This is a genomic window from Paenibacillus sp. ACRSA (assembly GCF_022346845.1).
Classification (GTDB): Bacteria; Bacillota; Bacilli; order Paenibacillales; family Paenibacillaceae; genus Paenibacillus.
Genome location: NZ_JAKRNP010000005.1, coordinates 346,030 through 461,372, shown reverse-complemented (window position 1 = coordinate 461,372; position 115,343 = coordinate 346,030). Strand labels below are relative to the sequence as shown.

96 protein-coding genes (1 of these 96 running past the window's edge) are annotated in these 115,343 nt (G+C 42.1%); 30 read left to right on the top strand and 66 right to left on the bottom strand.

Going from position 1 to position 115,343, the window contains the following annotated elements; genetic code table 11:
- The 5 genes from MH215_RS17720 to MH215_RS17700 form a co-directional block, all read right to left on the bottom strand.
- A protein-coding gene (locus tag MH215_RS17720) for an ABC transporter substrate-binding protein (RefSeq protein WP_239291988.1) crosses the window boundary here: on the bottom strand, positions 1–980 show its 5' portion. 367 nt of this gene lie to the left of the window's left edge; 980 of the gene's 1,347 nt are visible here — the first part of the coding sequence; its start codon is at positions 978–980; the stop codon falls past the left edge of the window.
- 35 nt (positions 981–1,015) lie between these two features.
- Positions 1,016–1,891: a carbohydrate ABC transporter permease gene (locus MH215_RS17715; protein ID WP_239291985.1), complete on the bottom strand. Its 876-nt coding sequence runs from the start codon at positions 1,889–1,891 to the stop codon at positions 1,016–1,018.
- Positions 1,891–2,787, bottom strand: coding sequence for a carbohydrate ABC transporter permease (locus MH215_RS17710; RefSeq protein ID WP_239291977.1), 897 nt, complete (start codon positions 2,785–2,787; stop codon positions 1,891–1,893). Before MH215_RS17710 ends, MH215_RS17715 begins: the two co-directional genes overlap by 1 nt.
- A gap of 221 nt (positions 2,788–3,008) precedes the next feature.
- A complete protein-coding gene (locus MH215_RS17705) occupies positions 3,009–3,191 on the bottom strand; it encodes a hypothetical protein (protein ID WP_239291967.1) in 183 nt (60 codons plus the stop codon).
- Positions 3,192–3,447: 256 nt separating this feature from the next.
- Positions 3,448–5,502 carry a methyl-accepting chemotaxis protein gene (locus MH215_RS17700; RefSeq protein ID WP_481857452.1) on the bottom strand — a complete coding sequence of 685 codons (2,055 nt, stop codon included), beginning with the start codon at positions 5,500–5,502 and terminating at the stop codon, positions 3,448–3,450.
- Positions 5,503–6,388: 886 nt separating this feature from the next.
- Between MH215_RS17700 and MH215_RS17695 the strand changes: the two genes are divergently transcribed.
- Positions 6,389–7,276 carry an SDR family oxidoreductase gene (locus MH215_RS17695; RefSeq protein WP_239291963.1) on the top strand — a complete coding sequence of 296 codons (888 nt, stop codon included), beginning with the start codon at positions 6,389–6,391 and terminating at the stop codon, positions 7,274–7,276.
- 208 nt (positions 7,277–7,484) lie between these two features.
- Here MH215_RS17695 and MH215_RS17690 read toward each other — a convergent pair whose 3' ends face one another.
- Positions 7,485–7,973 (bottom strand): NUDIX hydrolase, encoded by a 489-nt coding sequence (locus MH215_RS17690; protein WP_239291954.1) that lies wholly within the window; start codon positions 7,971–7,973, stop codon positions 7,485–7,487.
- Positions 7,974–8,350: 377 nt separating this feature from the next.
- Here MH215_RS17690 and MH215_RS17685 point away from each other — a divergent pair, with 377 nt between their 5' ends.
- Positions 8,351–8,989 carry a copper amine oxidase N-terminal domain-containing protein gene (locus MH215_RS17685; protein WP_239291950.1) on the top strand — a complete coding sequence of 213 codons (639 nt, stop codon included), beginning with the start codon at positions 8,351–8,353 and terminating at the stop codon, positions 8,987–8,989.
- Positions 8,990–9,057: 68 nt separating this feature from the next.
- On the opposite strand, the gene MH215_RS17680 is transcribed toward MH215_RS17685, so the two are convergent.
- From MH215_RS17680 to MH215_RS17640, 9 genes are all read right to left on the bottom strand, one after another.
- On the bottom strand, positions 9,058–9,792 hold the full coding sequence (locus MH215_RS17680; RefSeq protein ID WP_239291945.1) for a hypothetical protein: 735 nt from the start codon (positions 9,790–9,792) through the stop codon (positions 9,058–9,060).
- Positions 9,793–9,848: 56 nt separating this feature from the next.
- On the bottom strand, positions 9,849–10,196 hold the full coding sequence (locus MH215_RS17675; protein WP_239291942.1) for a DUF3221 domain-containing protein: 348 nt from the start codon (positions 10,194–10,196) through the stop codon (positions 9,849–9,851).
- A 104-nt stretch (positions 10,197–10,300) separates the two neighbouring features.
- Complete coding sequence (locus MH215_RS17670; RefSeq protein ID WP_239291940.1) at positions 10,301–10,552, bottom strand: hypothetical protein; 252 nt, start codon at positions 10,550–10,552, stop codon at positions 10,301–10,303.
- 188 nt (positions 10,553–10,740) lie between these two features.
- Entirely contained in the window at positions 10,741–12,300 is a 1,560-nt protein-coding gene (locus tag MH215_RS17665) for a class I adenylate-forming enzyme family protein (protein ID WP_239291937.1), read from the bottom strand.
- A 184-nt stretch (positions 12,301–12,484) separates the two neighbouring features.
- A complete protein-coding gene (locus tag MH215_RS17660; RefSeq protein ID WP_239291933.1) occupies positions 12,485–13,102 on the bottom strand; it encodes a copper amine oxidase N-terminal domain-containing protein in 618 nt (205 codons plus the stop codon).
- A gap of 291 nt (positions 13,103–13,393) precedes the next feature.
- Positions 13,394–13,549, bottom strand: a complete 156-nt coding sequence (locus MH215_RS17655; protein WP_239291931.1) for a hypothetical protein — start codon at positions 13,547–13,549, stop codon at positions 13,394–13,396.
- A 112-nt stretch (positions 13,550–13,661) separates the two neighbouring features.
- Complete coding sequence (locus MH215_RS17650; RefSeq protein ID WP_239291929.1) at positions 13,662–14,699, bottom strand: NAD(P)/FAD-dependent oxidoreductase; 1,038 nt, start codon at positions 14,697–14,699, stop codon at positions 13,662–13,664.
- A 171-nt stretch (positions 14,700–14,870) separates the two neighbouring features.
- On the bottom strand, positions 14,871–16,460 hold the full coding sequence (locus MH215_RS17645) for a helix-turn-helix domain-containing protein (protein ID WP_239291927.1): 1,590 nt from the start codon (positions 16,458–16,460) through the stop codon (positions 14,871–14,873).
- Positions 16,461–16,603: 143 nt separating this feature from the next.
- Positions 16,604–17,614 carry an ABC transporter substrate-binding protein gene (locus MH215_RS17640; protein ID WP_239291920.1) on the bottom strand — a complete coding sequence of 337 codons (1,011 nt, stop codon included), beginning with the start codon at positions 17,612–17,614 and terminating at the stop codon, positions 16,604–16,606.
- 411 nt (positions 17,615–18,025) lie between these two features.
- On the opposite strand from MH215_RS17640, the gene MH215_RS17635 reads away from it, so the two are divergent.
- From MH215_RS17635 to MH215_RS17625, 3 genes are read left to right on the top strand one after another with little or no spacing between them, the layout of a single operon-like run.
- A complete protein-coding gene (locus MH215_RS17635) occupies positions 18,026–19,621 on the top strand; it encodes a spore germination protein (protein ID WP_239291914.1) in 1,596 nt (531 codons plus the stop codon).
- Complete coding sequence (locus MH215_RS17630) at positions 19,618–20,832, top strand: Ger(x)C family spore germination protein (protein WP_239291912.1); 1,215 nt, start codon at positions 19,618–19,620, stop codon at positions 20,830–20,832. Before MH215_RS17635 ends, MH215_RS17630 begins: the two co-directional genes overlap by 4 nt.
- Positions 20,833–20,863: 31 nt before the next feature.
- Positions 20,864–21,994: a GerAB/ArcD/ProY family transporter gene (locus MH215_RS17625; RefSeq protein ID WP_239291910.1), complete on the top strand. Its 1,131-nt coding sequence runs from the start codon at positions 20,864–20,866 to the stop codon at positions 21,992–21,994.
- Positions 21,995–22,087: 93 nt separating this feature from the next.
- Here the strand turns inward: MH215_RS17625 and MH215_RS29260 are convergent, their stop codons facing one another.
- A complete protein-coding gene (locus tag MH215_RS29260; RefSeq protein ID WP_239291908.1) occupies positions 22,088–23,392 on the bottom strand; it encodes a helix-turn-helix transcriptional regulator in 1,305 nt (434 codons plus the stop codon).
- 163 nt (positions 23,393–23,555) lie between these two features.
- On the opposite strand from MH215_RS29260, the gene MH215_RS17615 reads away from it, so the two are divergent.
- Positions 23,556–24,173 (top strand): GNAT family N-acetyltransferase, encoded by a 618-nt coding sequence (locus MH215_RS17615; protein ID WP_239291906.1) that lies wholly within the window; start codon positions 23,556–23,558, stop codon positions 24,171–24,173.
- A 30-nt stretch (positions 24,174–24,203) separates the two neighbouring features.
- Here the strand turns inward: MH215_RS17615 and MH215_RS17610 are convergent, their stop codons facing one another.
- The 3 genes from MH215_RS17610 to MH215_RS17600 form a co-directional block, all read right to left on the bottom strand.
- Entirely contained in the window at positions 24,204–24,548 is a 345-nt protein-coding gene (locus MH215_RS17610; protein WP_239291904.1) for a winged helix-turn-helix transcriptional regulator, read from the bottom strand.
- A 490-nt stretch (positions 24,549–25,038) separates the two neighbouring features.
- Complete coding sequence (locus MH215_RS17605) at positions 25,039–25,668, bottom strand: sugar O-acetyltransferase (RefSeq protein WP_239291902.1); 630 nt, start codon at positions 25,666–25,668, stop codon at positions 25,039–25,041.
- A 70-nt stretch (positions 25,669–25,738) separates the two neighbouring features.
- The gene (locus MH215_RS17600) at positions 25,739–27,103 is read right to left on the bottom strand and encodes an MATE family efflux transporter (RefSeq protein ID WP_239291901.1); all 1,365 of its coding nucleotides are present in this window, start codon (positions 27,101–27,103) and stop codon (positions 25,739–25,741) included.
- 135 nt (positions 27,104–27,238) lie between these two features.
- On the opposite strand from MH215_RS17600, the gene MH215_RS17595 reads away from it, so the two are divergent.
- On the top strand, positions 27,239–28,135 hold the full coding sequence (locus tag MH215_RS17595; RefSeq protein ID WP_239291900.1) for an AraC family transcriptional regulator: 897 nt from the start codon (positions 27,239–27,241) through the stop codon (positions 28,133–28,135).
- 81 nt (positions 28,136–28,216) lie between these two features.
- Here the strand turns inward: MH215_RS17595 and MH215_RS17590 are convergent, their stop codons facing one another.
- Complete coding sequence (locus MH215_RS17590; protein ID WP_239291899.1) at positions 28,217–29,017, bottom strand: HAD family hydrolase; 801 nt, start codon at positions 29,015–29,017, stop codon at positions 28,217–28,219.
- 342 nt (positions 29,018–29,359) lie between these two features.
- Positions 29,360–30,520, bottom strand: a complete 1,161-nt coding sequence (locus MH215_RS17585) for an MFS transporter (RefSeq protein ID WP_239291894.1) — start codon at positions 30,518–30,520, stop codon at positions 29,360–29,362.
- A gap of 125 nt (positions 30,521–30,645) precedes the next feature.
- On the opposite strand from MH215_RS17585, the gene MH215_RS17580 reads away from it, so the two are divergent.
- Positions 30,646–31,560, top strand: a complete 915-nt coding sequence (locus tag MH215_RS17580) for a LysR family transcriptional regulator (protein WP_239291888.1) — start codon at positions 30,646–30,648, stop codon at positions 31,558–31,560.
- 167 nt (positions 31,561–31,727) lie between these two features.
- Here the strand turns inward: MH215_RS17580 and MH215_RS17575 are convergent, their stop codons facing one another.
- From MH215_RS17575 to MH215_RS17555, 5 genes are all read right to left on the bottom strand, one after another.
- On the bottom strand, positions 31,728–32,225 hold the full coding sequence (locus MH215_RS17575; RefSeq protein ID WP_239291886.1) for an SMI1/KNR4 family protein: 498 nt from the start codon (positions 32,223–32,225) through the stop codon (positions 31,728–31,730).
- An 82-nt stretch (positions 32,226–32,307) separates the two neighbouring features.
- Positions 32,308–32,898, bottom strand: coding sequence for an SMI1/KNR4 family protein (locus MH215_RS17570; protein WP_239291884.1), 591 nt, complete (start codon positions 32,896–32,898; stop codon positions 32,308–32,310).
- A gap of 315 nt (positions 32,899–33,213) precedes the next feature.
- Complete coding sequence (locus MH215_RS17565; RefSeq protein ID WP_239291882.1) at positions 33,214–34,005, bottom strand: SDR family NAD(P)-dependent oxidoreductase; 792 nt, start codon at positions 34,003–34,005, stop codon at positions 33,214–33,216.
- A gap of 52 nt (positions 34,006–34,057) precedes the next feature.
- Complete coding sequence (locus MH215_RS17560) at positions 34,058–35,113, bottom strand: AraC family transcriptional regulator (protein WP_239291875.1); 1,056 nt, start codon at positions 35,111–35,113, stop codon at positions 34,058–34,060.
- A gap of 308 nt (positions 35,114–35,421) precedes the next feature.
- Positions 35,422–36,810 (bottom strand): beta-lactamase family protein, encoded by a 1,389-nt coding sequence (locus tag MH215_RS17555; protein WP_239291872.1) that lies wholly within the window; start codon positions 36,808–36,810, stop codon positions 35,422–35,424.
- A 159-nt stretch (positions 36,811–36,969) separates the two neighbouring features.
- Between MH215_RS17555 and MH215_RS17550 the strand changes: the two genes are divergently transcribed.
- On the top strand, positions 36,970–37,500 hold the full coding sequence (locus MH215_RS17550; protein ID WP_239291871.1) for a hypothetical protein: 531 nt from the start codon (positions 36,970–36,972) through the stop codon (positions 37,498–37,500).
- Between the two features lie 124 nt (positions 37,501–37,624).
- Here the strand turns inward: MH215_RS17550 and MH215_RS17545 are convergent, their stop codons facing one another.
- The 6 genes from MH215_RS17545 to MH215_RS17520 form a co-directional block, all read right to left on the bottom strand.
- Complete coding sequence (locus MH215_RS17545) at positions 37,625–37,879, bottom strand: hypothetical protein (protein ID WP_239291870.1); 255 nt, start codon at positions 37,877–37,879, stop codon at positions 37,625–37,627.
- 288 nt (positions 37,880–38,167) lie between these two features.
- Entirely contained in the window at positions 38,168–39,769 is a 1,602-nt protein-coding gene (locus MH215_RS17540) for a glycoside hydrolase family 43 protein (protein WP_239291869.1), read from the bottom strand.
- Between the two features lie 34 nt (positions 39,770–39,803).
- A complete protein-coding gene (locus MH215_RS17535) occupies positions 39,804–44,888 on the bottom strand; it encodes a pectinesterase family protein (RefSeq protein ID WP_239292061.1) in 5,085 nt (1,694 codons plus the stop codon).
- Between the two features lie 233 nt (positions 44,889–45,121).
- Positions 45,122–46,264: a glycoside hydrolase family 88/105 protein gene (locus MH215_RS17530; RefSeq protein WP_239291867.1), complete on the bottom strand. Its 1,143-nt coding sequence runs from the start codon at positions 46,262–46,264 to the stop codon at positions 45,122–45,124.
- Positions 46,265–46,297: 33 nt separating this feature from the next.
- The gene (locus tag MH215_RS17525) at positions 46,298–47,803 is read right to left on the bottom strand and encodes an extracellular solute-binding protein (protein WP_239291865.1); all 1,506 of its coding nucleotides are present in this window, start codon (positions 47,801–47,803) and stop codon (positions 46,298–46,300) included.
- A 45-nt stretch (positions 47,804–47,848) separates the two neighbouring features.
- The gene (locus MH215_RS17520) at positions 47,849–48,706 is read right to left on the bottom strand and encodes an ABC transporter permease (RefSeq protein ID WP_239292051.1); all 858 of its coding nucleotides are present in this window, start codon (positions 48,704–48,706) and stop codon (positions 47,849–47,851) included.
- Positions 48,707–49,127: 421 nt separating this feature from the next.
- Here MH215_RS17520 and MH215_RS17515 point away from each other — a divergent pair, with 421 nt between their 5' ends.
- Positions 49,128–50,012, top strand: coding sequence for a carbohydrate ABC transporter permease (locus tag MH215_RS17515; protein WP_275446193.1), 885 nt, complete (start codon positions 49,128–49,130; stop codon positions 50,010–50,012).
- A gap of 141 nt (positions 50,013–50,153) precedes the next feature.
- On the opposite strand, the gene MH215_RS17510 is transcribed toward MH215_RS17515, so the two are convergent.
- Entirely contained in the window at positions 50,154–52,394 is a 2,241-nt protein-coding gene (locus MH215_RS17510; protein ID WP_239291863.1) for an AraC family transcriptional regulator, read from the bottom strand.
- A 219-nt stretch (positions 52,395–52,613) separates the two neighbouring features.
- On the opposite strand from MH215_RS17510, the gene MH215_RS17505 reads away from it, so the two are divergent.
- Positions 52,614–53,408: a helix-turn-helix transcriptional regulator gene (locus tag MH215_RS17505; RefSeq protein ID WP_239291859.1), complete on the top strand. Its 795-nt coding sequence runs from the start codon at positions 52,614–52,616 to the stop codon at positions 53,406–53,408.
- 80 nt (positions 53,409–53,488) lie between these two features.
- On the opposite strand, the gene MH215_RS17500 is transcribed toward MH215_RS17505, so the two are convergent.
- Positions 53,489–54,448 (bottom strand): NAD(P)H-dependent flavin oxidoreductase, encoded by a 960-nt coding sequence (locus MH215_RS17500; protein ID WP_239291857.1) that lies wholly within the window; start codon positions 54,446–54,448, stop codon positions 53,489–53,491.
- 165 nt (positions 54,449–54,613) lie between these two features.
- On the opposite strand from MH215_RS17500, the gene MH215_RS17495 reads away from it, so the two are divergent.
- From MH215_RS17495 to MH215_RS17485, 3 genes are all read left to right on the top strand, one after another.
- Positions 54,614–55,003, top strand: coding sequence for a winged helix-turn-helix transcriptional regulator (locus MH215_RS17495; protein ID WP_239291855.1), 390 nt, complete (start codon positions 54,614–54,616; stop codon positions 55,001–55,003).
- Positions 55,004–55,098: 95 nt separating this feature from the next.
- Complete coding sequence (locus tag MH215_RS17490; RefSeq protein ID WP_239291853.1) at positions 55,099–55,467, top strand: MerR family transcriptional regulator; 369 nt, start codon at positions 55,099–55,101, stop codon at positions 55,465–55,467.
- Positions 55,468–55,557: 90 nt separating this feature from the next.
- Complete coding sequence (locus MH215_RS17485) at positions 55,558–56,400, top strand: oxidoreductase (RefSeq protein ID WP_239291852.1); 843 nt, start codon at positions 55,558–55,560, stop codon at positions 56,398–56,400.
- Between the two features lie 82 nt (positions 56,401–56,482).
- Here MH215_RS17485 and MH215_RS17480 read toward each other — a convergent pair whose 3' ends face one another.
- From MH215_RS17480 to MH215_RS17460, 5 genes are all read right to left on the bottom strand, one after another.
- A complete protein-coding gene (locus MH215_RS17480) occupies positions 56,483–57,991 on the bottom strand; it encodes an alpha/beta hydrolase family protein (protein ID WP_239291846.1) in 1,509 nt (502 codons plus the stop codon).
- A 120-nt stretch (positions 57,992–58,111) separates the two neighbouring features.
- Positions 58,112–60,439 carry an ABC transporter ATP-binding protein/permease gene (locus MH215_RS17475; protein ID WP_239291842.1) on the bottom strand — a complete coding sequence of 776 codons (2,328 nt, stop codon included), beginning with the start codon at positions 60,437–60,439 and terminating at the stop codon, positions 58,112–58,114.
- Between the two features lie 200 nt (positions 60,440–60,639).
- Entirely contained in the window at positions 60,640–60,786 is a 147-nt protein-coding gene (locus MH215_RS17470; RefSeq protein WP_239291840.1) for a hypothetical protein, read from the bottom strand.
- Positions 60,787–61,172: 386 nt separating this feature from the next.
- A complete protein-coding gene (locus MH215_RS17465; protein WP_239291839.1) occupies positions 61,173–62,129 on the bottom strand; it encodes a poly(ethylene terephthalate) hydrolase family protein in 957 nt (318 codons plus the stop codon).
- Positions 62,130–62,164: 35 nt separating this feature from the next.
- Positions 62,165–63,130 (bottom strand): alpha/beta hydrolase, encoded by a 966-nt coding sequence (locus MH215_RS17460; RefSeq protein WP_239291838.1) that lies wholly within the window; start codon positions 63,128–63,130, stop codon positions 62,165–62,167.
- A gap of 292 nt (positions 63,131–63,422) precedes the next feature.
- On the opposite strand from MH215_RS17460, the gene MH215_RS17455 reads away from it, so the two are divergent.
- Positions 63,423–64,100, top strand: coding sequence for a response regulator transcription factor (locus tag MH215_RS17455; protein ID WP_239291837.1), 678 nt, complete (start codon positions 63,423–63,425; stop codon positions 64,098–64,100).
- Positions 64,093–65,163, top strand: coding sequence for a HAMP domain-containing sensor histidine kinase (locus MH215_RS17450; protein WP_239291830.1), 1,071 nt, complete (start codon positions 64,093–64,095; stop codon positions 65,161–65,163). The genes MH215_RS17455 and MH215_RS17450 overlap by 8 nt, the downstream gene beginning before the upstream one ends.
- Positions 65,164–65,247: 84 nt before the next feature.
- On the opposite strand, the gene MH215_RS17445 is transcribed toward MH215_RS17450, so the two are convergent.
- The gene (locus MH215_RS17445; protein WP_239291829.1) at positions 65,248–66,987 is read right to left on the bottom strand and encodes an ABC-F family ATP-binding cassette domain-containing protein; all 1,740 of its coding nucleotides are present in this window, start codon (positions 66,985–66,987) and stop codon (positions 65,248–65,250) included.
- A gap of 281 nt (positions 66,988–67,268) precedes the next feature.
- Between MH215_RS17445 and MH215_RS17440 the strand changes: the two genes are divergently transcribed.
- Positions 67,269–67,520 carry a (4Fe-4S)-binding protein gene (locus tag MH215_RS17440; RefSeq protein ID WP_239291827.1) on the top strand — a complete coding sequence of 84 codons (252 nt, stop codon included), beginning with the start codon at positions 67,269–67,271 and terminating at the stop codon, positions 67,518–67,520.
- Positions 67,513–67,794 (top strand): GNAT family N-acetyltransferase, encoded by a 282-nt coding sequence (locus MH215_RS17435; RefSeq protein ID WP_239291826.1) that lies wholly within the window; start codon positions 67,513–67,515, stop codon positions 67,792–67,794. Before MH215_RS17440 ends, MH215_RS17435 begins: the two co-directional genes overlap by 8 nt.
- A 221-nt stretch (positions 67,795–68,015) precedes the next feature.
- Here MH215_RS17435 and MH215_RS17430 read toward each other — a convergent pair whose 3' ends face one another.
- On the bottom strand, positions 68,016–74,399 hold the full coding sequence (locus tag MH215_RS17430; RefSeq protein ID WP_239291825.1) for a rhamnogalacturonan lyase family protein: 6,384 nt from the start codon (positions 74,397–74,399) through the stop codon (positions 68,016–68,018).
- A 198-nt stretch (positions 74,400–74,597) separates the two neighbouring features.
- Between MH215_RS17430 and MH215_RS17425 the strand changes: the two genes are divergently transcribed.
- Positions 74,598–75,470, top strand: coding sequence for an AraC family transcriptional regulator (locus MH215_RS17425; RefSeq protein ID WP_239291818.1), 873 nt, complete (start codon positions 74,598–74,600; stop codon positions 75,468–75,470).
- A gap of 56 nt (positions 75,471–75,526) precedes the next feature.
- Here MH215_RS17425 and MH215_RS17420 read toward each other — a convergent pair whose 3' ends face one another.
- On the bottom strand, positions 75,527–75,817 hold the full coding sequence (locus MH215_RS17420) for a thioredoxin family protein (RefSeq protein WP_343224591.1): 291 nt from the start codon (positions 75,815–75,817) through the stop codon (positions 75,527–75,529).
- A 62-nt stretch (positions 75,818–75,879) separates the two neighbouring features.
- Positions 75,880–76,773: a LysR family transcriptional regulator gene (locus MH215_RS17415; RefSeq protein ID WP_239291812.1), complete on the bottom strand. Its 894-nt coding sequence runs from the start codon at positions 76,771–76,773 to the stop codon at positions 75,880–75,882.
- Between the two features lie 147 nt (positions 76,774–76,920).
- Here MH215_RS17415 and MH215_RS17410 point away from each other — a divergent pair, with 147 nt between their 5' ends.
- A complete protein-coding gene (locus MH215_RS17410) occupies positions 76,921–77,703 on the top strand; it encodes an SDR family NAD(P)-dependent oxidoreductase (protein ID WP_239291807.1) in 783 nt (260 codons plus the stop codon).
- A gap of 134 nt (positions 77,704–77,837) precedes the next feature.
- Here the strand turns inward: MH215_RS17410 and MH215_RS17405 are convergent, their stop codons facing one another.
- Together MH215_RS17405 and MH215_RS17400 are read right to left on the bottom strand one after the other, a co-directional pair.
- Positions 77,838–77,966 carry a DUF6254 family protein gene (locus MH215_RS17405; protein WP_222124443.1) on the bottom strand — a complete coding sequence of 43 codons (129 nt, stop codon included), beginning with the start codon at positions 77,964–77,966 and terminating at the stop codon, positions 77,838–77,840.
- An 84-nt stretch (positions 77,967–78,050) separates the two neighbouring features.
- Positions 78,051–78,788, bottom strand: a complete 738-nt coding sequence (locus MH215_RS17400; protein WP_239291802.1) for an SDR family NAD(P)-dependent oxidoreductase — start codon at positions 78,786–78,788, stop codon at positions 78,051–78,053.
- A gap of 182 nt (positions 78,789–78,970) precedes the next feature.
- Between MH215_RS17400 and MH215_RS17395 the strand changes: the two genes are divergently transcribed.
- A complete protein-coding gene (locus MH215_RS17395; RefSeq protein WP_239291801.1) occupies positions 78,971–79,582 on the top strand; it encodes a TetR/AcrR family transcriptional regulator in 612 nt (203 codons plus the stop codon).
- 236 nt (positions 79,583–79,818) lie between these two features.
- Here MH215_RS17395 and MH215_RS17390 read toward each other — a convergent pair whose 3' ends face one another.
- A complete protein-coding gene (locus tag MH215_RS17390) occupies positions 79,819–80,964 on the bottom strand; it encodes a DUF2264 domain-containing protein (protein ID WP_239291796.1) in 1,146 nt (381 codons plus the stop codon).
- 116 nt (positions 80,965–81,080) lie between these two features.
- Between MH215_RS17390 and MH215_RS17385 the strand changes: the two genes are divergently transcribed.
- Complete coding sequence (locus MH215_RS17385; protein ID WP_239291791.1) at positions 81,081–81,869, top strand: helix-turn-helix transcriptional regulator; 789 nt, start codon at positions 81,081–81,083, stop codon at positions 81,867–81,869.
- A 132-nt stretch (positions 81,870–82,001) separates the two neighbouring features.
- Here MH215_RS17385 and MH215_RS17380 read toward each other — a convergent pair whose 3' ends face one another.
- Positions 82,002–82,973: an aldo/keto reductase family protein gene (locus MH215_RS17380; protein WP_239291790.1), complete on the bottom strand. Its 972-nt coding sequence runs from the start codon at positions 82,971–82,973 to the stop codon at positions 82,002–82,004.
- A 133-nt stretch (positions 82,974–83,106) separates the two neighbouring features.
- On the opposite strand from MH215_RS17380, the gene MH215_RS17375 reads away from it, so the two are divergent.
- The gene (locus MH215_RS17375) at positions 83,107–83,484 is read left to right on the top strand and encodes a MerR family transcriptional regulator (RefSeq protein ID WP_239291787.1); all 378 of its coding nucleotides are present in this window, start codon (positions 83,107–83,109) and stop codon (positions 83,482–83,484) included.
- A 106-nt stretch (positions 83,485–83,590) separates the two neighbouring features.
- The gene (locus tag MH215_RS17370; protein ID WP_239291786.1) at positions 83,591–84,217 is read left to right on the top strand and encodes a dimethylsulfonioproprionate lyase family protein; all 627 of its coding nucleotides are present in this window, start codon (positions 83,591–83,593) and stop codon (positions 84,215–84,217) included.
- A gap of 79 nt (positions 84,218–84,296) precedes the next feature.
- Here the strand turns inward: MH215_RS17370 and MH215_RS17365 are convergent, their stop codons facing one another.
- Both MH215_RS17365 and MH215_RS17360 read right to left on the bottom strand, forming a co-directional pair.
- Positions 84,297–85,292 (bottom strand): ROK family protein, encoded by a 996-nt coding sequence (locus MH215_RS17365; protein WP_239291783.1) that lies wholly within the window; start codon positions 85,290–85,292, stop codon positions 84,297–84,299.
- 120 nt (positions 85,293–85,412) lie between these two features.
- Entirely contained in the window at positions 85,413–86,564 is a 1,152-nt protein-coding gene (locus MH215_RS17360) for a Gfo/Idh/MocA family protein (protein ID WP_239292041.1), read from the bottom strand.
- A 167-nt stretch (positions 86,565–86,731) separates the two neighbouring features.
- On the opposite strand from MH215_RS17360, the gene MH215_RS17355 reads away from it, so the two are divergent.
- The gene (locus tag MH215_RS17355; RefSeq protein WP_239291781.1) at positions 86,732–87,622 is read left to right on the top strand and encodes an AraC family transcriptional regulator; all 891 of its coding nucleotides are present in this window, start codon (positions 86,732–86,734) and stop codon (positions 87,620–87,622) included.
- 40 nt (positions 87,623–87,662) lie between these two features.
- Here MH215_RS17355 and nfsA read toward each other — a convergent pair whose 3' ends face one another.
- The 12 genes from nfsA to MH215_RS17295 all read right to left on the bottom strand — a co-directional run bounded on the left by nfsA (position 87,663) and on the right by MH215_RS17295 (position 99,505).
- Positions 87,663–88,403, bottom strand: a complete 741-nt coding sequence (gene nfsA / locus MH215_RS17350) for an oxygen-insensitive NADPH nitroreductase (RefSeq protein WP_239291776.1) — start codon at positions 88,401–88,403, stop codon at positions 87,663–87,665.
- 110 nt (positions 88,404–88,513) lie between these two features.
- Positions 88,514–89,101 carry a TetR/AcrR family transcriptional regulator gene (locus tag MH215_RS17345; protein WP_239291774.1) on the bottom strand — a complete coding sequence of 196 codons (588 nt, stop codon included), beginning with the start codon at positions 89,099–89,101 and terminating at the stop codon, positions 88,514–88,516.
- 136 nt (positions 89,102–89,237) lie between these two features.
- The gene (locus MH215_RS17340; protein WP_239291771.1) at positions 89,238–90,002 is read right to left on the bottom strand and encodes an ABC transporter permease; all 765 of its coding nucleotides are present in this window, start codon (positions 90,000–90,002) and stop codon (positions 89,238–89,240) included.
- Positions 89,999–90,748, bottom strand: a complete 750-nt coding sequence (locus tag MH215_RS17335; RefSeq protein WP_239291770.1) for an ABC transporter permease — start codon at positions 90,746–90,748, stop codon at positions 89,999–90,001. The genes MH215_RS17340 and MH215_RS17335 overlap by 4 nt, the downstream gene beginning before the upstream one ends.
- Positions 90,745–91,458, bottom strand: a complete 714-nt coding sequence (locus MH215_RS17330) for an ABC transporter ATP-binding protein (protein ID WP_239291769.1) — start codon at positions 91,456–91,458, stop codon at positions 90,745–90,747. The genes MH215_RS17335 and MH215_RS17330 overlap by 4 nt, the downstream gene beginning before the upstream one ends.
- 205 nt (positions 91,459–91,663) lie before the next feature.
- The gene (locus MH215_RS17325) at positions 91,664–92,107 is read right to left on the bottom strand and encodes an Hsp20/alpha crystallin family protein (protein ID WP_239291766.1); all 444 of its coding nucleotides are present in this window, start codon (positions 92,105–92,107) and stop codon (positions 91,664–91,666) included.
- A 246-nt stretch (positions 92,108–92,353) separates the two neighbouring features.
- The gene (locus MH215_RS17320; protein ID WP_239291761.1) at positions 92,354–93,583 is read right to left on the bottom strand and encodes a cytochrome P450; all 1,230 of its coding nucleotides are present in this window, start codon (positions 93,581–93,583) and stop codon (positions 92,354–92,356) included.
- A 207-nt stretch (positions 93,584–93,790) separates the two neighbouring features.
- The gene (locus tag MH215_RS17315; protein WP_239291760.1) at positions 93,791–94,678 is read right to left on the bottom strand and encodes a TetR/AcrR family transcriptional regulator; all 888 of its coding nucleotides are present in this window, start codon (positions 94,676–94,678) and stop codon (positions 93,791–93,793) included.
- A 240-nt stretch (positions 94,679–94,918) separates the two neighbouring features.
- The gene (locus MH215_RS17310; protein WP_239291752.1) at positions 94,919–95,554 is read right to left on the bottom strand and encodes a metallophosphoesterase; all 636 of its coding nucleotides are present in this window, start codon (positions 95,552–95,554) and stop codon (positions 94,919–94,921) included.
- Positions 95,541–96,626 carry an ABC transporter ATP-binding protein gene (locus MH215_RS17305; protein WP_239291745.1) on the bottom strand — a complete coding sequence of 362 codons (1,086 nt, stop codon included), beginning with the start codon at positions 96,624–96,626 and terminating at the stop codon, positions 95,541–95,543. Before MH215_RS17305 ends, MH215_RS17310 begins: the two co-directional genes overlap by 14 nt.
- Positions 96,610–98,391, bottom strand: a complete 1,782-nt coding sequence (locus MH215_RS17300; protein ID WP_239291744.1) for an ABC transporter permease — start codon at positions 98,389–98,391, stop codon at positions 96,610–96,612. Before MH215_RS17300 ends, MH215_RS17305 begins: the two co-directional genes overlap by 17 nt.
- 10 nt (positions 98,392–98,401) lie before the next feature.
- The gene (locus MH215_RS17295; protein ID WP_239291743.1) at positions 98,402–99,505 is read right to left on the bottom strand and encodes an ABC transporter substrate-binding protein; all 1,104 of its coding nucleotides are present in this window, start codon (positions 99,503–99,505) and stop codon (positions 98,402–98,404) included.
- A gap of 157 nt (positions 99,506–99,662) precedes the next feature.
- Between MH215_RS17295 and MH215_RS17290 the strand changes: the two genes are divergently transcribed.
- The 4 genes from MH215_RS17290 to MH215_RS17275 all read left to right on the top strand — a co-directional run bounded on the left by MH215_RS17290 (position 99,663) and on the right by MH215_RS17275 (position 104,536).
- Entirely contained in the window at positions 99,663–100,565 is a 903-nt protein-coding gene (locus tag MH215_RS17290) for a LysR family transcriptional regulator (RefSeq protein WP_239291742.1), read from the top strand.
- Between the two features lie 477 nt (positions 100,566–101,042).
- A complete protein-coding gene (locus MH215_RS17285) occupies positions 101,043–102,647 on the top strand; it encodes an extracellular solute-binding protein (RefSeq protein WP_239291741.1) in 1,605 nt (534 codons plus the stop codon).
- A 92-nt stretch (positions 102,648–102,739) separates the two neighbouring features.
- On the top strand, positions 102,740–103,630 hold the full coding sequence (locus tag MH215_RS17280) for an ABC transporter permease (RefSeq protein ID WP_239291740.1): 891 nt from the start codon (positions 102,740–102,742) through the stop codon (positions 103,628–103,630).
- A gap of 15 nt (positions 103,631–103,645) precedes the next feature.
- Positions 103,646–104,536, top strand: a complete 891-nt coding sequence (locus MH215_RS17275) for a carbohydrate ABC transporter permease (RefSeq protein ID WP_239291739.1) — start codon at positions 103,646–103,648, stop codon at positions 104,534–104,536.
- A gap of 203 nt (positions 104,537–104,739) precedes the next feature.
- On the opposite strand, the gene MH215_RS17270 is transcribed toward MH215_RS17275, so the two are convergent.
- From MH215_RS17270 to MH215_RS17250, 5 genes are all read right to left on the bottom strand, one after another.
- On the bottom strand, positions 104,740–106,485 hold the full coding sequence (locus tag MH215_RS17270) for a cache domain-containing sensor histidine kinase (protein WP_239291738.1): 1,746 nt from the start codon (positions 106,483–106,485) through the stop codon (positions 104,740–104,742).
- A gap of 22 nt (positions 106,486–106,507) precedes the next feature.
- Positions 106,508–108,130, bottom strand: coding sequence for a response regulator transcription factor (locus MH215_RS17265; RefSeq protein ID WP_239291736.1), 1,623 nt, complete (start codon positions 108,128–108,130; stop codon positions 106,508–106,510).
- Positions 108,131–108,364: 234 nt separating this feature from the next.
- On the bottom strand, positions 108,365–109,951 hold the full coding sequence (locus tag MH215_RS17260; RefSeq protein ID WP_239291734.1) for an alpha-L-rhamnosidase-related protein: 1,587 nt from the start codon (positions 109,949–109,951) through the stop codon (positions 108,365–108,367).
- A gap of 38 nt (positions 109,952–109,989) precedes the next feature.
- A complete protein-coding gene (locus tag MH215_RS17255; protein WP_239291732.1) occupies positions 109,990–112,503 on the bottom strand; it encodes a beta-glucosidase in 2,514 nt (837 codons plus the stop codon).
- Between the two features lie 50 nt (positions 112,504–112,553).
- Positions 112,554–113,948, bottom strand: coding sequence for an MFS transporter (locus MH215_RS17250; protein WP_239291731.1), 1,395 nt, complete (start codon positions 113,946–113,948; stop codon positions 112,554–112,556).
- Positions 113,949–114,174: 226 nt separating this feature from the next.
- Between MH215_RS17250 and MH215_RS17245 the strand changes: the two genes are divergently transcribed.
- Positions 114,175–115,206 (top strand): AraC family transcriptional regulator, encoded by a 1,032-nt coding sequence (locus MH215_RS17245; protein ID WP_239291730.1) that lies wholly within the window; start codon positions 114,175–114,177, stop codon positions 115,204–115,206.
- Positions 115,207–115,343 lie beyond the last annotated feature (137 nt).

Here is a 115,343-nt window from a genome sequence, read left to right as displayed (position 1 = left end):
TCTGAAGATTTCGAAGCTGCACTAATAGCATATAGATCATGTCCCATGCCAAAATAACTTCCGCTACCTCCATCCAAGGTTGGATAACCAATCATTGTCGCAGGCTGCTCGCCATAAAGTGCAAAATAACCTAAATATTCATTGAAATCACCAAAGGTTCCTCTTACCAGCAGACGCTGACCAGTCTGAAACTTCTTGGCATCTTCGTCTGCAGACCCGGATCCATGCGAATGACTGTGGTCATGTCCATGATCATGGTCGTGTTCATTCAATTTCGCAGAAAAATCCAATAGTTGTGCATACACCGGGTAATCGTAATGAACGGTTTCTTGAACTTGATTCAAAAACTGATTTCCAGCACCGACAAATGTCATAAACTCCGTCGGACTTTGATGTCCCATAATTTCGATATGATCTTCGTGCACAGTTTGGATGACTTTCAAAAACTCTTCCATGCTCCACTTGGTCATACCATTGGTTAATTTGGTATTGGCAAATAAAGTATCAACAAAAAATGTTGGAGAAAGCCAATAGAGTCCACCATCCACTTCATTGGCTTGCAAGTAATTAGCTAGAAAGGCCTGCTCATTATATTTTTCATCTGATTTTATAAAATTGTATAAGTTGATAAATGCACCATTTTTCGCATAAGCGGTTCGGTCTATGCCATGGAGATTAATAATATCTGGAATATTTCCTGATGCGATATCTATATTCAACATCGTTTGACCTTTAACATAATCCGCTTGATCATCACTATCATAATTATCATATTCTCCATAATCTTTAACTTCGATCTGGTAATTATTCTGAGATGCATTGAACCCTTCTACTGCTTTGGACAAGCCATCACTTGCGTGCCAAGTCGCCAGAGTAAGCGTTTGTGTACCTGATTCTTCTGCAGTTTTTTGAGAAGAACATGCCACAGTGGTTCCAATCATGATGATCATAACTAATAGTAGTAAAGCTATTTTTTTCATTCTTTTTACCTTCTTTCAATTTGAGTAGTGTTTTTTTATTCTTTGTTCCCTGCATATGAAATGCCCCTGGATAAATCTTTCCTACCATATAGAAACAACAACAAAGGCGGAATCATATACAAGACAGCTGCTGCAAATGTCTGACCCAGATGCTCGTTACCCGTTCTGGAAAGATACAAAGAAAGCGGCTGTTGCTCAGGGTTCAGGAATAGAAGTGGTTGCTCTACCATATTCCAATAATCAATAAATACGAGTAACAGGACAGATACAATCATACTTTTGCACATGGGGAGCACAACATATCGGAAGATTTGAACTTCTCCTGCGCCGTCCAGTTTGGCTGCTTCAAAATAAGATTTGGGAATTCGTCTCATCGTTCTCGTCAGTAGATAGATGGGGAAAACCGAGAAAACGCCGGGCAAGATCACCATCCAACGACTACCCTCTATACCAATGGACTGACCCACCAGATAATTGGGTACTAACATCACTTGATTGGGCATTAACATCAAAGTAATGAAGATGAAGAATACAATACGTTTGATCTTATCGTCATAACGTGCGAACCCATAAGCTGCAAACAACGAAATGATGATCTGTAAAACCGTAATGGGTACAACTAAAATGACAGAATTCCAAAAGCGTTTTAAAAAAGTGGAATCGGAGATCGTTGCTGCATACTGATCGGTCGTCATACTTTCAGGCACCAGTGACAGAGAGATGGTATCTGACACATGTTCCTTATCACTGCCCGGGTTCAACATAGCTTGATAGTGATATGTAATTTCCTGCTCTGTCATGAGGGAACTGCTAACCGTCAAGATCATCGGCATTAAGAATAAGATCGCCATGAAGCCTAAGCCCAGAAACAGGATAATCCTTTTGATATGCTGCACGTTTTTTCGTTTCATCAGTCTTCAACCTCCTTCCCGAACTTTCTTTCCAGTCCGAACAGTATGCCAATGATCACGACCATGACCAAGGCTTGCCAAACGGCTGCAGACGAAAGTTTCTGATATGCCGCACTTTGGAACGTGTTGTTAATAAAGTTTTGTAGCATATACAGACCATCTGCAGGGTAATTCCCCACGAGCATGTACACTTCCCTGAATATTTTGAATGAGCAGATCATAGCGTATAACAAAACGAAGAACAGCACTGGCGATAAGTACCGAAGTTTAATACGTAGGAAAATATATCGTTCAGACGCACCATCCAAACGTGCTGCCTCAACGAGATTTTCCGGAACGCTAGAGAGGCCAGCTGTGAACAAAATCATGTTATATCCCATCGTTTTCCATATAAAAATGAATACAATGACAACCATGCCGTAACCCGAATGAAGCCAATGCACGATCTGTCCTCCACCAAGTGAGAATATGGAGTTGATATAACCACGATCATGGAATAAAGCTTGCCAGATTAAGACAACCGAAGCGGTGGGAACCATCATCGGTGTGAAGAAGAATGTGCGAATCCAACTCTTTCCTGGAATAGACCACTCTAAAATTGCCGCGAATAACAGCGCAATTACGATTGAAGCCGGAACAGCGGTGAACGTAAAAATCAGAGTATTTTTAACAGCTAACCTGAAGGCATCGTTATGAAGTACTTGCACATAGTTCTGCAAGCCAACAAACTCTTTGGTGAAAATATTGCGGATACTGCTGTAATAAAAGACCAGTCCAAACGGGATAATTGAAAATATCAGTACTCCGATCAAGCTTGGAGTTATCCAATACCAGCCCTTCCATTTATGTATCCATTCATATTTAGCATTGTTTCTAATTGTGTTACTGTGCTTCATTACCATCCCTCCTGAATACGTACCAACAACCAATAATCGTAATAATTACTATTAAAACAAGTGTATATTTTATCGTAATAATTACGATCTGTAAACAATCACTTTCGATTGTCTATTAATAAGATCTTCCCTCAACGAATTTAGACCGACATTTGGCGATTAGAACTTGAACTTAATTTGATTCCTAAAATAAAAAAAGGCCGCTATTAATAGCGACAGGCTTAACGATGATAAAAATTCATAAAAGCAGATTGGAGACCTTTGGAAGTCACACTATGTTCTCGATTTTTATGAGTGATCAGGTCTTGATTCACTGAATCCTGAAACCATTCGTGATTTTCAATACCTGCACGGTGCCGATGCCAATCTTGTTTCACCAGACGGATATTCACTGGATATTGCATACATGTCACGTCCAGACTCAGAGGAGATCCAGCTGGAGCTGCAATTTTTGACTAATGTAAAAAAGAAATAGTCATCCCACTGACTTGATGAAGCATCTAACGTGTTCCTAAGTTTAAAATAATAAAGCAGCCGTTTCGTATAGAACTGCACTCCCCTCCTACATACGTAGATTGGTGGAGTGCAGTTCAACGACGGCTGCTTATTCAACTACAGTTAGGTTAGCGATTTAGATTTAGAAATTAAATGCAATTGATCCTACACTGTAAAACGTTGAACCAACTTTTGCATATCTTCGGCCATTTTGGCGAGTTTTAATGAGGATGAAGAGATCTCTTCCATCGCCGCCATTTGCTCTTGAGCTGCTGCAGATGTAGTCTGCGCACCACTAGCCGATACTTTAGATATGTTAGCCATCTCGGCCACTGTAGCAGAAACTTGTTCTGTGCTTGCCGATAACTGCTCTGATACAGCGGATATATCCTGAATTTGACCGACAATGTGGGAAGTAAACTGTTCAATATTCGATATGGTAATCGAAGCTTCTTGGCTTACGCGCATGCCTTCACCCACTTGATCACGAACCTTTTTGTTCATTAACGAAGTGGATCTATCGATTAGATCAAACATTTTGCCAATTGTTTCCCCAATTTCGTCTGCACTTTGTTTGGATTGCAGTGAAAGTTGGCGAACTTCACCTGCAACGACAGCAAATCCTTTACCGTGCTCTCCTGCTCTCGCTGCTTCAATCGATGCATTTAGAGACAGCAGATTCGTTTGCCGAGAAATATCAGCGATGGCTTCATTCATTCTATTCGCTTCAGTTGAGAGCATAGACAGCTCGTTAATCAATGCTGACGTTTCTGTGACAGCTCCAAGAATCTGTTCCATCTGTTCTCGAACACTGGTTATGGTTGTACCACCAAGCACGACAGCTCGCTCTGTCTCCTCTGCTGAATAGACAATCGCGCCTGCAGACTCAGCAATTGTGCTAATGCCTCGAGCCATTTCTTCAACTGCATTTGCGGCTTGTTCAGCATTTTCTGCTCCGATTACAGCCGTTTCCGCCGTTTGTTGTACTGTCTCAGTAACATGTTGAACAGATAATGTGGTTTGTTCTGTGCTCTCCTGTATCATTTGCGAAGAATTGTTCAGCATAGATGATGTCTGATTAAGTTCACTGACAACCGATTGTAGTGTAGTGGTCATCTGGTCAAAGTCATCTGCCAAAAGCCCGAATTCGTCCTTGTTTGTGAGTCCCACTCGCTCAGACAGATTTCCTTCTCTGACATTGCGGGTAGCTGTGCGAAGCTTTTGCATTGGCACCATAAAGGATCTTAGAATAACAAATATAATCAATCCTGCTATAAGAACGGAAATACTAATAACAATATAACTTGTAACCATAATTGGTTTTGCTGCTGCTATAAAATCTTCATGCCCCATTAAAGCAATGACATTCCAACCTGTTAAAGCATTGACGCCAGTATATACTTCCAAGTCATACGCAAGGTCAGTCCTCACAAAGTGGGAAAATGCCATGGGTTCATCAGCGCTTAAAGAGGAATTGGGCTGGAGAGGAATTCCACCAACAAGTTCTCCGCCAAGCTCGCCGCCTCCACCTTGCGTGATCGCACCTGCCCAAGCTGCGATCGTTCGATTGGAGTCCACGACAACCACGCTTCCGTTTCCGCCAACATTTACGATGGATAACTCTTTTGCGAGAACATCCAAGTCGAGTCTAATATTGGCTACACCTTCTCCTTCTCCAAGAGATCTAGATATGTCCACAACAATTTTACCGGATAGTTCATCTTTCATGATATTAGAAAAATAAAATTTTCCATCATTACTTTTTCCATTGTTGTACCACTCGTTCTGACGCGGATCATAGTTTGAATCGGATATTTCTGGGGCAGCTATATATTCCCCCTGTTCGTTTCCAATTGTTATAGAAATAATATCAGGATATGTAGAGGTTAATCGATCCAACTCGGTATGAAATATGTCTGCGCTCTCTGTTAACGAGCCGGGTTCAATCATTGTATCTATAAAATGTAATAGTTCTGCTTTTGCACCTACGATGTTGTCGATGTTCTGCCCTGTCATAGTTAGAATGGTGTTTATCGGCTCTGTCATTTTTTGCTGGACTTGATCTTTAGCACTTTGATATGAATAATATCCAATCAGTGCGGTTGGAATAATGAGAACACTAAGAAATGCTACAATCAGTTTAGTACTCATTTTGTTGAAAATGGTAAGTCCTTTCTTGTTAGATAACAATCTTTTACTTTTTCCCTTCAAGTGTATCATCCTCTTTCTCTTTCTATTATGCTTGATACAACAACCCCAGGCTGTCATTGTACCGAATCCTAGTTCCTATGGAATGATCCGATTGTGTGACACAACTTGCTTTGCATTCAAGTCAATAAACGCAAAAAAACCCATATACACACACACTCAAAGAAACTTTGAGCATGTATATACATAGGTTTTGCCTGAGAATTCAGTAACAAGCCTTATTTGAACTGTATTATATCATAAATATGACGTAATTGGGCTTTTATTCTGTGACTATCGCTCTAGCCGATCGGGTCAATGCCCCTGAGATCATCACACCAATCAATACCGCAATCATGGCATTCAGCAATCCGAAATGTTCTCCCAAAAAACCTAAAGCAGGCTTTCTTACCAATGATGCGATGTAACCGGAAGTAGCTACTGCACTACTCTTGCTGCTGCCCCCTGTGGGTCATCACCGGCTGCGGACAAACCAACGGGGAAACCTAAGGAAACACCCAGCCTTTATAGAAAGACTCCAGCAGCTGCAAGTAGGTAATGTTGACCCCATATCACAAGAACCAAGCCGCAGATCGCCGCGTTTTCCATAACGAACCCTTCACCTTACTTCTGTGGCATTCCATAATTGTAAACACATTCATTCTTTACGTTGATATAAGCCCCTGAGCCCACGTTCCCTCTCGTCAATTCTTGATTTTTTTCTAATTTATCGAAATATACTTCCCCGTTATCTTAACGCTTTCGCCATTCCGTATTTCATCATAATTATCACTTCTTGGTTACTATATAACCAAAAAGTACGTACTATTTTTAAAGTAAACGATGGTACATAATGAGCCTAGTGATCATGAACAAAAGCAAATCCGTTTCTCAATAAACACTCAAAGGGGTTATTACAATGGGGAAAATTCTTATTACTGGAGCAACAGGTAATCTCGGTAGCAGAACACTAGAGCTTCTTCTTACAAAAGTTCCATCCGATCAGGTCGCCATATTGGTACGTAATCCCGAGTCCGAACAAATCAAAAGGTATGTTAAAGAAGGTATAGAAGCTCATCAGGGTGATTATTTGGATTATAACTCCCTTCTGCAAGCGTTTAATGATGTTGAAAAAGTGATGCTTATTTCCGCGCAAGCATTTACCGACCGCAATACGCAACATTTTAATGTCATCGCAGCTGCCAAACAGGCTGGTGTTAAACAAGTGATCTTCACGTCGATCATACGAAAAGAAAATTCAAATCTTATCATTCCTGAAGTCACTTTGTCAGATATATTTGCAGAACAAGCGCTTAAAGCATCCGGATTATCCTATACAATTCTACGGAATCCACCGTATCTTGAAGTCATGCATTCGTATTATGGAGATCCACTTAAAGTCGGCGTAAGATTACCAGAGGGTTTGGGTAAAGTAGCCGCTGCATCTCTGGATGATTTGGCTGCAGCCAACGTAGCTGTTCTCATACAGGACGGACATGATAATAAGTCTTATACGCTAAGTGGCAGCGAAGGAAGCACATTTGCAGACATTGCTGAAGCACTCTCTGAAATTCATGGGGTACACATCCCTTATGAAGCAATTAGCGAAACAGAATATACAGACACGATGGTAGCGGATGGACTCCCTATTCCTATGACCGATTTCTTATTAGGTTGGGTGCGAGCAATCAACACTGGGGAATTCTCGGAGACATCTGGGGATCTTGAGCGTCTAATTGGCCGAAAACCAATGACATATATAGATTTCTTGAAAAACAAATTTCCGTTTTCTAAAGTTGAAAATTGAAAGCTAGCATGTTTCCCAACATACGCCACCCAATGAGCTGCTGAAGTATTGGCCAGTCGAGAATGACTATATTCTCACTGGCTCTTTTTATGTAGTAGAGAGTATATGCCGTTAATTCAGCATAAATAGCAGATCATCCTCATCGGCTGTTACTCTCGTTGTTATCCAATTACAGTTCACGTTAGTACAATATGCGATCCTCATATAGTTAAACATTCCTTTGAAGCTTCACATTAAATTCTGTCACTGACGAAGTTACATACTCCATATAACTCACAGATCCGTTAAAGTTTAGATAAGCTTCATAACGCATACGGATTCCAGGTAAAGTAATCAAGTCCAGCACATTTTCCTTTGGAACCCATCTACATTCGCTCGTTTCTTCAGACGTAGTTAACGCTCCACCTGTAGCCTTACAGACGAAATCAAACATAACCTTCGTAGGAACATCAGTCACACCGTCATACCACTTATGAATTGCTGTATTCGACACAACACTAATTAAATGACTGACCCTGGCTTCAATTCCACTTTCCTCTTTGATTTCACGAATGACTCCATCAATCAGATTTTCTCCAACTTCAGTTATACCCCCAGGATACACCCAACCATCGTCGTGGGCTTTTACTAAAAGAATATTTCCATCTCCATCTTCTACAATTCCACCTGCTGATACGATATGTGTCGGGAAAGCCATTGTACAACCTCCAATTAAGATGAATTTGTATAATTATTCCACGCAGTTCCCGTACTTTCCTTTTTGGATGGATAAAAGATCATTAAACTAACTAAATATATCTGCAATGAAGAAAATCACTTTGTATTTTCCTTGACCTAAAGCTCAGTGAGCAGATGACCAGCGTGAAGTTTAGCGAATAAATTAGCGGACCACCTTTTGTAGCAGGATGTAATTGCAAGTATGGGAAGTTAAACACTGATTACCTTTTTGCTTAAGAAATCTTCAATAGTTGATTAAAATATAAAGCGACTCCTATTTTCTAGGGGTCGTTTTTTTCAAACTTTTTGAACACTCACAGCGTTTAGATTATATCTTTCTATGGAGGCGAAGATGATATGAAACGTATGGTTAAGGTAGGTCTCACAGGAGTATTGCTCACTTCTGTGTTCAGCGCAGGTGCCTATGCAGCATCTTTAATTCCTAAGATCTTTATTCATGGGAACCAGATTAATAGCAGCAGTACAGCGCCGAAACTCATAGATGGATCAGTCTATGTTCCACTTCGCACTATTTCGGAGGGACTTGGAGTAGATATTCAATGGGATAATATAAACAAAACAGTATATGTGAATTCAGATCCACAATTTAAAGCGGAAACTGGCAGCGTCACCTATGTAAATCAACGTAATTTAGCTTTTCAATGGATCATGGCATATGATGATCGGCTGAAAAACGATGTGATTGCTTTAACTGCGCCTGGATTCAAAACAAATCTCTATAATGAGAGCATTCCTTCAGGAACTTATAATATGGCAAGCATTGTTGAGATGCATCCTGTAGATCGTAATGATACTAGTATCACCGTCCGTATTGTACAACGAGTCACTGCAGAAGATAATTACAATGTTAAAACGGAAAAATGGAAATTTACCTTTGAGGGGACGGATAAAATTAAATCAGTTATGGTTGTACCTAAATCAACACAATATTTTGATCGGTATACGTTGTTCCCTGGAACGAGTTTTGGGGAATAATCAAGAAACCCTATACTCCTAGGCTTTCACGATTACGAGATAGAGATTTCCGTGCATCCCTGGAAGTTTCACTGCTTTATGGCTACTACAAATTTTTCATTTCCTTTTTTATTAAACAAAGCCACTTCATAATCGGATTCCCATGTAAGTTCACCTAAATGTCTAGCATAGGCAAATTCATCTGGCTGATCTGATATCGCCTTCTCTAAAAGCACTTGCGTACCATCTCGATGTGAAATAGATATGTATATATCCATCGTCTTCACATTATGATGGCATATCACTTTAGCATCGTACTTCTTATTTGGGCTTTTTATGGCTTTTTTCCAAGTCCATTCGTTTAAGTAACCTAGCTCTTCAATTTTTAGAGCTGTCTCCTTAAATGGTTCAAATCGCCAATTATGACGTACAGCAACTTTTTCGATTCCGCTCATTAGCAGTTGAAGCGTAGTCTTTTTCTTCTCTAACTCACTTTTTGCATTAAATTCACTCAAATTAAATTGAGTTGGCACTGACCATACACCTGAATCGTTGACAATTCTTTTGTCCGAAGTGTCTTCTACACATTCTATAAGGACTTTCCAACAATCGTTCGTTTGGTATCTCCCGAATAAACGTTCATACATCGCTGTGATACAACGCGTTTCTAAGCTAAATGAACGTCTTTTCCATTTCCAATTCAATTCATAATCTAGTTTCGTTGCTTCGTTGTAATCACACTTTTGTGTTCTCATTACAGATTCAATAATTTCATCATTAATAGTATATGGTAAGTCTAGGTCAAATTCCTTTAAAATTCTCATTGTAACTGCACCTCAGCATTTGAATTACATGATTATAGCTCTATCCACCTTCCATATTAATCAATCTTAACTTTATCAGCTAGAGCTTGTGGGGGTGATGACTGGGCTATTAGATTTTTAATCCATACTTCAACTTTTTTATTTTGAAATGACTTCTCAAACTTAGTCTTAGCTACGCCAGCGACAACTATTTCACTATCCTGATCTTGACTAACCCAAATTAGGTTTGTTGCAGAGTCCTCTGCGTTATTTTGTTCGATTACTATTTGATGGTTTTGCTCTCTGACTTCTATAATTGTACCAATGATGTCAGCATCAGATTGAGTTTGTTCGTTTTGAGAACTACAGCCGACTGTTAGTATTAGTACCATAACGAATGTAAGTCCACTTACTAATTTAGCCATATTCTTCACCCTCCTCTTCCAATATTAAGTCCAGCATTACAGTGCGGATTTCTTAACTCTTCATAGTACCATTCAACAATTTTGTTGTTAGCACGGGAATTACTCTAAACTTTATTACTTTCATTAGTCTTTTTGTTTTGTCGGTACCGAATAATGGCAAATGGTAAATTAATTGATCCAGCAATAATAGGAGCCACAATAGATATCCATTGAGGTATGGTAGGATAAATAGGCTTTCCATCTCCAACAGGTCCTACCTTGGGTTGACTGCTGTCCCACAAACCATATAAGAGACCAATAGGAGGCAGTAATATGCAAAATACACTCGCAACGATATGTACGACATACTTGTTCATTCCTAATCCTCCAATCAATGTATTCATAACTGACCCTATTGATCATTATACTATATCCAAAAGTTGGAAGTAACACATATTTGCCGATTACATCAAAAAGCACATTTTTGATCAACTGAAAAAAGTCGCTATGATAGCGACTTCAACAAGATCATTTTTTTACTTTAAGAGCCTTTAGAAACTTAAGATCATAAGGATGACAGATCCTTGCGCAACCTCTTTTTGTCTATTTTATCCACGGCCGTTCTGGGCAAAGTGTCCACAAAAAATAGTTGAGTCGGCCATTTGTGCCGAGCAAGGTGTGGCTCACAGAACATTTGCAACGTTGTCAGATCTAAAGTTCCGCCGTCCCGCAACACTATGAAAGCGACGAGTTCCTCCTCTTCGTTTGAAGGTGAATGTCCAATTACGGCTACTTCGTTTACCGCCTCATGGGTCACGATAACATGCTCCACTTCGGCACAGAACACATTGGAACCGCCCACAATAACCATATCTTTTAAGCGATCTAATACATAAAGGAAACCTTCGACATCCAAGCAACCGACATCACCGGTTCGGATCCAACCATCCTGCATGGTCGTGGCAGAGACCTCCAATTGGCGCCAATATCCGAGCATGGTCTGCGCACCTCGTACAACGATTTCACCGACCTCTCCCGTGTTAGTTTCATTTCCATCTGTATTTAATATCCGAACTTCGAAAGCCTGCTCACCCTGGGCAGCAAGATCGGCGGGACGACCTACGGATCGAAGGCGAAGAGGATTGTCCATATGGTGAGCTGGAAAGATTCGACTTATGGACATTCCGCATTCTGCTTGTGAGTAGTTGTTAACAATTACAGCTTCAGGGAATTGCAGCACGACATTCTGGAGTGTTTCGGGGGAAATAATTGACCCTCCACAACCAATAAGTGTCAGACTCTTCAAGTTTCTATTTGTGACGGATGCCTCACGTGTAAGGTCACGAAGCAGTTGACCTACTGTGCTGAGCTGTGTAATCTGATCACGTTCAATGGCTCTAATAATACGGTGTATATCCGCCGGATACTCGTCTAAAAATACAAGACAGCCACCGGCAGCCATAGTCGCCCATAATTGAAACTGACCAACTAGATGGGAAAGATTGAGCACTAATACACGACGCCTGTGATCATGACCAAAGCCTGCAGAAGGCGTAAGTTGATTCCAAGCAGCCATGCCTCGATGCGAATGCATTACCCCTTTTGGTCGACCAGTTGTTCCGCCCGTATAAATCAGGACCGCCGTATCATCTACACTTTGATTGAAATGACCCTTCGGAGGGGAAATCTGTTCCTGCTGTATAAGAGCGGGGAGCGAATTAACATTTGATCCTTCTTCGTCTGTCGTGAACAGTTTTGGATAATAACCAAGAAGCTTTACTGCAGCGAGAGTTGTCTCAGCATGACGGTTGTCATGAATAACCATCTGTGGTTCTGCATCTTGAAATATGGCAGCGAGTTCAGGCACCGTTAACAAAGGCGAAGGCACAAGTGGTATAGCACCGATCCTTACTGCTGCATATAATGCAACGACGAGTTGGGGATCTGGATCACCTAAAAGTGCAAACCGATCGCCCGCTCGGAGACCTTCAACATAGAGGGCATGACTCATTCTATTAACTAGACTGTAGAGCTCCCCATAACTCATCTTTTGTCCGTGTCGCATTAATGCTGGTTCCTCAGGGTACAGACTTGCAGCAATTGGCAAGCGTTCAGATAGAAGCAAGTAATCGCCTCCAACATTTTAATTTCCATTATATCCGTTAAGAAAACTATGGAATAAGAAGATAGTAGCATGTATCTGGAATAAAAGGTAATCATCATACCCTATTAAACTCATAAATTCTCCTGATAAGAAACGTTTTATAATTGAATAATACAAAAAGGAGAGCCTCAGCCCTCCTCTTCATTTATATCTCAATATTTAATGTGTTTTTGCTAGCATTTAATTGCAGAGTGGCGCCTAATCCTTTAATCGATTGTACTGGAATATACGTAACCCCGTTAATCACTTTTGGAGCTGTGCTTAATGTAGAAGCCTTTCCGTTATAAAATACGGTTTTACTCCCCATTGTCAGAGTTACCTTAAATTTATCTTTAGTTAGACCTATCGTTGCACTGTCCTGATCGTATGTAAATGTTGCATCTAATGCATCGGCAATGTCTCGTAAAGGAAGCAAGTTACTCCCTTGATATTGGACAGTCTTATTAGTAAAATCTACTTTTTTGTCATTCACATATACTTTTAGAGAAGATTCAGTATATTGTGGTTTAGTTTCTTTGGGTTTTGCTGGGGTTGTTTTTTTGGAAGATGATGAAGACGAACTACCTGATGACTTACTACTTGAAGATGAGCTACCACCATTATGATAATGATACTCTCCGTACTCTAATCCCCATTTGGCACAATTTGTCCAACACGTATGACCGCCATTAGAATCTGTTCTCCCCGGATGAGCAAACACACTTGTTGCACTGGATAGAAGAAACAGAGATAACACGGAAGTTACAAGTACCTTTTTGTTCATATCTAGCACTCCCTTACTGGTTCTATTTTCCTATGTATCATAACATACAATATAGGTACCTACTAGATTTTAATCAACAATGGATAAATGCTCTCTTCCTTAATGTTGAACTCAGAATTGTAGTGATTAATTAAAGGAAGCCGATAACTAGATTAGCGACTTTCAATGTACTTATATTCTTGTTCCTCATTACAATTTAAAAATACCTGTTTTAATCTTGATTCCCATACGTGTCATTCACTACAGTGTTACCGAAGCTGGTCAAGCTTCCATTAGGACCAGTGGCCATATCTAGATACTGTAGCCCTGAGCCGTTACCGTACCAGGATCAAGACAGCCTACCCCTTTTTCCTGAATATATTTCATAATCGCATATTCATCAACGTCTCCATTAATGTGGTATCCACCGAACTCACAGCCTTTATCGGCGTTACTATCAAATTTCAAAGGAACTCCCCTATATTTCGTTATATAAATCTAAAAAAGCGCCAAATGGCGCTCAGATTGGATCAAGAATTATTCAATTGAAAATCTCTTCGCACAACTTCGCCCTAAACCTCTATTCGACAGATACGCCAAGCGCCTTGTTCTTTTCTTTAAACCTCTCGTTATGAGACGATACATAGGCCATTCTCGGCGCCTCGGGATCCAAATACAGCTTGGCGCTGTTAAGCGCTAAAGCCGCATCCGTGAACGCTCCAGCAATCAGGTTGAGCTTACTTTCGTAATTGGCGAAATCCCCAGCTCCGAAGATGCCCGGTAAGTTCGTCTCCAGTTTTGGACTGACATATATGTTCCAGTCGTCCATATCCAGCCCCCAATCCTTGATACCTGTAAAATCGGATTTCAGACCGTGGTTGACAATAACCTCGTCTATTTCCAGCTCGCGTGATTCCCCTGATTCGATATGTGCAATCGTCACTCGTTCAATTGTATTCCCATTACCGCTGTATAATTGCGTGACTTCATATGGCGTTAACACCTCGGCAGAAGACTCCTTCATTCGACCGATGTTTTTCTCATGTCCACCGAAACGATCGCGCCGATGTACAACTGTAACCTGAGCAGCGATAGGAACTAGCTCGTTCGCCCAATCGACAGCCGAATTTCCCCCGCCTGAAATAAGCACTCGTTTTCCTCTAAAAGGCTCCAGCTCCTGCACCGTATAGTGCAGATTGGATACCTCATAGCGCTCTGCTCCTTCCAGCTCTAGCTTCGCCATTCGCAAAATGCCGCGGCCAATTGCCAAAATGACCGTGCGTGTCCAGTGCCTTTCTCCCGTTGCCGCCTCCAGAATGTACGTTGAATCCGCTTGTTTCTCCAAGCCGATAATGTGCTGACCAAATACAATGGTTGGGTCGAACGTTCTCGCCTGTTCAGACAATTGTGCTATTAACGTCTCACATAGGATCGGTGTAACCCCTCCAACATCCCATATCATTTTCTCGGGATATATCAGCATCCGTCCACCCAGATCGTCTTTGGCTTCGATTAACTTCGTCTTTAAATCGCGCATTCCACTATAAAAAGCAGTATACATTCCTGCAGGACCACCGCCAATAATTGTCACATCGTATAATTCAAGCTGATCTGTCAATTCATATCCTCCTCTAGCCGGCTCATCTACACCCAAGCTACTGATAATCATTATCAACTTCATTGTAGCTTCGGCAACGACTCAATAACAATGGACAGAATCGACAGTTGCTTTGTACAAAATGGAGAATGCAAACTTTAAGAAACAGCCACAACTATATACCAAACTATATCAAGCTAACGATCGTAGGATATCATCAATTTTTTTACTGTTCGAAATAATTCCGTTATTCATCCAGGTTAGAAAGTCGACTTCGTAAACACGGTTATGCCGCACAGCTGGTAGATCAAGCCACTCTGGCCGTTGCAGAAGTTCCCTCTCCTTACCTTCTGCCTGGCTGTGCCACTTATCAAATGTTATAAACAGATGATCCGCATTTAGCTTATGTAAGTCATCTACGGAGAGATTGAACATACCTGGTCTATTTGCCTTAGAAAATATACCTACTGCCGCATGGGAATGTAAACCAACATCACCATAAAGGACAGTTGAAACAAAGCCTTGACCCTCATCAGTATATTGAATGATGTGATCTGCGGAAATACGCAGAAAGGCAACCGTTTCACCTTTCATCATCTGACTCAGTGTATGACTCGCGCTTCTTGCTTTGAAATCATACTTGGCGATCGCATCATCGGCTAACTCCGTCCGACCAAAATAATCGGCAACGGTTCGTAGGAGTGTACGCCAGTTATTGGTCTGGTCACGTAGAATACACGTGTTGGATATGCGTCGACACTGTGAATATTGTTGTTGCTCATAACGATCCATAAGTAATATTAGATCCGGTTTATAACTGGAAATTGTGTCAAAGTTACCGCCATTCTCGTCAAACGTTGGAATATGATTTAAACCTAGATAGTCTTGTTTGCCCCACTTTGCATGACTATACTGGGCGATCGGCTGCATATCCAGAGCAACGATAAAATCCTCCAAATACGGTGCGACTACTCTAAGCTGTCCCTTCCGGCTACGGCGATATTGTCCTGGCGACATACCTACCGTCTGCTTGAAACGACGATTGAAATAATATTCATTGTTAAATCCAGCATTCAGCGCAATATCGAGCAGCTTATCATCCGCACTTATGAGCCACTTCTTGGCTTGATTAATACGTACTTCATTCAAGTACTGGAGAGGTACTTGACCCGTAGCCTCTTTGAACAATCGGGTATATTTCCAGCGATCAATACCTGCGAGGGATGCAAGCTCCTCTACAGTTAGAAGCTCGCGGTAGTACTGATGAATATGCTGTATGCTAAGCTCCACGCCTTGCTGATCCACATCCGTTCCCTTATCTTCGGACGTAGGTGCATTCTGCCGGAATAAGAAGAGCAGTAGCTCTTGAAATCTCACAAACCGTTGGAATAATTCAAGTTCATCACTCGCCCCGCGAAGACTATATAATTCATCAAGCAGCTCGATCATCTTCGCAAAAGGTGAGCAGACAAGCTCATCCTTATCCGGTATCAAGCTCGAAGCTGTCATACAATCGCCTGTTGTAAAGCACACTCGGTAATGACTGCAGCTCATAAGTTCTTGATCAAAAGAGAGTAGACTCCCAGGACTCCTTAAATAGCATTTTCCCTGTCCCGTTCCGCTCATAATAAAAATCAGTTCATAGCATTCTTGATTATTTCGTTCACTGTCGTGCAATTCATTCACTTCCGCTTGCTCACCAGCAACGATGAAGTGAATCGATTGCAGCACATATTGGACTCGAGGAGCCATCCCGGCTTGTTTGCGCTGTTCAATATCCATCGTTCTATTAACCGCCTTTTAATTGATATTCATTCTCAATAAATATAGTGTAAAATAAAATGAGCCGCCTATCAACCTTCGTTGACAAGCGGCTCTTTCCTCATGATGGCGATGAGTCCGCCAATGAACTTGATCAGTCTTATTTACTGCTCAGAAGTCAGTAAGCGAAGTAAGTCATCCATTTTTAATCCATTAGCTGTAATAGCTCCGGTCTGCCAATGCGATCTCTCTAATGGATATACATGTCCATTCCTAAATGCAGGGACATTCTTCCATAATGGATCTGTTTTCATTTCCTCAAGCGCTTTGGCATTGCTCTCTTCATCCCATGTTCCGTTGGACGGAAGAATAATAATGTGGTCTGCGTCAAGCTCTGGAACGACCTCCTTCGACAAGACGATATTCCCCTCCGTCATCGCTTCAGCTAACCCGGGCGCCTTCAGCCCTAGATCCTCATACAAGAGTTGTCCAACAAACGTGTTATGAATACCGAAAATATTAATCGATTTGTCTACCACGTTCATCCGTAAAACAACCAGCTTTTCATCGCCGATCGCTGCGTTCAGCTTCGCCTTCACATCGACAATACGTGCATCGTAATCGGCAAGAACTTGCTCCGCCTTGTCACTTAGACCAAGCAATTCCGCGATTAAGGTCAATGTTTTCCGTGAATCTGGAAGTATGTCGTCCGGTATGCGGAACGTCGGCGCAACCTTGGAATAGAGTTCGTATTGTGCTGCATCAACCTCTCCAGCGGCGATGATTATGTCAGGCTCAGATACAAGCAAAGCTTCGATGTTGCCGGTCACGTCGAACAACGGTACGTCTAGCTTCAAATAATCCTGCTTGCCCCACATTGGGTTGTAATATTGAACTATAGGCGTTACCCCAAGTGCAACCAAGTAATCTTCACGATAGAGAGCTGAGATTCGCTTCGGATGGGTCGGAATCTCTACTTCCCCGAATCCGTCGTTTACAACGCGCGTTTCCGCCAGGGACGTTGCTTCATTTGATGCTGCAGTTGTCTGTGCCTGCTGATCGGTTGTCACTGGAGCCACTGCTTGCTCGCCTGCCTGGCCACAACCCGTCACCGTAATCATTACTGCCGTTATAAGCGACACCCATCCTGCTTTCATCAATCTCCATTTACCCATGATCTATCCACTCCTAGATGTTTTATGTTTAGTAGCAAAACAATTCACTTATGTATAATGATAATCATTATCATTTTGCCTGAATAGATTTTACTCCATATTAGAGGCCATGCTCAATATACATTCTCTACGATTGGCTTTATACAAACTCGTCACTAGATTACTTACGAAGATACAATTAATACATTAATGATCCTGATTTATGTTAGACCATTTATTGGGCAATGTTAGCATTCTGCTGCAATGGTTGGATAGCTGTTTGATGCCAGTTGAGCATTCTATCCATCATTATTAAGGTAGCAAACAAGATACGTAAATTGATCTATTCATATTTAAGAACTTTTCAGAGCATGATAGATGAATGGAAATAACTTAATAACAAATATCAAAAAAATGTAAAGTGGGTTTTTTATGAGCTTCTTTCAAAGATTAAAGAACTTTAAATCCTCTAATGGAAACCGGAAATACTTGTTAGACCATTCCAGTAAAGAATGTCCCGAAGATCATCTAGATGTTCCGGAATTGAACACTTTGGATTGGATACAACAAAAGTTAGGCGATAGCCCTGATGTAATGATCCGTTCCCTTACCGGTTTTAAAGAACAGACTAATATTGATGTGACCATCATTTACATAGATGGACTTATAGATCAACAGTTACTGACTACGATGCTAGATGTTTTAGCGAATAGCCCCATTAACTCAGAAGATGATCCGATAGCATGGATTAAAAACCACCTACCGATCGGAAGTTTAAAGTCCGTTGATAAAAATCAACTTTTGGTATCTGTACTTGAAGGTCAGGCAATCATCCTAGTCGGTGAAGGAGACACCGTATTTACCGTTTCCATTGGAGGTGGGGCTCGAAGATCTGTTGAGGAACCTACATCCCAAACTGTTCTACGCGGACCAAAAGAAGGATTTATTGAAGACATTTCCACAAACATGGCTCTATTACGCAGAATTTTACGTACACCCGATTTGCGCTTTGATCCTCTAACGATCGGTGAATATACAAAAACTAAGGTATCTGTAGCATTTATTCGAGGAATTGCTGAACCAGAAATTATTCTTGAAGTAAAAAAAAGACTTCTGTCCATTGAGACCGATAGCATTCTTGAAAGCGGGTATATTGAAGAATTTATACAAGACGGGGTGTATACGCCGTTCCCAACACTTATGAACACTGAGCGTCCAGATGCAGTTGCTGGCGGATTATTAGAAGGATTAGTTGCGATAATCGTTGATGGGACTCCCTTTGTTCTACTAGCCCCTGTAACTTTTTTTCGGTTCTTTATCTCCAGTGAGGACTATTACCAAAGGTATGATATCGCCTCATTTTTACGGATAATTCGCTTCTCCTCTTTCTTAGTTGCTCTGCTGTTACCCTCCATTTTCATTGCAGTTACTACGTTTCAGCAGGAGATGCTGCCAACAACGTTATTAATAAGTCTAGCTGCCCAGAGGGAGAATACACCTCTTCCTGCACTCATTGAAGCATTTTTAATGGAATTGACATTCGAAGTGATTCGAGAAGCTGGGGTACGTATGCCACGTGCCATCGGTCCAGCAATTTCAATTGTTGGAGCTCTAGTACTAGGACAGGCAGCTGTCCAGGCAGGACTTGTATCTGCAGCAATGGTCATTGTCGTTTCCTTTACAGCTATATCAAACTTCGTGATGCCAGCCATCAACATGGCCGCTGCGGTACGTCTATTGAGATTTACCTTAATGTTACTGGCAGGATCTCTTGGACTATTTGGAATTTTAGCTGGGCTGGTTCCCATCTTAGTTCACTTGGTTTCCCTACAAACATTCGGGGTTCCCTATCTTCTTCCAGCAGCGCCGTTCAAACTTCAAAATATGAAGGATCTTGCACTACGCTTCCCTTGGTGGAGCATGCGAACAAGACCTGCCTTCATTAGTAATAGGAATCCTGTAAGACAAGGATCTAATCAAAAACCAAGTCCTCAATTAACACGTGATGAAGGGAATGAAGAACAATGATAATCAAGAAGATATACCTATTGGGTTGTATTTCATTGCTCCTCTCAGGATGTTGGAATCGAACTGAACTCAATGAAATAGGTATTACTTCTGCAACGGGGTTTGATCGTACAGAAAATGATTGGGTGGCTACATATCAAGTCATTGTACCGTCTTCAATCACTTCCAACACAGGTGGTGGATCCGGGTCTTCTCAGCCTGCAGTAAATGTATTCTCTTCGGTTGGAAAAACCATATCTGAAGCAGCCAATTTAACCAATTTAGAAAATCCCCGGAGACTTTATTTTGCACATAACAACGTTGTTATTATTGGAAAAGGTGCTATAGATCAGGGAATCAATCAACTAATCGATATCTATTTACGTACTTCAGAGTTACGCGAAACCGTCTGGTTACTTGTATCGGATCAAAATGCTGATACTATTCTTCGTAAACTGATTCCTCCTGAGAAAATACCTGGTGAGAGTATAGATCAAATTCTTCGTAAAGAAGCAGATACTTCATCTATATTCCCACCTGTTACGATATTCGACTATGCCAGTAAAATGAAGTCGGATGCCAAGGCCATAGGTATCCCGATTATAATGGTCTCTGGAAAAGGAAACACGGAGCAAAAAAAGATGTTGGATACCATGGATACGTATAAAGAGGTTTCTCAAGCTAACAAATTACGACTCACGGAACTCGCCATTGTTCACAATGGGCGTTTGGTCGGACATATGAATCAACATGAGAGTCGTGGCCTTAGCTGGATTACCAATAAAGTAAAAGGAACTGTCATTTCTATATCTACATCAGAACAAAAACGAAAAGAACCCGTTGCTCTTACCATCTTGAACTCTAAAACCAAGCAACGTTTAGTTAAAAGCGGTGACCACTATGTGATGAACATTCATGTCAAAGCTAAAGCCAATATCAGTGAATCGGAGTCCAAACTCAACTTATCAAAAGATACCATGGTCAAACAACTTGAAGATCAAGCTGGGAAGGACATTATGGAAGAGATAATGGCAAGTTGGAAAATTATGCAACACCTTGGAACAGATTTAGGGGGATATGCAGATACAGTTCATCGTAAATACCCGAAACAATGGCAGGAGATTAAAGATGATTGGAATCATGAATTTAAAAAAATGGAACTTAATATTCACGTTAAAGTGATCATCAAGCGCCCCGGCATGCTGCAAAATTCGTTTAGCAATTTAGACTAAACGAAACGATCATATAGTGAGGAGATCCGTCTTGAGCAAATTAACCCCGAAATTATCTGATCTGGTTGTCACTTTCTGCGTGTTTGAAGTAGGGAGCACCACGTTATTTCTATTGGGAGGAACCGCTAAACAGGATGCATGGATAGCTATGCTCATCGCGGCAACTGTAGGTTTTTTCCTTTTCTTGATGTATCTTTGGATACATCAATTGGATAAGGGCAAAGACTTATACGAGCTCCTACAATATTATATCGGTAAAATACCTGGCAACGTACTAGGATTCTTTTTTGCTATCTATTTTATGTACGAAACTTCCCGCAATTTACGCGACATGGGAGAAGTGACGGTTCTCACTTTATTAAATAGAACGCCTATCGCCTTTATCATGCTTGTGGCCATCTTAGTCGTTGGAAACACGGTAAGATATGGTCCTGAAGTACTTATGAGAACCTGTACCATCCTTTTTCCCATTTTTGTTGTCAGTTACACGGTGTTGATCGTGTTAATCACCGCAGCGGGTCTATTACACGTTGAAAATATGCAACCCATTCTCGAAAAAGGCCTACCACCTGTATGGAGCGCATCCTTCCCGGAGATTGTGTCCTTTCCCTTTGGACAGTCTGTCTTGTTCTTAGTATTTTTTAAACTCACCGAACATGATTCCAAGTTTAATAAAGCTCTTTTGAGTGCATATGGTGTAGTCTCCATAATATTAACCATAATAAATCAAATCAATATCATTGTTCTTGGACCATCCATAGCTACCAATGCTTCAACCCCCTTACTTGAAACCATTCAGCTCATTCAATTTGCTGGAGTTCTAGAGAGGATGGATGCCCTTTTTGCACTAGTCCTTTTTTTAGGTTTAGGTATCAAGATGGCTGCGTTTTTTATTGGTGCTGTAACAGGTTTAAGCCGGATTACAAACATAAAATACAAATTATTAATCATACCTACAGGCATAACGATTTACTTGCTATCCTTTCTGTCACCCAGGTACACGGAGTATATATGGCTGGGGCTTAACGTTTCAGTTAAGTGGGTTTCCCCTTTCTTTCAAATCCTTATTCCACTTCTACTACTGGCGTTTATGCTACTACAAAAAAAGAAAAGGTTAAGAGCATCCCAAAATACAGGAGAGAACCGCCAAAACCGTATTTGATACTTTACTGCCTAACGTTCAAAATCTCAGAGCCAACATGAACCCTACACACCGAGTTTGATTTAGCCATTTTTCTGCGTTCTTTGGTTGGCGTTATCGAATTTCAATCCTCCATCCTTTTAAATGTTCTGCTCCATAGATAAGGGCGTAATTTTCAATCAATCGTTGTATTGCTGCTATCTGTTCTGACATAAGTTTGCTATCTGCTGCCACAATAAATGCAGGATGAATATCATTATCGCTAAACTGGTTCATAAACCACGTTAGTGATTGTACATCCTTGTTAAAGGTGAAATCAAAAGGTTCTTCGAATCCAAAAACTTGATACGAACTTATATCATGAACCTGAAGAATCCGATTAAAATTGTTATCTGACTTGCTTATGATTAAGTCAGCAATTTCAATCATATATACAGAAGTTGATCTCGGATCGTAATACCCAAATAGATCAAGATTAATCCATTTATTTGGTACATTGCTTACAGTTTCGTGACTATGAAATAACCCATCATGTCTTGGAAGAACGAATGCAGGATCAATGATTTCTCTGCAGTGCTCCATCATCTCTTGCTTTTTTTTATTTACATGGCGAAATTCTTTGGGTCCCTCTGGGAAAATCTTATTAAACTTTTGATAAAAATATCTTGGAGAAGAAAAGCCACTCTCGATTGAGATATCAACGAGACTTAAATTTGTCGTTAATAATCGTTTTATCGCGTGCTCGATGCGTAAGTAATGGAGTAAATTTTGCAATGTATCTCCGATTAACAACTTAAATTGTGACGATAAATAATCTAAATTCAAATACTCATCTGTCATCTCAGCAATTTCATTCAGAGAAGCTTTGTTGGTGTAACCGTGGTTATTAAATAAATAATCATAGATCTTCCATATTCGTTGTAACTTGATTGGGTTGCCTTCGAATATTCTTTTGACATCTAAATTCCCAATAAGCAGATCCAACAATGGTTCGATTATATGCAATGAATTTAAAAAACGTAGCTCACTTTGGTTGTTTACCACTGGGGTTATTAGCGTGCAGATCGCTTCCGTTATTTCTTTGACTCGCTCTGAGCCTAGGTATGTTCCAGGGCCAAATTCGTGTGCAAACCAGACTTTGGACAAATCTGAACAGTGATCCTTAGCAAATTCAGCATCAATATTGATAAGTAACACCAAATTATCTTCATGGATATGTGACAAACGATGAACTTGATTGATATTGAAGATTTCTAGTCCACCAACACTCAATATTCTATTCTCGTCTGCGATGGCAACTTGAATGCTCCCTTCCAATACAATGACTACCTCAATGGAATTACTCCAACGAAACGGTTCATCTTTGATTCTTAAGAATTCCACTTTTAAGGGAGGACTTTGGTTCTGATTACTGCTCACCTTAATTTCCTCCTTTCAACTTAACGATGATAATTAAATCACAGATATTATCTAAGAAATGCACCTTAACCTCTAAGAAATGTGAATTGTTCTCTCAGCTTCATTTTAGGAAAATGAACTATAGAACATCAATGAAATTTAAAATGAAAGTTGGGTGATTACCGTGGAACAAATTGAAATCACATTGAAGCTGAATCCACAGCAACAAGCACAAGTGGCTAATTTATTTTACGAAGCTTTTCCATTGAAAGTAAAATACCTTTGGTTTTTTACCAAAACGAGAGAACAAGCCGTTGAGCTATTAGCTCAATCTATTCAATTTGAACAAGGCATCTATGCAATCCGAAATGAAGAAGTCATTGGCTTTCTCGGTTACAATCTAGGCAAAAAAGCCTTTGCACCTGCGAAATATAAGGCATTTCAGAAGGTTTATCCGCCTTTTGCAGCGATGTGGCGATATTTCTTTTATACCTTGTATTTAAGGTTCCATATGTACAACGAGGATATATTACAGATTGATCCTATTGCAGTATCTGAAAAAGCGCGTGGAACTGGAATAGGTAAACTGTTATTAAATGAGGTAGAGCAGCTCGCAAAAACGATGCAAATTACTAAAATAAATCTTGAAGTTGTTGATACAAATCCGTCAGCACAGAAATTATATGAGCGTTTCGGTTATAAGATCAAAAAAGAACTTACATCTGGCTCATTTACTGTAAAAGCTGGCTTCAAAAAAGTAATATTTATGCAAAAATGTGTAGAAATCAACAGTCACACCTAATCTCCCGACACCTCGGATTTTAACTACTGGTTATGGATACAAAATCTCAATTTCACCTGGAGCATAGGATTGCTCTGCGTATTGCCCGCCCCATCCACATAGCAATTTCAAAATGGGTTCAAGGGATTGACCCAGCTCTGTTGTTGAATATTCAACTTTTGGCGGTACTTGATTGTACATTTTCCGATGAATTAATCCGTCTGCTTCTAGCTCTCGAAGAGTTTGAATCAGCATCTTCTGTGAAATGTTGTTCATGAGCCGCTTAAGCTCTCCCGTCCGTTTAGGTCCTTTTATTAAATAATATAGAACAAGTCCTTTCCACTTTCCTCCGATAACCTCTAATGTCACTTCCAGTTCACAGTAATACGTTTTCATATCATACACCCTCTCTCCAATCTATTATGAATTAAAAGTTACTAGAAGAACAGTACCTACTTTTTAGTGATATAGTCACCAAATGGTGATAATTGTGTCATTACAACTTATTTGTTACGCCGAGGCGTTCATTCAATGGCATCAAGAATAGTTGCATACAGTTGCGGTAGCATATCATGTCTCATGTCTACGGGCACCTAACCACAAGCAAAACAAAAGCAACCGACTCATTGGGTCGGTTGCTTTCTTCATTTTTCTAAAAACGATAGTCTCCTAATATTCTGAATTACATCCTGTCATTATGCTGATCATTATGATAGGCATTTTCATTATAATAATGTTCAAACTTTTTTTTCATTTTATTAGCGATCAAGTGGGTTCGGCGGGTATGGACAAGGGCTCTAATGACAAAAAACAGAGCTATCAATACGACAATAGAATAAATAATATACATAGACAAACTCCTCTCTAGAAGGTAGATGTCCTTCTTTTACCATTCAACCTGATCAAAACGCATGTCTTTATAGTAGAACTCTCGATCCTGTTCGTTAATCTCACGAAGAACTCTGCACGGATTGCCCACAGCGATTACGTGTGCAGGGACATCCTTCGTTACGACGCTACCCGCACCAATGACACTTCCCCCGCCAATCGTGACTCCTGGTAGAATAATCGCTCCGCTTCCAATCCACGCTCCATCTTCAATAACGACGGGTAGTGCAAACATCCCGCCTTCTTTGCGCTTCTCAGGGTGTACCGGATGACTCGTTACAGCAATCGTTACATTTGGGCCAAACATGACATCATTCCCAATGGTTACTTTATAGTCATCCACCACGGTTAGATTGAAATTGATATATACATTGTTGCCAACGGTGGTATTTGATCCGTATGACATGCGGAGCGGAGGTTCCATCCATACATTCTCGCCCATGCTACCAAAAAGCTGTTTCATTAGCGTTTTTCGCATTTCAACATCATCTGGATGCAAATTATTAATTTCATAGCACAGTGCCTTGCCACGCTGACGTGTTTTGGCTAAATCCGCAGCCTCTTTCGGATAATTCGCATCGTGATCTGTAAATAGTTGTTTGCTTGCCATACGTTCCTGAATATTCATACCATCTTCTCCTTTTTGAAAAGCTAATATTTATAAGAGTAAATTACATAATCCTTTGTGATAATCAGGTTTATGTAAAGTTTCTAGTCAAGTTGTTCAGCCACTTAAATTGACGATAACGAGTGAAAGCAATAGGTAATTTAATTAATTCATCTAAGCTGATGACGATATATAAGAAAATGGGAGACACGTGCCAAACAAAAGCACACAGATAACTAAGGGGTAGGATAATAAGCCACATCACAACTGTGTCGCACCATAATCCAAACTTCGAATCTCCACCAGCCGGGAATATACCCGCTATGGTTGTGGAGTTAAACGATTTTGCAATGCAGTAATACGCACTAATGTATAACATCCCATCCAAATAACCTTGAGCAGCAGGGTTTAAATTAACGATGGAGTAGACCATAGGTTTAATGAGCAAAATTGTGCAACCGGCTATGATTCCAAAAATTAATGCGTAATAACACATGTTGTTACCCGCATACCTCGCTTTATCCATTTCACCCTGCCCCAGATACTTTCCAACCAACACAGACCCGCCGGTAGCTATACCTCCACAGAGAACAACAGCCAAGTTTTTAACTACAGATGCGATGGAGTTCGCTGCTACCATATCGGAGTTCACATGACCTATAATGGCAGCCGTAGCGGTAAGTGCTCCTCCCCATACGATATAATTCCCCTGTACTGGCAGCGTATATTTCAAAAAATCCTTTAATAGATTACGCTGAATACGGTCACGTACCGGTAAACGAAAGCGAATAGATCCTTTTGTTATGGAATGAATCACACAACATGCTAGTTCAATCATACGTGCCAATACCGTGGCAAGAGCTACTGCCGCAATCGCAAGTTCCGGATGGGATGGGAATAATACAAAAATGCAAATGGCATTAAATATAATGTTTAAGACCAAACATAAAGAACTAATCCACGCAGTGAGTTTTGCATTTTCCATACTTCGAATCACACTGAGATACATCTGCGATAATCCCATCACAAGGTAAGAAAAGGAATTAAACTGTAAAAACTTTGACCCATATTGAATCAGTTCAGAATCATTGGTGAATAAGTGCATCAGTGCGTCGGGAATCAACAAAGAAGACAAGAAAAACAGAATCGATATCCCTAAGGAGAACACGCAGGCAATACTAAGAATGCGCTGTATGGTGGGTGTATCCTTCTTCCCCCAATACTGAGCCGTGAGGATACTCGCCCCCGCTGACAATCCCATGTAAAACAATGTTAATGTAAACGTGATTTGTCCTGCGAGTGATACGGCTGCCATTGCAGATTGACTTATCATACCCAACATAATGACATCAACAGATATCACCGTTGCTGATATTAGGTTTTGTAGTGCAATGGGGATCACAAGCGATATTAACTCTCGATTAAAGTCTCGTTTGCCGAAACCTTGAAGTTGCATGCGTTTTCTCACCTATATCGATCCTCTCTGTTGTTTTGCATAATATAAGAATAGGATACAATGATTGTTGTTTCCATCAATATTGGCTATACTTTTATCAATATCGTACACATTTGTGTGAAGAAGGGATTCTCAATGACAGACTTAGACTTAGAGGTGTTCTCTGATTTATCAAAACGGTTGGATTATAATCTTCCTGAGTTACCGCTTTATGTCCGCAAGGGAAGCCTTCATCAATTTAATAATCATGCAGCAGTTGCACATTGGCACGTGGATCTGGAGTTTATATATGTATTAAAAGGAACGATGGATTTCTCTGTGAATGGAAGTATCACTCGATTGCATCAAGGGGATGGACTTTTTGTGAATAGCCAACGCTTGCACTATGGTTACGCCATTGCGGATCATGACGATTGTTCGTTCCTCGTGGTCGTTATTCATCCCTCTATCCTTGGTGAGAAAGCTTCATATATCCAAACGTACTGGGAGGAGAAGTTCAGTTCCAAGATGGCTGATTTTGTTGTGCTCACGAATCAGGAGGACTGGCAACAAGATGTATTACTGTCCATTCAGGAACTCTATCGGGAAATGCACACGGAGCAACGACACCCCAATCCACTTCGTTTGGTAGCCCAAGCGTTATCGTTGTGTGCTACAATTGGCGATCAGTTAAAGCCCGTTTCCGGTCAACCTGGCGTACTAACGCATGTTCAGGAAATGACTCATTTCATTCACCAGAACTATGATCAGAAGATAACGCTTGAAGAGATCGCATCCGCTGGAGCTGTTTGCAGAAGCCGTTGTTGCCAGTTGTTTAACAAATATGTGGGTCAATCGCCGAGCAACTATGTCACCCAATATCGAGTTCAGAAAAGCTGCGAAATGTTAAAAGAAACACGGAGATCCATAAGTGAAATTGCACTTGCTTGTGGTTTTCAAAGCTCTAGTTATTTCTCATCCATTTTCCGTAAACAGATGGGCGTAGTTCCACAGCATTATCGCAAACAAGTGACGATCAACGACTCCAAGTAACATTTCTTATCCAATAAAAATAGGGCAATCATAAGATTGCCCTGACATTTTGAACATGCAATACCTGTGGGTAGACCAGTCTTATTGCAAATCCAGTATTTTTTGAACCGTTAGAAGAACGCCATTCTCTTCATTGGATTTCGTAATAAAGCTCGCTGCTTTTTTTGTATTATCACAAGCATTACTTACTGCAAAACTATATTTGGCGATGGCCATAAGTTCCACATCATTCTCACCGTCACCAAATGACATCGTTTCGTCGTACGTGACACCCAACATTTCTTGCAGTTTCTTAACGGTCTCTCCTTTGTGGGTGTGCAATGCCGTAATATCCAGCCATTTAGACTCCGAGTCAACAATGTAAATTTGTCCACTCAACGTATCCTCCACATGCGCTCTTAATGCTGTACTGCGACCTTCTGTATCAAAGACCGTAATTTTGATAAAACGACTCTCAATTGTTTCAAAGGAATCTGTTTTAATTACACGCTCATAGGAGCCTTTAACCACTTTGTACATATCTTCTGAAATGGAAGAATGAACGTAAGCAGCATCGCTTGCACATACGATAAGAGTCATCGTTTTGTCGAAGTCCTGAATTCGATTAATCGCCTTCAACGCAAGATCCTTGTCCATGCTGAACTCTTTAATAACTTCACCATCTTTTTTAATTCGAGCAGCGCTGTCACCCAGGATCCAAACCCCTTTGCCATGCTCATCAAACAATTTCTCTACACGTTCACATTGTTTCCCGGTACATGCGACGAAAGTAACTCCTTTTTGCTGCATTTCTGCATACACTTTTTTGAAGAGCTCGACATCGTACGAACCTTTATTGTTCAGAAACGTTCCATCTAAATCAGTAACTACCAGTTTAATCATCGTTATGACCTCCATGTTTTAAGTATGTCCTTTTTGTCCTATTTGATTGAGATGATCTTCTTTATTTAGACACTTTATAATGGATATTTAATAAGTGTCCAAAAAAAGGTTTATCATGTGTTGACTTCAACTATGAATGTGATCTCTCGCTACAAAGCAAGATTAAGATATGTAACTGGTTTCATGTCAACATTTTTTTTTGAATTCATGATACTAGAAGCTCTTTAAATTAATAATGATACAAATAGAAGCTGCCGTAACATGAACATAATCGCCGCAACTCTATCCTGTGAATGGTTACGGCGATGGCTTCAGAAGCTCTATGATATTGTAAGCTATTTACTATTGATAAGACCCCTCTTCGACCTTTTTTCCTAAATTCATGGAAAACTGAACACCAATCATTAACATCACAATGACCAGCATGGTTATAATGGAAGCGTTAAATTGACCTGTTAGATCGAACATCCATCCGGTAAAAAGTGGTCCGAAAGCACCCAGAATATAACCTCCCATCTGTGACATAGCCGACCAGGTTCCCGCTTCCTCTGCAGTACGTGTTTCCATGATGGGCAGCATCAGCGCTAGAGGAAATAATCCGCCAGCACCGATTCCTAAGAAAAGCACGGCTGGGAGCATGGGAGCCGATAATAGAAGTAATACCAGACCGATAAGCTCTGATACACTGCACAAGACGAGTAGTAGTTTAGGATTACCTGTGTGATTCACGATCCCTGGAACCAACAAAGCAATCGGAACCTGAATCAGGGTGAACACGGTCAGCAGCATTGCGGCGTATTGCGAACTGTACCCAAAACTTAGAGCAATGGGCGAAATCCAGGCCGTTAAGGCATAGAACATACTAGCCATGAAGCCAAAGAACAAGGTGAATTGAATTGCTTTTTTGTTACCAAGCGGTAGTCTGAGACGCCGAGTCTTGTTGCCAGAATGTTGTTTTTGCCTTATTAGTGCAATCCATATGATTAGAGCGACAATCCCTAAGGCAGCCCAGCATGACATAGCCAATGGCAGGTTATTCTCACTTTGAGCATAGATTGGAATGGTTAAGCCCGAAGCAAGTGCTGCGCCAATTGTCATTGATACCGAGTAAATACTAACAACACCAGGACTCGTTGGAAAATATTTTTTGATAAAACTAGATAATAAAGGTCCGGCGAAGCTGATCCCGATCCCTCCTGCCAAAGCAGTACCAAGGAGTATTGTGACAGATTCGTTAATACCACGCATGATCGTAGCCACGGTGATGAGCATTAACGCAATACATAGTGTCCGCTCCAAACCAAAGCGTTGGCTTAGTGTTGTGGCAACTGGGGCAAACAGTCCCATACATAGGACGGGCAGTGTAGTCAGTAGGCTAGCCGTTAAAGCACTTATGCCTAGCTCGGATTGAATAACACCCATCATAGAGGCAACCGATGTAATGATAGGACGTAGATTCAAAGCCGCTATAAACAGAGCGAATAAATAGAATGCTTTTTTCATATGACTCTTCCTTTCCATTCGTGTTGAAGTCACTATGAGTATAAGCGGGCAACATCCATTGATCAATCCAATAATTCGTATTATTATGATAGTAAAATACTATGAAAAGCAGAAAGGAAACATCTATGGATACTCGGAACATTACGTATTTTATAGCTGTCTTTGAGCATCTTCATTTCACGAGAGCCGCAGAGTTACTCGGAATTTCACAGCCTACGCTTAGCCAGCAGATTCGCTTGCTTGAGGCAGAGGTAGGTATGCCGCTCTTTGATCGAATTGGCAAAAAAGTAGTGGCAACCGAGGCTGGAAGGCTACTTCATCAATATGGTATGAAGATGCTCCAGGCTGAAATGGATGCAAAGAATGCGATTAAAGAGTTGCGATCCGAGAATCGTGGAACCATTCGGCTGGCTGTATTACCTTCCGATCTTGACTTCCAACTCGTCCCGTTGTTCGTTGATTTCAAGAACCGTTATCCTGAAACTAGCCTGCAAGCATTCTCAACGATCTTCGTCCGAGAGGAAGTCCTAGCACATAAAGTAGACCTTGGAATTGGTCTGAGTGGTTCTTTAGACAAACGTCTGGTTCAAATTCCACTAGGAAGCGAGCCTTACGAATTGTTTGTTCATTCAGCGAGTGAACTGGCGAAGCGGCAGGCAATTACGCTCGAAGAACTGACTCAGCATGCTCTGGTAATGTACCCGAAGGGGTATCTGGGCAGAGATTTGGTGGATAACGTTTGTCGGGAGCAAGGCTTTGAGCTAAATACTGTCATGGAGGTAGGATCCGCTTCCTCTTTATTACAATTGGTGGAGGCTGGCATCGGTGCGACCATTCAACCAAAAGAGTTACTAAAACAACATCCGGAATGGTCACATATCGTATCAATCCCTATAGCTGACCCTGCTCCCATTCGTCATCTGGAGTTAACCTATTATGCTGATCGGTTCATCAGCAAGGTACAGCAGCAGTTAACAGAATCGCTTATTGAATTCTTTAAATCCAGAGGGGTTAGAGATGACTTGGAATTGCGAGGTTAAATAAGCATAAAATAATTGCTCTTACCGTCGTGAATTCTATAGTTGGAGTGCTTCACCTGAACAACTTCAACTGGCTAAACCAAAACAAAAAAGCCGCCAAATAGCGACTTCGATAGGGTTATATTCTTAACCCTCAATATCTGGGATTATTACATTATCATATCAGCTCACTCTAGAACTATTGAACTCGACATAATACCTTGTAAAAATTCATCAAGATGCTCTGCCACTTTGGTGACTTCTTCAAATTCAGGTTCTTCTCCACGCACGATTGTACCTAGTTCGTTGGATAAATCAATTGCATAGAAGGAATAGCCCCCATGAACGGAGATAACGATCGGTAGATAATGATCCCACCATGTCTTAATCTCAGATGTCCATTGGTCATCTCCGTCTGCTGCCTCCAAGCTGAGTAATTCGAATTCGTTCCATTGAAACGCTGTATCTGTGCTATGATTATATTCATTTTCACACAGAAACCATGTCTGCTCACTAGGTGAGACACATTGTTTAACAACACGTAAAAAATCTAAATATTCATTAGGAATATGGTTGTATCTTGTACTCACATTAGCATCCAAATTTAAATCATGACTCGACTCGGAGCGAATTGTCCAACCATTGGTTTCAGCCCAAAGTATAAATTCATGGAATGTACTTCTCACAGTGCACCTTCTTCCCCCTAATAGACTCGCTTTAACTCTTGGAATTGGTTCACATTTATACGGTTGTCATTGTTGGTCAATTTTAATCTTCGTCTTCACTTAGATACACATATTCACCGTCTATAAGCATTTGTAAATACGCATCAAAACTGTTCGCAATTACAGCATATTCATCTGGGTCATGCAAAAAGCGAATGATTTGACCCTTAACCCCTAGATTAGAAGGGTTAAAATCAATATAAAGTCTTGATGTCCCCCCATTGTTCATACAATCTGAGAAATGAATATATTTACCTGGAAGCAGCCCCTCTGAATTTATTTTAGGGTCAACGGCCTCCTCTTCCTCTTCATATTCCAATAGATAGGACACATCTTCCTCTTGTTTCGAACTTTTGAGCATTTCCTCGGTGGAAAGTAAATAATATGGATATCGACCTTCTTCAACATCAGAGCCTAGAATGCAGACCGTAATTTCTTTATCTCCGTACTTCCTCCAATATGTACCATCTATATTTTCTAGCAAACGGATTAACGATTCTGGACAATCAGGATACTGTGCCCTCAATGTATCAATATCCTCTTGTGCAGCACCATGTGCTGTGTTTAGATCATCAAGTTCTTCTGCTGATAACCTTGCTCTTAAGCCAGTTAAAAATTGGTTTACCAAATCCATGGTATTGCCCTCCCAATTAAATATAATAGAAATTTCGCTTAAATAGACAGATAAAATGAAGTCAAACCATTGTTTTGTTAAAATAAATAATTCTGTTCTTCCATTCCATCGTTTATATCAAGTCCAGTTTACCATCTTTACCCAGTAATGCTCCAGTTATGTTGGCAACTTGATTGCAACTTAACTAAACTTAGTTAACATTACAAGACTTCAACGAGCACATGCTTAAATCCTGGGACAGCACAAAAAAACAGCCGATAAACCCTATCGGCTGTCCGTAAAAGTTATGAAGTATGTCAATCTACTTAAGTATGATTAGTGAATCGTCGGAACTATTCCACCATCCATACGAATCGGTGAACCTTTAAATGGTGTTGCAAATGGACTGCAAACAAATGTCGTAAGTCTGCCGATCTCGCTTGGTCTGATGAAGCGTTGTAACTCCGATTGCGGAAGATTCGCGGCCATAAAAGTTTTCTCTTTCTCTTCAAAGGTCATATTCTCATCCTGTATGACGCTCTCAATGATCTGTTGTACATTCTCTGAAAGTGTTGGTCCAGGCATAATCGTATTGACCGTGACTTCCGTGCCTACTGTTAATTTGGATAAACTCTTGGATAAAGAAAGCAACATGGATTTCGTTACAGCATATTGCGGCATATGTCCAGGCATCACCGCTTCTTCACTTGCAATAAAGATAATTCGGCCAAAACTATTGTTTAGCATGGTAGGCAAATAAAATCGGGTTAGCGCGTCTGCAGATAGTACGTTGGTCTGAATGTATTTTTCCCATACGGCATCATCTATATCATAATAAGATATCAGCTCATAAATTCCGGTGTTATTTATCAGAATATCAACTTGTGGAAACTTCTCAAATAATGCTTGACGCTCTGCAGAATTAACAATATCGGCTGTTGCATTTTGAGGAAATGTATCAGGATAAGTAGACTTAATTTCATTTACAACACGTTCTACCTCTTCGTAATTTCGTCCATTGATCAGTACGTTTACACCTTCTTTAGCCAATTCGATTGCAATGGCTTTACCGATTCCTTTCGTCGAACCTGTTACCAATGCCGTTTTATTATTCAATCCCATGTCCATGATCGTATTCTCCCTTGTCTGTTCTAGTTGTTTGGTTCTCGATGATTGATGATTAATGAGTGTGTCCGCCTGAAAATGAAGGATGATCTCCTGAGTTTGCATCCCCCTCCGCATGTTCAATGCGCCAATTAGCGGGCGTATCGCCTTCCCAGGTGCGGAATGCACGGTAAAATGAATTTTGATCTTCATATCCGATTAGGAATGCCACTTCCTTGATATCAAGTGATAAATCTGATAAGTATACCCGTGCCTGTTCATGCCTTGCTTCCGTGAGCAGATGATTGAAATTGGTGCTCTCATCGGTTAATCGACGCTGCAAAGTCCGATTGCTCATACCAAGTTCCTTGGCGACCATGTGTACATCAGGACGTCCGGCGCTGAAGCTACGCTTCATAATCCATTTGACCGTCTCCGAGAAGGAACGATTCCCTAGATGTTCATGTAACGTGCGATCCAGTGCAGGGGTCAGAATTTCAAGTAACTCTTCATTATAAGTAAGAAAAGGAAGATCCAGATCTTTCCGATGTAATGTCAAACGATTGCGATTGGCATCCGTTCGAACCTGGCATCCAAAGTAATCTTCAAGAGCCTGATTGTCTCCCATCGGCTGTGAAAACTCTACAGCTCTAGCCGTCAGATGCCGGCCTGTTCCTCGTCGTCCCAATTCGAGAAGGAATGCTAGCGTAATGCCCACCAGAAGCGGTGGACACGCTTGATCGGTAACCAACCATTGCAGATCTATGGTGCATTCTTCGCTATCTTCAATCATCTCTAAACTTTCTGGAGGACACAGCTGTTTATATCGAGCCATCCGTTGTAATGCATCACGATAATCCCGTGCGTGAAATGTGGCTAATATAGGGGGTGGATATTTCGTTACCTCATAAATGGTTGCAAGTTGGATCATGCCATGAGCAATATCACCTGCGAGATCTGAATATGCCTGCCAGATTGCATAATATTGAGTGATATTCACCACTGAATCGGAAATAATCGTAAGAGGTAAACCGGCCTTGCGTGCTACATCATGTGGGTTAATGCCGATCTGACGTAGTCCTTCCCAGAATCCCGATGGCATCTTAATGCGTTCAAAGGAATCGCTTGTCATTCATGTGCACCTCCTTCTGCTGACTTACAAATTTAATGATACGCCTAAGGTTCTAATATGTAACTAGCATAACATGACAACCTACTAACACATTGCGCCATGCTCAATCTCATCGTTAATTGGAGCATATCATGTGCCAATACGTTTAATTGCGAAGAAGTAATTGTTCTGAGTTTTGGACATTTTCAGTTCATTAAGCGTATACAAACGCCAAGGGTTACACAAAAGGCTATCCTCATGGATAGCCTTTTCTCCAGACCCAAATATCGATATGCTGACATAATTATTCTGCAATTCTGCTCCGAAACTTAGTCAATTGTTTTATCCAAACGGAAAGCTCTTCCCTCTTGATGAATATGAAGTGCCACAACTTGACCATCATCATTCCGTTCAAAATCAACGCTTGTATTCAGCCCCTCTGTTGAAAATTTCGTCTCCGATTTGGGAGACAGTCGGATTGGGGACTGTTCTTGTATTCGTAATGCCAAGTCATTACCTTCTAGGTTGATGGAAGCATGTAGTCCGGGTGTTGCTTTATAATCGCCTACGTACTCCTTAAGTATATTCGACGATACATCCACATTTATTTGGTCAGGAGAATATCCGAGCCATTCATATTCGCGCGCAATAGCGTGCTCGATTTCTCCAAGCAATGCATTACCTTCATTTGAATTAATCATAATGACGGCACCATAACCATGATGTTTGGATAAAACAAATCGGGATACGAAACCTTCATTCCAGCCGTTATGACCAAAACGACTTCCTTCCCCTTCACCTTCTAAGAAAAAGCCTAGCCCCATATGATTCTCAATCTGGGCAGTTAACATTTCATTAAGTGTATCCGCAGAAAGAATTCTACTCGAATGATGTTTCAATGTTGATTGCAATTCGATGCCTATACGAGCAAGATCTGAGGGTACCGTCCAGAGACCTGCTGCCGCCATCTCTGGATAGACGTACCACTTGTCAGACAAGGGTTTACCTTTCCAAGGATGTCCCGTCGCGGTAGACTCATGCCTGTGGGAAGGCAATGGCTGTTCATATGTACTATTCATAAGGCCCAACGGGCTGAATATCAACTCGCTCATAATTTCATCCAAGGGTTGGTTCAACGTATCTTCAACAAGTTGTTGTACGATAGTCGTCCCCCCTCCGGAATATCGGAATTGCAATCCTGGAATCATATTAACCTCCACAGATGAGGTATTTGCTGGAGGCTGTCCATTCAGAATCTGTACTAGTGTGGGAAGTTCATTGGTTCTTTCATAACCGGGAAATCCTTGAATCGTAACGCCCGCACTATGGCTCAATAATTGCCGCAGTGTGACTTTTGGCTGCCAGCTGGAAACAGAGGGTATTTTCCAAGATGTCAGATACTCGTTCACGTCCCGATCCAGATCCAATTTCCCTTCCTGTACTAATCGCATAACAGCTAAAGCAAAAATCGGCTTGCTGACCGACGCCGCTTGGAAGAGTGTAGTCTCGTTGACAGCCTCAGGTTTCCCAGCCTCGCATAATCCGAATCCCCGAGCCCATTCCAGTTTGAAATCATGGATAACTGCAATAGATACCCCTGGTGTGTTGTAATACCTCATTCGTTCTTTAAGCGTTGCTTCTTGACCGTATTTATTTTGAAGATGAGTTTCGGGTTGTAAACGCTTAATAATAGCTTCGATTCGTTCTTCAATTGCCATGGACATCGACCTCTTCCCACTTTATCTGTTTTGGATATAATTCCACGAGCTGGCCAGATTCCCCTTTCATCTCAACAATAAACTGAACAAGTACAGGGTAACTATTTCATTACTGTAGACGTTTATAACTTAGTAGAGTATACATAAGGAGGATTGGTCATGACAAAATTATGGATTGTAGTTCTTCTAATGGGTTGTATGTTGACTAGTTATTCCGTTTCTTCTGACTCTCAAGTTATATCTACTTCTACTAGTGAGCCTGTTCAACAAGAAGAATCCAATCTAGTCGGCTACACCAGTAAAGAAGAAATTGCAGCTGCTCTTGATGCAGCGAAGATCGTCAATTTTCATTACATAGATGAGAGCCACTATGAGGGGGATGAGCTGCAAATTGTGCAGACCTTGAATCGAAATATGAAAGGTATACTGGAGTTTGATGCTGGAGCAGTACGTTCAGCCTATGTCCAAGAACACGCGGTTCACGAGGGAGAATTCAGTCAAGTGTACGGTGCAATTATTTCGATGGATGAGCCGTGGTTTAATGTGCTTCAAGATGGAAACATCGAAGTATTTGTTAAACAAAAAAATGTGTATTTCAATGAGTCTCCCTTACAAACAGATGAAACTACTAAGTTATACTTTATGCAAAAAGAAGATTCAGAATGGCGTATTCTCTCTATTACGAATTAACACTCCATGCATATAAAAAGTCGTGAGTCTTAATGACCTCACGACTTACTAGTGATCCGAATACCTGATTACAACCACGGTGTAACATGAATTTACTTACCATCGTATGTATTTCTAAACGAGCTTATAACATATGATCTTCTTTCTTTAATTTCCTAATTTGACTCAGCTCTCTCCTGATTTCTAGTAACCGTCTATGCGGCATACTTGGTTCTACTGATTCGGCTTCTACATTTTTGTGTCGGATATCCAAATCATTTAATTGTTCTAGAGATGTTTTCTTGTTTGGAACTGGACTAACCTTACCTGTTGTAGCCTTGATCGATTTGGATCTCTTCGATTTCATAATCTGTTCAAATACGCTGTCTTCTTGGACCATTGTACATTCATCCCTTAGTCTGTAATGCTTCTATTGTAATCAATCCATGACACTTTGCACACTACTAATTTGGCTTCCAACCACCGTTTCCCATCCTTTCTTATTTTATCCGACATTTATTTATAATTGGAATCTCAGATTTATATTCCTTTACACTCATATCGCTAACAAATCAAAGAAGGCGTGGCTCGTCAGACCAACACCTTCTAACTACATTGAAATTAATTCACTATAGATTATCAATGAAAAGGTATCAATGGAAAGAGATAAATCAAACTTGATAGCGTCTTATAATTCTTCATATTCAAACCAATCGAAATCGACATATGAAGGATTCTGATAATCGTCGACCTGATTCAATCCTTTTATAGAATTAGGATCTGCTTGCTTACTTCCGTACAGACCAATATAGGTGCCAGTGAAGCCACCAGCACGATCGGTACTAAGCAATCGACCATCTGCTTTTTTGAACAACACGTCCCACGAAGCATACTCATTGGCACGATAGTAAAAGCTGTACTCCTGTTCATGCCCAACAACTTTCAATTGAATATGACGATCGCTCCACGAATGAGTAATCAGAAGTTTGTCTACCCCAGCCTCCCGCTCCACAACGCGAATAACGGATTTCCCTTGCTCCAATGCCAGCTCCATACGGAAGTGGTTATTCTGATTGTGAAATAAGGTCAGACCAGCGGTTTCACCTTCATGCTGGGGAATGAACTCCATATGTGTAGATGCACTGAACATCAGGTGCTGCTGCCGCCGACCAACAAAGGCAGGATTGCTCTGTTCCGTCAGCTGCTCCTTTTTCAATCGCAAGCGCAAATGCCCAGGTCGTTCTGTCACGCTCCAAAATTCTCCGCGCGGCGTTCTCAGAAAATTCCATATCGGAGATAGAGAATTCTCTTCGAAATCGTCCCGAATCGGCGCACTTGGCCACCGCACTTCAGGCAGGTTAGGTGATCTCGTTTCCAGCTCCAACCTGCCCACCCCTGGACTAACAACAGGCCACTCCTGTTCCCACTGTACGGGTGCCATGAAAGTTTCCCGACCCAGGTTTCGGTAGTATCCTCCGGCTATTCTGGATGCTAGACATAGTAACCACCATTCACCTTGTTGTGTTTCAATCAGTTCCGCATGACCTACATTAACAATCGGATACGCTCTTCCCAGATGTCGGTGTGTCAAAATCGGGTTGGCGCGGTGCCCCTCGTAAGGACCTGTGATGTCTCGGCTACGCGCGATGGTCACGGCATGCGTATGTCCAGTTCCTCCCTCCGCAATCAACAAGTAATACCAATCATCCTTCTTATAGATATGCGGCCCTTCCTGAGCATGAGCCACCTTAAGCGCACCCTGCCATATACTTACTTTCTCACCAATTAGCTTACCCTGCTCCAGATCGATCTCTTGAAGCCAGATATCCATATGTTTGGGGTATTCCTGACCTTCAGGTGGAATCCGGTTTCCCGTATAGTATGCTCTGCCGTCTTCGTCGAAAAATAGCGATGGATCAATACCAGGAGCATCTTCAAGCCAGATGGGATCAGACCAATCGCCTGACGGATCAGTAGTGGTTACATAGAAGTTATGCTCCTTCTTTTCGTTATCAACAAATGTAGTAATCATATAGAATGTGCCGTTATGATACCGAATTGTTGGAGCCCAAATGCCCCGAGAAGGCATAATCCCATCCAAATTAAGCTGTGAAGCACGATCAAGAACATGGCCTAGCTGCTGCCAATGAACCAGATCTTTACTGTGGAATAACGGTACGCCGGGAAAGTATTCGAAACTGGATGTAACGAGATAATAGTCTTCTCCTACACGAATGGCCGATGGATCTGGATGAAATCCTGGCAACACGGGATTGCGAAATGTTTTCACGCCAAGTTCTCCTTCATTTAAGTGTTATGGATTATCAATCAGCGTTCTCTTGCACAAATGAAAATTCTGCGGCTGGATTCCAATCATCTGCTCCGGCAAAGAGCTGGGCAGGCAGATATTTCTCTGCTTCTTCCGTCGTCAACTGAGTCGTCCAGTTAAAACGTGCTTTGGGATTCGCTCCAGGCCCGTAACTGGCATATTCAGCGAAACGTGCTGTACGTTCATTATCCGGGTTACTCCAGTTATTCCATCCGGATGAACTAATGTGATTATCCATATAGCTGTTGATATAGACTACATTGGCATAAGGTCTCCACGGTCTTCCAAGAGGTATAGTTCCAGTAAGACTAGAATCGCCAGTAATGCGGCTATTCAGGAATACATAACCAGTCTTCTCTTCCGCAGTGGATGCTGCTGTAACGTAACCATTGCTTAAGCTATGAATGACGCTGTTCTCAAACAAAGCCGTTGCATTGCCAAAGATAAAGTCGACATCACCTTCAATATAACTGTCCACATAATATTGTCGTCCATCATTCACATAAAGTGTGTCCTGCCACCCCTTCAAGCTAACGTCTCGGAATACCAGACGATCGCCACGAGCGAGCAGAGCAACCGCTTGACCTGCATTGTCGCCAGCATCATTCTGTATTGTCAGATGCTCCGCCGTAAAATCGTTTGTCTGCACCCGGAAGCTATAGCTACCTGATGTACCGAGTGCATTACCGGATGAATCCAATGTGCTGGCAGAATCACCATAGATCAATACAGTGCCCTCCCGGCTCTCTCCAATAATACGTAGATGTTTTTTGCTGGACGGTACGTCCAGCTTCTCTCGGTAAATTCCATCCTTGATTCGTATGATGGTAGGAAGCGTGCTATTGTCTGGCACAGCATGAATAGCTTCCTGAACCTGTTCATATTGTGCATTTCCGTCAGATGACACGGTTAGAACTGGTGCAGGAATTTCAGATATTGGAGCGGAAGACATGCTCTCGCCAACTTCATTTAATGCCGTAATGACATAATAATAAGCAGTGCCATTGATTAACTGTGTATCAGAGAATGATGTATCATTTACATTGGAAGCTACAGTAACGAATGGGCCTTCGGGTGACTCACTACGTTTCACTGCATATTCCTCAGCCCTCTCGGCTTCTTGCCAAGCAAGAGTGATTGTACTTTCACCTGGCTCAGCATGAATCTCTGATGGAGCTTGAGGTCTACCATCATCCGATGCTGGTCGTGTGCCAGCGGCTGCGGAGTCAAGACTTCGGGTACCTTGAGCGAGTGCGCTCACTTTGTAATAATAGGGCTTACCGTTCACGAGTCCTGCATCCATATAGGAAGTTCCTGATTCCTGATCAGCAATGACATCGTAAGTTCCAGTCACAGACGTTGCCCGCTTGATCACATAAGTCGATGCCCCTTCTATAGCTTTCCATGTAATAGAAACAGATTCGGGAAGAGAGTCTACTGTGACTTGGGGAGTAGATAGAGCCATGGTTGGTGTTATAGCAACCGGGGTAGAATCTGCTCCCTCTCCTCCGATACCAGTAGCAGATACGACGTAATAGTAGGTCGTTCCATTATCCAGTCCCCCATCCCGAAACGTAGGAACAGCTGTACGAGACGACACAGTTGTATACGGGCCTTCAGCCTGCAAACTGCGTTTTACAGTGTAGTGGTTAGCTGCTTCAACTTCTTCCCACGTTAAATCTGCTTGTGCATTTCTCGCAACAGCCATCAGATTCTCAGGCATTTCTGGTCGTACAGCATCCTCCGAGGGTGTCACTGTAGACGTATTGGAATTACCGCTCTCGCCCAAAGGACCAACGGCCGTCACGACATATGTGTAGGTCGTTCCATTGGTGACCTCTTCGTCAATGTAGGTTGTCTCCGTTAACTCAGAAGCAATCCATTCATAGTCGTTCGCGGACGAGATACTGCGCTTTACATTGTACGTAGAAGCTCCGTCCGCTTCCTCCCAGTGTAATCTCACCATACCATTGCCTGGTTCGGTACGAAGACCTTTAGGAGAACTAACCGGTTCAACATAGAGTTTGACATTGTCATAGAACAACGTACCTTTACCCGTGCCTGGTGTTCTGGCGAACATTCGTCCTACACCGTCGGCAGTCACATCGGCCTGGAACGGCACATCATCTGCGACGCGCACATCATCAACGTATATATCCGCTTTTTGCGAGGCTACATTGCCAACGATCTTGAAGTTGTACCATTGATTATTGACCGGTGCATCCATTAATTTGTGATCTTTGCCGTCTTTTTTGTATATTAGCGTATATTGATCCTCTGCTACCGGAGCAGAAGGTTTGCGTAGCTCGATGGAGAGTGCGGAGCGACTGCCCGTTCCATTTTGCAATTGCAGAACGGTTGATGTGCCCGGCCAACCTTGAGACATGATATCAGCCTCGAACACAAAACTTCCCCGCTGTGGTGGAAATGATCTTACGAATTGGGCGATCCCAGCACCATTGTCATATAACATGAGTGCTTTAGTAGACGCGTTTCCTGTAGTTCCTGTGGGGATCTGGGTAACAACGACTTTAAGGTCAAGTGTCTGTGGGTCAGGTTGTACAATGTAATTTGCTGGTGTCGTATTGATCTCATTATCCTCAAAGTCATCATCCATGTAATAGATGGTCTCCGGCTCTCCTTCCGCTGCTGCACTAGCCTCATTGGAATAGAAGCTTGTGCCATGATCATTTGTAGCCTTCACTGCGTAATAATAGGTTTTACCTACAGTAAGATTGGGATCTGTGTAGCTGGTGGTCGTAATCCCCTCATGCTGTAGCATGTATGGCCCTCCAGGTATCTCTGCTCTATACATTGAATAAGAGTCTGCACTCTGCACTTCATCCCATTGTAAGTTAATGGACTTGAGATCTGGCTCAGCTACAAGTTCAATAGGTGCTGTTGGGAAATCAGCAGGCAACTCCTGAACAGATGCATTGGAGAAAAGAGATGTATTTAGCTTATCAACTTCATCATCCGGTTTGGAAGCATCGGCTGCCAATCCAATGTAGACCGTTTCGTCTGCTTGGAATGATTGTGAATCGATAACAAACCAATCGTTACCGTCCTTGGATACAAGTGAAGTCACTTGATCCCCAAGTCGCACAAGCTTAACCCAATACGGGAGTGTGACCATGCTGCCTTTTTCCTGATGAACAACTTCATTGCCCGCTCCATCACGAACGAGGCTAATCGCTTGTTGTCCACCCTTCACATAAGTGACCATGGCCGCAATAAACGGAGATGACGCATCCAGGCTTTTACGAATCATGACACCTGCTTCGGCTCCATCATCGGTAGCTGTCACCTGATCAACTCTAGCTACAATTTCGCCATTCCCTTCTAAGGTTTGATAAGCATAGTGGAAATGATCCTTCTCTCCACTGATATCTCCAGCTGATTTTACCGTAACATCAGTATCGCTAGCTCCCAATTGGGTATGACCCGTAATGCCCGGTTCTCCAATATCGGTGGATGACCAAGGGGTAATACTGTTCTGCTTGTGAACATGTACCGTGACATTGTTGGACTGCGTTGAAGTGCCTGAGTCATCAATCGCTCGGACGGTGAGATAATGCGTGCCATCCTGCACATCTTCCCATGTAAACGTGTAAGGCGCCGTATCATCTTCCCCCAGTTTCACATCATTTTGATAAAATTCCACTTTGGCAATGCTACCATCAACATCAGAGGCAGAAGCGGTGATCTCAACGGAAGACCCTTCAGTCTGAACGGTATGGTTGGCAGGAGATTGAATTGTAACCGTAGGATTCATAGATCCATTGCCAGCTATGCTGTTCAAATATACTTCGAGATAGGTATAACCTGATTCATGTATTTCATTGCGGTCAGCAGGATTATTAGGATCGAGTCCCTTGCTAATCTCCCATTCGTCAGGCATACCGTCGTGATCAGAGTCAACCAGAACTGAAGCAGTCTCCTCGAACTCAAGGTAACCGCCAACTTCCTTTTGTGAATTAATATGTTGTCCGGTGCGGTTTTTCACATCATTTACGATTCGAGCATCGATGGCGTCCCGCCTAGGCAGACTTGCACCTGCTTTTGCAAGAACTTGCTCATAGGCTGTTTCTGCATCATCAATCAATGCGGGATTAGCCATCTGCACAGGAGAGAGTAGTTTGGAATCTGGATTCGCAAGTTCTCCCACGCCTAACCAGTTGTCCGCTGTGACATCGGGATAACTATCCACGACATTGCCACTCACATGTATTCGTGTATCAGGTGCAACATCAAGGAAAATCTGATCCAGGGCGTTTCGATACGTATTCGGTCCGTATTTATAGTAGTTATTCATGAGGTTATAGTTGCCTTCCTCACCACCATAAGCAGAGAAGAACCCCCAATTGTAGACAATATTGTTGTAAGATTCGGTATTAAAACCAGGAGCTCCTGCAAATCTTGGGTTACGGCTCACGTTATGAGCAATGATGTTGTGATGGAAGGAGGTGTTGTTCCCTCCCCAGATACCTGCATATCCATGCCGCCCCTTCTGATGCGTAGTCATCAGCATGCTCTCAGCGATGACAGACCACTGCACAGTTGTATTCTCGTTGGCGTACATACTCAATACTTCGTCAACAGACCAAGTAAACGAGGAGTGGTCGATCATAATGTTTTTGTGATATCGTCCACCAAATACGTCATCTTCACTTGGGTGCTTATCCCCGAGCCGGAAGCGCATATGCCTGACGATAATGTTGTCCGCTTGGAAAGTAGTCCAGTAATCGGATACAGTAATTCCTTCTCCTGGAGCTGTCTGTCCAGCAATCGTGATATTAGAACCGGTAATCGCCAGAGGGGATTCCAGATGAATCGTTCCCCCCACTCTGAATACTACGGTGGTATCGCTCTGACTAACAGCATCTCGAAGTGACCCAGGGCCGGAATCGGCGAGGGTGGTCACTTCATACACTGACCCTCCCCTACCACCTGTCACGTACTTACCGCCGCCTTCAGCACCGGGAAATGCGGGCAATAATGGAGTAGCTTCATCTTCTGCAGCAACCATACCTGGTAGCAAACTGAATAACATCGCAACGACCAATACGAATGATACCATTCTTTTCAACGAATCTTCCTCCTCCGGTTTACATGTATTGGTGAAGATTGTTACCTCACTGAGAACCAAATGCTCATGCAATAAACCTTTCTGTGATCTGGCATCACCTCCTCAAAATAATGTAAGCGTTATCAGTAAAAAGATGCGAAAACCCGCTGTCATCCGAAACCTGTCCGTACTCTTCCTGCGATCACGTTCTAGGTTTCCGATCCAACGGGTCTCGTCATAGGTCTTTAAACTTTGGCATGCAGCATGTACTCGTATTCGGTACATGCGAGCAAGAAAGCTCCCATGCCTTTTTGATCATTCGTTATAATCGGTTCACTTATATAATACGCGTAACTTCCGTCACGCCTTGCATCTCCACCGAGCCCTGCAACCTGGCAGTTTTTGTAGAGATTCACCCAACCCTGATTGGTTTCCAATACGAATTCAGAGATTAATCCTGCATAAGCATGATTCAATATCAGTTCCCATTCCCGTGGTAACCATCCTAGCCGAATCCCTTTTGCCATGGCGTAGACGATCATGCTGGATGCTGAAGCTTCCAGATAATTACCTTTGCGATCTCCCTCATTCACTACCTGATACCATACCCCGCTAGCTGTATCCTGATAAGCGCGCAGCGCAGTCATCGTATCTGTGAAGATATCAACCAACTTGCGATAATCGGGATGATGGCTTGGTAATAACTCCAGAACATCCACTAAAGCCATAACAAACCAGCCGATAGATCTGCCCCAAAAGTTAGGTGATTGTCCTGTTACCGGATGGCTCCAAGGCTGAGCGCGTTGTTCATCCCAAGCATGATATAGCAATCCTGTAGCATCGTCTCGGGTATGATGGGCACACAGTATAAATTGTTTGGTCACATCGTTCAACAAGTCCTCTTCGGGCTCCCAACGAAGCAAGTATTCCAGATAGAACGGCGATCCCATATAGAGACCGTCCAACCAGATCTGATAGGGATATACTTGCTTGTGCCAGAAAGCTCCCTCAGACGTGCGCGGGTGAGTCGCAAGTTGTTCACGTAACAGACCTGCCGCAAGCTTATACTTTATTTTCCCTGTCCTGTCATACAGGCCGAACATCAGCTTGCCGTTATTCAAATGATCAATATTATGTTCTTCCATCCGGTATCCCCGAATCGACCCATCATCTTGAATAAAATAATCCATATTATGCTGGATGTATTGTGCATATTGCTCATCACCAGTCGCTTGCCATAACCGTTCAAATCCTTTTAGCACTACTCCATAATCATAAGACCACTTGCCGTGATGTCCGTTCTCTTCATACAGCTTAGGGGTTCGCTCCATGATGGATGCGGCTGTTTTGGCTGCCCATAGATCTTTAGCAGATTTCGTCTCAAGCATCTGTAGATCTCCTCCTCCGCACGTATTTGCTGTTTATTTATTGTTTAAAACGGTTTGATGAGCTGCCTCGTATTCGGTAATGATTTTGTCTCCACCTGATTTTCTCCAAGTATCAATAGCATTTTGGAAACCGGCACGATCCATCTTGCCCAGGATATACTTGTATGTTGCATCCGTGATGATCTTCTGCAACTCAGAGCCTTGTTCTGAGAACGTTGGTGATTCCAGTGAGTACACTGGGTTCAGCACGGCAAAGGTTGTATTTTCTTCAATTAACCGTGTCGATTCAATACGGAGTGGGTCAGCATCCACAATGGCATACCCGTTCTCGTTAGGGCGGGAGGATGAAAATGGCTGTACCTCTTGCTCCCACAACTTGGTATCAATAATTGTGGCACCATTGTTCTCGTCGAGGCTATAGTGCACATCTTTGATTCCATATGTCATCAAGGTAAATACCTCTTCACTCATCAGATCATCCATAAACTTCAGAACACGTTTCAATTCAGCTTCGTCCTTGACCTCCGATTTAGGAAAAGCAAGTAACCCACCTACGCCATTGGATGTCGACCATATAGCTCGATCACTTTCATTGCCTGTGGATGTAATATCATTGACCATGACAAGCTCCATGTCATCTTGGACTCCTTGGGCAAGATTGAACAGCCCCTTGCTATCAAATAGAGCTCCCACATAGATCCCTGCCTTGCCCTGTGCGAAGCCTTCCTGCTGATCCTTCTTGGCTGTTACTGCAAAATCCTGATTAATGTATCCATTGGTGTACAGCTCTTTCATATAATCCATCGCCTGAATGTAACCTTCGGACTCAAACTCAGGTGTCACTTTGCCATCCTCACTAATCGCCCAACCACTTGGCGTACCAAAGTAAGATCCCAGGGTCTTAAACGCACCAAATACCAAATCACTGCGATCAATGAAACCGGTTGTATCTTTCACGCCATTGCCATCAGGATCTTGTTCTGTAAATGCTTTTGCTACTTCCATGAGTTCTGTCGTTGTTTTGGGTACAGGCAATCCAACCTTGTCGAGCCAGTCTTTACGTAAAATAACACCATTGCGCGCTACCTGCTTCTGCATCGGAATACCATATAACTTTCCTTCAATGGATGCCGAATTACGCATATCCTGAGATATGCCTTTCAGGTTCGGGAATTCGTCGAGATACGGCCCAACCTCCCAGAAGACGCCTGCTTTGAGCGCATTGCGAACTGAAGAATTCTCCAGAATGGTCAAGGATACGATGTCAGCGAGAGAACCGGAAGCAAGGGAAGTATTAAGCCGTTCTTCTTTAGAAGCATCCGGAATCCAAGAAAACTGTATATCCACATCCGTAATCTCCTCGATTTTGTTAAGTACGGTATCCGTAGGTGGTGAAGCGGTATGCATGATATTCAACCAACTAATCGTTGTTTTGCCATCAGCATTGGTTCCTGAATCCCCACTTCCTCCCGTACAGGCAGATAACAGTAAGGCTCCGCTTAACGTAAGCGCTAACAATTTGAAAGTTCTATATCTCATCGTTCAATCCCCTTTTCACCAATTTATCGTCATTCTGGATAGCTACTAGTACACGCCGTCTTCTCCTAATTTTTTGGCGAGACGATTAGCGAACATAACCAGTATCAGACCTACCAGACCTTTGAACAATCCAACCGTTGTACTAAAGCTCAATTGTCCGTTCTTCAAACCTGCCGTGAAGATATACGTATCAAATATCTCACCTACCTCCCGGTTAAGCGAATTCAGTAACAAGTACATATGTTCAAAGCCAAGTTCCAGCGTGTTTCCGATTTTGAGAATCAACAACGTAATAATGACCGGGCGAATGGCGGGTAAAGTTACATGCCACATTTTGCGCAATCTTGACGCACCGTCCATCTCGGCAGCTTCATAGAGCTGGGTATCTACAACGGTAATGGCTGCGAGGTAGATGATCGTTGACCAACCGGCTTCCTTCCATATAATCTGCAAAATGTACATCGGACGAAGCCACTCAGGTGAGGTTAAGAAACTGATCTTGCTACCACCCAATGCAGCTATAATTTCATTGACGACGCCCCCATCCACACTAAGAAACACGTACGTAATGGAGACGATAATCACCCATGACATGAAATGTGGGATGTACACGATCGTTTGGATGGAATTTCGAAATAATCTGTGCCGCACTTCATTCATCATGAGCGCAAGGATAATCGGAATCGGGAAGAAGATCACTAATTCAAGCGCGAACAAGATCAATGTATTGCTAAGTAGCATGGCGAAGGTTGGTTCCGTAAACAGACGGACAAAATGTTTGAATCCCACCCATGGACTATCTCTAATCCCTAGATACGGCTGATAATCCTGAAATGAAATAATAAGTCCACCCATCGGAAAATACTTGAAGATCACAAAGTATATAAAGCCGGGAAGAATCATTAAATAAAGAAGCTTGTTGGATGCAGCGGTTCTCAAATAATGACCTAATCCTGTCTTCCCATATGCTTTGTGTTGCAACGAAACGACTGAGGGCTCAGATTCTCTCACTGCTTGCTGACCTCCTTGTTTGGGATTGTGTAGTTGAATGCTTCCTAAGCATATGAGATGTAAGCGATTCCGTACATAATCATTAGCTATTGTAGTTGAAGGATTCCCCGTCCAGCGCAGCTTGAGGCCAGATTAACAGGTGTAGATCGTAGTTCATGATTATTTTTGGTACTATGGATTATCATGGAATTTCAATGCTTTTGCATCACTACAACGTTCCATTTCAAGTCAGTAGGTCAGGATTATGTACGTAATATGCTTCGCTTGTTATGGTAAGGGAGCACCACTACTTAACAAGGAGGAACATATCAAAATGTCCAAACACAATGTTAAAAAGGAACAACTCGGTGGCGTCATATTCAATGTAATGAATTATACGTTCTTGCTTCTTTTCTCTCTGGCCTGCCTATTACCTTTCGTAAACGTCGTTGCCAGTTCCTTCGCTTCCACACAGGAGATTGTGCAGAAGAAGTTTATTCTGTTTCCGACCTCCTTCTCACTTGATGCTTATCGTTACATCTTCTCTACACCTACCATCTTTAAAGGACTCGGTGTATCCATCTTCATCACGCTGGCAGGAACCGTTGTCAGTATGACGCTAACGGCGCTTATGGCTTACGGATTATCCAGAAGATATCTCTTGGGACGGAACTTTATCAATTTCTTAGTCGTCTTCTCGATGTTGTTCAGCGGGGGGATGATCCCTACCTTCCTAGTGGTAAAAGCCGTTGGATTAATCGACTCGTACTGGTCCATGATCATCCCTACCGCGATCAATGCATTCAATCTGATCATCATGCGCAATTTCTTCCAAGCGCTACCGGATAGTCTAGAGGAATCAGCCAAAATTGATGGTGCCAACGACTTTCGCATTTTGCTTCAGATTATGATTCCACTGGCTTTACCATCCATCGCTACTTTATCCCTGTTCTATGGTGTATCCTATTGGAACACGTATATGAATGCGATCCTGTACCTCAACGAGTCCACGATGTGGCCGCTGCAAGTATTGCTCCGCCAGATCGTCATTGTCTCCAGTGGCATGGATGGCAACAGCTCGGTAGTAGACATCGTCCCTCCATCTCAGACCATTAAGATGAGTGTTATCGTTGTAGCTACTGTACCGATGCTGCTCGCGTATCCTTTCGTACAGAAGCACTTTACCAAAGGGGCTTTACTTGGTTCAGTGAAAGGTTGAGCTGAGGCACATATTGAAAATAACAAACCCCTCGGGATCAACCTGAGGGGATTTACACTTATATGGAATGGAGTAAGAAATGGCTTCGAGAACCAAACGTGATGAAGGATTATTGCATAACGATGAGATAAGCGAACCTGCTCAGCTATCCATCCGCAACCTTCGATATGCACCAGGGGTGAGGTTCTCTTTTTTCCGAAAAGTACGTATAAAGTTTTGGGAATTCTGATATCCCAGTCGTTCGGCTATATCTTTGATGGGCATGTTCGTGTCCACCAACCATTTCCTTGCTACATCTAGTCTGATATTCATTAAGTACTCGCTAAAGGTCATATTGTATTCTTTACGGAAAATGCTACTTAGATAGTTCGGCGTATAATGCAATCGTTCACTTATGGATTCCAATGACAAGTCCTGATCGTATTCCGTGCGTACAATAGACGCCATACGATCTGCAAGTGTGCGAAATTGTTGGCTCGCTCTTTCCTGCATACTATCTACCATAGGATAGATGACCTCGTGAACAAGAATGTGTTCAACTTCTTCCGGATTCAACGTGTGCAGCAGTCGATGATACAATGTGCCGTTACTCTGTGTAAGCAACACGTGCGTACCAATGAGTTGCTCCAACTGAATCAAATTGTTCACAAAGCGAATCAATGTGATTTCCAGATTCATTGGATTAAGGCTATGCTTCATCATATCCGCTAACAGCGGGTATAACGTGCGCGTCACCTCATCTCTGTCTCCAAGACGGATGGCATCGAACAACCTGCTCTCCAGTTCAGTAGGGTAATGGAGCAAGGTAGGCCCGCTGCCAACCCGTAAGATATCCTCATAGAAAATAACCGACTCTTTACCCAGCTTAAGGCGCTGGTACAATGCTTCAAGACTCATATCACAAGCTTCTCGTGTATTCATAAGGTCTTCATACAGACCACTAAAGCCTACGCTGACTGATGCAGACCAATACTCTCGTGACAATTGGATAACCCTTTTGGCATAGTGCATCATCACTTCTCGATTGTCGGAAGAACTGGAAGTAAAGGATAATATCGTTGCTTGTGTCCGTTCATTCAACACGACGGGTAACATCCGTTGTGAAGGGGGAATGATCTCCTGCACTAACTGATTAACGGCCAACAGCAGTGTATCTTTATCAGCCAGCGGTCCTTTCCCGGGACGGTCAATCTGAATCAACATGGTCGCATATTTCTCGTTGTGCATCTTCGTATACGCGAATCGTTCGAGATAGCTATGGATCTCTTCCCTGGTTAACCTATTCTGTAGTACATTTAGAACGAATTGAGTTTCAAGTTTAGGTTTTTCAAGATGGATAAGCTGTTCAAGATGTTGTTTCTCTGAAACAATAGAATGGATCGACTGAATGATCCAACCAACCTCATCCCTGACCGTTCTCTCAGCACGTCCGCCAAGACTATGCTGAATTTGAAGAACGGGTTTGGCAAGACGTAAAGCTATAATGTATGCAAGAATGATCATCAGAGCCATAATGACGGCACCCATTACAATTAAACCCATACGGGTCGATGATAGAGCTTGGCTAACTTCTTTTTGATTCGGAATGGTGATATAAGTCCATCCATTATAAGTAGAGCGGGCATACAAGCCCATGATTGAATCACCCGATGCAGCAGGAATTGTAATCTTTCCCGAAGGAGGCTCATTAACGATTTGTTTGCTGATTAAGCTCATTTGCTCAGCGGATATAGAGCTTTGTTCGGTTAAAGCTGCATAGAGCAATTCACCCTGTTTGTTCAGAATGTAGATCGGAGCATCGGATTGCGTCTGTAGGGATTGATTTAGTGTTCGCAAAGAGATGTCTGACATTGCGATGGCTTCTTTGTCCTTCGAATACATCGGTAAAGCATGCAGCAATCGAAGACCTTCCTTTGTTTTCGTCCAATAGAGGTTATTGCCTTCAGGGTCAGCGAATAAGGCTTGCATCTGTTGTTTCTCTTCATCTGTAATTCGTGATAACGAACCGTTAGACAGGCTCCAATTCTGCTTCAGACTTACAAGCGAATACTGTACGCCATCAAGCCCCATCGTCGCTATATAACCTAACTGGGAATTGAGTTCTCGGTAAGCTTCATAATCTTGGCCGCTTAATGGACTGTTAATGACCTTACGAAACGATGGCGTCGCACTGTACGTGGCAAATGCATATTCAATGGTTTGAATTTTTTGTTCCAGTGTATTTCTCACCTGCAAAATTAAGCTTTGGTGTCCTTCGCTTACACGTGCTATTACAGATTTTGTAGTTGAAACATAGATATAACTTCCAAAACCTACAACGAGCCCGATGCTAAGGAGTAGGATCGAGACAAAGATATTCGTAAACGTTTTACTCTTTCGCATGTCCGGCTCCTCCATTTGATTGAATTGATCCATCAGATCTAATTCCATTTCTCATGAAATCCTTCACAGCAACGATGTAATCGCTTGCATTTTACCGTACTATAAAAATTTCGAGCCGTTGTAGATCTCGTCACACTAGAAGTTTATCATGGCATTGAACAAGAATATAGACATAAAGAATTTAAAACTAGCCAAAAATTGCACTGGAGGTTAAGATAGATGTTGCCTTTTTATGAGATTCGTAAGGATGAATTATCGGTTATTCGGAACTTGAAGGAGATTTCTTTCCCTCCACATATGCATGGTTATCTTGAAATTCTATATGTCATTTCGGGGTCTCAACGGATTGAAGTGAATGATCAAACGTATGATTTGCAAGAAGGTGATGCAGCAATGATATTCCCTGAAATGGTTCACCGTTACCAAACAACTGGACTTTCCTCTACGAGCGAGGTGTTGATTATTGTCCATCCCAAGCTCTTAGGTGGTCTGTTTCCTGATCTGACTCGCTTCCATCCTAAGAATCCCATTATCTCTAACCCAAATGTTCATGAAGATGTTGTTATCGCTTTTGAGAAAGTGAAGCGGGATGATGATTATGCTATTAAGCTTGGTTGGACTCACATCATCATCGCGCATCTATTACGCGAAATTGAATTTGAACAAGTACAGCAACTTCCCGTGCAGGATTTATCTAAGAAGCTGATGGAATATTTAGCAACACATTTCACTGAGCCCATCACCTTAGACACTCTTGCCTCCGAGTTTAACGTCAGTAAATATTATATTTCTCGCATCTTCTCCAAGCGATTCAAGATGAATCTGCGAAACTATCTATCAATGCTTCGGGTAGAGTATGCTTCCATGTTAATTCGTACAACAGATGCGTCTCTGACAACCGTATGGATAAATGCAGGATTCGATAGCCAGCGTACGTTTAATCGGGTGTTCCAGGCTATTTACGGCATGACACCGCGAGATTTTAAGAACAATGTGAGTAATTATCTAAAATGAATGAACAACAACCAGAGTACCATTGATTACAATGGCTCTCTGGCTTTTAAGGTGGAAATAATCAATGATTAATGACTCTATCAATAATTAATATGGTTTACAATTTCGTCTATAACTTCCTGACAGGTCAGGATCTCTTGGATTCCTCCTGCTGATGGAGAAACGCTGATGGTTCCTTGATCTAGGTTCCCTAATAGGAGCGCCTCTTTATATCCGTTTTTATGATACGGAACAGCCTCTTGAGCTTTCCCTTCCTTAATGAGCTGATGAGCTGTTATTCCTCCTGGCGTTGGAATTGTTCGCTCATGAACTCCTTCAAGTTCAATCATTTCATGGCTTTTGACATCGACAATAGCTTGTTTAGCTGCACGACTCGCTGGATTTTCAACTGTTGCTATAAATCTTGTTCCCATGTATACACCCTGAGCGCCCATCGCGAAGGCTGCCTTAGCTCCTCGTCCATCAATGATACCGCCAGCCGCGATTACAGGTATACTAACCGCTGCGGTTACTTGGGGTAGTAAGGTAAACAGACTAACATTGTACTGACTAATATGCCCTCCTGCTTCGCTACCGGTGACAATAACAGCGTCAGCGCCATGTTTCTCCGCTTCCATGATGTTCTCAACTGTAGGTGTGATCGGTCGATACAGAACCGTTATGCCGTGCTTTTTTAACTTAACCATTTCGCTTGGAATCATCTGGCTTCCAATCGCAACGACATATTTCACTTCTTCTTCAATCAAAATATTGAAAAGCAATGTAGTAAACGGGTTATTACCGCTGTCATCAAACGGAAAGATATAATTCACAGCAAAATTCTTGGTTGTCAATTGCTTCACTTTACGAATCTCGTTTCGTACATTGTCAGCGTACTCTTCCAAACTATTGGGATTTAGGGTTTGTCCTGCATTTGGCCCCAGTACCCCCATTCCTCCAGCATTACTAACGGCTGCAACAAACGCTGCGGAAGTAACCCAGTTCATAGCCGCAGAAATAATGGGATATTCTATATTTAATAACTCATTAATCTTATTCATTGGATAAACTCCTTTATATATGTTTAATACGTTGATTGAGGAATGCCTCAATGTCTTCTATACTAGTTGAGACCTCCATATTAGAGAAGTAGGCAATAATAATGAACATAGTCACTTTTTTAGTACTATAGGATAATTAGATGGATCAGTGAGAGGAAGAAATATATGACTCGGATATGTTTGGATGGATTTCATGAAGAATTTAAGGAAGATTACCCTATGATTTTTGGGATGGCCTACACTCAACACGTACTATCAGGACGCTGGAAGTTTCTCATCATCTGGTTTTTGAAAGATCAAGCACGACGATTTCATGAGATCAGATCATTTCTGAATGATATACCGCAAGGCTCTTTAACGAAACAATTGAGAGAGTTAGAAGAGAACGGGCTCATATCAAGAGAAGTATTTCCGGAAGTCCCACCACGCGTAGAGTATTCTCTGTCAGAAAAAGGACGTGATTTCCTGCCTATCTTAGATATGATGGAGAAGTTTGGACTGAAGCATGGGGAAATTCGAGAGACGCATACGAGTGATCCGACTGAGAAGCAATAATGAATATATCGAGTCATGAGACTTAATTCGCTTTCAGTTCAGAATACGGGTACAATCACCTCAAGTTAACTTTAACTACGAAAGGATCGTTTAGCATGTATAGTATTAGTGAAATTGAGAAAATTACAGGTTTACGACCCTCCACCCTCCGCTATTATGAGCAAGAAGGCATCTTACCTCATGTTGAACGAAATGCTTCAGGTCGAAGAGAATATTCGAACGAAGTCTTAGAGTGGCTGGAGCTGGTTATCGCTCTGAAAGATACGGGAATGTCTATTGAAGATATTAAGGCATACACGGTGCTGATTCGACAAGGAGACCCTTCCCTGGATGATAGAAAACAATTTTTGCTTATGCATAAAGCCAAGGTTGAACGTACCGTAGCTCAGACGCAATTCCATCTGGAGAAGATCATACGCAAAATAGCGATCTATGATGTTTTGATGTATAAGAAAATGAAATAGTCTACTGAAATGAAGTATTTAAAATCAGTATTGACTTCAAGTTAACTTTAAGATGTAAAGTGTGATTATTAACTTGAAGGAGTGATTATATTGTCAGAACAAAAAGTGTGGTTTATCACAGGATGTTCAACAGGATTTGGTCGACACATCGCGGAGCAAGCGATTGATGCAGGATATAAGGTCGTAGTAACTGCCCGTAATGTTGATCAGATAACCGATCTTACAACGGGGCATGAAGATCATGTGCTTGCTCTCCCACTCGACGTTACTAATTCGGAGCAGATCCGTAATGCGATTGACCGTACAATAGAGAAGTTTAATCGCATTGATGTACTCGTAAACAATGCAGGTATCGGCTATTTCAGTTCTGTCGAGGAAAGCGTAGAGGAAGAAACACGTAAAATGTTCGAGATTAACTTCTGGGGACTCATGCATGTTACGAATGCTGTACTTCCTCACATGCGTTCCCAAAAAAGCGGCCACATTATAAACTTCTCTTCCATTGGCGGCCTAACTTCCTTCCCAACTCTCGGGTATTATCATGCTACGAAATACGCCGTTGAGGGCATATCTGAGAGTCTCTCACAAGAATTAGCTCCCTTCAATATTCATGTGACCTTAATGGAGCCAAGTAGCTTCCGCACAGATTGGGGCGGCCGCTCTTCTGCCAAGACAGAGACAAGCATACCCGAGCTTAAAGAATCCATTGTCGGACAAATGTTGCAGGGTATTCAGCTAGGGGCTGGTCAAGAGGCTGGAGATCCTGCAAAGGCTGCTGAAGCCGTTATTAAAATTGTGGAGACTACAGAACCTCCTCTTCGTCTATTGCTTGGACAACAAGCCTATGATGCAGCAACTTATAAATTCAACAATATACTTACGAGCATAGAAGAATGGAAAGAAACAACGATAAACGCAGATTATAAATCCTAGTTTTGATCCTTTATTTGCTCACAAAACAATATAAAATAGCAGCTTCCTGTGAAAATCTGAACAGGAAGCTGCCATATCTAATTTACATACTTAATACTTTTCCCTTTAACTCTTTCCATGTGTCTGTATACTGTTTTTTTAACACGGTATCCTTGATATTTGCAATGGATTCCAAAATAAAATGCTCTAATTCATCTATTGAATGACTTTGTACCCACAGAGACAATTGCTCCACGACTTCCTGTTGATAAATAACAAGGGAGCCATATACATGATCATCAACTCCTTCTCGAGCAGGTAGTTGTACGCTTTTCCCCTCATAACGATCCATAAGAAGAAATAGCTTTTCAGGGGTAAGCATTTCAGTTTCTGCTAAGCTTCGGGCGAACATATCTGTAAGGTACGGAATATCATCAATAATCCCTGTTCCGGATGTAGCACGGTGACTCCCGTATGATTCGACAGTTCCATCGTCGTAGATATTGAGATTGAACGGTTTCTTACTGTCATATGGAAGCACACTGTCTTGATCCGGGTCAGTAATTATAATATGTTCCGTTCTTGTTAGAACTGTAGGTAGTTCTTCTTCCAAAGAACGTCCGAGAACTCCCGGATTGTTGCTGTCCAGTCTTGTTGAAAATCCGTCTGGCATTGAACTTCCGTTTTCTTCATAAGTGAATTGTCTAGAGATCTGATCGACCGGAACCAAAACATCAGATGTAACATGATTGATTACTATGGGACTACTAAAATGATTTGCTAAGGCCACTGGGGAAAATGCTTCCCATTTAGCAACATCATTTGCGTCAGGGAAATTGGATAATATCGGCTCAAACATACCAGACACCATACCTAAAAATGGAATTGGCAAATCCATCATTTCTTGCAACATTGCCTTTTCACCGCCATCTCCGGCAGTTATCATTTTGAAAATACCTTTAACCATGACCCAACCCATATTATCGTTTACTTTGTTTCCCTCTTGAAAGTACTGATAAAAATTAAAGTATACATTAGCAATTGGTGAATTCGCGATCGAAGCATTTATACCCATCTGTAATGCATTAAGCATAAGTGTCGTATATCCACCTGCGCTGCCTCCGACCAGGGCGATTCTTTGAGGATCGACTTCTTTCATATGACGAATCGTATATAACGCGGCATTATTAAAAACTAAATCATCATCCGTTAGCTGTCCGTTGTACTTATTATCAAAGTTCGTTGGTGAAGCAACCATCCACCCTTCAGCCAAGTACTTGCGTAATTCTACTGCATTCTCGGTCATCTCATAGTGAGGAATATAGATGACAGGCATTGGTTGCTCTGAAGTTTTCGGAATGTATAGCCGGATTGGTCTAGTGTCTACTGTCTTATTTTTGTTGATATAATTGATATCCACGTTTCTTTGCTCTATATTTTCTAGAGGAGGAAGTTCTTCTTCTGACTGCGTTTGTTGTGCAAATATCTTTTCTATATCCAATTCACTGCTATCCACTTTTGAAGGAAACAACATATTTTTCACTCTAAGTCCCACGATTAAAAGAACGATGATCAATATACATATGCCTATTATTTTAATCAAATTCTTCATTTACATTCTCCTTATACTCTGATCGGTTCATCTGAATAGTCCGAGGACGAACAGGCTAATTTTAATAATTTTCAATATCCATCCCTCCCCACATATTAGCGCTCAATTCCCACACGCAAGTTATTCATTACGTAATGCTTCAACCGGATCTTTAGCCGCGGCCATTCGGGATGGAAATACGCCAGCTATAAGGGTTAGCAGTGTACTCCCCAAAATGAGGTATATCGCATGAACCGGACTCAGATTAGCGATATTAGATATGTCAGCAAATTTCCGAATGAGTAGATTAACAGGATATGTAATCACATAAGTGATTCCTACTCCCAGCATTCCTGCTGCTAGTCCAACAATGATGGTTTCTGCGTTAAACACCCTTGATATATCTCGCTTGCGAGCACCTACACTACGAAGAATTCCGATCTCTTTAGTGCGTTCAATGACAGAAACATACGTAATAATGCCAATCATAACCGTTGATACAAATAATGATATCCCCGCAAAGCCTGTTAATACATAGGTAATCCCATCCAATAGCTTTTTAGTTATAGAGGTAATGCCTTCCGCAAAATCCGAGTAAATTATTTTATCTGTGTCCGATCTTTCATCGTTATATTGATCCAGATAACCTTTAATCTGTTCTTTCCCTTCGAAATCTTTAGGGAATATGTCGATGCCGATTGGCTTCGTCATTACACCAAGTAATATCTCCGCTCGTTCTCTTGCTTTCTCATCTACAAAAGGAGTACTGCTGAGCACATCGAGATCAGATTTTGCCTGTGTCTTAGCAATAGTACTTTGTTGAGAATCCTCAAGCATCGCTTTTGTTAATTTGGAAGAATAAGCAAACCCTTCATTTAGAAGACTGCCATTAGCCTCATCTTTCGGTCTCAGAATCCCCGTTATTTTGAGGCTGGTTCCCGAGGGATTATTGTACAATTTGCTGTAATCATCCGGTGCAGCAGCTACAAACAAGTCATTACTCTTTCTCGTGTAAAAAAGATTGTTCGGGATGACCTTAAGAACAGTCTTTCCGATAAAATCAGTCAGTGAATAATTTGATTTCACATCTGAGATCCCTATTTTCTCAAAGAAGTCCTTCTCCAGTCGGTTATACTTATCTACCACTAAGGCTACTTCATTCATCTGAGTAGGTAATTGGCTTCCTTCCCCGATCAGATCATACTGAGATAGAATCAAGTCTTGATTTTCCGGAAGTTGCTGCCAATACGATTTTCCGTTAAAGTCACCTGCTTTGTTGAAATCAACCACGGTGTCTTGCCCTTTCGCCAAAAGGTTCAGATGCAGCCCGTAATTAAACGTTATATTCGAAACCGAGTTAGGCAAATCTGTCTTCATTTCTTCAATGTAGTTTAGAAATGGATCTGTGATCTTGTTCGTATGTTTCTGATTGTCTGCATCCGAGCGAAAAGGATATATTACATTTTGAGTTGGATATTCTGATAAGTTGGTAGTTGTGCTAGAGCTTTCCCCTGTGCCTTCGACAGTGCCAGCTGTAATGTTAATCGGCAGTCCACTTAACGTACTTGATTGCATGGAATCCAGATAAGTTGACAAACCATTAGAAAGTGCCAGAACCAGTGCTACGCCTATAATACCGATACTACCTGCAAAAGCGGTCGTAAGTGTTCTACCTCTTTTGGTCAATAGATTCCGAAAGGATAACATCAGTGCACTTTGCATGGACATGGATGTTTTGCTTATTTTAATCTTGTCCGCTTTAGGAGTTGTTTCTTCTATGAATACATCTTCATGCAACGGATCACTGTCAGATACGATCTGCCCGTCTAACATGCGGATAATACGGTCTGAATACGTATCTGCTTGCTCAGCGTTATGTGTCACCATGATCACAAGTCTTGTTTCAGAAACGGCTTTGAGAATATCCATGATCTGATCACTGGTATGACTGTCTAGTGCGCCTGTTGGTTCATCTGCCAGAATAATATCAGGGTTATTCACCAATGCTCTCGCAATAGCAACCCGCTGCATCTGTCCTCCGGACAATTGATTTGGCTTTTTCTTTATATGTTTCGAGAGTCCTACCTCGCTTAATGCTTGTTTGGCTCTTCTTTTCCTCTCAGCTGGCTTAACACCAGATAGTGTCATCGCGATTTCGACATTCTGTAATATGGTTTGGTGTCCAATCAAGTTATAACTCTGAAATACAAAACCGATAGAATGGTTACGATAAGCATCCCAATCCTGTTCTTTATACTTTGTGGTGGAAATTCCATTAATCAATAGATCTCCGCTCTCATATTGATCTAACCCACCAATCATATTCAACAGCGAAGTTTTACCGCAGCCCGACGGCCCGAGTATAGAAACTAGTTCATGTTGACGGAAACCAACCGTTACTCCTTTTACGGCTGTAACATGTTCACCGCTCGTATACGTTTTTTTAATATCCAATAGTTTAAGCTTCATCGTAAGTTCCTCCAGATTTGATTCAAATCAATATGTGTTGCTCTTGGCTCTTAAAGTAATATAGCTGATTCAAATAAACTGAAAATAAACGATCGATCATGTTTTTTAATTAATCTTTCGATAACATTTTCTTTGAAAAGACAAAAAGAAGATCCTCAGTGGTAATGAGGATCTTCTCTTCTTGGCTTGTTCAATAAATGTCATTTAAAAAATCTCTTAAACCAATCTATATACTCTGTCATGTAATATTTCTGTTTCATACCATGATCCTGACCGACAGCTTCCACATAGTTCAGCGAAGTTCCTTTTTCTTCTGCAATTCTGATATATTTTTTCGTTTCGTTCATGCCTACCATGCCATCCTTCTTTCCGTAAGTAACAAATTGCCTTACATCAAGAATTAATAAGGTATTCATATGGATTAGACCGGTAATGAAGGACAAAGGCGCGTAGCAAATAAGACACTTGTCTTCTCATAATCAATATTCATATCTTTAAGTTTGCTGTTTGAATGATTGCCTGCGGCCTGATTCGACCATATATCAACCTTTCTCTCAATATCCTCAACTGGGGCACCTGTTTGATTGCCAAAAGGATTGGCAACCATAATATATGTGATAACTCCAATTAGTAATACACACAACACAAAAAAACAGTTCCTACAATCTTTAATGTAGAATGTTTCTTTTTCATACTTCCTTTGATCCCCTTCTCTTTTGGTCTAAACACCACTTCATCGGTTGCTAGCAACGTCTTGCCAGTTCGCATTTGTAAGGATCTCTGCATCATCACCAAAGAATACATCCCCCGCATGAACATCACCTTTTAGCCAGTACATAAACCATGCTGTCATATACCCATCAGCATGAGTAAGCATATCACCGTGATCTGTGTTGACACGTCTTGCCATAACTTTGGTTACTGTATCCGGGATATCCGCATAATTTTTATGGAGTGACCAAAGTGAAGCAATCCCTTGCCCTTGAGTTTCCGTTATGTCTCCGGCAGTCCCGGCATCAAAAGATCCTGTACCAGCAACCATGAAATATGGAATTTGGACTTTTGATACGTCGTAGCTCCAATCTGTTCCCAATTGGTTTTGCTGTCCCCAGAAGCTTGAAGTGGCGCTTGCTGTATACATAGCTTTGTAAAAGCTCCCGTTTTCCTGCTTGGTTACAGCATTTATACTTCCTACACCACCTTGCGAATGTCCCCCAATTCCAATGTTGTCTACATCGATCTTCCCATAAAAATCACTGGTGGGATCCTCATTCAAACGTAGCATAAAGTCAAGACTGGCTGATGAAGATGCACCTGTTCTTGAATTTTCATCCTCATTACCCACCACAATAAATCCCCATGAAGCCAGATGTTTAAAAACAGCTTTGTATTTTGAAGCCGTGATTCCTGTACCGTTGGCCATGATCACAAGGGGAAGGGCATACGCACTGTCTTTCAAGTCGGATGGATACCAAATCTCATTTTTCTTAAAAGCAGCATTATCAGAGTCAAATTCCTGATCGGAAACCTTGTATGGCCCAAGTGCTGTATACTGTGCCTCAATGGGCTTATCCGTTTGAACAACTTTATAATAATTTGCACTACGATACGAAAGAATTGCAATAATCCCTATTATACTAAGAAGAACAATAGCAACTATGGTCAACAATGTTCTTTTGATTATTTTCATATAGCTTCACCTCGCTGAGCGTTCATTTTGTCCCTTTAATTAGGCATGTATTTGTCCAAGTATTCATTGATTTTGTCAGTGTATAATTTAGCTTCTTTCCGATCGTTCTGTAAGCCGTGACCCGAACGTTTAAATTCAATGAAATCATGAGGAACATGATTGTCCTCTAGCGCTTTAAGAAAATTTCTCGTCAGGCCGAACGGTACAACTTTGTCATAGGTGCCGTAGGCAGCCAAAGTCGGAACGGAGTTTTCAGTTATGTGTGTGTAAGGTGAGATTTCATCTACATATTTCTTGTACTCACCGTTTCGCATCATGTCTACAGTAATATCCTCACCCGTCATGATGGAGGCAAAACCAGCACCCGCTTCTGCAGCTTCATTTGATTCGTAGGGGTTGTCACTATCATCAATACCAAGCCATAGAGATGGTTCGAAGCTAGGAGGCCCAACTCCTTCAAAGACCATTTTGACTGGGATTGGTGAGGTGTCCGCATCACGATATGCATATAGTAAAGCAAGCGCGCCGCCAGCAGATCCACCTGAGATAGCCATTTGATCAAGGTGATAGCCTAGTTCTGCTGCCTTTTCCTGAATGACAGGTATACTTTGCTTAATTTCTTCAGACATTTGATAGAGATTAGCCGTATTTTCATCCGTACGTAAGCTGTAATTGACGCCCGCAGCGACATACCCTTTTGAAGCAAAATATTTGAGCATTTCAGCATCTTCACTCTTATCTCCGCCTGTAAATCCGCCTGCATGAAGGTACACGACAAGTCCATAAGAATCCTTAGTCTGATCTGCTGGTACATAAAGGTCATAATTATTTAATTCTTCTTCACCGTACACCAAATCGGTATAGATCGTTCCAACAGATTCATTCCAGTCCACCTGTAATGGATTACTAAATGTCGGGAACTTTAGTTTTATGAGAGCTGAACCTGAGAAGACTAATACAAAAGTAAGAGTACAAGTTAGTAGCCACATCATTTTTTTCATTAGAAAAGTCTTCCTCCCAGTAACATATTCAACATCACACTAACTGCCAATCTTCCTAACACAAATGCAACTACCACAATCATGGCTAGAACGATAAGACGTTTTTTGGTTAACATAATATCTCCTTTTCTTCATTCGTAAGATGTTCAGAACCTTAGAGCCACATTATCATGCTTAAATAAACTGAAAATGAACAAGACACGTTCTTCTTTGCTTTTATTCACTTGAAGCCAATACTTGTGATAGAATGCAGTTCAGTTATCTACAGATGTAACAGAAAGGAATGAGGGGCATGTTTCAAATCCTCGTTGTTGAAGACGATACAAATACAGCCAAACTCATGAAGACGATTATTGGTTCTGCAGGATACGAGGTATTTTGGGCGGAGAATGGCATCGTGGCGTTAGAATTATTAGACAAGCAGCATATTGACTTAATTGTTCTCGATATCATGATGCCTCAGATGGATGGATTCGAACTGGCTCAGACGATCCGTGAGAGCAGGAATGAAATTCCTATTCTCATGGTTAGTGCGAAGCATTTACCCGCTGACAAACGTAAAGGGTTTATGGTAGGAACAGATGATTACATGGTCAAACCTGTGGACGAAGATGAGATGCTGCTTCGAATCAAGGCTTTGCTGCGCCGTGCTAAGATCCAGAATGAACGGAAGCTTCAAATAGGAAAAATCACGCTTCAATACGATGAATTATCGGTGTCAAGAGAAGGTGAAGTACAGACACTGCCGCAGAAAGAATTCTACTTACTTTACAAACTATTGTCTTATCCAGACAAAATCTTCACACGCATTCAGTTGATGGACGAAATTTGGGGCATGGACTCTGAGACCAGTGATATTACGTTGAATGTTCACATTAACCGGTTGAGAAAGCGATTTGGCGATTATCCTGAATTTGAAATTATTGCGATCCGGGGCATTGGTTACAAGGCGGTGAAACACGATGAGTAGAAAAAATAAAAACATTTCGTTACGTGGTTTTGGACTCACATTTATGTTCATGTTCATTGTACTGTTTATTTTTATCGTCTCCATTTTCCTCGCATGGTTCATTATCGTGTTTCTAGTGTACACCGGGCTCTATACACCACCAGCCACTGACAATCCAGACGCCGGAGGCGCTGTCGTCTTTATTGCTTATTTCGGTTCAGTTACTGTTCTTGTCAGTATCTTTGCCTCGTTGGTCTTCAGCCGAATCCCCCTCGCTCCCATACGAGAAGTTATTCGTGCATCCGAAGAACTGGCTACGGGTAACTTTTCCGTTCGAATCCATCTCAAGGGGCCCAAGGAATTAAAAAAATTAAACAAAAGCTTCAACCATATGGCGGAAGAACTGGGCAGCCTCGAAATGCTGCGTTCCGATTTTATCAATAATTTCTCGCATGAATTCAAAACACCTATCGTTTCCTTGAGGGGATATGCAAAAGTGTTGAAAAAGAAAAACTTGTCAGACGTGGAGCGCACGGAATACCTGGATATTATCATCAATGAGTCCGAACGTCTGGCTGAACTTGCCACTAATGTCCTTCAACTTTCCAAGATAGAAAGTCAAGCCATCATTACTGAAAAAACGTCATTTAACCTGACGGAACAAATTCGAACGATCATCGTATTGTTAGATTCCAAATGGTCTGCTAAAAACATCAGTTTTCAGTTCAATTCTACCGAATTCATGGTTAATGCCAATGAAGATATGCTTAGCCAGGTATGGATCAATCTGCTGGACAATGCCATCAAATTCTCGCGTTCGGATTCCGAGATTACAATCGATGTGGACTCTAAGGGTGGACAAGTCAGCGTTTCTATTCACAACAATGGAACAGCGATCGATGTGGATCAACAAAAATACATTTTCGATAAATTCTATCAAGGAGATGCCTCACACGCCTCCCCTGGCAATGGATTAGGTTTGAGCATCGCTCATAAGATCGTTCTATTGCATAACGGCTCAATTCGAGTAGCCCAATCTGATGACACGGGGACAACATTCGAAGTGCTTCTTCCATTGGATTAGGATGTCATCACTGATCCATCCACACACAGCAAAAAGACACGGATATTAATATCCGTGTCTTTTTTCCAATCAGAACCTTGTCCATTAAAGCAACTTAATTACCTCTTCTAGCTCATCCACCAGTACTTTTGCAAGTTCAAAATTAGTATCTTTCAAAGCCAATTCAATTTTCATTTCAACTGCTTTTTTCTTTTGTTCAGTTTCTAAATAATCTTTATTAAAATGACTCGTATAGATCATCTCTCTAAATTCTTCAATACTCATTTTTCTAATCTTTTGATCCTCAATGATCACAACATAATCCATACCATTGACGACTGAATAAAAATCATGCGAAATCATGAGTATGGCGCCTTTGTAGTCCGCAATCGCCTTTTCCAGTGCGATTTGTTTATAGATGTCTAAATGGCTTGTCGGTTCATCCAGAAGCAATATATTTGCTTTACTGGCAGCAACTTTAGCCAATTGAAGCATATTTTTTTCTCCACCAGATAAAGATTCTATCTTTTGATTGAGAATTTCTCCTTCAAAATCATAGTTTGAAAGATATGATCTAACCTCATCATACGTATTAAACCCAGCATTGATGAATTCCTCTAATATGGTGTTCGAATCCTTTAATATTTCACCTTGAACCTGAGATAAATAAGCCACTTTGACATCAGCATTGATTTCAATTGCAGCATGGTTATTTTTAAAGATGTCTCGAAGCAAAGTCGTTTTGCCGGTACCGTTTGCACCGATAATGGCTACTTTATCTGTAGCTTTCATCTCAAAACTAACATTATCCAAAAGCAACTCGTCATATGCAACGCTATAATTATTGACTTGTACAATACGGGTATTTTTAGGTTTATTATCCATACCAAAATGAATGTTCGGTTGCTTAATATCAACAAATGGCGCTTTAATTCTACGCGCTTCCAATCTTTCAGTGAACTTAACTCTAGCCTTTAACGCTCTCCCTCTCGATGCTTCTGAATCATTCGTTGCGATCTCTCTAAGGTTAATTACGATATTCTCGTTTCTCTTAATTTCTTCTTCTTCCGCGACTGCGATTTCTTGTAACTCCACTTTGGTCTGAAGCAGTGAGAAGTTATAATCGATATATCGTCCATCAAACTCTTGGATCTCCGTATCTTCAAGGTGGATGATTTTGTTGAAACAATGATTCAACAGATATCGGTTATGCGTAACAACCAGCAGCATTCCCTTGTGGGAATTAATAAGTTTTTTAAGTGCATTTAGATTTTCAAAATCCAAAAATACATCGGGTTCATCCATAATCATTAAGTCTGGACGATGGAGCATTTCCTTCATCACTTGAATCAATTTGAATTCTCCACCACTTAAGGAGGAAATGTTAAGATCTTTTAGCTTCATAAGGTTAGCCAGGTTTAGCTGCTTATTAATGTTGTTTTCGAAATTATCCCCGTCCATCGACTCGAACGCGTCTAACGCCAATTGAACCTTTTCCATCAGCGAGTCCATATCCGAAGTGGTTGCCATTTCATCATAAATCGACGTGATTTCATCTTGGATTTTGATAAATTCTTCTGCGATAAATTCAAATACAGTCATTTCTTTCGCTTGGTCATCTTGCAAGAACTGACTTACATACCCGATTCTATACTCTGGGTCTATCTCTAACTTGCCATCATATAAATATCGTTCTGGATCCATCAGAATATCAATCAGCGTACTCTTCCCACTGCCACTCGTTCCGATAAAAGCACAATGCTGTCCTTCTTCTAATGTAAATGAAATATTGTTATATAAATCTTTTTGCGGAAATGAAAAGGATAAATTATCAACTGTTATCATAGTGTTACCTTTCTTTCTATCTATAATGGTGACTATTATTCAATGTCTTGCGAACACAGACTTTTAGAGTAACACTGTTTCACCCCAAGTACAATTCATTTTTAGCCCCCGCTTAGGAGATTTGTCACGTTGACTTATGCTTGATTCCTCATTATAATTCGGACATCGAGAGCCTGTCAGGCATGGCTTGCCACCAATGCTTGTTGGAAAGAATTTAGAGGGCTTTAGAGGAATGAAGCTGGCTCTATAAATAAACTTAATAGTGAAAGATGTGAAGGATTATGACTAAGGAGAAAGTATACTTTGGTAAAGAGATCGAAGTCATGTTTAATTCGGATGTCTGTATTCATTCCGGCATTTGCGTAAAAGGTCTCCCTGGAGTTTTTAATTTAAGTAAACGTCCTTGGGTTGATCCAGATGCTGACACTTCGGAGGCCATTGCACGGCATATTGACACATGTCCAAGCGGAGCATTGACCTATAAACTTCTGGACGGAAAAAATTCAACAAAGAAAGAGGATGAACATGCATAACGTAGAACATGAACCTGCAAACAAAAGATTTCTTATTCAAGATAACGGTGACATTGCCGCAGTAATGACGTATGTAATTTCAAGTCCGGAGCTCTACATTATTGACCACACTTTCGTTGAGAATGCTTACCGAGGTCAAGGTCTTGGTGATAAACTGCTCCAAGCGATGGTAGAATACGCACGGGAAAATGGTATTAAAATTTTACCTTTATGCCCTTTTGCCAAAGGACGTTTTGATCGTATTACCGAATATGCGGATGTCCTCAATAAATAAGAACTAATCATGTATGGACGACAATTTCTCCATAAGCCAGTTTCCTTTCTCACCAAATTTTAGATGGAGATTCAAATGCGTCAAACGCTCTCATACGAAGCAAATTTAAAAAGGTGCTATCCCTCAAATTAATGAGGAATAGCACCTTTCTATATAACGTTAGTATACTTCAGTTGTAGCTCTAATCACAACATGTTAATGGAATGCCTCAAACATTACAGCTACTTTCGTACCGTCACTTGTAATGGATATGATCTCGTTTCCCCTGAAGAATTCCGAAGTACAGCTTCATACTCGTAGCTTCCAGGTGACCTACCTGAGATGGCGGTAACAGCAGACTGTGCATTAGGTGTAAGAGTTTGGAGCGCTTGTGTATCAATCAGTACACCATTCTCATACAACTCGTATTGCGTAGCATTGGTTCCCCACCATAGATTCATCGTGACATTATAGTTACCATCACCGTCCCAGTTGTCATTCGACAGAACAGCTTGCCCTGGGGCAGCATCTGTAACGACAACTGTCAGGGGAACACTCATGGTCGTCCCCAGTGAATTGATCAATTCCCCAGTATAAATATAAGTGCCATTTTTCTTCCCAGTAATGTCTACTTTAACAGACTGAGCAGATGGCGATTGATCAACCAGTGAAATTTCTTTAATCAACTCACCATTCTCATACAATTTGAAGTGGTTACCATTATTGCCCCACCACAGATTCATGGTGACCGTGTAGTCTCCATCCTTGAGTCCTGTGTCATAGCCATTATTGTCAGACAACACTGGAATTCCAGGAGCCCCGTTCGCTAGTGGGGTTGCCTGATGGAGCCATTCCTCCCACTTAAGCAGCACATTGGCCTGTTCATCCGTAAACACGGTTCCTCGAGCTGCTTGAACATCATTGCCGTAGGATGCGAGCAGTTGACGTGCTTTTGCCCCGTCACGATCATTTGCTGCCTGTTGCGCTTGTTGTAACGTGTTCACAAGCTGATTAGCAAGAACGCTTGAATTCGGATCGCTCGATTCATCAGCAAAGGAGTTAGTCAGATTAATCAAGCTGTCGAATGTAGCAATTACCGCAAAGCTATATTCTACTGTCTGTTCCCAACCCGCTATATCGGAGACGGTTGCTGTGACCTGGTTCAGGCCGGGTTCCAATGTGTACGCTGGAGTGTCCAGAAGCACACCCTCCGGCTCTGTCACACCGGATACCGCGTCAGAGGCTGTATAGCCAATTTCCACGTGCTGATCAATCGTGTACTCCGTTTGGCCATGAATTTCGATGGTTGGAGGAACGAGATCAATCGATACGGTCAAAGACTGCTCACTTTCCTTGTTACCGTCCACATCGACGCTCCAGTATGTGATCGTGTGTGTACCTTCTTCAGTTAAAGTCAACTGTGTACCACTCACTGTCTCGCCACCGTTAATTTGATAATAAGTCCCTTCGACCTCGGAATCTTCGTCAATTGTTGTAAAGGTTACTTGTACTGGAGAAGTATACCACCCGTCATGTTCATCCCCTTCCACGGTTACCGTGGTTTGTGGGGCTTCCTGATCTGGATTTTCTCCTTCCAACTTAACGTGAGCTGATAGCGGTATATTCAATTCCTTCACAAGACCTGCCACAAGTTCAGATACTTTGACTGCACCGTTCATCTGCAAATGTGTATTGTCTTCCGTTGTGCCTACCCACATAAATATTGATTTCGTTCCTTCTGTGCCAAGCTCTTGGAAATACTCCCAGCTAGCTTGGTTCAGATCAATAATAAGTGTTTCTGTCTCCTGTGCCGTTTCCTTCATCGCCTGTACGTATTCCGGGAAGCTCTTATTCAGCACCTCTCCAGTAAAATCACGACGGTTGACTGGCGTGACCAGAACCGGAATCGCCCCTCTTTGCAGAGCACCGTTAATGTATTCTTTCAGATATACTTTAAACTGCTCTGGGGTAAGATAACGCTCTGGACGGGACGGTGTGGAATCATTATGAGACCACTGCATGAACAGATAATCCCCTTCATTGATGTCGAGCAAAATATCGTTAAGGTATCCACCGACCAGGAAGGTTTTGCTGCTCAATCCCCCAACTGCACGGTTATCAATGTTGACTTCATTCTGATCAAAATATTGACCCAATGTCTCGCCCCAACCTGCTTGCGGACGATAGCTCTCCGCGTAATTGGCAACGGTAGAATCACTAGCAAGATAAACAATAGGCTTATCGCTTGCATTGTTATCCGGTAGACGCTCCAAGGTCAACGCATTGATTTTTGGTGCATTTCCAGTGAAGTTGAAGTTAAAGATTCCATCGATGAGCGCAATATCATAGGTTACTTCTTTGAACTCGCCCTTAGCAATCGTTGTGAGCGGCAGTTTCGTCATCTGCTCTACAACGACATTCGCGCTAGTCGATTCTTCTGCATCTCCTATGGTCATCGTTACACGATAATTAGCTGGCTCCATTTCCACAAGGAAAGAAGTGCCGTTTACCCGAGTAAAGTCCTCTTTGAGCGCATCCCCAGTTTCCCTGTTCTCATCTTTGGTCAGCGCAGTATCAGCAAAACCGTATTTATTGCCTTCAATGTACGCTCTCTTGGCATCTACCTTGATGTATCCTTCGGCAGCACTGCCAGAACCAAAGTCGAGTTTGTATTCGCTAATCTCTTCGCCCGGTTCACTCGTCAATGAATCCTTCGCAACCGTTAACATGTTAAACGTATGGTCAATTTGAGCTTGGGTTGCTTCTGTATTAAAGATAACTTCCGCAGCTGCCAAAGCCCGATTGACCACGGCTTGTGATTCTTCTGTATATGCCGACAGATCAAGCGCCTTAACTTCATCGTACAGCTCAACCAAGGCTGTCTGATCGCCGCCCTCTGAATCAAGCTGAGTTCCTTCAATTCGCACGTTATCAATCTGAGTAGTCCAGTTCAGCGTACCTCCGCCACCTTTTCTCGTACCAAGGAACCGAATAGCTCTGACGTTATCTGCATAAGCGATAGAACTCATTGGGATATCTTGAATCGTCTGTGTGATGGTCGGATCCGCCTGATTCGTTAATGTTAGATCCAATGTTTTCTCGGCAAAATTAACGGATGCATCCACATTGACCCATTGGTTCTTGGAGATCTCTGTAGCTGTTCCCCCTTCAGGTATGGCTGTATCACCTGTGCCGTAGTCCGGGTTATATGCACCGACAAAATAATGAATTTTCGTGCTTCCGGTTTTTGTAAACAACGTGAATAGAGCATTTTCGTTCGAATCTTGAACCGTGAGGTGACCTTCAGACGGATAGGCACTCACATTACCGGATTGCCAGTCAAAGTTCACGTCCACTTTATCGCCATTTACGGCATCGAACAGACGGAACACTTTCGCCCGATGGCCTGATCCAGAACCTGTGACCGACAGTACCTTATTTCCTGACTGTTCAACCACCGTGCCCGCCATAGTTCCCGCAATACCAGTTGCGTTCACCATCGCATACTGATAGTCCGCTGCCGCGCCTTCAAAATCCTCTTCATAGAGCTGGATTTCCGGCTCAGGCTCGGGTTCAGCAATATCCGGATCAATGACCAGGGAAGAAATGCTAAGCTCCATGTCTTTCACCGCGCCGGCAACCAATCCAGCAATTCTCTGCGCACCATAACTGCTGAAATGGGTGTTATCGTTGATCCCATTTGGGTATTTCGGATATTCGCCTGGATTAGCATATAGGAATACTTTTTCCGTAGCTGTATTACCAATTTTGTTGAAGTACGCAATGCTTAATTTGCTGAGATCAATCAGCGGCACATTCAGCTCCTGCGCCACTTCTTTGGCTGCTTGCACATATGCCGGGAAGCTGACGTTGAACTCCTGAGTTAACGTATTAAAATCTCTGCGTCCAACCGGAGTGAGCAGTACCGGTGTAGCGCCGCGTTGTTTCGCACCGTTCACATAACGGGATAAATAGACTTTATAGTCCTCTGGTGATGCATACCGATCTGGTATACCTGCACTAGCATCATTATGACCAAAGGAAATAAAGAAGAAATCCCCTGGCTTAATGCGCTGCAGAATCGTATCTAAACGACCGTCTACCATGAACGATTTACTGCTTCGTCCACCGATTGCATCGTTCACAATCACTGCCCCATTAGAGAAATAACGTCCGAACTGTTGACCCCATCCTTCTTGCGGAGCTTGCATTTCACTATAAGATTGCATCGTTGAATCACCGGCCATATAGATCGTCGTTGCTGTACCGGCCTCTTTATCTGGATATTTCTCAATAATGATGTCTTGGATATCTATGGCTGTACCTGTAAAGAGAAAATCAAGCTGCCCATCCACTAAGGCAATATCATATGAATACTCCAGCGGTTCTCCTGCATTCACATTGGTTACAGCGAGCTTCTGGACAAATTCAGATTTGACCCCAACGTTCGAGTTTTGCGCATCGCTACCCAATCGCAGCGTTACCTTATAGTTCGCATTCGGCAGATCAACGGCAAATGTCGTGCCTGCCGCGACCGATACCTCGTTTACCCCTACGTTAACACCGCTCGTATCCGTAAATCCATACCCTGTCTCTTGTGAGTATGGCGTATCTTGAATGCCCGTACTTTCAGAAGCTGTGTCTGTTCCAAAATCAAAACGGTATACAGACTCCAGCATTTCCGCTCCACGAGTCAATGTCAGATCAGCTTTAGGAAATGAAGTTGACTCTGCACCAAGATAAAAGCCAGTATGTGGCGGCTGGTTATAGGCTACATTTTGCCATGCTACGCCCAGACGATATACAGGGTCTTGCATCAATGTAGGGATGCGATACTCTGTAGGAATCGTTGTTGTATAGAGACGATATTCTGAACTATCTTCACTCCGCAGCAGAATTTCCTCACGCCAGTCTCCCAGAATATCCGCCTGAAGCGCAGGATTTCCTTTGGTATGGTTGTTCGTTAATGTACCGGTCGCCCGGAAGATTTCATCGAGCTTTTTATTTTCGTAATCCCATTTATAAATGAGCGGAATTCCTCTAGCTGTACTGTTATCCCACTCATGATCAAACAGTTCACGCTGAAGATCTCCATCCCACCAGATGGCAAAGTTTGCGGTTTTGGGTCCCTCTTCAACGGTGTAGATAGGCTCTCCGGCAGCCGAGTAAGTACTGGTTACAGGCACACTTTGTCCGTTAGTAATCGTTGTTGCCCATGATTCATATCCCGGATGGTTCGGATCAATGTCTGCAGACATCCCACGACCTGTGTCAAAACCTGTTTTCTCTCCCCAGAGAATTTCACCTGTAGCAGCATCGCGCATCTCAAGTCCGTATGCAGCATTGGAATGCTCGTGCACACTTACGACCTGATGACCCGCACGGTTCGGATCAAGCTTGCCCGCGTGCATGGCGTCGCCGTGACCAAGTCCAGTGCTATACAGCAAGCTGCCATCATCGTCTATCGCTAAGGCGCCGAACATGATTTCGTCCTTGCCGTCATTATCGGCATCCAGCACACTAAGATTATGGTTACCTTGTGCCTGATACTGTGATCCAGCTTCGTTGGTGTCAAATCTCCAGCGCTTAACGAGTTCGCCGCCAACATAGTCATACGCAACGAGCACCGTGCGAGTATAATACCCCCGACTCATGACAACACTGGGCTTCGTACCATCCAGATAAGCAATAGCCCCAAGGAAACGGTCTACACGGTTACCGTAACCATCGCCCCAATCGTTGACATTGCCTCTTGGAGGATCATAATCCACGGTGGATACGGCAGCTCCGGTCTCACCGTTAAATAGCGTGAGATATTCTGGGCCAGTCAATATGTATCCGCCTTCATTACGGTGATCTTTCGATCCATCGCCAATGACCTTGCCCTGTCCGTCTATCGTGCCGTCTGCAGTCTTTACAACTACTTCGGCTTTTCCATCGCCATCCAGGTCGTACACCATTAATTGCGTATAATGCGCTCCGGCGCGGATGTTGACTCCAAGGTCAATCCTCCACAGCTTCGTGCCGTCTAATTTGATCGCATCAATATACACATTGCCGGTATAGCCTGCATGTGAGTTGTCCTTGGAATTGCTTGGACTCCACAGGAAGACAATCTCATATTCACCGTCACCGTCCAAGTCTGCTACGGAAGCATCTCCCGCATAATAGGAATAGGTTCCACCATCCTTGGTTCGTCCGTCGGCCGGTTTATCGAGTGGAATAGGTAGATATTCGTTATGCCAGACCGATACAACTTCCGGCTCCATTTGTTCCTTGCCCGCAATAATAGTAGAAATCTGATACTGTGAGCTGTCGAAGCCAGTTGTGTCCACATAGTTTGTCACGTCGCTTATAGGCGACGCGTTTACTTTGGTTCCGTTTTTATATATATTGAAAGCGATCTCATCAGGATCATTGTTCAAATACCTCCAACTTAAGAAAACACCGTTGTCTGTGAGAACCGCAACCAAACCACGATTCAGATATTCCCCTTGGCGGCCCGTCTTGATGTCGGACGTCTCTGCACGTGCCGGAGCGGGAGGTACAGCCAATGAAATAACCATAAGGAATGCTAGAAAAGATACAAACATCGATTTCTGGATGGAAACAGTTCTTCGGTTCATCGGATTAGCTCCTCCTTTATCCAAAAATTCATTTTAAGAAATCTACCCTACTTGTTGTACAATGAACACTAACTACAGTCACCATCCTTTCATATGTTACCGCTTACATTTATCTTACAGGTCTAAAAAAAGACAGACAATCTAAAAAATGTGACGTATTATATAACATAATTGACTTTTTTAGGTAGGGGTGCAGGTATGAATCATACGGTCTCTTATGCTTTTCGTAATGACGATACATCAATCATGACACTGGACTCTATTGGATGGCAGATCGTCTCAAGTGAGGAATATCGTTGTCCAAGTGATGACAGACCGGATCCGGGGCATGTTGTTTTTCAATACACCCTGAATGGCCAGGGTTATCTGGATATTGACAATCAAACACTTCCTTTACCTAAGGGGCACGCACTACTCGTCAAAATTAGCGGAGAACATTGCTATTACTATAAGCAAGAAAATAACGAACCATGGGAATTTATTTGGATTAACATTCGCGGAGATGAAGCCAATCGAATATGGGATATGATTCATGATAATGAGGGGCATGTCATTTTGCGAAACGCGGATTCTTCCTTAATTCAAGAATTGTGGCAGATCATCCATTTGATTCATCAAGAGAAAGTAACCGACAAGTATCGCCTGTCCATGCAAGTCTATCAGTGGTTGCTTCTCTTAGTGCAGACGAGTCGGGATGCGGAGAGGGATATCGGTGTCCTATCCATAACAACAATCGAGAAATGCAAAAAGTTCATTCGAGAGAACTATGCTTCCCCCTTGACGCTGGATCTACTGGCAAGCCACTGTGATATCAATAAACACTACTTATGCAGATTATTTCAGAAATCGGAGAAAACATCACCGCTAGCTTATCTCAAGGACAGACGGATTGAGGTTGCCGTCCGACTTCTCCGCACAACAGAAATTCCGATTGCTCAAATCGGTCAACAATGCGGCTTCGAGAGCCCCAGCTATTTCGGCAAAGTCTTTCGGCAATATATGTCCATGTCGCCCAAAGAATATCGGTTGAATAAGTTAACATTTCCTTACGAAGCGATCTACTATGAATAGATCATCTCTGCTTTTGCTTAAGGCTCACAGGTATCGAGACGTTCAATGTCGTAGTTTCAAAACGCTATGGAATTGTAGATTTGGTTTATACGATTCTCAAGAGATTCAAACTGTACGAATCTATCTTCTCGGAACAATTCTTTTTGCTCATAGAACATGATGAATGTCGGGACTGAAAAAATTAAAAAACGCCCCGCAACTTCTGTAACTTGCTTTGCATCCACTTGTATTAATTGAATATGAGGATAGTTTGTCAAAAGCTTCATTAATTTGGGGAGAATCGCGTGACAGACAGAACATTCTTCTTGTGAAACATACAGTAATATGAGTGAACTATTTTGAATCAATGTATCGATTTCTTCGATAGAGTTTAGTATTTGATGTTTGATATCATTCAAGTCCTTTCATGTTAGCCTTCGTACTGGAAACGATCTAGAAATCGCCTAACGATGAGATTAGTTGATTTACTCTCACGCATAACCCAGCCAATGGAAATGACACGTTGCATTCCTTCAATTTTGAGGATGGTAAAGTCATGATGCAGTACACTACGATCGTGAGTGAATGAATATTCATGACCGATCGTCACCGCATTCAACTGAGCAAGAGCCGCATTGACCACTTCTGAGTTTTTTGTCCGAAACAAGACATCCACCTCTCCCACCGCTTGAGAAAGCTGTGTTACAAATTGATCTACCAATTCATCATTAAACAAGACAAGCGTTTCATGTTTCAACTCATGCATAGTTATTGACTTTTTACCGGCTAGGCGATTCGTGTGATTCACACATGCGTGCATCACTCCTTCATCAATGGGGACAAAATGCAGTCCCTGCAAATGGTTTTCCATATCATCTGTATATAAAGCGATTAAACCAAGATCGATCTCTTTGTTACGGACATCTTTGATAATACTACGAGCTGAACTTTCAGATAACTCAAATTTCAGATCGGGATAGCGCTTTTTCATACTTGCAATGGTAGGAATAATGCCAGGAACACCTCCCGGTATAGCAGATAATCGCAATTCCCCCTGAATCGATTCCCCAATATACTGCGCATCTTCCTTCATCATTTGCACCGTATCCACAACGGATCTCATTTTATCCAGAATAGACTTGCCATGTTCTAACAGATAAGCTCCATTACGAGATCGATTAAATAGCTTCACGCCCAATTCATGCTCCAAACGAGTAATGGCTTGACTGATCGTAGATTGCGTAACAGATAAGTTTTCTGCAGCGATGGTAATCGATTTTGTCTTCTCAACTTCGAGTACATACATCATTTGTTCCAAATTCATCGTTAGCCTCAGCTCTCATTACATTAATTTTATTTAAGTTGTGTAAACTTTTCTTAAATATACATGAATAAAAAAGTTAAGTATACTTTAAATTGAAGATGAATGTAAGCGAAATCAAATATTCTACAATCCAAAGGAGTGTAACATATGAACACATATGAGAATCGATTTGCAGGAAAAGTAGCGATTGTAACAGGTGCAGCATCCGGTATCGGTTATGCGATTGCAAGAAGACTTGTCGAGGAAGGAGCTTCTGTTCTCGCTGCCGATCTGAATACGGAACGTTTGGCAACCATTCAAGGTGAACTAGGAGAACGGTTTGTCGGAGTAAAAGCCAATGTAACCATTGAAAGTGATGTAGAAGAAATGGTTCATGCGGCTGTTAAACAATTTGGGAAACTTGATCTAGCCTTCAATGTGGCGGGTGCTTCCCGCGCTGGCGTAATTACGGAACTTTCAGAAAAAGACTGGGACTTTACTGTGGATTTATGTATGAAGGGTGTCTTTCTAAGCATGAAACACGAAGCCATTGAGATGGCTAAACATGGCGGCGGAGCTATTGTAAACGTTGCTTCCCTCAACTCTCATGTACCTATGTATGCTGGATCGGCGTATGCCTCTGCCAAAGCTGGCGTTGAAATGCTCACCAAGAACGGGGCTCTCGAAATGGCACGTAATGGTATTCGCGTGAATGCCATCCTACCAGGTCTCATTGATACGCCATTAACCGCCGACCTTCTCTCCAATGCAGATATTAATGAGGCTTATATGGAGCGAATCCCAATGAAACGTGCAGCACAACCGGAAGAAATGACTGGACCTGCCCTGTTCCTTGCTAGTGATGATGCAGGATATGTATCTGGTTCAAGCTTGATCGTGGATGGAGCTTGGGCTACAACAGGTTATCCAGACCTTAGCCGTTGGTTCTAAACTAGCACACTCTCCTATTGAACATATTTATATCTAGTAAAAAGTCTACGGGACCGAGCTTGACTCTATTCCGTAGACTTTTTCTTTAATTAAGTTGAGACGACCGCCGGCAGAAGATGCCGACAGTCGTTGTCTTATTGCGTAGTATGCTTCTCATCATATTCGCTTGATATTTCTTTGAGCGATCTGATTTTACCATGAGGGTGCTGTTCTTGCTTTCGTGACTTCCAAGCAGCTTCCTGCCTTTTCTTCTGGCGAGCCATAAAAGATCTCCTCCTCTGGAAATGAGAAATGATACTACCTCTTTAGGATGTCGATGTTAAGCTACTTTCATTCATCCTTAACTCTTATTGAGCAGTGTATCCACCGTCTACGATCAGACTGTTGCCTGTCATATAGGAAGAATCGTCACTCGCCAGGAACAGAACAGCTTTTGCCATTTCTTCTGCTTGACCAAGACGTTTCATTGGTGTTGCTGCAGAAAGAGCCTGTTTGCTCTCTTCAGGAATAATCGGTGTATCGATAAAACCTGGGCATAATGAGTTAACACGAATGTTATTTTCTGCATATTCCAGTGCAAGCGAACGAGTCAAATTCACGACACCGCCTTTGGCTGCATTGTAAGCTGCAGAACCGGGTGAACCAACCCATCCATACATGGAAGCCGTGTTAACGATCGTGCCTCCACCAATTTTCAGCATTTCGCGAATGGATTCACGTGCAACCAAGAATACGCCGTCCAAGTCTACATTGACTGTATTGCGCCATTCTGCATAATCCAGTTCATGTGAAGGATGCACACGTCCGATCCCTGCATTGTTGAACACGATATCCACTCGACCATAAGCCTCAACGGTTTTTTTGAAGATTTCAGCAACTTCTTGTTCACTTGTGATGTTGGCTTTAATGAAAAGTGCATCTGCTTTAAGCGCTTTCAGCTCCTGCTCGAACGCCTTTCCTTTTTCTTCATTCAAATCTACCAAGACCACTTTGGCTCCCTCAGAAACGAATAGACGTGCTGTCGCTGCGCCAATTCCGGATGCTCCGCCTGTAATGACCGCTACTTTATCTTGAAGTTTGCCCATGAATAATTCCTCCAGTATAATATAAATATTTTGAATAGCAGCTATATAAATAGTGCTATATGATGTTTACAAAACTAATTGTATGCTTAAAATTGTAACAATCCAATCATTAAGATAAGACCAAATGTCTACCTCATAGACACTTTTCTAAACAATGTCGATTTTTATAGGAGATTTATTGAATGAATGATGAACTTATTGTGACATCTCAACATCGTAATCGTACCAAAGAACACCTCAAAACAGCCTTAATTCAGCTTATTAAGAAAAAAGGCTTCCACGCTGTGTCGGTGAAGGATATCGTGGAGCAAGCGGGTTACAATCGCAGCACATTTTATTTACACTATCAGGATAAATATATTCTTGGCGAAGATCTATTAAATATGGAACTCAAAGGATTGCGAGGCGCGGTAGGCAAACCCTATTGGAATGGTCAAAAGGTTTTGACAAACAAGCTTACTGCCGAATCTTTTCAGATCGTGGACTATATCTACGAACACCGTGAATTCTTCGAACTAATTCAATACGATGATACGTTGCCCGGTCTACATACAGGATTTCCGCAAACAATACTTAAAATCTATGAGGAACAATTTATCTTTGAGACGATCAACAACTCCCCAGTGAACATGGAGTATTTCAAGTACTATACCGCATACGGTTTCTTTGGACTATTAAACAATTGGATCTTAAGCGGATATCGTGAATCACGCGACACATTTATCCAAAACGTTATTGAACTCACAAGAACGCATATTCACTCTTTTCAGTATGTGGGCGACAAATTTGAGTAAGCTTATCAATTGAAACTTCTCGTTAATATACTTTCCTTAAACGAAAGGTAAAATATGATTCAGATTGAACACATCGTCATTCCAAAAAAAACAAGCTACCTGTAGGCGGCTTGTTTAGATTTATTTAAAGTTACTATTACATTTCATGCTGAATGAACCCACAGGTTCAGATTAACTTACTTTGACTCATGACTAGTGCTGTTATTACTATTACGTTATACGACACCAAGCAACATCTAAAAATCACCATACATCGCTACATCTAGCTCCACCGTACCGCCAGACCACGCTTTTAGTGAAGTCCACTCTGCCTCTCCTTGCCAGAAATCGGCCTCAGTGGAGAGCCCCAAGGCTAGAAATACGGTCGTACACAGGTATAAACTGCCTGTCGAAATATAGGCTTCCCCGATTGCTGGTTGACTCCCGGCAAACCCAATACGAAGCCAACCATGCTCATCAAAAGTACCTGGCATCTCAATCTGTCTCTTCATTACGGCTGTAAGTGCACAACGAACCTGTGCTGGCAACAACTTCTCCGGCAGTTCTTCCCTAAGCGCCATCAACGATAGATGCTGAAATGCCCCGAACCGATATGCGAGTGATCGTCCAAGAGGTGGGTAGGCTCCTTCCGGGGAGATCATTCGTTCCAAAACAGCCGCATAACGCTCTGCTCTTTCTAACACGTTAACTCGAAGTGCAGCCCAATCTTCAAACTGATCGCCTACTGCATCTAGAATATCGACGAGCATAGGTTGGATGACAAAGCTATTGTAATAGTCCCAATGAAATGCAGGCCCGTCCCCATATGCTCCGTCTCCTTTATACCATTGCTCATGCTGTCTTAATGCATAATCGACACGCATGCGATCCCACTGTTCTACACCCATTCGAAATAATGCAGCTTCAATCATGGCACTAAACAGGAGCCAATTGCTAAAGACCGGACGAATCTTTCGTGTAGCCACCAACGCCGTGATTAAATTCTTTTTTACTTCTTCGTCAAGCAGTGCATACAGTTCGTTTGGAGCACGGAGAACTGCATTGGCCAGAAAGGCTGCATCGACGACAGGTTGACCACCTTTTGTAAAATTCATATAGTCCGGTGAAGCTGGATCAGTTGCAGCCTCAATTGCTTGTCTAGCCATCATAGCCATTTGTGATCGAACTTCACCTTCATCACCAGAACGAGACCCCTGTTCAAGCCATGGTGCAATCCCCGCTAAGGTACGTCCTAACGCTTCCAAATATGTATAATCAGATCGGTCGCCCGCACTTGCTTCAACAGGCATCTCTACAGCCAATTGCCGGTGGGATAAAGAACGTAAAACAGGCTGTGCAATCTGAACTAACGTGTCCACCCAATATTTTCTGTCGTCCCTCATGATGCATCGCTCCTTAGCTAGGCTCGTATTTTAGATCAAGTATAGATCGTTGTATCCTCTCCTTCAATAAACTATAATGATCAAAAACTGACCTATCGTGCTAGGAGTGTATACAGATGTTGAAATTAATTTCGTGCGGATTTCATACCATTCACCACGAGGGGATTATCCGGAATCGCCCGAATGGATCAGGTCATTACACATTTGTATTCTTCAATAGCAGTGCAGTAGTGACGCTACGTGAGCAAGCGATGATTGTAGAAAAAAATACATTTATCCTGTTTGGCCCAGAGACGCCTCATGCGTACCGCGAAATGGAGAATCCTTTTATCAATGACTGGTTTCATTGTTATGGTACGAGCATGACTCATTTTCTTATGGAATTGAATTTTCCGCTGGATACTCCGATCGAAGCATCCGATCCGCTGCTCATATCCAGATGTGTTATGGAGCTACAAACGATCAACCGACTTGATGGTTCACTACGTGAGCGTATCATCGATTGCGACCTCCGGTCTTTCTTCATGAAATTGAGTGATCTGCGCGAGCGAACGGCTCCTCATCAACTGAATCGTTATTATATTGGATTTAATGAACTGCGTAACGAACTCTACCGCTCACCTCACCAGAATATCTCTGTGGCGGAGCTTGCTTCCCGATTAAATGTGAGTAAATCTTATTTCCAACGTATCTATAAGCAGTTATTTGGCTGCTCAGTAATGACGGATATGATTAACGGAAGGCTTGAACACGCGAAGTACCTTTTGGATCACAGTGAGATGTCGGTAACCGAAATAGCCAGCTCGTGCGGTTATGAAAATGATACCCATTTCATGCGTCAGTTCAAGAAATTTGTGGGTACCTCCCCAAGGCACTATCGATTTAGACGTGAAACTAGTTATTGATCGGCTCTAAACCAAAAAGGCTAGCCACAAAAAAGGCTAACCTATCAGGTAACAAATGTCCTGTGATATTCCACACATGTTAATCTAATTCGGTCTGATATTGTTCATACCGATGAAGTATTATCTCCGATACTATCGCAGTGGCGCAAAATGGCTGATGGAAGACAGTATTTTTTCCGTTTCCGAGATCATATCAGGTGTAAGCTCAAGCTCCACCGCTTTGAGATTCTCTTCAATCTGCGCCGGTCTGCTAGAGCCAATGATGGCAGAGCTTACCACGCGTTGACGTAGAATCCATGCCAATGCGAATTGGGACAATGTTGCTCCAATTTCATTAGCAAGTTCCGACAGCTGCACAGTACATTGGAGCACGTCCTCACGCAAATAGCTATTGATGACACCATTGGTTTGATTATTCGCAGCCCGTGTACCTTCGGGAATCTGCTGTCCCGGTTTATATTTACCCGTGAGCACACCCTGTGCCAGTGGAGAGAACACGATGAGTCCCAGCCCTTCCTGCTCGCATTGCTCAATCACTCCTTCTCTCTCAATATAGCGTTCAAACATATTGTAGATCGGCTGATTGGAAATTAACGGACGCAAATTCAGACGTTTGCTAATCCCTGATGCTTCTGCAATCTGTGCGGCAGTCCACTCACTGACACCTGCATACAAAATTTTGCCTTGCGCTTGCAGATCATCCAATGCTCGAAGTGTTTCGTCAACAGGAGTTTCGGAATCAAAACGATGACATTGATATAAGTCAATATAATCTGTACCCAGCCGCTTTAAGCTCGCTTCACACTGCTCAACGATGTGTTTGCGGGACAATCCGCGATCATTCGGTCCTGATCCTTGCGGGAAAAACAGTTTTGTAGCAAGCACGTAACTATTGCGTGAATACTGCTTCAACGTACTTCCCATCACCTCTTCGGCGCCCGGATACGAATTCGATGTATCAAAAAAATTAATGCCGAGTTCATACGCTTTATGCATACATGCGCGCGCCGCTTCTTCTGAAGTTGCTGATCCGTATGTCAGCCAGCTCCCCAATCCAATTTCACTAACCTTCAATCCACTTCGACCAAATCTTCTGTATTTCAACTAAATCACTCCTTATAAGAATGGTTGGATTAGAGCCTATTCGTGTAAACGCTCTATTGTACAATCTTAGGATAGTGGTTAAACTTAGGTTTAAGTCAAGACATTCAACCATTTTTTTGAAAGGAAGATTTGCTTGGAATTTACGATTAAACAAGTTGCGGAACGAACCCAATTACCTGCTTCTACTTTGCGTTTCTATGATCGGGCAGGTCTCATGCCTTTATTGAAGAAGACGGAATACGGTACCCGTAAATATTCTGAGATGGATATATGTTGGCTGGAATTAGTACGTTGCCTGAGGGACAGTGGCATGCCACTTGAGGAAATCAAAGCATTTATGCTGCTCTGTCTGGAAGGTTCCGGTACTAGTGAACAGCGGAAGGAAATGTTGGAGACGCATCGGCATAACATTTTGAAACAAATGGACATGTTAAACTGCAGCCTTGGTACCATTGATTACAAGCTAGAGCACTATAATGAGATTGGCATCTTCCATATCGATACCAAATAGTACATAGGATGTTTATTATAAAATAAAAAAACGCACGTGTTAGGTACGAATTGCATCCCTTACCCTAACGAGCATTTGAACATTAGTTGGAGGTGGAAGTAAGATTATGAAAGATATGAGTCGAATTATAGATACATTCTTAATTCGTTTACACGAACGTCTCAAACAATATGAGACAACAGATCCTGAGATCATAGCTGAGTTAAGGCACATTTTGAAATTATGGCCTGAGGTGCCAAGCTCCGGAAAACTCCCAAGTCCACAAGGATCACCTGCCGCTAAATATCTCGATATCGCTTTGAGTCTGGGTGACACGGGGCCTGAGTCAAGTCTGACTGCTGCGATTAGACCTTTGGCTCCCTTCCTCCATTGGACCTTCGGTTATCCACCACATCCGCTACACCCAAACCTAGAGTCACAAGTATCCTTCACACAAATTATTGGACCGGATGATCTAGGAATGGCTGACCACCTGCTGATCGGCCTTACCTTATTAGCTCCTGAAACGCTTTATCCTGCTCATGTGCATCCTGCTGTTGAAGTGTATATCCCCATCGGAGGGGTAGGAATATGGAGTAAAGGTAGTGATCAGCCAATAGCAAAAGCACCAGGTACTATGATTCTTCATCAGAGCGGAGTTGTGCATACCACAGAATCGAAACTTGATCCCGTCTTGGCGCTTTATATCTGGCGAGGTGATCTTATAACATCATCAAAATTCTTAACTGATTGAGAAAATTTATCTGGGTAATGAACTAGAACACTTGGAATGAACAACCGGTCATTTCCTTCCTTCGGTGTTCTAGCACGCATTAATCCTTTAAGATATTTTTGTTGCTGTTAGAATTCATTTGTTTGTTTGCATACGCAGCCGCACCAATCATGCCTGCTTGTCTACCTAGTTTAGCTTGTACGATATCACAAGCACTGGAAGCAAGTGCTAAAGCATGTTTTCTAACGGTATCTCGTACTGTTTCCAGCAAACGTTCCCCAGCAGCAGACATTCCACCACCCACGATAACGACTGCAGGATTCAATAAATTGATCACATTCGCAAGACCAAATCCAAGAATGGTGCCTGTTTCATGCATCACCTCGATCGCAAGAGCATCTTCAAGGTCATATGCCTCTGATATCATCTGGGCAGTAATGGCTGTCCTATCGTCTCCCACCCACTGCGTGATGATACTTGATCTGCCTTGCTCAAGCTTCTCTGTAAACGTTCTAACCATGCCTACCGCAGATACATATCTGCCTAGACAACCCGAGCTTCCACACCGACAAGGCCGACCTTCCCTGAACATATTCATATGACCAATTTCACCAGCACTAGACGTGGTACCATAGATTACCTTGCCATCATTCACAATACCAGAGCCTAGACCTGTGCCTAATGTAATTAGTACCAGGTTCTGATAACCCATGCCCGCACCGAACTGCCATTCCCCATACATATTTACTCGAACATCATTATCAATAAAGACAGGAAATTCGAAATGCTCCTTCATTGCATTCAGCACATGAATGTTCTCCCACCCCGGGAAGTTAGGTGAGAATATCGATAGTCCTTCCTCTGGATCTAGTAACCCCGGGATGCCCATCCCCATACACTTAATGGAAGACTGATCGATGCCTTCGAGCAACAGCATTTCTTGCACGATTTCTTGAATTCTATTTAATACATGAGCTGGCCCATTAGCCGCTTCCGTAGGGTCACTTCTTTCGTGAACGATGTGAAAATTCATGTTGAAGATTGCCGACTTAATATTGGTTCCACCTAGGTCAATGCCGATTACATAGTTACTCATGCTCATAGTCTCCGTTCTCATATGTTTAGAGTATTGTAAAATACTTCATGCCTAAAATGAATGGACATATGAGACTATTATTAGGTCGTTTTCCCACACGGGTTCATTTCATGCGAGGGGCTATTCCTTTGTCCTACCGATGGTTATCTGTTGTTCCGTGAAATTCTCAACATAACCGCTTTTCTCATAAAAATGGATCGCATGCTGCTGAACACCTACTCTTGTGTAGAAGGGATCACCAGCTACAAGTGGTAAGCTAACATTCTCACCTGTACTGGCTGATTTATATATCGCCGTGATCATTTCTAATGTGCTGCGACCACTTGTTCCATCGACTAGCGGCGGCTCCCCTGATTCAATGGAAGTCAAGACATTGTCAATCTGAGCGGTATGTCCTTCGTAAGGTAAATTGGGCAAGTGATCATAAGTCTCTTGAAGCTGTTCCTCAAGTTGTAGATTCTTTTCCGGAAATCCGTTCGCTCTTGAAGAGGAGGCCGTGATTTTCCAAGGCGCTGAGATTCGGGCATGTTGTCCCTGAAAAATGAACTGTTGCTCTTCGCCATGATGCACAACCGAACTCGTTATCTGTCCCAGAGCTCCGTTCGGATAACGAAGCATCGCAATAGATATATCCTCTACTTCGGCATTATCATGTGCAACATTGCTCATGAACGCCTGCACCTGATCAGGACGTCCCATCATCCAGAGTAGCGCGTCGATATGATGTACTGCATGATTCAATGTGCAGCCGCCACCCTCTTTCTCCCACGTTCCACGCCACCAGAGATCGTAATAACAATGACCTCGCCACCAGAATGAATCCACCTGTGCATGCAAAATCGCTCCCGCAAGTCCAGTATCCAGCATCTCTTTCAGCTTCATGATAGGATTCGTGAATCGATTTTGGGCTACAACCGACAGCACCTTGCCGCTCTTCTGTGCGGCTTCAATCATTCTATCGCATTCTTCAAGCGAAGACGCCATCGGTTTCTCAACCAATACATGACTTCCCGCATTCAGAAAATCAACAGCGATCGGCGCATGTTCATACGGAGGCAGACAGATCGAGATCAGATCAATCCCCGCGTGAAGCAGCTCTTTGTAATCGCTAACAATTTTGGCGTTCAGATTAAATTCACTCTTTTTTGCTTCAGCTTTGTCGGGATACAAATCACACAATACGACGATCTCGCACCTCTCTCGAAATTGCAAATAACTATTAATATGAGCGTTGGATATGGCTCCTGTACCTATAATTGCTACCTTTAACATCATGAATCCCCCTCTTAACTTTTGATGTTCTTAACATCATGCTATCTTAGAATAACGGTCTATTGTGATCCTGTGATGTGGATAAAATAACGTTATGTTGCGGTTTTCAGGGAGCTTCGTTATAGTAAACATGCTGGATAACAATACATGGGGAGAGATGCTGAGGTATGCGATATGACCTGTACAAGTTCAATGAGAATATCCTTCATTTCGGGTATAGGCGCACAAGCATAAATAACGAGCATATGGAGACATTTCATTCTCACTTAGGCATCGAATTGTTATTGATTCATCAAGGAAGCGGAACGATGATTGTAAATAACCGGAGCTATGAGATTAAACCGGGCATGTTCTGCATTTTCCAGCCGTATCAGCTTCATCACCTGAGACTGAATTATTCCAACAATCCATGTTTTGAACGATCTTTAGCTATTTTCGAGCCCGCTATGTTTGAACCCTATTTCGAGAAATGGCCTGTTTTATATGCGTTTTTCAGACATATTTATGTAGGGAAACTGTCCTCGCCCTGCTTCTATGATCTGGATGAACAGCACATTTTGGTTCACTTATTCAAGAGCTTTCAAGAGCAAATGTCCCAATGGGACGAATCAAATCGATTAGAAGAAATTTCACTGTTTCTGGTAAACTTGCTGCATCACCTCAAGCCGTTATGGACTGAATTTGTAGTTAACTCCAAAGTTTCTCCCACGGAACGCAAAAACCATCAGGTGGAACGAATTCTAGGTTGGATCGAAAAAAATTATCATGTTCCTTTTCGTTTAGATGAGTTAGCTCAATCGTTGCACTTGTCTTCCTATCACCTTTCCCATCTATTTAAAGAAGCTACTGGAGTCAGCATTTCTCAATATATCGCCACTCGTAGGATTCATCAGTCTGTTCGCTTATTAACGACGACAACCAAACCAATCTCGCTCATTGCTGAGGAAATCGGCTTGATCAATGTATCGTATTTCTGCAAATTATTCAAAGAACAGATGGACGTCACACCCCACCAGTATCGTAAAAGATGGGTCAATCATCCGTTTCGTCTGGAATAGACGTATAACATATATTCATGACGAGAGAACTTGTCTTATATTAGCGTCTAGCCCATCCTTTGCCCGTAAGAAAATCTTTCATGAATGTTCTCGGATGACGAGCTAAACTTCGTACTGCTGACTCAGACCATACCTTATTTTGCTTTGTGCCTGCACGACTTGAATAATATATTCGGGTCTCTTCATCATACTGTTTAATTACATCATCCGTGTCCATATTGTAGTGATTTTCGTGATAGATGGCTTCAAAGGGTAATCTAGGCTTGATATCATTACGTTCATTCGGATATCCAACTACCACACCGAATACGGGAGCCACATACTCTGGAATATGCAGCAACTCCGCGATTCCAACGATACCGTCCCTCACCCCACCAATGTAACATACACCTAAACCCATTGATTCAGCAGCAAGTACCAGGTTTTGAGCCGCCAACGTAGCATCAATTGCACCTACTAGTACGGCGTCAATGCCTTCAATTGTGTCTGAAAGATCTGTATTCAACTCTTCTGCAATTCGTTTATGACGATGTACATCAGCACAAAAGACAAAAAAATGTCCACCCTCTGCAATAAACTTCTGGCCGCCTGCGAGGTCGGCTATTTTCATTTTAAGTTCTAGATCAGTCACACCAATGATTGTATAAGCTTGTTGAAAACTCGCGGACGAGGCTGCTTGAGCAGCTGTCACTAATTGCTTAATCTGATCATCAGTTAGAGCTTGATTGGTGAAAGAGCGAACAGATACATGGTTTAAAATAGTTTCAATCGTTGGATTCATTAGAACCTCTCCTTTTACATTTTGAGTTGAATTAAATTGGAATCGGTATAAGTAATTTAAATATTGTAATGACCTGTACAAAATTAGGTAAAAAAAATCGGCAAAGCCGATTATGCTAGATTTGCCATGGTACCCTCAACGATGTGTTCTGCCATACTGCGATTATGTGTAGTAGCATTAATCGTACGCAAACCATAATAACTACACACGAATGTTCTTGCCAAATCCAGAGCAGATCTGTCCGAATTGATCTCTCCTGTCTGAAGACCTTCATCCATCACTTGACATACAATACTTTCCAAAAGCTCTACATGACGACTAGATACACTCTCTACTGTAGAGTCAGTTCGACCACGCTCCATGGTAGCATTGATCAATAAACATCCTTTGCTTGTATCTTCAAAATCTCGTTCCACTGCCCATTCTAGCAAATTACGCAGCCTTTCTTTTACTGGCCCAGAACGTTCCAACATGGCAGTTTGCTCCTGAATCCAATGCTCATGATAGCGATGAAGTGTCTGTTCATATAAAGCATGCTTGCTACCAAACGCATTATATAAGCTTCCCCGCCCAAGACCTGTACTATTACATAAGTCCTCCGTAGAACAAGCTTCATATCCTTTCAACCAAAAGGTTTCCATTGCTGCATCTAACACTTCTGGTTTGTTAAATTCACGAGGTCTTCCGCTTTTACTCATGTTATCTCCCTTCTTAGAACCAGCTACAGAACACAGTATAGATATTTTGTAACGACCTGTCAAGAAGTGCGATCATCTATGTCTCTATTTACCTCTTTAGCTACATTTCTATACAGATAAGGTAGTGAGATCTAACTTAGACATCACGCTTACAATGACAGATAGTGGCTACTATTACCAAGGCTAGTGTCCATAAGATGCAAATGCCTGTACCTTGTATGGGCGTAAACCCATTGACTACATCAGAGGAAGGTGGTATGTACATATACAATCCTGCCGTATCTGGAAAGTAATCTCTAATATGAGGTAGAAAGTCCCTCGACAATGGACTCAGTATAAAATAATAAGTAAGTAGCACCACTAAAGCAGACGTGGTTCTTCTTAATATAGCACCTACCGCCGCACTGAGAAGTGTGGTTAATGTTAGATAGCCTGTGGCACCTACTAATGTTCCTATGATTACATCTAGTTCAACCACTGCCGGAGTGTCTCTCATCATGATAAAAGGATATAGTACACCAGATAAAACAATAATAAATGCGGCAGGAATAGTTATGATACCCAATGCTACATGCTTCATGGACAATTGAATACCACGCCAAGGTACGGTAGTCAAACTCGTTCGCATCTGTCCACCCGTATACTCCGAACAAGTAGCTAAGATACCGAGAATAATGAAGCCTGCCTGAAGGTATACCATAGATGCAAGTCCTATATCTAGTGTACTTTGTTTCCCTACTGTCCCGTGCAAACCAGCAGAAGCAGAAGTGAAAGCTGCTACGAAAAATAAATTAGCTATAAGTGTACTCATAATAGTAGTCCATATCCATGGTAGTGTAACTAACTTATATAATTCACTCATAAGAATTCGCGAAGTCTTTCTGCTAGAAGAGACATTCATGATGCAACATCCCTCCTATGAAATACAATAGCTGCAACAATCATAAGAACGACCACCCATGTAAACATGACCAAGCCGCCTATGAGCGGAGTGTGAAATCTGTCGCTCATTGACATGAACATATCGATGCCGGCACGATCTGGTAAATAGACTGCTAGTGGTGTAACCTTAGCAAGCATGATACTAAATGAAACAATAGATGAGTTTATCATGAGTACAGTAAGCGGTATAATACTATTCTTGGTTAGAAGAGTAAGCCCGAAAGCTATCAGAGAAGTGAATACCCAATAAAAAACTGCACCGATAAGTCTGGACCATTCAAATGCAGGAGCATACTCTCCAAGAATAAGCTCAGTTGATAATATAGTTGTTACAATAGCTATCGTACAGAGCAGTACACTGATTGCTGTCACAGTGCCTGCCTTTGCCAGCAAAAAATAAAGTCGGGATGGTACTATAGATAAACTTGTTGTAATCTGTCGTCCCCCACCAGATTCACTGCTTTCTGTGAAATACTCACTGCTTACAGCAAGCACACCAAGGATGATGACTCCTTGTACACCAAAACCTAATCCTACATATCCAACTTCCGCTAACCTTGTGCTAACTCCAGCGATAATATCCTCTTTTTGAGCGAGACTATCCAAGCCAGAAAAGAGTGCTGGGGCAACTGCTCCAATGAAACAGGCAAGCCAGATGCTCGGAAGGGAGAACAATTTAGACATTTCCGCGTTGAATGCTCTCATCCCATATCACCTGCATGTTCCGTAGTAAGGGCAAAAAAAGCCTCCTCTAACGTGGAATATTTGCCTATGACTTCTTCCAATGTTCCATCTGCAACAATTTTCCCCTTCTTAATGACCACCACATCATCAACCGTCTCTGCAAGCTCTCCCATGAGATGACTTGATAGTAGCACCGTATTTCCAGACTCTGCACGTTCACGTAGGAATGTCCGAATCCAGCGAATGCCCTCTGGATCTAGCCCGTTCACAGGTTCATCTAATACCAATATTTTCGGATCACCAAGTATTGCAGCTGCCATTCCAAGTCTTTTCCCCATACCAAGAGAGTAACTGCCCACTCTTTTACCAGCTGCGTTAGTCAGGCCTACGATTTCCAGAACTTCCTCAACACGTGTGAGCGACAATCCTGCGGCACGAGCAATCCAGCGCAAGTGTGCCCGTCCTGTTCGCATACGATGGGCTCCTGATCCATCAAGTGCAGCACCTATTGTTGTTAGAGGATGCTGTAATTCTCTGAATGGGATCCCATTAATTAATGCGCTCCCTGAGGTGGCACGATCTAAACCAAGCAGAATACGAAGTGTAGAACTTTTACCCGCCCCATTCGGACCTAAAAAACCCGTTACTCTACCTGGTTCGGCTTTGAAGCTAATACCAGATAATATTTCTTGAGTCCCACGACGTTTCACTACGTTATTAAGTGTAAGCAACTACAACACTTCCTTTCTGTTATGGCTTTCATTATATAGAGGCTAAGTTACATCTCGGTGATCAACCTGTTTACTTCTAGGTTAACTTTGGCTTACGCTCTCCAAAATAAAAAAATCCCCCATGGGAGACCATGGAGGATTTGATTCGAATTTCAGATATCCATACTGAACTTAATGAGTATCTCTCGTAAGTGTTATCGTCATATCAATCAATCTGAATGCGCTTGTGGTTGTTCTCTTCCCCTGAACGTTTCGGAACTTCAAGCTTCAACACGCCATCTTCCAATCTGGCTTTGATATTCTCTTCATCAATTCGTTCCACATAGAAACGTCGAAGGAATTCACCCGATCGGCGCTCCTGCCGGATAATACGATTGGAATCATCCTTATGCTCTTGAAAATCATGACGTTTGGCTCGAATAATCAATTCATTGCCTTGAACCTGAATATCAATATCTTGTTTTGCGATTCCGGGAAGATCCGCCTCAATCCAATACTTGTCCTCATCTTCACGAATATCGGTTCGGAATGGCTGGTTGCTGGTTGCCAGGGGAGATACCCATGGATGGTCAAACACATCATTGAAGGATTTCAGCATGTGTCCGAACAGGTCTTCATTTCGTTTACGAAACGGAGTCATCTCAAACATTAACATCATCTCCTTAAATATGATTAGTTTGTTGTTGCTTACATGTACAATTATAATGCTCTCATAAATGATCATCAAAATGCGAAAAAAACGAAAATAAACGATATTTATGCAATAAGCCCTGTTAAACCAAAATAGATCCTTTTTTCTTAGTTTTTGACCTTTTTTGACCTTCTGACTTTCTCTGATAAATGTACTAAGACCGAGCCGCCCCCCAATCAATGAAATGAACTAGCTACGTCTCTTCTAAATGACATGTAAAGGCAAGCGAATCAAACTTTGACCAGGTGCAGAAGTGGCTAAATTATCTTCTAAATGGAATGATTCAACAGGTTTAATCTCCGAGAATCTTTGAAGAAAAGTGGTTAAAGCAATATTTAACTCTAATCTCGCGAGAGGCGCACCCAAACAGAAATGAGGGCCTATACCAAACGTGAGGTTTCTCTTATTATTTTTCCGATGAATGTCCAGTTCGAAAGGTCGCTCAAACATGTGTTCATCCACATTAGCTGCACTCATCCATGCGATAACTAGATCTCCCTTTTTCATTTGAACACCTAACACATCATTATCTTGCTTGACGGTACGATGTCTCTTCGAGATCTGGAAACGATAACGGAGCATTTCTTCAACGGTGTTAGGAACTAGGTCAGGTTGTTGCTTCAATTGACCATATAATGTTGTGTCGTCATATAACAAGGAGTAGAACATGCTCGATATCATATGACTTGTTGTTTCAATCCCTGCCCCAAGTAACAGCATCGTTGTTCGAACAACCTCGTCGTCTGTAAATTTCTCATTGTCCACTTCTACCGCCAGTAGATCAGATATAATGTCTACCCCAGGGTCAGCTCTCTTTCGAACGACGATTGGATATATATGTTGGAAGTATTCTTTAGCTGCAATTTGCTTTTTCTTCTCTAACTCGTCTTTGTCTTCATTGTTGGATGGCTGGAACAAAACATCTACCCATTTCTTGAAAAGATGACTATCCTCTAACGGGACTCCTAGTAGATCAGCCATTACCATGGAAGGGATTGGACCAGCATAAGCTTCAACAATATCTATCGTGGTGTTACTCTCTATGTTATTTACGACATTCTGAATGACCTGTTGGATGCGCGGCTCCCAATTTTTCAGACTTCGTGGTGTAAATGCAGCTGACATCAGCGATCGATATTTTTGATGACGAGGTGGATCCATACTTGAAATACTAACTTTTTCAGGAATAGCTCCCTCTTTATTTTTAGCACCTACTTCTAAAATGGTTCGATTCCCTTCTGCAGAAAAGAATTCATGATCACTAAGAACCTTCTTCACATCATCATATCGAAAAACATTCCAACAATCGGTCTCCTCGTGATAATAGATTGGATTGTCGTTTAGCATCTTTTTGTACCATTCTAGTGGAAAGAATTCTTCAGATCTGGTGTTAAACTGAGTGATTGCTGGAACCGAGATAACCTCTTTACTCATTCGTAGTACACCTCCAAGAATATTCTTCATACATATGAAAATACTTGCTCAACTAATTATATACGCTTAGTATAATCAATTTCAATTTTCCGCCTATTTTTGTGATAAAACCCTAATAAATAAAGAAATTTTAATTATACCATTCGTATATTTTATCTATTTATAACAAACAAAAAAAGGTTGGCATTTGCCAACCCAATGAGAATGCTATTGTCTAATTTGTTCTATATACCACCAACAGGATTCAATAAACCTATTCGCCTCGGATTGAACATCGCTAGATTTGTGTTCGCTATGAAATGCTTTGAGCACCACCTCAATTACAGAGACATTGAGCTCATCCTTCTTCTGGAGTAATGTTAGAAGTCCTGTTGACAATTGTTTTAATTTCAAGGACTCATTGGACTTCTGTATTCGTCGATTGAACTCTTCAAACTCCTCCAACCATACTTCCAGATAGACAAGGTTACGATTCGTACTCCTATTCTCATGTAATGAAGCTAGAGATGTATAGTCAAAAATATGTTCATTCTTTTGCTGCATTTTTCTTAATATGACTTCAATATACGTTAATACTTTGGGGACGACTTCGTTCCAATCTGGCTTCTTCGTATGAAGACTTCTTGATGCATTCGCAATCTGATGTAACATGCCATAACATAAAATAGCACCTTCACTCGCGTACAAACTAATTTCCTGTCCATATACCTCTACAAATCTGGAGGATAACCATTTCAGCTGCACTGTAGCTAAGTTTGCAGAGTTAATCTCTCCGGAATAAAATCCAGACCAGTATAATTCCCACACCCGTTCTTTGTCGGGTAGAGACATAGGAATGGCGATCTGATCAACGAGTAGATCAAAATCAGAGTGATAATGTTTGTCCTCAAGTTCTTTTCGAATCAAGATATCCTCTTGCATCCGTTGATTGAGAATGGAATATAAGCAATCTTCCTTCGAATCAAAAAATTTATAAAAGGTTCCTTTAGACACACCTGAGTGATCTAAGATCATCTGAATCGTTGTATTTGTAAAACCATGCTCGATAAAAAGCGTAAGTGCTGTCTCCAATAAACTCTCTTTTCGACTACTCATCTCTATGATCGCTCCAAGTCTGTTCAAAGTATATGTAATATGCACAAACCATGACTTCTGCTCTTTTCCACAGTTACAGCACAATTATAACCCCGTTTCACTAATCTGTCCTTCTACTGTATATTTGCAGTGTATTCTCTGAAAAGTTTCTCTTACGAAATCTTCTAAGAAACTAAAAAACCGCTGAATAGCGGCTTTAATAGCGTATGAGTTTTGCAATTGCACTGCAGCATCGATTTCCTAGCTGTTTAGGATTGCTTTCTGGATTTCATAAGGTTCTTGTACAGATACATACCACCGATTTCGAGTTGTAAAATCTACTAAGCTGAGATAATGTCCATGGCCAGCTCCCGTATCAATGCCTACTTTTCCACTGCCTATCCAAATTTCCCAAGGCGCCACATTGAACCGATATGTAGAAGTATGACCAAACACTACGGTATAATTCAGATCTACCGGGCTGGAGATAAACGGATCTCGTATTTCAGTCAGATCCTCAGGGCTTTGACTACTCAAAGGAATGCCTGGACGTACCCCAGCATGGACAAACAAAAGTCCATTCCTTGCGTAGTATAAGGGTAACCGTTCCAGAAATTTGCGATAATGTTCAACGGGAGTATGATCTTCGGAAAGAGGATTCGGCATGGAGGCTAACCATTTCCGTTCATTATTGCCCTGTAGAGCGACCGCACCATTCAAAGTCAGTTGATATACCAATTGCAGTGTTCCCCAAGAATCAGGCCCTTTATTGACATAATCCCCAAGCAAAATCAATTGATCCTGATCGGGTCGATACCCCGCGGCATTCAGTAATTGTTTGAGTAAATGGCCGTAACCGTGAACGTCAGAAACGGCAAGAAGTCTACCTATTCCCATGTTCTGCGCCTTCTGGATAGATCATGGTTTGCTTGGGTGACAAGTGAAGCCAACACTCCGAACCAGGTTCAAGGAATTCTTTATTGAATGCCTGGATAGATTGGTTATCTCGGGTTCGCATGATGACTCTCCAATGAATGCCTTCAAAAATGGATTGTTTCACGATTACAGGAATTTGATTAGACTCCCTTTCTTCTCTCTTCATAGAAATACGTAATTGCTCAGGGTGAGACATAACGATGGCACGCACGCCCATTGCTCCACGATCCATCATTTGTCCCCTAATATACTCTTCAGCGATAAGCGTAGCAGAACCGTCCGTTGTAAATATAGCGGAAAGCCGGTTATGATACCCCATCAGCTGAGCAACCCAAGGTGTCTTTGGACGGTTGAACAATAGATGCGGTTCTGCGAACTGATCAATCCCCCCTGCTCTAAGCACCATAATTCGATCAGCCAGAGTAAACGCTTCAAGCATATCGTGTGTAACGTAGAGCGCGGTCGTGTCCAGATCGGATAATAAGCTCGCCAATTCACTCCGCATTTCGGTTCGAAGCTTAACGTCCAGATTGGATAGAGGTTCATCCATCAGCAAGATCGAAGGTTCAGTGGCAAGCGCTCGCGCCATTCCAATCCGTTGCTGTTGACCACCAGAACATTCCGTAGGCAGTCGATCGAGCAGCCCTTCCAATTGAAGCATTGATTGCAAGCGATCCAGTCGTTGCTTTCTTACAGATGAGTCCGTTCGTGATCGCTTCATACCGTATTCAATATTCTGTCGCACGGTCATGTGCGGCCATAACGCATAATCTTGGAATACCATATTAACCGGCCTCTTCTCTGGAGGTATAAACTGTTTCTTGCCATCTACCGTTTTGCCACCCATTTCAATGACGCCCCCGTCGATTGTCAGCAGACCGGCGATGAGTTGTAGCAAGGTAGATTTCCCGCAGCCGGATGGACCAAGAATGCATATGCGTTCACCTTGGTTCATTTCAAAAGATAAAGGCCGTAAAACCTCTTGTTTGTCAAACGATTTGTGAACCCCTTCGAGCTTAAGAATTGGTTTCATATTGCGAACCCCCATATGTTCTGCGGTGGTGATCAGCCGAACGGATCGCTGCGCTCTTTTGGAAGCGCCGATCATTCCAGCGAAAAACAGCTTCACCTGCAATCTGGATGAAAATAATGATAGCTAATAGAATTGAACCACTCAGGATCGTTGCCGCCGTTGCATAACCATATTTTCCAAACTCAAAAGCCTGGTCAATAACAAGTGGCATAAGCACATAGTTTGCAGGCTGTAGCATTGAAGCTAGAGCCAAGTCAAATACACTAGTACCAAAAGCAGCCAACACCGCGAGAAGTAATGAACGACGTGTCAAAGGCAAAACGATATGCGCCATTCGTTCAAGCGTTCCTGCACCTTGCACTGCTGCAGCATTTAGTACCGAAGAAGATATGGCACCGAACGAGCCCAACTGAACACGAACAGCATAAGGAATGGCTCCAGCGATGACGGCAATCACGAGCAAGGCAGGTGTACCATACAAATGCAGATTGATATGCTCTAGCCATCTTTGATTCCAAACAAAAATGTATCCGATGCCCATCACGATTCCTGGCACGGCGAGGGAGACAATAGAGAATAGTTGCAGCCCGCCCTTCATCGGAAACTGCGTAAACGTGAGTACATATGCCACAATGAATCCAATAATCATGCTAATTATTGCAGCTATCGCTGCAATGGATAAGGAATGGATCATGCCATCTAAGAAATTCAGTCTAGTATGATCCGGTAGACTTGTGGAAAATAAAGAAACATAATGTTCAAACGTAAAGTTCTGAGAAGCGAATCCATTGCCCATCTTTTTCATCAACGAGACGCAAACGCTGCTCCCGACGGGAATACCGATGCTGATGGTTAAGAACCAAATCGTAATCAGATTTAATAAATAGGTTTTCCGAGGTTTAATTTTTATCGTTTTTCTAGCTCTGGAATTCAAAAAATCAAATCTCGACTTACGCAGGCTAATCATAAGCACAAACATAGCCAATCCCAGTATAATAACCAGATAAAATGCAAGTACACCAGCCATATCGAATCGAACCGGTGATTGATAAATGGCGGAATAAATGGAATAAGTCAATGTAGGAAAACGATACACGGTGGACAATGCTGCAGGTAAACCGAAATCACCAACAGTATCGATAAATACCAACGTGGCTCCGGCAACGATGGATGGTACCGAAAGCGGTAGTTCTACCGTGCGCCACACCGTCCAAGGGCGAGCGCCGTTTAAGCGAGCAGCTTGTCCGTATTGAGTGACATTCCATTCGGCTGAAGCGAGTACCGTCAGATAGGCCAAAGGGAATTTACTCAAAGCCATGATGAACATTAACCCTGCAGGTTGAAATACTGCATGTGTTATCCACTCCATGCCAAGAGACCGGCTTGCGATGCCATCCGTTCCCGCAAATAAAATCCAGCCTTGCGCCAACATAAATGAAGGCATGATCAGTAGAAGCCAAACGCCAGCATCAAGCAAACGTCCAGTCGCGTAATTCCATCTTGCCCTTGCCATCGCTAGACAGGCACCGAACATTGTACCTAAAAGCGCTGTCCCCACACCTAACCACAAAGAGTTCATCAAGGATTGGCGCCACAAAGGGCGATTAAAAATCTCCCCGAGCAGCCCTAACCCTTGAAAACGAATTTCTCCAAAAAATATCCCTGGCAAAAAAGCATTAAGTAAAACAGCAAGTAACGGCAAGAATATGACAACAAATAATATTAATGCAATGCCGACTCCCCAACGAGTTCCTGAATTTTTCATTAAGCCGCCCTTAATTTACATTCTGGTCAGCAAACCAGGTTTTGATCTGCACTTCATGCTCAGCAGACCATTCAGCTGGAGGAAGCAGGAATGTTGGATTAGACTCGCGATCCTGGCGTGAATCCACCCCTTCTACAAGCGGTGTGAAGAAGCTGTCGGACGAGTCGAGCGAAGCAAGCATTTGCTGCGTTTCGGGTTGGAGCATAAATTCAACAAATGCTTTGGAAGCCGCGGGATTTTTAGTATGCTTGCTGATCGCAGCGACCCTGAGGCTACCAGGAGCACCCTCTTCAGGCCAGATAAGCTCGACTGGTTCGCCGGATTGCTTCAGATCATAGGCGTTGCTCTCTTGCAGAGCGGCAATATCAATTTCTCCGGAGACCAGTGCGCTTCCCAAAGGTCCGTTCTTGGGATAAACCCTCAGTCCTTTTTTCATCATCTGTCCGTACTTTTGTTCAGCATCAGGAATACCCCAATGATAAAATAGCGAGGAAACGAGTGGGTATGCCGGGGCAGCCACTGCAGGGTCGGCTTGTCCAGCTGTACCTTCGTAATCGAAAAATTCTTCCCATGTATTGGGTGCTTGTTCCTTAGTCAGACGATTGGTGTTATAGGCAATGACTGCAGATGCATGGATGGTAATTGGCGTGTAAGCATGATCCTCAGGAACGAGTGATGTTCCATAATCGCTGAGGTTATTTATGTTTTCAGGTGTCCAATCCGTCATAAGAAATCCTCTGTCAGCCAAATTTCGAATGGAACCGTGACCGTCCATCATGACGACATCCCATTGTGGGTTACCTTGTTCAGCTTCAATTTTGGCTAATGCCTCCCCGCCACCATAATGGACAGCTTCCATTTTGTAGCCGGTTTGTTTCTCAAACTCAGGAGCCACAATATCAACAAAATCATTCCCGTACAAAAAAATGGTTTTTCCTGTATCTTCATTGGAAGAGTTCGGATTCACGGTATCTTTTACCGCCGACGAGACATTTGTCTCCGTGCCTCCTGAAGCAGTGCTGTCATTCGCGCTCGTTCCTCCGCCACATCCAGCAATCATCAACACTAGTGCCAGGCTTATTCCGCTTAAACGCTTTTTCCAAACGTAATTCATGTTTTTCCCCCTAAGATCTTATTTAAGAACTACTGTTAATCTTAAAGGTGTTGTTAACGATTCATATTATATTAAAGTTAAAGTTATTTTAAATGATATTAATGAATTATATGATAAGATAGATATTATCTATTTTAATGAAGAGGAGCGTTTACATATGAACCTGCAGCAGTTGAAGGTATTTGTTCATGTCGTTAATTTACAAAAACTGTATTTGGTTGCTGAGAAGCTAAATATTACGCAACCTACAGTAACGTTCCATTTAAATAAGTTACAAGAGGACGCAGGTATGGCGTTGTTCCATACCAAAACATATCATGTTATTAAACTGACTGAAGCTGGTAGATCCTTGTACCACTATGCTAAGCAGATTGTGGCTTTGGATGACGAAATGCGCCGGACACTGGAAAATTACAGAGAGACCGCAACCGAATGTTTGAGAATTGGAAGCACTCACACCCCAGCTACCTATATTCTTCCGGATTTATTATCTGAATTCAGACAAGAGCATCACATATATTTAAGCTTAGACGTTAAACCAGCCACACAAGTCATAGAAAAAATAAAACTTTATGACCTGGATCTTGGTGTCATTTCGCATACGGGACCTGATGATCCGGACTTAATCTACGAACCGCTGATGAAAGATGATCTTGTCATCATCTTCCACCCCGAACACATTCTTGCTACCAAACCCACAATTGAACCACATGATTTGCAAAACCTCCCACTCATTGCGCATGAAGAAGGCTCGAGCAGTCGTGCAATTATTAACCAGTGGGCTCTTGAACATGATGTTCAATTTACAGAAATTATGCAAGTTTCAGGATCTGAAGCACTAAAATCAATGGTTCGCCAAAATATGGGGATCGCAATGCTTTCGCAGGCTTCCATCATTCAAGATCTTACCAAAGGGGAAATCATGTCTTGTCCCATTCCAAACTGGAGTCCAATCAGAACAATCTATGCGGTCAGACACCGCAATAAACTTCTAACACCATGGCTTCGGCTCTTCTGGAATCTGCTTGTAGGTCGTTTTTCCTCGCAGATTAATCAATAAGCGTGGTTTCTTCGCGGTTTCCTATAACAGATTGTAAACATCGATATTCCTTAATATATGACGGGAACTACTTTCCTAATGTTAGTTCACCTCTCTCCTATTTAATATTTGCAGCGTATTCACAGAAAATAATAGTAGTATTAACTAGTGAGATGTGCTACTTTTTGCTTTTTTTCAACGTGCGAGTGCGTAGATGGAATATGCTGAATATGATCAGCGGAGTGATGGTTTTCTATTGTGAAATTTTCATATGTTGAAATATTCATCTAAATTTCATTAACCTTTAAAGTAAAAATAAGATCAGGCTTAGGTAAAATTAGTGCATGACGCCCCATGTTCGCTTTACATCTGTAATTGGAAGAAGTAAAAAAACTTAGTGTTTTTCGTCAATAACGTTTATATCCCAATATTTCAATCTCGATTACAATATTTTCAAGACAAGATTAACTCTACTACAGCTCATAAGGGGGAACGTACATGAACAAGAAAACCAAAACTCTCGTGTTGTCTCTACTCATGTCGACCGTACTACTCGCAGCTTGCTCGAATGATAGCGGTGTTGGTCAAAATCCAACAAATACAGACAAGGATACTAGCGATTCCGGAACCGTAACCATTCATACCGTTACATCTGAGCATACTGCTGCGAAGTACCCACAAGGTGATGATATTACGAACAATGTATGGATTCGGCGTTACCAGGAAAAGTTCAATATTAATGTTAAAACCGACTGGGTCAGTGATGAGTACAATACCAAACTGAACTTGGCAATCGCATCTAATGATCTCCCGGATGTATTTAGAGTTAACCCCTCTCAATTAAAACAGCTGGTCGAAGCAGATATGGTGATGGATCTGACAGAAGTCTTTGATCAACACGCTTCAGATCGTGTTAAAAGCTACATGGAAATGGACAAGGACAGCTATGAATCTGGTAAGAAGGATGGCAAATTGTACGGGATACCTCAGATGCACTGGGGATTAATTGAACAACCAGACTTCGTATGGATTCGGAATGATTGGAAAGAAGAGCTAGGTCTGAAAGACCCGACATCCATGGGTGATGTTAAGGATATCGCATTAAAGTTTATGGAGAAGCACGGAGGTTATGGCATAGCGGTGGATCAGAGTCTAGATTACTTGAATCTGCTCGCAATTGCTTGGGGCGCACATCCAGATATGTGGATCGAGGATTCCACTGGAAAATTAGCTTATGGCTCGATCCAGCCCGAAATGAAGAAGGCACTTGCTGACTGGGCGGAGTGGTATAAACAAGGAATTATCGATCCGGAATTTGCGATCAAAGACTTCAACGCAATGAATGCAGATATTGTCGCAGGCAAAGTCGGGATACAGCCATTTTACCAATGGTGGGGTTACAATCCTGGGGTAGATACGGTATCCAATCTGGGCAAAGACGCGATCTTCTATCCTTATCTCATCCCTACGATTGACGGTCAAGAAGCGAAGCAATCCATCTTCTTCGCGAACAACAATTATATTGTTATGAAGAAAGGATTCGCTAACCCACAAGAAGTAATCAAAATTCTGAACGACTACGCCTACATCGTGGACGAAGGCAGTGGTAAGGAATCCGAAGAAACCTTGTCTGATTTACTAGATAATGATATTGCACATGTTGTAGGTGCGTTCCGCGTACTTAATCCCAACTCCGACTATGAGCAGTTTGAGGCTGTTTCCGCAGCCCTTGAATCCAAAGACACTAGCGGCTTAACAACTTCGGGCATGTGGCAGAAATACAACAACAGTGTTGAGTTTATGGAGAACGCAACGCCAGGATCAGTCGGTGATTATTTGCAACAAGGAGCGCCTAAGAATGCCTATAGTCTTGCCAAGAAAGTGCTAGACAGTGAGAACTATATCAAGACAGCTTTATGGGGTGTTTCACCAGAAGTACTGTCGAACTATGGGTCAACACTAGATGATATTCTGACTGAAGGCTTCACAAAGATCATTATGGGTAGTGAGAGTATTGATTATTTCGATGTTCTTGTCCAGAACTGGCGAGCTGCCGGAGGCGATGAAGCAACTCAGGCGGTGAATGAGGCCTACGGCCAATAAATCATACTGTTGCAATGAGGGGATGAGCATCGTCTCACCCCTTTTTTTGATAACGGTTACAAATGCTACACATCTAGAACGGAGGAATTATAATGCTGCGAAAATGGAAACAGCAGAGTCCTTACCATCTCATGTTGATCCCTAGTCTGGTCTTGGTGTTTATTTTCAGCTATATCCCTTTTTACGGGCTTATTATTGCATTTCAGAAATACAACCCCGGCCTAGGCTTCAACTCACCTTGGGTTGGGTGGGACAACTTCGCACACATATTTAATCAGCCGAACTTCGTAAGAACAATCTGGAATACATTGTACATGTCCGCTTTCAAAATTGTTGGTGGGATCGTCGTACCTGTGATCTTCGCATTACTACTTAACGAGGTGCTCCATAGTGGAGTCAAACGTACGTTTCAAACCCTCGTATATATCCCAAATTTCTTATCCTGGGTCATCATGGCCGGCATCATGCTCGATATCCTTAGTGCCAACGGCATCGTTAATACATTCCTTGGTGTATTCGGGATTCAACCTATTTCCTTTCTTGGCACACCCTCCCTATTCCCATGGACGATGATTGTGAGTGACATCTGGAAAGGCTTCGGATTCGGAACGGTTGTTTACTTGGCAGCTCTTACGAGTATTGACCCTGGGTTGTATGAAGCCGCAGTGATTGATGGAGCCAAGCGCTGGAAGCAAACGATCTACATTACGTTGCCCTTGCTTATGCCAACCATTGTGTTAATGACGGTATTATCCCTCGGTAATGTGCTCAATGCTGGATTCGACCAAATCTATAACCTGTACTCCCCTGTCGTGTATCAAACGGGAGATATTATTGATACCTATGTATATCGATTAGGTATTCAGCAGGCGCAGTATTCGATTGGTACAGCTGTCGGATTATTCAAATCCATCATTTCCAGCATTCTGGTTGCAGTCTCGTACATTCTGGCATATAGAGTAGCCGGCTATCGAATCTTCTAAGGAGGAACTCTCATTATGGTCTATGATAAAAGTTTGAGCAGGCGTCTATTTCATATTGTGAACTATACGATCTTGCTGATCATCTCTCTACTCTGTATCCTCCCATTTATCAACTTACTAGCTGTATCCTTCAGTAGTAGTTCGGCTGTATCTGCAGGTAGTGTTACATTCTGGCCTGTCGAGTTCAATACCAAAGCCTATGAATTTGCCTTAACAGGTGGAGCATTTTTCTCCTCTCTCTGGATCGCCGTTAAACGAACGATACTCGGGACGTTAGTGAACCTTGTATTAATTGTTCTCACTGCCTATCCGCTTTCCAAAACGAAAGATAAAGTGATGGGTCGTAATATCTACATGGGCTTTTTCATCGTCACCATGTTATTTAATGGAGGGTTAATTCCAACTTACCTGGTAGTCGTCAAAATGGGACTCATTGATTCGATCTGGTCGCTGATCCTGCCCGGTGCTCTACCTGTATTTAGTATGATTATTCTCATGAATTTCATCAGAGGATTACCTGAAGAAATTGAAGAATCCGCCATCATTGACGGTGCGGGACCAGTGCAAGTTTTACTTCGCATTTTACTCCCACTCCTCAAACCCGCCCTTGCAACCGTCGGCTTGTTCAGTATCGTCGCCCATTGGAATTCTTGGTTTGATGGCATTATCTATATGAACAATCCAGCCAATTATCCATTACAAAGCTACTTACAGACCCTCCTGCAGAGCTTTGAACAGATCATGTTGAAATCTGGATCGGATTATACTCAGCTCTTATCCATGATGAATGCTAGAACTGGACGCGCTGCTCAAATGTTCTTAGGTGCTATACCGATCCTGCTTGTATACCCATTTCTACAGAAGTACTTTACTAAAGGATTGGTGCTGGGTAGTGTCAAAGGATAACCCCGTGACTCGTGCCTTACATGCACTCAACTGGCTAGAACGTTATTAAAGGACTTGCAGGATGAACTGCAGGTCCTTTTGTTTAATTCATGTCATTATGAAAAATTCAACCGATTAGACTCTCATGCATAGGTGCTCCATATACCTAATATACCTAATCATTTATTAATTGATAGATTTATAATGCACCACCGGACACATAACTACTGGATATCTGATATGCCAGGCAGCAGAATGGTAAAAACCGTCCCCTCTCCTACAGTACTATCCACCTGGATCCCATAAGGCTTCCCAAAATGCAGCTGAATGCGCCGCTGTACATTGTGAACTCCAATCCCTCTTGTTCCATCGCCTACCCTCGGCTTCTCATCCATGAAATTCTGAATGATGTTTTCTTCCATGCCTACTCCGTTATCACAAACTTCGATCGTAATATCATTGCCCTTCGTTTGGATTCGTATCGTTATGATGCCATCTTCTTCAAGCTCGGCAAGACCGTGAAAAATAGCATTCTCAACAATAGGCTGTAGAATCATTTTGGGCATTCGGTAGTCCATTAATTGATCCTCAATCTCATAGTTCATCTGAATGCAATCATAGTATCTTACATTCTGAATAGTTACATAATTCTTAATGTTATCTAATTCCTCACGAATAGTTACTAGACTATCATCTGATCTCGTGGCGTAACGGAGCATTGAGATTAGTGCATCTGTCATGTCCACGATTTTGTCAGCTTGTTGCATGGAGGCAATCCATTTCACTGACCCGAGTGTATTGTACAGAAAATGGGGATTGATCTGGTGATGGAGAGCACGCATCTCGGCTTGTGCCTTCTCCATTTCTTCTTGCTGCACCCGCTCGACCATTCGTTTTAATTCATGCGACATCTTGTTAAATCGTACCGATAGATGTCCAATCTCATCTTGAGAGCGAATATGCTCGACTTGTTCAAACTGCCCCTTTTCTACAAGTGATATGTTACGCAAAAGTCTCTTGATTGGCGTTGTAATGACATGGGACAGAAACACGGATAAGACGACTGCAAAAAGAAACATCACGACGGCGAGCGTTATTAGATTACGACCTAAAATTTTACCGTCAGCTGTTAACTCATCCAATGGCATGTAGAGATAACTTGTCCACTTTTGCTGACTTAGAGGGCTAGTCACTACAACATTCGTTGCTTCAGGTGGACGGACGTTTCCGCGAAACAATGTACCAATCAATCGCTCATCCACGTTATACACAATCTTATCGTCCTCATCCACGATCATGAATCTAGAGCGCAGCCCTTCCTGCAAGTTACGATTGACGATTTCGATAAATTTGATGTCAATGCTGACCACGATTACACCAAGCAGCTTTCCTGTAGAAACGTCATGAATTTTTCGCGCATGTGAGACTGCTAGAATTTTGTTCTGCAATTGCTCGTCAATTCGCGTAGTCAACGTGATGGTTCGATCATTTCTATGCAGGAATTGTTTGAACCACAATTCGTTTGCCACTTTGTAGTTTGCATCAATAGGCTGGTGAGGACTAACGAACAGATCTGGACCTCCGTTCAAGTTATAAAGATAGATGGAAAACACGCGATCCTTCATCATAATATAGTTCATCAGAATATTGTAAGCTGCAATCTCTCGCGGCTCATCACTATTTCGAAGAAAGTCCTGAATGGGAAAACTGCCCTCAGGTGTCGCAGATAGATCATTGCTCAGTCCATTGCTCGCCAAAAGAGTAATTTTTTCGATCTCTTTGAGAAACTCATCAATTCGTATATTGGTCTGCTTAGACAGATCGTTCAGCACATTTGTATAATTCTGTGTTAATAAACGTTCAGAAGAATAATAGGAATTGATCGTCATCACAAGTACCGGAAGAATAATGACCGTTATACAGATCACCATGATTTTGTGCTGGATTCGCACGAATCGGACATGCTTCATAGAATGCACCTCTATTCACGGTTTACATGGAATCCTTCTGTAGATCCCGATATTCTTCGGGTGTATGTCCGACAGATCGTTTGAAAATCTTACTGAAATACGTGTAATTATGGTAACCTACCTTTTCAGCAATCTCGTACACTCTTAGCTCCTTGCTCAAAAGGTAATTCTTTGCATGTTCCATACGAACTCGCGTCAAATATGTGATAAAGTTCTCCCCCTTTTCCTGCTTGAACAATCGGCTAAGATACGACGGATTAACATTAATTTGATTCGCTACGCCTTGGAGTGAAATATCTTCAGCGTAATACTTGTTGATCATCTCGATTGCAACGTCTGCATGGGTATGTTCCTGCATGTCCTGGGAATTGATCTTGAAATAATAAGCGATATAGTCCAGCATATCTTGGTGAATATCCTCCCAACACTCTCCCTTGAGCACAATTTCATAAGGTGATTTCTCTGTACAATTACGCTTGCCTCTTTCTGTCCCACGAGACAGATGCGATTGTATCGTTTCCATCAGCAAAATATATTGCTTACGAACACTGCTCTCATTCGCTCGCTTTGCTTCCAGATCAGATCGAATGGTTTGAAGAAAATCCTTTGCACTGTTGTAGTCTTTGCTGACCCACAATTTAATAAAATTCCGTTCCTGCTCTGGGTTTAGCATTTCGTTCACCTCTTGCCTAGGTGGAGCTTGAAGGACATCATTGTAGTACAGCACCTGATTGCTGCCCGTAAAGAAACCGTGATGTAGAGCGAATTCTGCTTGTTCACATGCCTTTCTAATGTAACGAAAGTCAGATACGATTGTACTCACAGCTGCTGTGAGTGAGAGATTCATAAAATCCTTTATGGAGGATAAAAGTTTCGAACATAGTTTGTGGAGATCAGCTTGTATTGAGCCAGTCTCAGGAAGTACATTGACGATAACCCAATATTCAGACGAGCTTTCCACAAAAATTTCCTTTTCCCACTTGGATGGAATAATCTCTTCCATAATGTTCAGGAGCGAAAATCGAAGTAGCTTCTCCCCCTTCTCGATATATTTTTTCTTCGCTTTCTCGTAATAGTTAACGAAGAACTTGATTATCACCAATTGATCTGATCTGATGCGAAACTGCAGTTCCTCCGCTTTGACCATGATCTCCTTCTCATTTATGAATCCGCTTACAATATCTTGAAAGAAACTATCTTTCAAGTGCCTCAAGCTCTTAGAATAATCAATTGTAACAGAAGGTACGTTAGCCGGACTGATCTGTTCATTTTGGAGTTTCAGCGTAACGGTAGTCAGAAGCTCGGACAGCGATGATTCTGTGATCTCGCTTTTGATTAGATAATCTGCTGCGCCAAGCTTCAGGGCTTCCTTCACATAATGAAATTCATCAAAGTTGCTAAGGATGACATACTTACATGTTTTGAGCACACAAGATAACTCTTGGATTAGCTCCAGCCCATCCATAACAGGCATTTTAATGTCCGTAATAATTAGATCAGGCGAAACTTCCAAGGCAAGCTCTAGCGCTTCTTTTCCATTCCCTGCCTCACCAACCACATGAAAACCAAACTCCTCCCAGTTAAGCATCGAGCGGATTCCAACGCGCATAAGTAACTCATCATCTACGATCATCAATTTATACATGAGAATCCCCCAATCGGAATGTTTCAATGAATACACCATACTACTCTGAAAACAACTGAAAAATGAGTGTCAATCTGTAGCTATTCTACCATTGCTGAGACAGCGAGCCTACCTTCTCTGGAACTAAAAAAACCTTGGTTGGAAACAACCAAGGTTAACATACTATTATATTTGCTCATAGATTCATAAACTCAATTCGGTAAATGAGTTATCTCACGACTCAATCTAATACGCTTACAAACCATATTTTCGAATCAAATATGTTGGAGTACAGCTCCATGCATGGCAGTAGCTGTTAATTAGATTACTGCCGTATGGTGAGTAGCTTTTGTTATGAGGGTCGTATAGCTCCCAAAAGGTATCTGCACCGTCACGGATCATTCCTCCCCAGTAAGATCTAATTAGTGTTATAGCTTCTTCCCGAAGTCCCGCGACTAGTAGCGCTTCTGTCAAATAATGATATAAATATGGCGTAGTCATACCGATTAAGGTTTTTTCCTCGATCAGCTGAAGTAGGAGCTTCCGATTTTGTTCTTCTGGCAGAACTTCCGCTAATACCATCCATATTTGAGAAGCCCAAGATAGTTGCCGTGCCTCACCGCTGACGAAGAATTCTAGATTCTCGTCCCATAGATTTTCCATCGCAGCATTTTCTGTGAACCGTATCTCTTTATTCCAAAGATCAGAACAGTTTTTGCCCTCTTCACCACCAATCGCATTTGCCAATCTTACAGCTCTTTTTAGTGTATATATAAGAACTCCTTGGCTTGGTGCTTGTTTGTTCAGATCCTCATGCCAGTCAATAAACGACCACCATGAATCACGATCTTGAACTAATCCATCCTCAACGTTCTCCAGAGCCAATTCAATCTGGCGTCTGGCTGTTGGCCATAGATCTTGCAACGTTTCTTGGTCTCCTGTAGCCTCCCAGTAGTCACAAAGTGTAACAGTAAACAACAAAGAGTAATCGTACAAATACGTATCGTCGGCAATCAGTTTTGGTTCAATAAACAGATTAGCGCTCACCCTGCCATGCTCATCCGGCAGTCCAGCAAATAGATATAGACAACGCTTTACCAGATTGTTGCTTTTGAACGTCTCATAATTAGCCAACGCTTGCAACCTAAGATCACCGAGCCAGAGTCGGCGGTCACGCTTAGGGCCGTCTTCAAATACGTCCTGCATACAATCTTCAAGCGTTCGAATACTTACTCGGTCAAGAGCCTCCATCTCAGGTTCTTGATGCTTAAGAGATTGCAGCGAGGATCTATCGGCAGATGTTACTGTATGACAGCTTAAAGAATCAAAGACTACACGATATTTAGGAGAAGTATCCAGCACCTCGATTTTTAAATAACGAAAGCTGTATCTGCGAGGCAATTCAATTTTAGCTGGGAGCACATCAATGAACATGAGTTCCTCTTGCAACCATGAGCTACTTATCCAACCATTGTAAGAGGAGAACGGCTCTGCCACTTCAACAGGCATTTCTCCAAAAGTTAACTTCAACTTAAGTGGCGCGTCTGGCGGACTTCCAACTGGAGAAACGGCAAAAGACAAATAACCAACGCGGTGATCTCCGAAATCGACAATTACAGAATCGGATTTGCCTAACTTCGTGTTAGACAAATCCGCGGCACTTCCGATCTCAAATACGTTCCAGCCGTGAATGGATTCTGAATCAGATCGTACTTCCACCAATCGATTTGGCAGAACTTCACTTTTTCGAAGCACAGGTTTCAAATTTTCAGCTTTGGCAAGAAGATGTTCGTCTCGCATAATTGTAACATTATGGGCTTGTATTTTAGCTGTGTTGGACATGTCAAATCCCCTTTAGTTTTGTATCTGTTCATTGAATATCAGCGGCGAGATCCTAATATCGTCGATGCTCGTTCCATTCCTGTAAGTAAACTGGCACTAGCATTAGCAGCAACCGACCATTCTGAATTGGACTGAACCGAAGCCTGTAACGAAAGATTAGAGAATGAATCTCCAATGCGAACGGTATAAGATCCATTCGGTACCTTCCACAATTCCTTCTGAGGCTCCCACACTGCAAATGCTCTTGCACCAAGCGACAGCTCGATCGTTACGGACTCTCCCGGTTGAAGTTCCAATGAAGTATATTGTCGAAGTACAGGAGACGGTTCCGAAGCTGAAAGCGGGAACTCAACGTATAATTGAGGCACTACTGTTCCAGAACGGTCACCGGTATTGGTTACCTTGAAAATTGCGGTGACTACGCTCTGATTACTAGTAGAATCAGGTTCTCCCATTTGTAAATGCAAATCATGATAATCAAACGATGTATAAGATAGGCCGTGACCAAATGGGAACAATGGTGTAATACTCCGACTCAGATATCCACGATAACCGACCTCAAGTTTCTCACTGTATACCGTATCACCCTGAAGACCTGGATACTGTGCACTGGTACACACCGGACTCTCTTCAATAGACATCGGGAACGTTATTGGAAGCCGACCTGATGGATCTGCATTACCGAACAGTATCTGTGCTAATGCGTCTCCACCATTAATTCCACCATACCAACCAGCTACAACCGCTTGCACTTCATTGAGCCAGGGCATAGCTACTGGCCCTCCAGTGTTCAAAACGACAATTGTGTTCGGGTTCGACGAAGCAACTGCAGCGATTAATGAGTTCTGAGCACCAGGCAAATCCAGATTAGGCTTATCATAATTTTCAGTCATATAATCATTGACTACAATAATTGCATAGTCTGCCTCTTCCGCACATTGCACTGCTTCCTGAATATAAGATTCGTCTGTATTGGGATACCATTCAAGGGCAATAGAAGCTAAAGCTGCAGGTGCACCATCGGATGTATAGTGAACTTCAAGATCAACGGCTTCACCCGCAACCATATGCTTAACCGCAATTCGATTAGTCAGACGAACATCCCAATTATCAAGTAGCAGCTCCCCCTCTAGAAACAATCTTGCACCGCCTGAAGCTGGTAAGTAAAATGTATAATCTGCCGTCATCGGCGCGATCAGCTTTCCTACCCATCTAGCAGATGATGGTCTTTGTTTACCCGACAACTCCCAATTCACACAAAGATTTGGAACGGTGACACGATCTATCGGTTCTCCTCCAAGAGCATTGTCAGGGTAAGTGTAAACGACTAAACCATCACTGAATGCTTCTGCAGGGATGGTGTACTCCACATTGGGTGAATCATACATGAATGAAGGCCCCATGGGTACAGGTGTAGTTCCACGTCTATAGGTCACTTCCACTCCAGAACCTACTTGCTTGCGTATTCCTTCAAGTGGGGTTATCGGCTTGCCCGGAACATAAGCACTGCCTCCTCCGGAAGCAATATATCCTTCTGCAGCAGCCTGACCAAAGACGGCTATTTTACTTTTCTGATTTAATGGTAAGACTCCTTTTTCATTTTTGAGCAATACGATCGAACGAATTGCAGCTTCTAATGCTTCTTTCTCACCCGACAACCTCAGTACTTCCCCATTTGAAGCGTCTCTCTCATTAGACTCAGCACGCTCAAATAAACCGGCAGTGAACATTTCTTTTAATATTCTTTCGACACTTTCGTTAATCGCTTCCAAGGAAACAAGCCCACTTTTCACTGCCTCTTTTAACGGTTCACCAAAATAGCGTTTATGCGGAAATGTCAGTTCGTAGTCCAATCCTGCATGTATAGAAGCAACTGTACTCTGTGTAGCCAAGAAATCAGAAACGACAAATCCTTCAAATGCCCAATTATGCTTCAAAATTCTCTGTAACAGATCACGGTTTTCTGCACCATGAACTCCATTGATTTGATTGTAAGAAGCCATAAGAGAAGATGCTCCACCTTCTCGAACAACTGCTTCAAATGCTGGAAGATAAATCTCTCGTAATGTACGTTCATCAACTATACTATTCTGTGTGAATCGTTCTTCTTCCTGATTATTTACCGCATAATGTTTGACACAAGTCATGACACCTTGATCCTGAATACCCTTAACCACTTCTACACCCGTTCTTGCCGCCAAAAAAGGATCTTCCCCATATGCCTCAAACGTTCGCCCATTTAGTGGACTTCTAGCTATATTAACCGTGGGACCTAAAAGCAACGATGTTTCACGACTTTTTCCCTCTCGTCCAATTTGCTTGCCGTATCGATATGCATACTCCGGTGAGAAGGAAGCTGCAAGTGCAATTGGTGCGGGTAGTTGTGTGCCTGTATTCTCATCAGGCCCTGTGATACCAGCAGGCCCATCATTTAACTTCAAACGGGGAATGCCAAATGAATTGTTTGGCTCTCCCCCATGCATCAACGCGAGTTTGTCATCCAGACTCATCACTTCGAGCAGTAATTCTGCTCGTCTAGCGGGTAATTCCATAGTATTCATCCAAGGTTTAAGCACAATTCATCACACTTTCTTTAGTATAATTAGTCTTCCTGTCTATTTGCTTTGACTTCCTGAAGCTCTCTTAGAATTTTCGGATATTCCCGATCCAGCTTGTAGAACCATAAAACGATGAATTGCAGAACGCACAATATAAATGGAACATAAATGAACAAGAACTCAATGGAACTTAATGCGGTTGCAGAAATAGAAATTTGACCGCCAACATATCCGCCATATGCCAAAATCCACCCTACTAAAGCCCCACCAATACCACTTCCTGCTTTACCACCGAAACTTGAAGCGCTGAAGATCAATCCTTCTGTCCTCATTCCCGTTTTCCATTCACCGTAATCAACCGTATCGGCCATGAACGCAAAGATCGTACCCATGACAGGTGCCATCCCAATCGCCTTTACAATTGTTGATATGACAACAATCATCAGATTTGTCGGTTCAATTACAGGAATCAATGCTCCGATAGCCGTAATGACAATACCAATCATGGCTACGTTCCGTTTACCAAACCGTTTGATCAGTGGAGCTAACATCAACAAAATTAGCAACATTGGTGCAAGCTGTACAATCGTCAGTAAACCTACTAGATTGCCATCACCCAGAACATACTGAGCATAATAAATGTTAATTCCTTGTGTAGCTGCCTGACTTCCATAAAAGAATGTATTCAACATTAGAACCATAACCCAATACTTATTTCGGAACAGCGCTGGAAGCCCTCGCTTCAGCGGGATTGGTTTGTCAACGACTGAGGGAGTTACCCGTTCACGGGTTAACAAGAAAGTAATGACGAACAAGATAGATCCTACAATTCCGAAAATTGTGAAAGCTATTGTCCAGCCTCCCTTTTGGCCTCCAAATGCATTGACTAATGGCATAGTAAAATTCGCAACAATTACGATACCGAGCAACGCCATGATCATACGAACGATATTCAATACCGATCGCTGATAAGGATCTTGTGTCATCAATGAGCTCAGCACACCGTAAGGAATATTGATTGTGGAATAAATTATATTTATTAACAAATAAGTTACATAAGCATAGACGAGAGCTCCACCCGGACCAAAGTCCGGCGAAGAAAACAGGAGTACACCTGCAATTGCGAATGGTATGGCCATCCATAAGATCCATGGCCGAGCTTTTCCGAATCTGGATTTGGTTTTGTCGACCGCAACTCCAACTGCAACATCCACAAATGCATCCATTATACGTGCGAGTAGAAACAATGTACCTATTGCTCCAGCCGCTAAACCGACAACATCGGTGTAATAAAACGATACAAACATGGATAATGCGGTCCAAATCAGGTTGCTAGCGATATCCCCTGACCCATACCCAATACGTTCTTTCCAGCTTAATTTCGACATAGCTGCATCTTCTGAAACTTCTCTTTTTACAGCATCTGTGGCTATACTCATTTTAATCCCTCCATCTGCTTTACCCCATGTGTATTAGATACATTTAAAGCTACAATCTCTTTTAGAAAATCACTTTCAGTCCGAAAAAATGTTGATTTTCTTGTGCTTTTTTTGCTAGGATAAGGTCATCTTTATTAAACCGCTTTCTGAAAGCGTAGACAATTTTATAAATACATGTGTTTTTTATTCTAATTACAGGTCAACAAAAAAAGGAGCAGTTATACCCATGAATATACAGGAACTGGATCTATATCTAAGAAGAATAAATGAGATTGAACACATTCAATTAGTCACGGGTAAGAACGTTAATGATGTTACGCCTTTGGATTGGAAGGTAAACGAAGAAGGATATATACGAATGCCAGAAGATGGCTTCTTTGAGAGCGGACCTATTCAGTTACGTAAGCATCATCGCTTTTCAGCAATGCCTTTACACAGGCATACGTTTATTGAGATTAATTACATTTATTCCGGTACATGTACCCAGCAAATCAATGGGGAAAAAGTCTTGCTGCGGGAGGGGCAGCTCTGTCTGTTAGATTCAGATGTGCTGCACAGCATTGATCGAATGGAAGAGAACGATATTTTAATTAATATTATTATTCGCAAAGATATATTTGCTTCTGCGATCCTCGGACGTTTTGCTACAGGTGGCATTGTTTCGCAATTTTTATTCAATGCAATTGCAGAGGATACATCACATGATCGCTATATTGTTTTTGAATCAGAAAATTACGAGAAACTACAATTTTTTGTAAAAAATATGATGTGTGAAGCATTTGGTGAAACTATGTATACACAGGATATATTATATGGACACATGATAATCATCTTTACTGAGTTAATGCGAGTTTATACGTACCGTACGAATACTGTTCCGTCTGAACATACACGGGTGGATTTGCTAGAGATCCTCGCTTATATAGAACGTAACTATCGAACCTGTAAACTTACTGACTTGGCTGAGAGGTTCAACTTCAATTCCAATTATCTTGGCAATCTACTCAAGAAGAAAACCGGACAAACATTTATGGAGCTTGTCAAAACGCAGCGCATGTTACAGGCTGCTTCACGATTGACCAATACCAACGAGAGTATTGAACAGATTGCAGAAAGTGTTGGATATGATAGTCCTGGTTTTTTCTATCGCACCTTTGTATTAAAGTATGGGATGACTCCTAAACAATATCGTAAAATGGCTCTTTTGCAGAGATCATCTAGCCCTTTTAATTCAACTGAAAAAATCAATAGTGAATAGTCCATATGCTTCGGAATCACATGTGCATTAATCGCTGATACAGAAAAATCAGACAATATTATCCGCATAACGTGTGGTTTTTTAAAACAATTCATACACACTTAACTGGCTAAAGCCATAACAAAAGCCGCTAATCT

Coding starts and splice junctions, on each gene's coding strand:
- MH215_RS17715 (WP_239291985.1), bottom strand. CDS start 1,891: ATGAAACGAAAAAACGTGCAGCATATCAAAAGGATTATCCTGTTTCTG.
- MH215_RS17710 (WP_239291977.1), bottom strand. CDS start 2,787: ATGAAGCACAGTAACACAATTAGAAACAATGCTAAATATGAATGGATA.
- MH215_RS17705 (WP_239291967.1), bottom strand. CDS start 3,191: ATGCAATATCCAGTGAATATCCGTCTGGTGAAACAAGATTGGCATCGG.
- MH215_RS17700 (WP_481857452.1), bottom strand. CDS start 5,502: ATGATACACTTGAAGGGAAAAAGTAAAAGATTGTTATCTAACAAGAAA.
- MH215_RS17695 (WP_239291963.1), top strand. CDS start 6,389: ATGGGGAAAATTCTTATTACTGGAGCAACAGGTAATCTCGGTAGCAGA.
- MH215_RS17690 (WP_239291954.1), bottom strand. CDS start 7,973: ATGGCTTTCCCGACACATATCGTATCAGCAGGTGGAATTGTAGAAGAT.
- MH215_RS17685 (WP_239291950.1), top strand. CDS start 8,351: ATGAAACGTATGGTTAAGGTAGGTCTCACAGGAGTATTGCTCACTTCT.
- MH215_RS17680 (WP_239291945.1), bottom strand. CDS start 9,792: ATGAGAATTTTAAAGGAATTTGACCTAGACTTACCATATACTATTAAT.
- MH215_RS17675 (WP_239291942.1), bottom strand. CDS start 10,196: ATGGCTAAATTAGTAAGTGGACTTACATTCGTTATGGTACTAATACTA.
- MH215_RS17670 (WP_239291940.1), bottom strand. CDS start 10,552: ATGAACAAGTATGTCGTACATATCGTTGCGAGTGTATTTTGCATATTA.
- MH215_RS17660 (WP_239291933.1), bottom strand. CDS start 13,102: ATGAACAAAAAGGTACTTGTAACTTCCGTGTTATCTCTGTTTCTTCTA.
- MH215_RS17645 (WP_239291927.1), bottom strand. CDS start 16,460: ATGGATATTGAACAGCGCAAACAAGCCGGGATGGCTCCTCGAGTCCAA.
- MH215_RS17640 (WP_239291920.1), bottom strand. CDS start 17,614: ATGGGTAAATGGAGATTGATGAAAGCAGGATGGGTGTCGCTTATAACG.
- MH215_RS17635 (WP_239291914.1), top strand. CDS start 18,026: ATGAGCTTCTTTCAAAGATTAAAGAACTTTAAATCCTCTAATGGAAAC.
- MH215_RS17630 (WP_239291912.1), top strand. CDS start 19,618: ATGATAATCAAGAAGATATACCTATTGGGTTGTATTTCATTGCTCCTC.
- MH215_RS17610 (WP_239291904.1), bottom strand. CDS start 24,548: ATGAAAACGTATTACTGTGAACTGGAAGTGACATTAGAGGTTATCGGA.
- MH215_RS17605 (WP_239291902.1), bottom strand. CDS start 25,668: ATGAATATTCAGGAACGTATGGCAAGCAAACAACTATTTACAGATCAC.
- MH215_RS17600 (WP_239291901.1), bottom strand. CDS start 27,103: ATGCAACTTCAAGGTTTCGGCAAACGAGACTTTAATCGAGAGTTAATA.
- MH215_RS17595 (WP_239291900.1), top strand. CDS start 27,239: ATGACAGACTTAGACTTAGAGGTGTTCTCTGATTTATCAAAACGGTTG.
- MH215_RS17590 (WP_239291899.1), bottom strand. CDS start 29,017: ATGATTAAACTGGTAGTTACTGATTTAGATGGAACGTTTCTGAACAAT.
- MH215_RS17585 (WP_239291894.1), bottom strand. CDS start 30,520: ATGAAAAAAGCATTCTATTTATTCGCTCTGTTTATAGCGGCTTTGAAT.
- MH215_RS17580 (WP_239291888.1), top strand. CDS start 30,646: ATGGATACTCGGAACATTACGTATTTTATAGCTGTCTTTGAGCATCTT.
- MH215_RS17570 (WP_239291884.1), bottom strand. CDS start 32,898: ATGGATTTGGTAAACCAATTTTTAACTGGCTTAAGAGCAAGGTTATCA.
- MH215_RS17565 (WP_239291882.1), bottom strand. CDS start 34,005: ATGGACATGGGATTGAATAATAAAACGGCATTGGTAACAGGTTCGACG.
- MH215_RS17560 (WP_239291875.1), bottom strand. CDS start 35,113: ATGACAAGCGATTCCTTTGAACGCATTAAGATGCCATCGGGATTCTGG.
- MH215_RS17555 (WP_239291872.1), bottom strand. CDS start 36,810: ATGGCAATTGAAGAACGAATCGAAGCTATTATTAAGCGTTTACAACCC.
- MH215_RS17550 (WP_239291871.1), top strand. CDS start 36,970: ATGACAAAATTATGGATTGTAGTTCTTCTAATGGGTTGTATGTTGACT.
- MH215_RS17545 (WP_239291870.1), bottom strand. CDS start 37,879: ATGGTCCAAGAAGACAGCGTATTTGAACAGATTATGAAATCGAAGAGA.
- MH215_RS17535 (WP_239292061.1), bottom strand. CDS start 44,888: ATGGTATCATTCGTATTGGTCGTTGCGATGTTATTCAGTTTGCTACCA.
- MH215_RS17530 (WP_239291867.1), bottom strand. CDS start 46,264: ATGCTTGAGACGAAATCTGCTAAAGATCTATGGGCAGCCAAAACAGCC.
- MH215_RS17525 (WP_239291865.1), bottom strand. CDS start 47,803: ATGAGATATAGAACTTTCAAATTGTTAGCGCTTACGTTAAGCGGAGCC.
- MH215_RS17520 (WP_239292051.1), bottom strand. CDS start 48,706: ATGATTCTTCCCGGCTTTATATACTTTGTGATCTTCAAGTATTTTCCG.
- MH215_RS17515 (WP_275446193.1), top strand. CDS start 49,128: ATGTCCAAACACAATGTTAAAAAGGAACAACTCGGTGGCGTCATATTC.
- MH215_RS17510 (WP_239291863.1), bottom strand. CDS start 52,394: ATGCGAAAGAGTAAAACGTTTACGAATATCTTTGTCTCGATCCTACTC.
- MH215_RS17505 (WP_239291859.1), top strand. CDS start 52,614: ATGTTGCCTTTTTATGAGATTCGTAAGGATGAATTATCGGTTATTCGG.
- MH215_RS17500 (WP_239291857.1), bottom strand. CDS start 54,448: ATGAATAAGATTAATGAGTTATTAAATATAGAATATCCCATTATTTCT.
- MH215_RS17495 (WP_239291855.1), top strand. CDS start 54,614: ATGACTCGGATATGTTTGGATGGATTTCATGAAGAATTTAAGGAAGAT.
- MH215_RS17490 (WP_239291853.1), top strand. CDS start 55,099: ATGTATAGTATTAGTGAAATTGAGAAAATTACAGGTTTACGACCCTCC.
- MH215_RS17480 (WP_239291846.1), bottom strand. CDS start 57,991: ATGAAGAATTTGATTAAAATAATAGGCATATGTATATTGATCATCGTT.
- MH215_RS17475 (WP_239291842.1), bottom strand. CDS start 60,439: ATGAAGCTTAAACTATTGGATATTAAAAAAACGTATACGAGCGGTGAA.
- MH215_RS17470 (WP_239291840.1), bottom strand. CDS start 60,786: ATGAACGAAACGAAAAAATATATCAGAATTGCAGAAGAAAAAGGAACT.
- MH215_RS17465 (WP_239291839.1), bottom strand. CDS start 62,129: ATGAAAATAATCAAAAGAACATTGTTGACCATAGTTGCTATTGTTCTT.
- MH215_RS17460 (WP_239291838.1), bottom strand. CDS start 63,130: ATGAAAAAAATGATGTGGCTACTAACTTGTACTCTTACTTTTGTATTA.
- MH215_RS17455 (WP_239291837.1), top strand. CDS start 63,423: ATGTTTCAAATCCTCGTTGTTGAAGACGATACAAATACAGCCAAACTC.
- MH215_RS17450 (WP_239291830.1), top strand. CDS start 64,093: ATGAGTAGAAAAAATAAAAACATTTCGTTACGTGGTTTTGGACTCACA.
- MH215_RS17445 (WP_239291829.1), bottom strand. CDS start 66,987: ATGATAACAGTTGATAATTTATCCTTTTCATTTCCGCAAAAAGATTTA.
- MH215_RS17440 (WP_239291827.1), top strand. CDS start 67,269: ATGACTAAGGAGAAAGTATACTTTGGTAAAGAGATCGAAGTCATGTTT.
- MH215_RS17435 (WP_239291826.1), top strand. CDS start 67,513: ATGCATAACGTAGAACATGAACCTGCAAACAAAAGATTTCTTATTCAA.
- MH215_RS17430 (WP_239291825.1), bottom strand. CDS start 74,399: ATGAACCGAAGAACTGTTTCCATCCAGAAATCGATGTTTGTATCTTTT.
- MH215_RS17425 (WP_239291818.1), top strand. CDS start 74,598: ATGAATCATACGGTCTCTTATGCTTTTCGTAATGACGATACATCAATC.
- MH215_RS17415 (WP_239291812.1), bottom strand. CDS start 76,773: ATGAATTTGGAACAAATGATGTATGTACTCGAAGTTGAGAAGACAAAA.
- MH215_RS17410 (WP_239291807.1), top strand. CDS start 76,921: ATGAACACATATGAGAATCGATTTGCAGGAAAAGTAGCGATTGTAACA.
- MH215_RS17405 (WP_222124443.1), bottom strand. CDS start 77,966: ATGGCTCGCCAGAAGAAAAGGCAGGAAGCTGCTTGGAAGTCACGAAAG.
- MH215_RS17400 (WP_239291802.1), bottom strand. CDS start 78,788: ATGGGCAAACTTCAAGATAAAGTAGCGGTCATTACAGGCGGAGCATCC.
- MH215_RS17395 (WP_239291801.1), top strand. CDS start 78,971: ATGAATGATGAACTTATTGTGACATCTCAACATCGTAATCGTACCAAA.
- MH215_RS17390 (WP_239291796.1), bottom strand. CDS start 80,964: ATGAGGGACGACAGAAAATATTGGGTGGACACGTTAGTTCAGATTGCA.
- MH215_RS17385 (WP_239291791.1), top strand. CDS start 81,081: ATGTTGAAATTAATTTCGTGCGGATTTCATACCATTCACCACGAGGGG.
- MH215_RS17370 (WP_239291786.1), top strand. CDS start 83,591: ATGAAAGATATGAGTCGAATTATAGATACATTCTTAATTCGTTTACAC.
- MH215_RS17365 (WP_239291783.1), bottom strand. CDS start 85,292: ATGAGTAACTATGTAATCGGCATTGACCTAGGTGGAACCAATATTAAG.
- MH215_RS17360 (WP_239292041.1), bottom strand. CDS start 86,564: ATGTTAAAGGTAGCAATTATAGGTACAGGAGCCATATCCAACGCTCAT.
- MH215_RS17355 (WP_239291781.1), top strand. CDS start 86,732: ATGCGATATGACCTGTACAAGTTCAATGAGAATATCCTTCATTTCGGG.
- nfsA (WP_239291776.1), bottom strand. CDS start 88,403: ATGAATCCAACGATTGAAACTATTTTAAACCATGTATCTGTTCGCTCT.
- MH215_RS17345 (WP_239291774.1), bottom strand. CDS start 89,101: ATGAGTAAAAGCGGAAGACCTCGTGAATTTAACAAACCAGAAGTGTTA.
- MH215_RS17340 (WP_239291771.1), bottom strand. CDS start 90,002: ATGAATGTCTCTTCTAGCAGAAAGACTTCGCGAATTCTTATGAGTGAA.
- MH215_RS17335 (WP_239291770.1), bottom strand. CDS start 90,748: ATGAGAGCATTCAACGCGGAAATGTCTAAATTGTTCTCCCTTCCGAGC.
- MH215_RS17325 (WP_239291766.1), bottom strand. CDS start 92,107: ATGTTTGAGATGACTCCGTTTCGTAAACGAAATGAAGACCTGTTCGGA.
- MH215_RS17320 (WP_239291761.1), bottom strand. CDS start 93,583: ATGAGTAAAGAGGTTATCTCGGTTCCAGCAATCACTCAGTTTAACACC.
- MH215_RS17315 (WP_239291760.1), bottom strand. CDS start 94,678: ATGAGTAGTCGAAAAGAGAGTTTATTGGAGACAGCACTTACGCTTTTT.
- MH215_RS17310 (WP_239291752.1), bottom strand. CDS start 95,554: ATGGGAATAGGTAGACTTCTTGCCGTTTCTGACGTTCACGGTTACGGC.
- MH215_RS17305 (WP_239291745.1), bottom strand. CDS start 96,626: ATGAAACCAATTCTTAAGCTCGAAGGGGTTCACAAATCGTTTGACAAA.
- MH215_RS17300 (WP_239291744.1), bottom strand. CDS start 98,391: ATGAAAAATTCAGGAACTCGTTGGGGAGTCGGCATTGCATTAATATTA.
- MH215_RS17295 (WP_239291743.1), bottom strand. CDS start 99,505: ATGAATTACGTTTGGAAAAAGCGTTTAAGCGGAATAAGCCTGGCACTA.
- MH215_RS17290 (WP_239291742.1), top strand. CDS start 99,663: ATGAACCTGCAGCAGTTGAAGGTATTTGTTCATGTCGTTAATTTACAA.
- MH215_RS17285 (WP_239291741.1), top strand. CDS start 101,043: ATGAACAAGAAAACCAAAACTCTCGTGTTGTCTCTACTCATGTCGACC.
- MH215_RS17280 (WP_239291740.1), top strand. CDS start 102,740: ATGCTGCGAAAATGGAAACAGCAGAGTCCTTACCATCTCATGTTGATC.
- MH215_RS17275 (WP_239291739.1), top strand. CDS start 103,646: ATGGTCTATGATAAAAGTTTGAGCAGGCGTCTATTTCATATTGTGAAC.
- MH215_RS17270 (WP_239291738.1), bottom strand. CDS start 106,485: ATGAAGCATGTCCGATTCGTGCGAATCCAGCACAAAATCATGGTGATC.
- MH215_RS17265 (WP_239291736.1), bottom strand. CDS start 108,130: ATGTATAAATTGATGATCGTAGATGATGAGTTACTTATGCGCGTTGGA.
- MH215_RS17260 (WP_239291734.1), bottom strand. CDS start 109,951: ATGTCCAACACAGCTAAAATACAAGCCCATAATGTTACAATTATGCGA.
- MH215_RS17255 (WP_239291732.1), bottom strand. CDS start 112,503: ATGGAATTACCCGCTAGACGAGCAGAATTACTGCTCGAAGTGATGAGT.
- MH215_RS17250 (WP_239291731.1), bottom strand. CDS start 113,948: ATGAGTATAGCCACAGATGCTGTAAAAAGAGAAGTTTCAGAAGATGCA.
- MH215_RS17245 (WP_239291730.1), top strand. CDS start 114,175: ATGAATATACAGGAACTGGATCTATATCTAAGAAGAATAAATGAGATT.